Source organism: Mucilaginibacter sp. McL0603 (assembly GCF_049992945.1).
GTDB lineage: Bacteria > Bacteroidota > Bacteroidia > Sphingobacteriales > Sphingobacteriaceae > Mucilaginibacter.
In genome coordinates, this window is record NZ_CP188251.1 from 3,456,097 (window position 1) to 3,571,439 (window position 115,343).

Here is a 115,343-nt window from a genome sequence, read left to right on the forward strand (position 1 = left end):
TTGTCCTATTTTTAGCATCGGACAGAGTAAGTCCCGTGGATTTAATACAAAAGAGAACGGCACATCATTCTATCAAAAACACTTACAGGACGATGATGCCGTTTACTTTACGGCTGACAAGTACAGTATAAAGTCTGATGGCTCAGCCGATGTTTCCGATGTACTTCAACAGGCCATCAACGATCTTAAAACCAGTCACAATTTTGGTATTCTTTTTATCCCTGAAGGTACTTACCTGATCAGCAAAACTATCTATGTGCCACAGGCAATCAGGTTAATAGGATATGGCAAAAAAAGACCGGTAATTGTCTTGGCTAAAAATTCACCCGGCTACCAAACACCGGACAGTACCGATAAAGGTAAAGCGAAATATATGTTCTGGTTTACCAGCAGCATTCCGCAAGCTGGTAAGAGGATAAACGATGCAGGTGCAGGTACCTTTTATAGTGCTATGTCCAACATCAATCTGCAAATTGAGGACGGCAACCCTTATGCTGTTGCTTTACGAACGCATTATGCACAGCACAGTTTTATTTCTCATGTGGATATCAATATTGGCAATGGAAGAGCCGGAATGTTTGATGTGGGTAATGAGATGCACGATGTCCGGTTCTTCGGTGGAGATTATGGAATTTATACCACCAAGCCTTCTCCGGGCTGGCAGTTTATGACGATAGACACCTATTTTGAGGGTCAGCGTAAAGCAGCCATACTTACCCGCGAGGCAGGCTTAACAATGGTGAGGATGCGGGTTAAGAATGATCCTGCAGTCATTGACATCGAACCTAACTATGATGAAAAGTTATTTATGGAAGATTGCCGGTTTGAAGATATTTCAGGTCCGGCGATAAGGGTGAGTTTAGAAGATAATGCAGGAAACCAAATCAGTCTGCGAAATATTGACTGTAGAAATGTGCCGGTATTTGTCAGTTATAAACAAAGTGGGAAACAGGTACCTGAAGTTGGTAATATTTACCATGTAAAAAATTATCTGCACGGGCTGCAAATGGATAGCCTGCATGCAGACCCGGTTATCAATACCATCCAAAATATCGACCCATTAAAAGCAATGCCGGTAATTGCCAAAGGTCATATACCTGATCTGCCTAATATCGATACCTGGGTTAATCTCAAATCATTAGGCGCTACAGGTGACGGCATTACCGATGATACAAAGATCATACAAGATGCTATTGATAAATATCCAACTATTTATGTACCAACTGGTTGGTATCGCGTAAGTCAAACTATCAAACTAAAGCCAAACACTGTTTTAATAGGATTAAGCCCGATAGCCACACAATTTATATTAGCTAATAATACAGAAGCTTTTGGAGGTTTTGGCGGACCTAAGGCGCTATTGGAAAGTTCAAAAGGCGGACAAAATATAGTTACTGGTATAGGACTCTCGACCGCAGCTGATAATCCGCGGGCTGTCGCCTGTAAATGGATGGCGGGTGAACGTTCTTATTTAAATGATGTGAAATTTATAGGTGGCCATGGCGGTATGGAAAGGACCGGCAAAAAGACCGGCACAGTCGCAGATGTAAAAGCTTACAGAAATGGGGGCGGGACAGACCCATCATGGGATACGCAATACTGGAGCCTTTGGATAACTGATGGCGGTGGCGGCACTTTTGAAAATATCTGGTCGGCAAGCACTTACGCCACGGCCGGCACTTATGTATCCAACACAAACACACCCAGCCATATTTATGCCATGTCAATAGAGCATCACGTACGCAATGAGGTACGGTTTAATAATGTGGCAAATTTTAAGGTCTATGCGATGCAACTTGAGGAAGAAAGCCGGGAGGGCACCGAATGCCAGCCAATGGATCTGGAAAATTGCCATGATATGGTTTTCGCCAATCTGTATATGTTCCGGGTGATCCGTATCATAAAACCTTACCCATATTCCATCCGAAACTGGGGATCGTCAAATATCGAACTTTTGAATGTGCATAATTACAGTCAGATCAAATACACCACTAATAATCCTTTGTATGATGTGAACAGTAATACTACACTTCGACCATGGGAATTTAACAGATTGTTTATCAATAAGGCAGATGAACCAACATTGACCCAGACAAAAGGCATACAAAAATTAGCTACAGGATTTGAATTTGCCGAAGGCATTTGCAGTGATAGCAAAGGAAATATTTATTTCTGCGATTCACGCCTGAGACGGATCTATAAATGGTCTGCCGAGAATAAGAGCGTTAGTTTGTTAGCAGACTATCATTGGGAGCCTTTGTCTCTATCCTGCGATAAAAATGATAACTTGTTGGTTGTATTTAAATATGTTCCGAAGCCAGACTATTTGGCAAATGGCAAACCAGAAGTATTTTCCAATCCACCGGATGCCGCAGGAACCTCTTTTAGTGGCTGGGGTAATTCTGGCTTTGGAACGCTGGTTTATTCAGTTGATCCATCAAATCCGGATGAAACTGTACATCTATTGGAAAAAGTGCCGATGGGTAGTGTAAAGCAAGTTTATAAGGCGCTTTACCCTGGTCACCGCTGGCGTGATTATCACGATTTTAATACAATAACTGTTAACAAACCTGATGAGTGCTTCGTAGCACCTGATGGCGTGACCATTATTCCGGTAGTGTATGATTTGGCCAGGTCGACTTATTTATCAGAAGGCTTTCCGGGAAAACCAATCTATGTTGCCGATGAATATGATAAAAGAACAGTAAAACTGGATGTAAATGCAGAAGGATATGTTTCAAACCTAAAATATTTTACCGAAAAAGGAGAGTTCGGTTCAACGACGGATAGTAAAGGGAATGTTTATATAGCTGATGGTGAGATCTATGTTTTTGATCCTTCGGGGAAACAAACAGGTATTATCAAAGTACCTGAAAGACCAAGATCGCTTGTTTTTGGAGGAAAAAATAATAAAACCTTGTATATTACGGGTGAAACCTCGCTTTACAGTATTACCTTAGAATAGTTAATTAAATTTATCTCACAAACCCTTATGACCAAAACCATCAAATCCGTATTTAAACTAATGGCATTCTTTATGCTATTCTGTAGTTTTTCAGACGGTATCGCACAAAGTAATAAAATTCCGTTCCATGTAATTGCCTTTTATACGGCGCGTAATGATCAGGCACACATCAGCTTTGTACATGAAGCCAATAAATGGTTTCCGGAGATGGCAAAGCAATATAATTTCACATATGATTCAACAAAAGACTGGGCTAATATGAATGCCAAATTTTTGGCAAAATACCAGGCCGTAATATTTCTAGACACAAGAATTGAAGACCCAACTCAAAGAAAGGCATTTGAAGAATATATGAAAAATGGCGGTGGCTGGATAGGTTTTCACTTTTCGGCCTTCGCACTAACACCATCTGATTTTAATGCTGATTGGGACTGGTACCATAATGAGTTTTTAGGTTCTGGCCAATATGTGAGTAATACCTGGCGACCAACATCAGCATTTTTAAGAGTAGAGGATCATAATCATCCCGCTACTAAAGGACTTCCCGATATCATTAAAGCATCACCCAGTGAATGGTACCGCTGGGAAAAGGATCTTAAGAAAAATCCTGATATAAAAATCTTGTTATCCATTGATTCAACCAGTTTCCCGCTTGGTACGGGGCCAAAACTAAATGAAATATGGCACAGCGGCTATTACCCGGTAGTTTGGACCAATAAAAATTACAAAATGGTTTACTTCAATATGGGCCATAATGATATAGATTATGAGCATAAAACCAATAAGGATTTGTCTCATACTTTTGATAGCCCTGAGGAATGTAAACTGATCCTTAATTCATTAATATGGGTTGGCACGGGCAAAAAAGTAAACTAAACATCTGTGAAACACCTTTTTTACAATTGATGTAAGAAGTTTATGAAAATCAAAAGTTAACTTAGTTTCTCAATTCAATAAACCAAACCAGTTTTACTAAATTATGAAAGACCAAAATATTTCCCGTCGCCGGTTTATCGGCAGTACAGCACTTGCCGCAGCAGGTATGGCTTTAGCTTCTAAATCCGTTTTTGCAGTCGGCTCGCTTTTTCAATCTAAACCTAATTCGGTTATCAATGGGGTACAAATAGGAGTGATCACCTACTCATTCAGGAGTATGCCAAGCACCCTACAGGATTTAATGCAATATTGCCTGCAATGTAACATCAACGCGATTGAGTTGATGGGGGATGCTGCCGAAATTTTTGCCGGAAGGCCACAGCGCAACAGCGGCGAAGAAAGTGCAACTTATTTTAAGCGGGTAGCCGACTGGCGCGGAAGTGTTTCCATGGATAAATTCAAAGAATTACGCAAATTGTATAACGATGCTGGTATTACGATCTACGCCTGGAAACCTAATGCACTGGGTGCTAAAAATACCGATGCTGAAATTGATTATGCCTTTAATGCAGGAAAAGCACTGGGTGTAACACATGTTACTGTAGAGTTGCCAGCTGATGATGCCCAGACCAAACGTTTAGGCGATATTGCAGCAAAACATAAGATATATGTGGGCTACCATGCGCACTTGCAGGCTACGCCAACATTATGGGATACTGCCTTAAGTCAGTCAAAATATAATGCGATTAACCTGGACATTGGTCACTACACTGCAGGAACCAGCAGCAGCCCGATTCCGTTCATCGAGAAAAATCACGCAAGGATCATGAGCATGCACCTGAAGGACAGGAAATATCATGACGGACCTAATATGCCCTGGGGAGAAGGGGATACACCTATTGCAGAAGCGTTGCAACTGATCAAAAAGAATAAATATAAGTTCCCGGCAACTATCGAGTTTGAATATAATATCCCCGCTGGTTCTGATGCGATAAAAGAAGTGATCAAGTGCAGGGAGTTTGCTGTAAAAGCGTTAAGTTAAGCCCTTTAAACCCCTTTATTGGGAATTTTATAGTTCATTGTGTAACAAAAACACAATGAACTATTTATTTCTCAAATAATTTCCTACATTAGACTGATAAACCATTAAACACCTATAGAAATAGCTATGTCAACAAACACATATGATGCGATCGTAATCGGCTCAGGAATATCTGGTGGCTGGGCTGCTAAAGAGTTAACTGAAAAAGGGCTTAAAACCATTATGCTGGAGCGTGGCCGCGATATAGTGCACGTAAAAGATTATGTAAATGCAACAAAAGGGCCCTGGGAGTTTCCTCATAGAGGAGGGCGTACACAGGAAATGATAAAGGACCATCCTGTACTTAAGAGAGACTACACGTTAACTGAAGTTAATCTTGACTATTGGGTAAATGAGAAAGAAAATCCCTATACTGAGGTAAAACGGTTTGATTGGTTCAGAGGATATCAAGTAGGTGGCCGTTCACTAATATGGGGTAGGCAAAGCTATCGTTGGGCTCCTATGGATTTCGAAGCTAATTTAAAAGATGGTATTGGGGTAGACTGGCCCATCAGATATAAAGATCTGGAACCCTGGTATAGCTATGTGGAAGGATTTGCGGGAATATCAGGTAACAAAGATGGTCTACCTATTTTACCGGATGGCAATTTTATGCCACCGATGGAAATGAATTGTGTAGAAAAAGATGTATCGGCAAGACTGAAGGAATATTATAAAGGTTCGAGGAACATGGTTATTGGCCGTACGGCTAATATTACAAAACCACTTCCTGGAAGAACTAACTGTCAATACCGTAATAAATGTTGGTTGGGATGCCCGTTCGGAGCGTATTTTAGTACACAGTCATCAACTCTGCCAGCTGCTATGGCCACTGGTAATCTGACAGTTAGGCCATGGTCAATCGTCACAAAAATATTATACGACAAGGATACCAAAAAAGCCAAAGGTGTAGAGGTGCTGGATTCGGAAACCAATAAGACGTATGAGTTCTATGCTAAAGTGATCTTTTTGAACGCTTCTACTATAAATTCGGCGTGGGTATTAATGAATTCTGCAACTGATATATGGCCCGACGGTTTAGGCAGCAGCAGTGGCGAACTTGGACATAACCTGATGGATCATCATTTGGGCGTAGGAGCAAGCGGTCATATAGAGGGTTATGAGGATAAATATTACTTTGGCAGACGGGCTAACGGCATTTATATTCCAAGATACCGCAACCTAAATGGTGAAAAACGCGATTACATCCGTGGGTTTGGCTACCAGGGCCGTGCATCGCGGGAAGCATTTAGCAGGAATATTCCGGAATATAGTATAGGAGCCGACTTCAAAGATGCGTTGAGCGAACCAGGGCATTGGACCATGAATATTGGCGGATTTGGTGAAACGCTGCCTTATCACGATAATAAAGTAACCCTGGATAAAACTAAAAAAGACAAATGGGGGCTTCCGGTACCTGCTATCGATGCTATCATCCGTGATAACGAATTGAAAATGCGTATAGATATGCTGAATGATGCTAAAGAAATGCTGGAAGCAACAGGCGCTAAAGATGTAAAAACTCACACAATGGAAGGCGTTTTGGGTCGTGGTATCCATGAAATGGGAACCGCACGTATGGGGCGGGATCCAAAAACTTCGGTACTAAACGAATGGAACCAGGTATGGGATGCTAAAAACGTATTTGTAACTGATGGAGCAGCTATGACATCTACAGCCTGTCAAAACCCATCATTAACTTATATGGCATTGACAGCAAGAGCTGCTGATTATGCAGTTAAAGAGCTAAAGAAAGGTAATTTGGCGTAGTGATCCGTTAATCAGTGATAAGTGAACAGGGATAGAAATCCGTAATCACAAAAATCATAGCACGGATAAAAAATAATCATTAATTTAAGCCCTCGTAGAGTATTTTCTGCGAGGGCTTTTTATTACCTGTATCTGTATCATTTATGAAAAACATCAAATTACTTTTCTTCTGTATCTGCTTCCCAATATTTGTGTCTGCTCAATCTGTTAAAATTGTAACCAACCATGTAGGTTATGAATTTGACGGAGCCAAAAAAGCCATTATCGTGGCTGGTAGTAAACTTGATATCTCTTCATTTAAGTTGATCGATACAAAAGATAATAAAGAAGTATATAGTGGTCAACCCGTATTTAAAGGGCCAGTTGATAAATGGAAAAACTTTCAGTTTTGGACTATGGATTTTAGTTCATTTGCCACTATCGGCACTTACAAATTACAAATTCCCACAGCTAATGGCCTGGTTTCATCTTATCCATTTGTAATTGGCAAAAATGTACTGGAGCAAGCCACTCTATCAGATGTGATCTATTATTTCAAAGAGCAACGCAGTTCAGGCTTATTGGACAAGGCAGATCGCCATTCCCATTTACAGGGCAAAACCGATACTGTAGATGCACACGGAGGATGGTATGATGCAACCGGTGATTATGGCAAACATCTTTCTCATCTTTCATTTTCGTCCTATTTTAATCCACAACAGATATCATTAACAGATTACAGTTTATTTAAAACTTTTGAGCTTTTAAGTAAAAGGCCGGGAACTGATTTCAGGCAGTTCAATCGCCGTATACTGGATGAGGCTATGTATGGTGCGGATTACTTATGCCGAATGCAGGCAAAAAATGGGGCGTTTTATCGTTCTGTTGGTGCACCCGGACCAGGTAAGCTTCCACAGGATAGGGCGATAGGTCCGGAAGGCAAAAGTTATCTTATCAAGGTGTCAAAAAATGACGATTCATTTAAAAGTAAGCCTGAAGAACACGATTGGCGCAGCTTTCAATGCAGTTTCCGTTCAGGTGGAGGAATGTCTATTGCTGCGTTGGCAATGGCTTCAACTTATACTACTTCAGGTGACTATAGCAATGCGGATTATTTAAAAGCTGCTGAAAATGCATTTGATTTCCTGGATAAAAACAATGTAGCAATGACTAATGATGGGAAAGAAAATATTCTTGATGATTATTGCGCCCTAACCGCTGCAACAGAACTATACAAAGCCACCAAAAAAGAAAAATATAAAGCCGCAGCCAAAAAAAGAACACTATCATTAATCAACAGATTATCGTCCTGGAAAAACTATAAAGATTTTTGGCGTGCCGATGATAAAGACAGGCCATTTTTCCATCCGTCAGATGCCGGATTACCGGTAACTAGTTTAGTTTATTATTACCCATATGCTGATGTAAACACTCAGTCGCTCATCAAAAAAGCGATCAAGCAATCCATGACCTATGAGCTATCCATTACATCTGAAGTGAATAATCCCTTTGGATACAGCAGGCAGTTGGTACAAGATACACTAGGCAACAGGCGAAGCTCATTTTTCTTCCCACATGGTAGCGACGCCTCGCCATGGTGGCAGGGAGAAAATGCAAGATTAGGTTCGGAAGCTACAGCTGCAAGGTTGGCAGCTAACCTATTTACTGATGACAAGGCTTTTCATGATAAGCTGGAAAACTTTGCCATTGACCAATTGAACTGGATATTAGGTCTGAATCCATTCGATTCATGTATGCTGGAAGGAGTGGGGCATAATAATCCAGCTTATGGCTTTTTTGGGACATTTGAGTATACCAATGCGCCGGGCGGAATTGTTAATGGCGTTACTTCCGGATTTGATAATGAAGACGATATCGACTTTAATCTTCCATATTCTCAAACCGGTAAAGATGCGGACTGGCGCTGGGCAGAACAATGGCTGCCGCATGCAGCCTGGTACATGCTGGCGGTTGCTGTTAGGTAATGATGAGGGATAGGAATTCTAAAATAAAGTCCTATGTCGTATCTTTATACCTGAAATGAACAATACCAATTATAAAAATGCGATATCAAAATGGCTGTTTGCAGTTGTTTTGCTGCTAAGTTTTTTTACATTTTCAGGTCTTGTTGCTCAACCAAACTCTACACTTAACAAGCCCCAAACCATTTTAGTAATAAACTCAAATTTACGACTCTCTAAAAGCATTGATTATAAAAGAACTTTAATATCATTTCACTCGAAAGACCCTGTCGTTCCCATTCTAATTGATATAAGTCGTCTGTATAGCCAGCAAGTAAAAATCCAACTCACTGAACTTACGAAGTCGTATATTCCTACCCGAATAAGCTTGCTTTACAAACCCAATGCTACTTCCCAAAATGCAGATGACGATTCTGCCTTAATAGGATAGTCCCCCAAAGTACTTCTTACCGATAATAGATTTATCCATTTAATCATATTGATGGTTTGCTACTGCATTTTAGTGGCACGATCATGCATCATATTTAAAAATAAAAACGCATGAAACGTTTCAAAAAAATATTAAGAATGTGCTCCCTTATTCTATTTATGCTGCTGGCATCCGCAGGCATTGGAATATTGGGAGTGGCTCCGACTTTAACTAAAGACCGAAAATTATTTGCCGATATAGAGGTCAGATCAGAAAATAATGAGAAAGAAAATGCAGATTCATCTTCAAAGGAGCAACTCAACTTTTAACAAATATTTAAAAATAAGTAAGTTAAGCGATGTATCTAAAGACGCCTCTTTAAATAGAAAATTCGTATTTTAATCGTGTATTTTTACCTATTGAAAAACCTGACCTTATGCATCTTAAAGCACAGAAAGCTTTGCCTGGATCGCATGTGATATGCGATTCCATATGCCATTCAAATCAGCAATTAAATAATCATTCGCAAGTCGGATTTGGGGAACAATTAAAAGAGTTTTTTTTAGGAATATTTGATACATCTTACTGGCCGCCACGCTGGCATTGCGGAACCTGGACAGATTTTCACGGGTGGCTATATATTGTTTCAGATCTGTTCATATGGGCCGCTTATTTTGCCATACCATTTCTTTTATTCCGCATCATTAATAAACGAAAGGATATCCCTTTCCCACGAATAATATGGTTGTTTATTGCTTTTATCCTTTTATGCGGCACTACCCATCTTATAGATGCTATGATATTTTGGTGGCCGGCCTATCGTTTAAGTGCAACGGTACGTTTTATTACCGCTGTTGCTTCTATTTTTACTGTATTTGCTCTATATAAAATCCTTCCCATGGTTTATAACCTTCGCACCCTGGCCCAGCTTGAAGTGGAAATTGAAGAGAGAAAAAAAGCAGAGCAGATAGTTAAACATCACCAGGTAATGCAAGAGGCAGCAGAGGAGCTAATGTCAAGAAAAGATGAATTTATGAGCATCGCCAGTCATGAGCTAAAAACTCCGATTACGAGTTTAAAAGCATCATTGCAATTGGTAGAAAAAATAGTTGATAAAGATGTCGCATTACAGCCAGTGGCTCCTTTTGTAGAAAAGGCTGTGAAACAAGTGAACAAGCTTACCGATATAGTAAATGAATTGATGGATGTGACAAGAATACAGGCTGGAAGGCTGGGGCTATCAAAAACTGATTTTAACCTGATGGATATGATAGAAGAATGCCAGGAACAATGCATAGCAGTTAACAACAAACATACTGTACATATTAATGGAGATCCTAATCTTGTAATACATGCCGACCGTATACGGTTGGAACAGGTTGTAAGTAATTTGTTAACCAACGCTTTTAAATATTCTTCAGAGAATGGATCTATATTTATCAAGTTTGAAAAAAATAATAATAAAATAAAAGTCGCTGTTACTGATAACGGCATAGGTATTCCTGAAAATAATCTCAGCAATATATTTGACCGTTTCTACCGGGTAGAAAATACTTCAAAAAATTTCTCTGGTATTGGGTTAGGCCTGTATATTTCGTCTGAAATAATTAAAAGGCATCACGGACAGATCGGTGCAGAAAGCACTTTGGGTAAGGGCTCTACTTTTTGGTTTATAATATAGATCATTCACCCCAGGCAGTAACGGTTAAGGATCGTGACCCACCATCATTACGATGTTCGCACAAATAAATACCTTGCCATGTACCCAAATCAAAACGGCCATTACGGATAGGAATTGTTACCGAGCTGCCAAGCAACGCTGCTTTGAGGTGGGCTGGCATATCATCAGGCCCTTCATCATCATGCCTGTAATCGGGATCATTTTCAGGCACTGCTTTATTGAAATACATCTCAAAATCCTGTCTGACACTGGGCGAAGCATTTTCATTGATACAGAGCGAAGCCGAAGTATGCTTTATAAACACCTGACAAATACCTATTTTTATTTCACTAATTTCAGGAAGTGCATGGATGATTTCTGAAGTTATAATGTGAAATCCCCTCTTTCTTTCCCTCAGATGTACGGTTTGCTGGTATATTTTCATACTTGTAAAACATTAAAAATAATGTTTGTTCTGTTTATTTCAGCTATTTTGCAGTTTATTAGTAATTATGTCTTATTGTTTCATTAATACTAGTTGTCGCTTTCCTGGCAACGATTTGTTAAAGATCAAACGATGGCGCAAATACAACCATTCAGGGCAATAAGACCCAACCCATTTTATGCTGACCAGTTAGTATTTACTACACCACAGGCAGAATCGGTATCAGGTGATAATACCAAAACGGGTACTCTGGCCCCTTTAAAAACCTTGCTCGAAACAGGTGCCCGAAAAAAGCCTGAAACCCCAGAAGGGCAGGCGAGGGCTTTTCACGATATAAAAGATACCTTAAAAGATTTGTTTCAAAAAGATCAGCTATGGCACGAAGAAACACCCGGAATTTATGTGTATGAAGTGGTACATAAAACTTACCGGCAAACAGGTATATGGGCGTTAACCTCTCTTGAAGATTACAGGAAAGGTGCAATCAAAATACATGAACTAACCTTTGAAGACAGTGTGCGTCGTTTAACAAATTATCGTAGAAATACAGGTTTAGAGGGTAGCCCGATCCTGTTAACCTATTCGCCTGATATAACTATTAACCGGATCATCGCTGAGACAAGGACAAGCAATCAAAAGATCACATTAGGTAATCAACATGGTCTGCACAGGCTTTGGAAGATAGAAGAGCCTCAAGTACTGCAGCAACTTATTATTGCCTTTGCGAATATTCCGGTTGCTTACCTGGCTGACGGTCACCATCGCATTGAATCGTCAGCTATACTTGCCATAGAGCAGCGATTAAAGAAGTTGCCTGTTTACGATACAATCTCATCCTTATATATGGCCGCCGATCAATTACGTATTGAAGAATACGACAGGGTGGTAATACCTTCGAACCCTGTTAACAATAAGGTTTTTTTTAAACACCTGGCACAACACTTCGAGATTCAACCGTCAGAGCAACCCGTTCAGCCAAGGGCCGTACACTCTCTCGGCCTTTATTTTCCTGGAAAATGGTATAATCTAACTGCTAAGCCACATACTTATATCAACAAAGGCGCAGCAGCCTTACTTGATGCCAGTATCCTGCAGAAAGTAGTATTAGCACCTGTTCTCGGAATCGAAGATCCTAAAACTGACTCCCGGTTAAAATGCGCAGGAGGTGAAAAAGCGATGGAAGAAATTGAAACGATTACAAAAGATCATCCGGATGCCATTGTTTTTACACTTTGTCCATTAAGTGTAGAACAATTGATAGCGGTGGCAGATGCAGGAGAGATACTTCCACCAAAATCAACCTGGATAGTACCTAAAATACCCTATGCGCTATTACTTCATCATCATGGTTAATAACCCGGGCATCAAAATAAGCCCCCTTTATTAAAAGCAGGAATATAAAAGCGTTATCGCTTTCTATATACCTGATTTAAAGAGACAAATTAATTCAGAACTACGATTAGCTTATTTTTTAGTCTTAACTGCCGGAGCTGTTTTAGGTACAGTCGCTTTTGGCGCAGCTGTTTTTACCGGTGCTGCCTTTACAACAGGCTTTTTAGCATTAGATACAGGCGTCTTGCTTACAGGCTTTTCTGCAGCCTTAACGCTTTCATCTGCCGATTTTTCTGCAGCTTTCTTTAAACCCCTGGTGATCTTTTTGGCCAGTCTTTTAGCTTCCTTTTCGATATCTATGGTTTCTTTTCCTATTTCGGTTGTGATATTTCTCAGGTGCTTTGCTAAACGTACCTCAATAGCTTCCCTGGTTTTTTTCCTGGCAACTTTAAGTGGTGATTCTTCTTTATCTTTTTTCATAATGTGATTTGGATCAAATGTATATGAAAGAAATATAAATTTAATATTATATTTATGTTAAATCAATAGAGTAAGGTTAATTATAGGAAATATAGATAACAATAGATATTCGGCTTACTGATAAAAGTTTAAATGATTATAAACAAAAAAATGCCTGCTTGTTAAAATACAGGCAGGCATTTTTAAATGATCAATAAAATTCTTATCCTTTCTTCTGTTGCATTTTTTCCTTTATTGCAGCTTCTATTTCCTGTTGATGCTTTTGGTGTAAAGCATATTGATCGGGAGACAGGATTTTTTTTAATTCTTTATCTCTGTCCTTCATATCTCCTTTTAACGATTGCGATTCTTTTAGTTTTCCTAGTTTGCTTGTAGCGGCGTCCAGCTTACGCTTGTCTTCAAGAATTTTAGCCATGTATTTTAGGTTTACATCGTAAACTTGCTGTATTTGTGTATCAGAAAGATCTAGCTGTGCAATCATAATTTTAGTTTGTACATCAGCCATCTGTGCAACTTTACGCTCCTGAAATAGTTTTTGCTGCTCGGGGTTAAATATTTTCTGTAAACCTGCATTGCGCTGCTTCATAATACCAATTACCTGGCCTGCTAATGCCTTACCACGAAAGCCTGTATCCGCCCTTGCCTTTTTAGCAACCTGCATCAGCTCTGATGCAGCTGTATTATTTAATTTTTCAGCAGCAGGTTTTTGTTCTGATGTAAATTGCAGATAAGCAAGGCTATCAGTCATGGCTTTGGCAATTTTATTTACAGTAGCCGATGATTGTGCAATAGCGTTTGTACCAGTTAATATCAACAGTGCCACTACCAGCAGCATCTTTGTTGCATGTCTTACTTTTCTTTGTAACATTGGTTGAGTTTTTAATAGATACTGCAAGTATAGTCACGAATAATGCATCAAACCTTAAAACAAAATAACATACGTGATGCAGTTTAGAAATTGAAACACGTTTTCTGATTTTATTCTTTAGAATGAAATATTGTAATGAAATTTATATGCACGAAATTATTAAGCCCTGAAGTTAGCGGCAATTAAAAAAAAAACGAAAACAATGGAACATAAAGCCAAATCTATTCGGCCATTCATCGGAGCCGAAAACTTTGAACTATCGCGGAGTTTTTATCGGGATATGGGTTTTCAGGAAAGTATTTTAACTCATGATATGTCTTATTTCAAAACGGAAGGCCTGGGATTTTATTTACAAGATGCTTACGTCAAAGATTGGGTAGATAATTCAATGATCTTTTTAGAAGTTGAAGATGTCAGTCGATATCGGAACGAACTTTTAGCTTTGGACCTTACAAGTAAATATAAAAGAGTAAAACTAACCCCGATTCGAAATTATCCCTGGGGCAGAGAATGTTTTATGCATGATCCCTCCGGAATACTCTGGCACTTTGGAGAGTTTAATAAGTAGAAAAGAGGGATTAGGTATACTGGCAGACTATTAGCCCGGTTTAATGATATCTAATAGGTTTTGACTATCATGTATAGAGTAAATCGATTGTGATTATATTGTGCAATGTCATAATTTTATGATCTACAATAAAAACAGGTAACTATGGAAAAAGACTCAAATGACATCAGCAAATGCCCATTCCATAATGGCAGTTTGAAAAATAATGTTGGCGGGGGCGGTACCCGCAACCGTGATTGGTGGCCTAACCAATTAAAGCTAAGTATCTTGCGGCAAAATTCCCGTTTATCAGACCCGATGGATGAGAATTTCAACTATACTGAAGCTTTTAACAGCCTCGACCTGGAAGCCGTGAAGAAAGACCTTCATGCACTCATGACAGATTCCCAGGAATGGTGGCCGGCTGATTTTGGTCATTATGGCGGTTTGTTTATCCGCATGGCCTGGCATAGTGCCGGAACTTATCGTGTGGGCGATGGCCGTGGTGGCGCAGGCGCAGGTATGCAACGTTTTGCACCACTGAACAGTTGGCCCGATAATGTCAGTCTGGATAAAGCCCGCCGGTTGCTTTGGCCGATCAAACAAAAATATGGCCGCAAAATTTCATGGGCAGACCTGATGATCCTGGCCGGTAATATAGCGCTGGAATCCATGGGTTTTAAGACTTTTGGCTTTGCCGGTGGGCGGCCGGATGTATGGGAAGCAGATGAATCAGTATACTGGGGGGCGGAAAGCACATGGCTGGGCGGCGACATTCGTTATGCGCATGGTTCGGAAGGAGTGGCAGAAGGCCATGGCGTATTGGTATCAGACGATGATGCCGATGGCGACATTCATTCCCGCAACCTCGAAAAACCGCTTGGGGCTGTGCAGATGGGGCTGATCTACGTAAATCCAGAAGGGCCTGACGGTAACCCTGACCCTGTGATGGCCGCAAAAGACATTCGTGATACGTTTGGGCGTATGGCCATGAACGATGAAGAAACCGTTGCATTAATAGCGGGAGGCCACAGCTTTGGCAAAACCCATGGTGCTGCAACTGCCGACCATGTAGGTAAAGAACCCGAAGCGGCCGGCATTGAAATGCAGGGGTTCGGCTGGAGCAACAGTTTTGGTTCCGGCAAAGGTGCGGATGCCATTACCAGCGGCATTGAAGTAATCTGGACAAAAACGCCGACTCAATGGAGCAATAATTTCTTCGAAAACCTGTTTGGCTTTGAATGGGAATTGACCAAAAGCCCGGGCGGTGCCCACCAATGGGTGGCTAAGAATGCCGAGGCTATTATTCCCGACGCGTATGATAACTCCAAAAAACACCGGCCTACGATGCTGACGACGGACCTTTCCCTCAGACTCGATCCGGCTTATGAAAAAATATCGAGGAGGTTCCTGGAAAACCCTGACGCTTTTGCAGATGCCTTTGCACGTGCATGGTTTAAATTAACGCACCGCGATATGGGACCAAAGGCACGATACCTGGGCCCGGATGTGCCGCAGGAAGAGTTGCTTTGGCAGGATCCAATTCCGGCAGTTGACCATCAACTAATAGATAACAATGATATTGCGGCCTTAAAGGCAAAAGTATTGGAATCTGGATTGAGCGTGTCTGAACTGGTTTCTACCGCATGGGCTTCAGCTGCTACATTCCGTGGTTCTGACAAACGGGGCGGCGCCAACGGTGCCCGTATCCGGCTGGCTCCCCAAAGATATTGGCAGGTGAATAACCCGGTGCAACTGCAAAAAGTATTGAGCACACTTGAAGGTATTCAGACCACTTTTAATGGTGCTCAGACAGGCGGCAAAAAAGTCTCGCTGGCAGATCTGATTGTGCTGGCTGGCAGCGCAGGAGTTGAAAAAGCAGCCAGGGATGCGGGCCAAGCCATCACTGTTCCTTTTTCTCCTGGTCGTATGGATGCTTCGCAGGAGCAAACTGATGTGGAATCAACCGGTTACCTGGAACCGCTTGCTGATGGTTTCCGCAATTACCGAAAGTCAAAAATACCCGCATCTACCGAAGAGTTACTGATTGATAAGGCGCAGCTGCTTACGCTTACCGTGCCCGAGTCGGCCGTTCTGATAGGAGGTATGCGTGTATTGAACACTAATTTTGACGGTTCTAAGCACGGTGTATTTACCTCACGCCCCGGCCAGCTAACCAATGATTTCTTTATCAACCTACTTGCCATGGGTACGGAATGGAAAGCAGTATCTGATGATAAAGAACTTTATCTGGGCAGCGACCGTGCCACAGGTGAAGCCAAATGGACAGGCACCCGTGCTGACCTGGTGTTCGGTGCTAACTCAGAATTGCGGGCTGTTGCCGAAGTGTACGCAGGTGCGGATGCCCGCGAAAAGTTTGTAAAAGACTTTGTAACCGCGTGGAATAAAGTGATGAACCTGGATAGGTTTGATCTGGCCTAGCCGTAAATTCATCAACAAACTTCACTATGCGACACAAACGACAAAGCCTTTCTGAGAAATCAGGAAGGCTTTGTTATAGCCAAAGGGGGGGTGTAACTTTCTTACGAGAACATCTTTAAGAATCGCCTCTCAGTAGGCGTATTTGCCATTATGTACCTCACATTATTATTATTATTATTATTATTATTATTCAGGCTGCGCCAAAATCTCAGGAGTTCATCATTTAAAATATCCATGCGCTATTTGTGACGGATGATGGCTTTTTTAAGAAGCTGATTTGTACGCAGCATTTTTGTGAAAAGCTGCAGTTTTTCTATATCGGGGCGATATATGTCTTTTTTTAGTCGCTCAGTCTCGGTCAGCAATGTTATATCTTCCGGAATAACAAGATGCTTTTCTGGTTTTGCCATATACAAAATTAAAACAATACATGTGCATCGTCAAATACCTGGTTGACTTTTCATCTGCGGCTCACTTAAAATATCTCAAATTTACCACAAAGAGGTTAAAATAACAACGGTCCCTGAATTATCAGGAGCCGTTTCGCGGTAACCAGAGCCCGGATCGAACCTTTTCATTGAATATTTAAAGAAAAAGTTTTGAAAATGAATGATAAAAATAATTCGCGGTAATGTGTAATTTTATTGCTGATTCCCCTGCAAACACATTCGTAACCATTTATGTGCCTGCATTTTTAGGAAAATCGGTTGATGCGTATCAACTTGACTGAGTTTATTAACATTAAAATACAAGGCATGAACAATGCAAACAATCACGATGAGCGTATAGCAAAAATGACCTTCGCTTCAGTATATCCTTTGTACCTGGCAAAAGTGGAGAGAAAAGGAAGAACGAAAGAAGAATTACATCAAGTCATTGAGTGGTTAACCGGTTTTGACGAGAAAAAGCGTCAAGAGCTCGTTGAAGAAAAAGTAACTTTTGAAGTATTCTTTCAGCGTGCTTCATTAAACCCTAATGCTCACCTCATTACCGGTATAATCTGTGGCTATCGGGTGGAAGAAATCGAAAATCCGCTAACGCAACAGGTAAGGTATTTGGACAAGTTGGTGGATGAATTAGCAAAAGGTCGTATGATGGAGAAGATTTTAAGATAATCATAATATGTAAGTTCAGGAATTTACAATTTCATTGATAGTGTCTCAGTTTGAAATTTAATTTTCACTTGTAATCTCAACCCCATATCGTATTGCTGCTATAAGTACATCAACGTTTATATCTTTTAACATTTTGAACTTAATGCAATACCCGGTCACGCTCGCCTTGCCTATTTCTTTCCCATACGTTTGGGCTAAGTATGTCTTATCCTTGATACCAAGGATATATATAGAGATTCCGGTTGTGTTTGCACTCAAACCAATTTGAAAAAAATCCCTGGTCTTTCCATCAGCATATTTTATGGTGTAACATCCATAACCTATATTAGGATTACTAACGGTTTTATTTTCGTTGTTTTTACCATCATCGAACCATAATTTACAACCTGGTAATACTTGAAGTGTGAGCATATGCAAAGTTTGCATATCACTACGCTTTGGTTCAGGTTGGCTGGTAATATACTTTTCGATTTGTTCTTGTACGTCCATATGAAATATTGAATTATGGGTTGCTTACTTTGCCTTTTCAAGTCTCGCTTTATTTTTAGTCACACACTAATTCATTTCTTTTTACCTTCCTCAAAAAGCAATTTCCTCTTTTCTTCGATTCATCATTCAAACTGAGGCACTATCAATTTCATCTAATGTGGACAAAAAGGAAATCCCTTCCAACATATGTTGAAAGGGGTTTTCGATTTATAGTTCCTTTATTTTAATATTTCTGAATGCGATACCAGTAGCCCAGTCTTGCAGGGCGATATGGCCACTGATATGCTTGCCGTATTCCGGGAAAGCATGAAAATGAGAGCTTGCTACTTTTTGTGCCCAGGCTTTGGAAGTAAAGTCTTCCTCAGTGGTCAGAATACCATTAAGATAAAACTGTACCTTACCGTTTTTTTGTTTTATCTCAGAATGGTTCCAGGTGTCCGCAGGTTTGGTTTTTGCAGGGTTCTTTTGCGACGACATTCCGAATAAGCAACCTGAACGGTATTGCGGTTTTGCATAGTCTGGGTTGGCATTATCAAGCAATTGGTATTCCGGTCCGGACGCCCAGCCTGTCGGAATATCCTTTCTTTCTAAAACATTAACAAAAACACCGCTGTTCCCGCCCTTTGGCAGCTTCCAGTCGAATTTCAGATCAAAGTCCTTATATTCTTTATCACTAACAAGGTCACCCGGGCCTGTCTTATCCGCCGGATCGCAGAACAGTTCGCCGTCCTTTGCTTTCCAAACAGTGAACGCCGCCTGGCTATTATACAAATGCCATCCGTTGGTTGAGCTTCCGTCAAATAAGAGTTTCCAGCCCTGGGTCTTTTCTTTTGCGGAAAGCTTATTGGTCTGATCTCCAGTGTAGGCGTAACTGGTAAAAATGGCCAATGATAGAGTTAGAATAGATAAAGATTGGGTGATGTTCCTCTTCATGATTTTCAAGTTATTAATTGTTGATTTACAGGCATGAATTTGCAAATAATTTCAGCAAGGTAGGTAAGGTCTCAAAACTAAAAAAAACAATTAGCAGCAGCAGCCGAATTAAAATAATGATATGCAAAACATTTACCTGTTATTGATGACGACAAGGGCCTACCTGAACTAATCAAAGATATTTCGAGTGAAGGGTTACATTGTTTTGCCGCGGGCTAAAATAACAAAGGCCCCTGACGTATCAGGAGCCTTCAAGTACCAATCAGCGGGAATATTTTCAACATTTGGAAAGCTTTTACGGCTTATTGAGCTCATAATCCAAGATTTGAAATTTAAAAGGTTTATAAAGTAGCAACTGTCATAAGGGAGGTAAAACTAATCGTCGTTTTAATTTTCCGGTTCATCGGGTTTGAATTGAACCGAAATTTGCAAATGTCAAAATCGTTACTACATTGAGACGATTTGCCTCATTTTTTATATTTACCGCAGACCATTAATAATTAGTATTTTCAATATTAGTTTTAAGGTCGACCAAGCGTTGTCGTACATTTTTTTGTAAATTATTCTTTATGACTTTAGTTATCAAGTTAAATGGAAATCTAAGAGAAAAAGAATATAAAAAACTAACTTCAGTTTTGTTTTCTTGCAGTTTTTTGAATCCCCATGACCCCAAAAATGATTTAAATAAATAGGGTCCCTTGGTCATTCTGATTGCAGTTACATTAGGTCGGTTGAATGTTATATATTCTGTAGTCATTCCTAATCCATTTTTAGCAACGCAATATGCTTTAACTCCTTTGCCAGCATTTTCTGCGCCTTCGGTGAGATAAGCTTTTTTTAAAAAAGTATCCCAAATTAGCCTTTTATTATAATCTTGGGTAAAGTCAAATACTCTTTCAGAAATTTCCTCAATTACTATTGTTTCTGTAAACTTTGTCTTATCCATTTACTCGGTATTCTTTTTAATTGAAGTTAACAAATACCTCTGAAAAATCTTTAGGATTATTTCCACCGGAAATTTGAATAAATAATAAAGCCGGCTGTCGATACTATACGTAGAGTTTAATTTTAAAGTGGTTACTTCTTCTTTTTGAGTCAATAAATAAGACCCCGATAAAATTCTAAACACACCAGTAGAAATCTCAAACCAATAAAACACTTTGAAGCCCTTTTCCGGATTGAAAGAAAAGGAATATTTAAACAAAGGATTCCACTCTAAAATTTCTTGTATAAACCTTTTCCCATTTTCAAAATATGCAATTCGTTTGCCGTATTTGCCTTCGGATATTATCTCTGCTCTCAATGGTTTAGGAATATCGAGTATTTTAAAAAGTATTGGATCAGAAAATTGCTCGATTTTTACGTTTGTAATATTTTCCCAAATGATTTCAGGTTTTGCAATGATGTCAAGTGACGTGCTTATTGTCCTAACGATATGGTTGTTGGTATTTGTCAATTTTTTATATCGAATGTTAACATCGTTCTATAACGACCTTATCAAGCAAAGTTAAGTTTTTAAAGTACAATTAGAGGGAATTACACTGTATTTACCGCGGGCCAAAATAACAAAGGCTCCTGACGTATCAGGAGCCTTTAAGTACCCAGAGCCGGGGTCGAACCGGCACAACCGTGAAGTTATTGGTGTTTGAGACCAACGCGTCTACCGATTCCGCCATCTGGGCCTGTTTTGCTTGACCGGTGGATTAGTTCGTTCAAAAGCGGGATGCAAATGTATTTAAACTCTCTTTAATCCGCAACAAATATTTTTGTCTGTAGTAAATATCTAAAATTTCGTTCAGCCTGCTTTCCTTTGCAGTATCGTTTATCTGGGCATAACCTATTGTCAGGTGGTGTAATTTTGTATTGATATCTCCTTCAATTGCAAGAACTTCTGAATTTATTTCGCCCCATTGTTCTGAATCATCAACTTCCATCAAACGCTCATTAATATCCATCATTTCCATTAAAAAATCTGCAGGCAGGGCAGGTTTTGCACCGTCAACCAGTAGTTCGCGCTGGCGTAAAATGTACTCCAGGCGCTTTGCCGGGTCACTTAATGTTTGCCATGCTTTATTGTTAATGGTGGATAGTTCCAGTATTTCCTGCTGCTTTTCATCATCCTCATTGGCGTAAAAGTCGGGATGATATTGCTTGCTCAGCTCGTAGAATTTTTTTTTCAGCAAGGCAACATCCGGATGAAATGATTCGGGTATACCGTAAAAGTCGAAGTAATTGATCATGGGGACAAAGTTAGACGTTTTACGTGATACGTATTACGTCTAATTGTCATCCTTGAGTATCTACTATGTAATCCATTTAACGTTTTACCAAAAAATTGCATCTTTGTGCATGAGTTTATTCGAACAGATACGGCAAAAGCCGTTCTTTATATTAGGACCCTGTGTAATGGAAAACCAGGACCTACTTTATGCAGTTGCCGAAAAGGTAGCCGAAATAGGGCAGAAGTACCCTGTAACTGTAGTTTTTAAATCATCATTTGACAAAGCGAACCGCACTTCTGTCCACTCATACCGCGGACCTGGTATTGAAAAGGGGATGGAGATGCTGCAAAATGTAAAAGAACGTTTCGGGCTGTCAGTAACCACTGATATACATGAGCCTTACCAGGCAGCCATAGCGGCCCAGGTGGTTGATATTTTACAGATACCAGCCTTTTTATGCCGTCAAACAGATCTGCTTGTTGCTGCGGCCAAAACAGGCAAGATCGTCAACGTAAAAAAAGCCCAATTTCTTTCAGGACAGGATATGTTTTATCCGGCACAAAAAGTGATCGAGGCGGGCAATGATCAGGTTATCTTAACTGAACGTGGCAATATGTATGGCTATAACAATTTGGTAGTTGATTTCAGGAATATTTATGATCTGAAAAAATTTGGTCACCCGGTTTGTATGGATTGTACGCATTCTGTACAGCGCCCGGGTGGTGCAGGTGGCAAAACAGGTGGCGACCGTACTTTTGTGCCCATGATGGCCTTAGCAGCTAAAGCTTTTGGTGCCGATGGTTATTTTATGGAAACACATCCTGATCCTGACAACGCCTTAAGCGACGGGCCGAATATGGTAAAACTGCATGAATTAGAAAATGCAATAAAACCCTTGCTTTATTAGTTCAAGAGGTTTTACGTATGACGTTTTACGTTGTACGTTAATAAAATAAAAGCAAAAACGTAATACGTACAACTTAAAACGTACAACTTGAAAGATATAGCCAAAAGAGTATTTGATATTGAAATAGATTCGCTAAAAGAAGTAGCCGGTTCGATAGGTGATGAATTCACTGCAACTGTAGATGCAATATTAAACTCTAAGGGTAAATTGATCGTTGCCGGAGTTGGTAAATCCGGGCTCATTGGCCGAAAGATAGCTGCTACATTAGCCAGCACAGGTACTCCCAGCTTTTTTCTGCATCCGGGCGAAGCCTTCCATGGGGATCTGGGCATGGTTGAACACAATGACCTGGTGATCCTGATCTCTTATTCGGGTGAAACTGATGAGGTGCTTAAGATCATTCCATTCTTAAAATGGAATAAGAATAAAATTATCAGCATTACTGGTAATCAAAATTCAACAATAGCTAAAAATAGCGATCACCATCTGAATGTTTGCGTTACAAGAGAAGCTTGTCCGCTTGAACTGGCGCCGACATCATCAACTACAGTCACTTTAGTAATGGGTGATGCTTTAGCAGTCGCCTTGATGGAAGCAAGGCAGTTTCAGCATGAAGATTTTGCACGTTTTCATCCGGGAGGAAGCCTGGGGCGTAAGTTGCTGGTCAAAGTAAAAGACCTGATGCGCAAGGATAATCTGCCTTATATTGATAAAAATGCTTCTTTTACCGAGATGTTACTATGTATGTCTGAAGGCAAATTAGGCCTGGTAATAGTTGGCAATGCTGATAGGATAGAGGGAGTAGTAACTGATGGCGATTTGCGCCGTGCATTGGTGCGAAACCCGGATACTTCCCAATTAGTGATCAGCGAAATGATGACTTCCAATCCTGTTATTATCGACCCTGAAGAATACATCAGCCAGGCAGAACAATTGATGATCGAAAGAAAAATAGCTACTATTCTCGTAGGATCTGCAAAGGGAAAAACCATAGCTGGCGTCTACCAGATATATAACGGTTAATTTCTTTACATCTTTCCAACACCACTGAAACAACCTTTAGCAAAATACAGGCGTAATGTTCTTGGAACATTATCCTGTCTAAAACATGCTCAGAAGGTTTTACAAAAGATCATTCGATATTTTATTTTCCTTATTTATTATCCTATTTGTTTTTAGCTGGTTATATCCCATACTCGCCATACTGATAAAACTGGGATCAAAAGGTCCTGTGTTTTTTGTACAGGTGCGAACCGGGAGACATAACACACAATTTAAATGCTATAAATTCAGGAGCATGCGGGTTAATCACGATGCGGATAAAAAGCAGGCAACGTTGAATGATCATCGCATTACGCCAATTGGCGCCTTCATGCGTAAAACCAGTCTGGATGAATTACCTCAGTTCTTTAATGTGTTGATCGGTAATATGTCTATCGTAGGGCCAAGGCCGCATATGGTAAGTCACACAGAGGAATATTCGCAATTGACTGATAAATATAAATCGAGACATTTAATAAGACCCGGAATTACAGGGTGGGCCCAAATACTCGGCCTGCGGGGCGAGGTAAAAAATGCCGAGGCAATGATTAAACGCGTAGATGCAGATGTATGGTATTTAAAAAACTGGTCGTTCCTGCTCGACCTTAAAATTATTTTTCTTACCTTTTGGATCACACTAAAAGGAGATAAGAACGCGTATTAATATCATATGCCTGTATACATTGATCAGATGAACCGTTTTGTGGAAGTACAATCCACGCCCAAAAGAATTATATCCATAGTACCCTCACAAACCGAATTGCTATTCGATCTTGGATTGAATGAGGAGATTATAGGCATCACCAAATTCTGTATTCATCCTGATAATCAATTTAAACAAAAACCAAAGATTGGCGGTACTAAAACATTAAATATCAAATCAATAAAAGAATTGCAGCCTGATCTAATCATTGGAAACAAAGAAGAAAACGAAAGAGATCAAATAGAAGAATTAATGCAAAGCTTTCCTGTATGGATGAGCGATATAACTAATCTTGCCGATGCCATTGATATGATAAATACGGTAGGAGAGTTGGTTGGCAAAAAGCCCGAAGCTGCAGAACTGGTCAAATCAATCAATTACGGATTTTCACAATTGAATATAAAATCTCATGGTTTTAAGGTTGCTTATTTAATATGGCGCAAACCATACATTATAGCAGGGAAGGGCACTTTTATTGATGATATGCTCCAAAAATGCGGCTTTACTAATGCTTTTGATTTAGACAGATACCCTGAAGTATTTCCGGCGCAGATAGTGGAGGCAAATCCTGATGTGGTATTTCTGTCGTCAGAACCTTATCCATTTAAAGACCGGCATATTACGGAATTTAAGGCACTGGTACCTCAAGCTAATATTCAACTGATTGATGGGGAACTTTTTTCGTGGTATGGGAGCCGATTATTACAGGCACCTGGATATTTTAACCAGTTGATTGATAGCCTGAATCGGTGAAATCTGAAAATTAATCTGCGAAATCGATATAAATAATTATCTTTGCCGCTCTTAAAATCCTAACTGCGGAAGTGGCGTAATTGGTAGCCGCACCAGACTTAGGATCTGGCGCTTCACGGCGTGGGGGTTCGAGTCCCTTCTTCCGCACTGCATTTAAACCCGGTCAATTTGGCTGGGTTTTTTGTTTTGATGGTGTCATATTTCATTTTATGAACAATCATTTAACTCTGTTGACATAGGGTTGTCATTCAACTTGCCTTTCTTTGTTTTATAATCATTTAAAGGAAAACGGGCCATGGAAAACAATCTAATCAAACAGCAGTCGAATTGTGGATTTGAATGGTTTATTACATCTGATTCCATACTAAATCATTGGCAAGGTCATCGCAGGCTAACAAGACAGGTAATTGAATCTTTTCCTGAAGATAAATTGTTTAAATATTCTGTAAGTGGTATGCACTCATTCTCAACAATGGTAAAAGAAATGATATGTATTGCAGATTCAGGCATACAGAATCTTTTTCAGGATAGACCGGTATCAGAACCTGCTCGTCATTTCGGGATGACTTTCGCAAATACAAAAGAAGAGATATTAAATTTATGGGACGATGTAACTTATAAGATCGATGTGCTTTGGCCACTGATACCACAGCAACGGTTTCATGAAGTGACAGCAATTCCTGAATCATGTGCGAAGACAGCATCCGAAATAATTCTCTCCTGGATTGATAATGAAATTCATCATCGGGCACATGGTTATCTTTATTTGCGGTCATTAAAAATTGAATTACCATTTTTTAGAAATTTTCATTATTAAGATAAGCATACCGGCGCTTCGCTGATGACTTTACGTGAAACTCTTTGAAAAGTGTAATTATTGGTTTGAATTGTGTAAGTGATATCTAGATTATCAGTTATAAATTTGTTTAACATAAAACAATAATCTTACTATGATACAAGCCAAAGGATATGCAGCGCAAAGTGCTGAAACAGATTTAGCTCCCTGGGGTTTTGAACGCCGCGAGGTTGGGCCGCATGATGTTCAAATTGAAATATTATACTGTGGTGTTTGTCACTCCGACCTTCACCAAATAAAAAATGACTGGTTTCCGGGGGTATTTCCAATGGTGCCGGGTCATGAAATTGTAGGTAAAGTAATTAAGGTGGGTGACCATGTAAAAAACTTTAAAACAGGTGAATTAGCCGGTGTAGGCTGTATGGTCGATTCATGCCAGGTTTGCGAAAACTGCAAGCAAGGATTAGAGCAATACTGCCTGGAAGGAAGTACACAAACCTATAATAGTATAGACAGATCGGGCGTGCCAACTTATGGTGGTTATTCTAATACCATCGTAGTTCGCGAAGAATTTGTATTGCATATTTCAGATAAATTGCCACTTGCCGCCACTGCACCGTTACTTTGTGCCGGTATTACTACATATTCTCCTTTACGTCATTGGAAAGTGGGTAAGGGGCACAAACTGGCTGTTTTAGGTCTTGGTGGATTGGGCCATATGGGTGTAAAATTTGGCGTAGCCTTCGGTGCTGATGTTACCGTTTTAAGTACATCAGCTTCAAAAGAAGAAGCGGCTAAAGCTTTGGGGGCTCATCATTTTGTAGTAACATCAGATCCTGCACAGGTAGAAGCAGTTAAGGGCTCATTTGATTTTATCCTTGATACTGTGTCTGCCGAGCATGACATGGATCTTTACTTATCTCTTCTTAGAACTGATGGTACACAAATTTGCGTGGGCGTCCCTTCTCAGCCTTACGCAATCCAACCTTTTTCGCTTTTAGGGGGCCGTAAAAGTATTGCAGGCTCCGGCATAGGTGGCATACCTGAAACACAGGAAATGCTTGATTTTTGCGCAGAGCATAACATTGTATCAGATATAGAAATGATCGACATAAAAGACATTACTGCGTCATATGCGCGAATGCTTAAGGGCGATGTTCGTTATCGGTTTGTGATTGATATGGCTACACTCTAATTTCTGAAGCTGAAGAAAAAGTTAGCATCGTAAAAAGACGTCGCCAAGCAATCACGAAGCATCCAAAAACGCGAAGGAGCAAAAAATCGGTACTGGAATACGCAGACAGATGCCAAAGTTAGAAACCCGAAAGCAACTTTTTGACTCGGATTATGATGGTTATGAGATTAGTTTGCCAAATGGGGTAGTGGCTGCTAGAGTGAGCTTCAAAGATGCGCAATAATGCGCAAATGTTCTTGGTCGACTTGGAAAAATACGACAACACAATAATGTAGTAAAATACCAACAAAGAACAAAGTCCCATTAGCTTCTACTCGGCATTGCTCGCAGTGGGGATAAGTTCTTTCTTCTACACAAAAGGCTATTAACTTTTTCAGTTAATAGCCTTTTAATGAGAACGTTATTAATCTATTACTTCTGGATAATTTCTTATTTATTAACTTTTTCGATCACTATATTGTTGATAGACGGCGTACAGTAAATGCAATTTGATCCGGTGGCAGAACTTATGCATAGAAGTTGGTTGCCCATATCAAATATTTTATATGGATAAGCCTTGGTACTGATCGTTCTTACATGATTGTAATCGGTCATAGAATATACCTCAATATTTTTGGTTTGGCAACCGGCATAAATGAGTTTCTCGGTTTGATTAAGAACGAAAGTCGTAAATGACAAGTTTCCGCGCGGTAAACTGATTTGATATGTCATATCTTTATTGTAAATGGCTCCTGAAGAAGAAGTAATGTATTTACTTCCGTCGGGAAAAAATTCAAATATAGAGGCATCCAGTGGATAATCACCATGATAGAGATCATTTGTATGACTTAAGAATACACCGCTTGTTGAGAAGTGGTAATAGTCTTGGTCAGTTGGTCCGATATTGATAGTAATCTCCAACAAATCGAAATCGGTATTAGGAACATGTTTAAAGCGTGTCAATTCAAAATCCCCGTTCTCAGAGATTTTTGTACCATTTATCCGGCTGTAGACCTTAAGCGGTCTCATTGTCCAAGCTGCGGTAGAAACATAAAGGTTATTATTGTTAAACACAACACATGAGTTGCTCAGTCCAGTACTGATCTGATCGATTTTTTCTAATGTAGTTGCATCATATATAAACACCCAACCATCGTTCCGTGGTACATATAACTCTTTTCGGCCGTTGTAGGTGCCAAGATCACAATAACCAATTGTAGCCATCGTGTTTACGGACTTAATGATGGTATTTTGGGCAATACTATAAATGCTTATTTTACCGCTTTTTTCAAAAAAATATAACACTTGGTCATTATCACTGTAAATTATATCAAATGGACTAACATTAAGCAATTGAATATTTGGACGCGAATAGCTGATGACATTGCTGCTAATGGTTTGTCCAGATGCCAGAGAGCCCACTACCTGATATTGAACCGTTGGGCTGTAAGGCACCGCATTATCGTATACAAAGGTTTGATTCTTTTGATATAATTGCTTTATACTATTCATCTGTCCGTCTGAATAATCTTTACGAAGTAAGGTGTAATTCGCAAAGACCGCAGTATCAAGCATAGACCATGAAATTTTCAATGAATCGCCTGTAACCTGTGGATCGTTTAAGACAATTTTGTCAGTATAGGACGTTTTATTATCTTTTGAAGGAGTAATGTCGTGATTTTTTTTACAGGCAAACAAAAAAGAGACGGTAAGCAAAAGAAAGGTAATTTTTCTCATAATATAACAAGGAGTAGGTCAAAAAAATTTATACGACGCAAGGTAATAAATTTTAGATTATAACTCAAAAATGAAGTATAAATCTGCAATATTAATAATTACAGACTGCCTGAATATCTCATCTATAGTTTAGCGTCAAGTAAAAACCAGGTCAATTTTAAATCAATTGTCATTTCACATTGCCACAATTCCTATATTTGTTTTAACCTGCCATACAGGATAATACCTCATCTAAAAACTTACATCAATATGAAAACCAATATTGGAATTACCGAAGCAAACAGGAAAGCTGTTTCTACTCAGTTAGCAAAATTATTAGCCGACGAATATGTGCTTTACACCAAAACCCGCAATGCACATTGGAATGTCGAAGGACCGGATTTTCACTCTATGCATGTTTTCTTCGAGTCGCAATATGATCAGTTAGACGAGATCATGGATAGCGTTGCTGAACGTATCCGCATGCTTGGCCATTATGCCCCGGCTACACTAAAAAGTTTTTTACAGTTGACCCATTTGGCTGAACTAGTAGAAAGATCTAACGACAGCATTGGTTTTATACGTGAACTGGTAGAAGACCACGAAAGCATTATTGAATTTATAAGAGGTAATATCAATCCTTTTGCTAATGATTACCATGACCTGGGTACCAGCGATTTCATCACAGGTTTGATGGAAGACCACGAAAAGATGGCCTGGATGCTGCGTTCGCATTTAAAATAATCCATCCGCAAAATATAGCAAGCGGGCTGCAGATAATGTCGCCCGCTTTTTCTTTGTATAATTATAACTGATTTTATTATGAAAATTTTAGGACTTATAGGTGGTATCAGTTGGGTATCTACCATTGATTATTACAGGATGATCAACGAGGGCATCAATAAAAAGCTTGGCGATTTGAACTTTGCCGAGTGCATGATATATTCTTTTAATTACCAGGATATTAAACGAAATAATGATGCTGAAGACTGGGATGCCACTTTAAAAATGCTAACCAAAGCTGCCTTGAATATGAAAAATGGGGGTGCCAGCGCCATTGTACTATGCGCTAATACCATGCATATGATAGCCGACCAACTGGAGCAAAATGTGCAATTACCGGTAATACACATCGCTACAGCTACAGCAAATGTTATATCAACACGCGGACTTAAGAAGGTGGGATTATTGGGTACTAAATTTACGATGGAGCGTCCGTTCTTTAGGAATAAACTAACAGATCAAAACATAGAAGTAATTATACCTGATGATAAGGATCGCGATTTTATTCACTACACTATATTTGAGGAGTTGGGAAGAAACCTTTTTAAACCAGAAACAAAGCAATTCTATTTAGATGTAATGAATAAATTGAGGGACCATGGAGCCGAAGGAATTATCATGGGATGCACGGAGATACCTCTGTTGATAAGCCCGGATGATATTGATATTCCACTATTTGATACTGCACAAATACATTCTAACGCGGCTGTTGAGTTTGCCTTGGAATTATAACTATTGTCCGTGTACTTTGTGATATTTGGCAGGGATGGATCGCAAATAGGCATAGATTGCATCAACATCATTATCTTGCAATTTACTAAATTCAGGCATTGGAGGATGGAGTTGCCCATTCGGCGCTTCACCGTATTTAACAGCATTCCTGAACTGTAGTTTAGTGAAGTTTCCTATACCCGTTTGTTTATCAGTAGTGAGATTAGAGGCATATATATTATTGCCTTGAGGATTTTTAAATTTTAGTCCGCCTTCCATATAGCCTTTTGATTGCTCCGGATAAAGATAATTCAAAGAAGTAAGGCTGTGAGAGTGACAATGGAAACAGCCAATATTATCAACAAGGTAACGACCTAATGCAATTGAGTCTGTTTCAGAAGGTTTTTGAATTCCCGGTCGGTAAGGCAATGGTTTTGCCATTGCGTTCATTATCATCTTGCCAATAGGCGTAAAATGTGTGATGCCAATTGTAGTATCCGTAGCTGAAATTGCCGGGTCATCAGACCGCAGATAGGCAATTATATCATTGAGATCTTTATCTGCCATATTTGGGCGCAACATATAAGGAATAAAACGCCCATCCTTTGCAATACCCGTTTTCAACAGGTATTTCAACTCCGCATCAGAGTAATGAGGAGGAATTCCATGCGATTTTGAATTAGTGAGATTGGCAGCGTATACTTTTCCTATAAATCCCGGCACTTCATGTATGGGTGTCCCTATAAATTTTTGAGCAGATGGATCATAATGACATCCACCACAAATACTGTAAACCAATATTTTACCCCTTTCAAAAGCTTCAGAAGATTTATTGGTTTTGTAATTCGCTTTGGTAGTCTCGAAATGTGTTTTACAACTGCCAATAATAATGGCTGCTGCCAATACACTTATTATCGCTGGTAACTTATATTTCCGCATTTGTGTGAAGCATCTCACTCATTAATACATAATTATAAACACAATGTTTTACGTAGTATGTAGTTACATAACCACAATGCATTATTTATCTTTACTAAAACATTATTAGTGTGGATCAGCAGCTCATCCCCATGCTTGCTTACGAAAATGGCGTAGAAGCTATAAACTGGCTTTGCAAAGTTTTTGGTTTTACTGAAAAGACCAAATGGCTTGATGATGACGGTCGACTCAGTCACGGTGAGATAACTATGGGCGAAAGTATGATCATGCTGGCGGAACCTACGCCCGATTATCAAAGCCCAAAGCATCATCGCGAAGTATGCAAAGCCGCAGCCAAATGGTCTGAAGTGCCTTACATCATCAATGGTGTTTTAGTTTATGTGGATGATATTGAAAGCCATTTTAAAACTGCAAAAGCAGGAGGGGCCACCATACTTTCAGAAATAGAGACCGGCGGTCCGGGCACACGTTATCGTGCTGAAGACCTTGAAGGTCAACGGTGGATGTTTATGCAGAAATCATGATTGCCACCATTTCAATGGGAACTTGATTTTATCCACTGATCCAACTACCAGATCAGGTTTAAACGCATAATGGTTCAGGGTATCTTTATCTGATATTCCGGAAAGCACGAGGATAGTTTTGTATCCCATTTGCACACCGCCTTGTATATCGGTTTCCATTGTATCACCTACAACGGTTGTTTCTGCAGTTTCCAAACCTAAATATTTTCGTGCTGACCGCATCATTACGGGGCTTGGTTTACCGGTAACAAAAGCTTTTCTACCTGTAGCTTCCTCTATCATAGCTGTGGTAGCTGATATGCCCAAATTATTCCATCCGGGTTTTTTGGGGGATGGATCACGGTTGGTGGTGATGAATTTAGCACCCGCTAATATCATGTCTACAGCACGTTGTACCATTTCCAGTGTAAAGTTCCGACCTTCACCTAATACTACAAACTCGGGATCACTATCTACAAGGGTAATTCCGTTCTCGTGTAAACTGGTTAATAAACCGCCTTCGCCTAATACATAAGCTGTTGTGCCATTAGGGCTTTGGTCGCCCAAAAACTTACCGGTAGCCATGGCGCTGGTATATACATGGTCTTCGGTAACTTCAATGCCCAGCCGTTTTAGCTTACGCACAGTTTCGAGTCTGGTACGCTGGCTGTTATTGGTCATGAAGGTAAAAGGTATGTTGTTTTTTAGTAAATTGTTTATAAATGTGTCTGCGCCTTCTATTAATGTTTCGCCGCTATAGATAACGCCATCCATATCGATCAAAAGTCCGTGTTTCATAGTATTTTATTATTACTTAATTGCAGGCTCAAATTTGGGCTGCCTTATATACAAATGTAAGCATCTTAAAGCTGAAATTGACATTTATTAACATAAATGCATTAAAAATTAAGTTCAATTGTCAAAATTGTTAACTAAATGTTAATTTGTTAATAAGTTGATAAATTAAAGCAATTGTAACAGTTATGTTCTTAGTTGGCGATATAAAATCAGAATAGTAAATTGCTTGCCGGTTCAATTTTAATCCTATGAAAAAAGCTTTCAAATTCGGTTTATTTATCCTCTTAGTAGTTACCATTAATAGTGCATCTGCACAAGGTACTAAGCTGCCTGAGTTATTGATACGGCTGGATGATATAGGTATGAATCATTCCGTTAACATGGCTGCTAAAGCCGTAGCGGAAACAGGTATGCCAGTTTCGGTGTCTATTCAATTTGCATGTCCGTGGTATCAGGAGGCTGTTGCGATTTTGAAAAATTACCCGAACGTCTGTGTTGGTATTCATCTTACCCTGACTGCCGAATGGAAATATTATCGCTGGGGACCGGTACTAGGGCCTTCGGCAGTGCCAAGCCTGGTTGATTCGTTGGGCTATTTTCACTCCTCGGATCGCGCCTTTGAACATGGGCATTATAAACTGGATGAAGTAGAAAAAGAACTATCAGCACAAATTGAAAGGGCTTTACACTCGGGCATAAAGATCACTTACGTAGACCCGCATATGGGTGTAGCCTTATCCACACCTGAATTACGTGCACTTACCGAGAAACTGGCCCGTAAATATCACCTTGCCATATCAACCCTAAGCAACGTAACTTATTACGGTGAAACTTATAAGGAAATGTGGGGCGAACCAATTGCGACCAAAAAATCAGCCTTTATGGATTATGTTGAACATCATCTGAATCCAGACCGACCTAATCTGATGGTGATCCATGCCGCCACGCCAAGTCCTGAAATGGATGCCATGATAGATGAAAACAGTAGGTTGATGAGTGATGCCAATGGCAATTCTATAGTAAGCCAGCATCGGCAAACCGAGTTAAATATGATCTTGTCGCCTGATTTCACCAGCCTGAATGGTAAAAAATTCGAGCTGACCAACTATGCGCAATTACTCAAAGGCAAAGACCTTAGTGTGTTGAAGGCAACAAAGGTGGAGTAGGTATTATTGTTATTTTAAATTATTCATTTTCATTTTGTATTTTTGTTTACATGGAATCTATCCTGATACATCCTGAAAGTGCAGAGCAATTAAAAACAATTAAAGCTGTTCTTAGAGCTTTAAATGTTCAGTTTGAGCCACAGTCTAATGTGTTACCTTCTCATGTTTCAAAAAGTATTGAGAAAAGTATCAAGCAGTATGAAGATGGCCAAGCCATTTCTCTACAGGAGTTTAAAGAAAAGCATCTTTATAAAAAATGAGCTTTGAAATAAAGTTCACTCCAGAAGCCGAAGAAACTTATGATGCTGTAGTAACTCAACTCCGACAAAGATGGGGTGATCGCTTTGTCGTTAAGTTTGAGATCAAAGTTTTAAAATGCCTTGATACTATTACAACAACACCCTACATCTATCCGGTAACCGAAGAAAATACGGGGATAAGAAAATGTCTTCTTCATAAAAATTGCTCCATGTTTTACAAAGTTTATGATGAAGCTATCCTAATTGTTTGCTTTTGGGATAATCGCCAGGACCCATTAGTGATTTAAAAGATTCTTCTTCAACACATATTTTCCATCCTCAAAAATTTCTATACTTTTAGCTACAAATGGAAGTTAAAAATAATAAGCGCACCATACGTGCGTGGGCCTTTTTTGATTGGGCCAACTCAGCCTATAACCTGGTTATTACCTCAACAATTTTCCCGGCGTACTACGTGGCCATAACCAGTAATGCCCAGAATGGCAACCATGTCACTTTTTTTGGGCATAGTTTTGTTAATACCGCTCTTTCTGATTACACGCTTGCGGCATCGTATCTTGTTATTGCTATATTATTACCTATGCTTACCTCTATAGCCGACTATCGTGGTAACAAGAAGATATTCATGCAGTTTTTTACCTGGCTGGGAGCCATATCCTGCGGAATGCTCTACTTTTTCAATCCGAACACCCTGCAATCCAGCATGATATTTTTCGGACTTGCAGCAATAGGGTACAGCGGGGGATTTGTATTCTACAATTCTTATCTGCCCGAAATTGCTACCCTGGACATGCAGGATAATGTGAGTGCCAAGGGATTTACATATGGATACATTGGCAGTGTGATACTGCAAGTTATTTGCTTTGTATTTGTTTTGGCCCCCGCAACATTTGGTCTGACTAAAGCCAGTGCATCGCAGTTATCATTTTTGCTGGTAGGGGTATGGTGGATCGCTTTTGCATACATTCCGTTTACTATACTGCCAAAGGGCAGCCCCAACGCCCAAAGTCATCATAAAAACATTATTAAAGGTGGCTTTATTGAACTGGGCAATGTATGGCGGCAAGTAAAAAACATGCCGGTACTGAAGCGTTATTTGCCGGCATTTTTCTGCTATTCAATGGGAGTGCAAACCATTATGCTGGTTGCAGCCAGCTTTGGGGCCAAAGTACTTAACCTGCCACAGGAAAAGCTTATAGCCGTTATACTCATCATACAATTAGTAGCCATTGCCGGAGCAAAACTAATGTCAAGCCTTTCGGAAAAACACGGTAACGTAAAGGTTTTGGCTGGCGTAGTAGCAATATGGATATTGGCCTGTATTGCCGCTTATTTCGTGATGAACGAATACCAGTTTTATGCTTTGGCGGCCGTAGTCGGCTTAATGATGGGAGGTATCCAATCGCTTTCCAGGTCAACTTACTCCAAATTTATACCCCAGGACATACCCGATTCGGCATCGTTCTTCAGCTTTTATGATGTGACAGAAAAATTGGCCATAGTAGGAGGTATGTTCAGCTTTGGCCTGGTAGAAGAATTGACCGGAAACATGCGCAACTCGGCATTAGCTTTATGTATCTACTTTATTGCAGGGCTAATATTGTTACTGTCGCTGTTGTCTTATCAGAAGAAAGTAGGGCGGATGAAGTAGGAAGTTAATAAGTAGATCAGTTTTCGCCGTTATTTATTGTCTGAATCACTGATTAAAACTTACTGCCAGATTTCGCAAATTAATGAGTAAAAAGATCAGTGGAATCATTTAATCCGATAAATCTGTGATTTTGAGGGTATTCGTCCGTTCTGGAGTTACTTAATGGGAAACGACATTAAACTCCATAAAATTTTTATACTTTTAGCCACCGATGAAACCTAAAAATCACAAAAAAACGATCTGGGCATGGTGCATGTTCGATTGGGCTAACCAGGCCTATAACATGGTAATTACCACTACTATATTTCCGGCCTATTATGTATTTCTCACTTATAATGCCAAAACGCACTATGATAAAGTCAGTTTTTTGGGACATACTTTTATCAACACAGTGCTATCAAACTATATTTTATCGTTTTCATATCTTATTGTAGTAGCCATTTTACCAATCCTTACTTCACTGGCTGATTATCGTGGCAATAAAAAACGTTACCTGCAGGCATTTACCTGGTTGGGAAGCTTGTCATGTGCAGGCTTGTTTTTTCTAAAACCAGGCGGACCGATAGAATTTGGCATGATCTGTTTTGGCCTGGCCTGTATAGGTTATTGTGGTGGCTTTGTGTTTTATAATTCCTACCTGCCACAAATAGCCACGTTGGACCAACAGGATAGCGTGAGCGCAAAAGGGTTTATTTACGGCTATGTAGGTAGTATTGTGGTACAGGTGGTTTGTTTTGTGGTAGTATTAGCCCCGCAGTTATTCGGCATGAAAGATGATGACCTGCCAGCCCGTGTATCGTTCATTATTGTTTTTGTTTGGTGGATAGGCTTTTCTATTATCCCTTTCAGGCTGTTGCCAAAAGGGGAGCCCAATGCCGGATCGCACAAGTTTAATGTACTGACAGGTGGTTTTAAGGAACTGGCCAAAGTGTTCCGCAACGTGCGAACCATGCCTTTGGTGAAACGTTTTTTACCTGCTTTCTTCTTCTATTCGGTAGGTGTGCAAACCATTATGCTGGTAGCCGCCAATTTTGCTGCTAAAGAATTAAACATGCCCGAAGATAACCTGATCACCATTATCCTGATCATACAAGTGCTGGCTGTTATTGGTGCCTGGCTTACTTCAAAATCATCTGCCAGATATGGCAATACCCGTACGCTGGTGGTGTTGGTGATCATCTGGACCGTGATATGTATGTGCGTTTATTTCGTGGCCAATGCAGTGCAGTTCTATTTTGCTGCTGTGGTGGTGGGGCTAGTAATGGGAGGGGTACAATCCCTTTCGCGTTCTACTTATTCTAAATTACTGCCGCCAAATATCCCGGATACCGCTTCGTATTTCAGCTTTTATGATGTAACCGAAAAACTGGCCATCGTAGTAGGGCTGTTCACATTTGCATCAGTAGAGGGCTGGACCGGCGAAATGCGCGATTCGGCATTGGTACTGGATGGTTTTTTTGTGGTAGGCCTGCTGTTGCTGCTGGTACTGCATTTTGCTGAAGAGAAGAGTGTGCAATTGGCAGCTGTAGCGGTGAAAGTGTAAGAAGAAATCGGAAGTCTGAGGTCGGAAGTCTGAAAAAGAACCTACATGGTTTAATCTTTATAATATCTGGTTAAACTCCAGCCTTTCTCCATCGGGGCCAAGGATATTGAAATATTTGCAGCCGTTTTTCCAGAAGGGCAGGTAAACAGGTGTTTCTTCCAATATGGTAAAGGATGCCTGTTTCAGCGCGTTAAAGGTGGCGTCGATATCATCTACATCAAAGGCAATATGATCTACGTGGCCATCTTTACGGGCTTTTATCTCCTGCAATTGCTTTTGGGGCATCTGGTACAATTCAATAATAATGTCCTTATGTTGCATCATCATACAGATGCCTGTATCGCCATCAAAACTAAAATCCGACCGCATCACGTTTTCAAAACTGAGACGGTTGTAAAAAGCTTCGGAAACTGACAAATCGGTTACCGGGATACCTATGTGCTGTAATTTATTAATGGCTACGAGGCTTTTATTTTCCATAATATGCGATCTGATAAAATATAAATACAGTGGAATTTTATACAGCACGACGTCCTGGCGAGGGGAGAACAGACGCCCACAAACAACTGTGCATTTACACAACCTAACTATTGAACTGCCTTAAATGGTGGTCAATATGCCTATAAGCTAAACATCCAATCTGCTCCCTGGTCATCTTGCCAAAAAAGGGGTGTACAAAATAACGGGTTGATGATTGTGCATTTTTCTCAAACAAGGCTATCCATTTGACTTTCTGGGCTGCTATGTCGCCATTGGTTTCTGTTACTTTAAGCTCAGGGGCTGTAGGGGCATTACGCATTATGGGTTTATCGGCCTTCATAAAATCCTTCAAAGCCATTTTACCAAATATGCGGCCAATAAATGATCGCTTGCATGGTATCTCGCCTGCTATCATTTGTTCCCATTGTGTGCAGTGTTTCACCATCTGGTAAGCGGTCATCTTGCCCCATTCGGGTGTACTGTGCTCGTTAAGCGTATTCATCCTGGCAATCAGTTCATCACGGGTAGGTTTATCAAATATGGTTTTCATGGCGGGTACGCGGTTTATCAGTCTAAGTTCTTAAAAATTTCGAATGCTTGCTTAACTTATTCCGCATTACTCCAAACTTTTTCTCAAATTAGCGGGCTATGAAGACGGAACTATTCGTGCCTTGTTTTATAGATCAGCTTTTCCCCGAAACCGCCTGGAACACAGTGAAGGTGTTGGAGAAAGCAGGTTGCACGGTAAGCTATGACCCGCAGCAAACCTGTTGCGGTCAGCCTGCCTTTAATGCAGGTTTCTGGGATGACGCCAAAGAAGTAGGCACAAAATTCCTGAATGGCTTTTCGGACGAAAGCATTATCGTTACGCCTTCGGCCTCTTGTACGGGCATGGTAAAAAACTATTACAATGATCTTTTTACCAATACTCGCTTGCATAACAAATGCCGGGCAGTACAGGGCAATATTTATGAGCTGTCGGATTTTTTGGTAAACATCCTTCAATTCGATTACTTCGGTGCCGAGTTGGAAGGCCGTGCCGTATACCACGACAGCTGCAGCGCCCTGCGCGAATGCAAAATAAAGAGAGAACCACACCAGTTATTATCCAAAGTATTGGGGTTGGAATTGGTCGACCTGAAAGATAATGAGACCTGCTGTGGCTTCGGCGGAACATTTGCTGTAAAGTTTGACGCGATATCTACTGCCATGGCTCAGCAAAAAGTAGACAACGCCCTTGCTGCCGAAGCGGAATATATCATATCAACAGATGCCTCGTGCCTGCTGCACCTGCAGAGCTATATCGATAAAAATAATCTGCATATAAAAACTATGCATATCGCCGATGTGCTGGCGCATGGGTGGGGGAATGTGTGATTTGATTTCGGATTTCGGAATGTCGATTTCGGATTTTTTCTTGTCGGTGTAATCATATCAAAATCTGTGTAATTAAACAAAATTTGTTAAATTCGCACCTCAAAGTATAAGGTCACTTGGTTTGTGATCGGTATTAAGTACTATTTATTGAACATTAAATCATAGTTGTAGATGATTAACATTACACTCCCTGACGGTTCCGCTCGTCAGTATGACAAGGGAACTACGTCCATGCAGATCGCGATGTCGATCTCCGAAGGATTAGCACGAAACGTATTAGCAGCCGAAGTTGATGGCCAGGTATGGGATGCAAGTCGCCCCATTGAGCACGACGCGAAAGTAAAACTATTGACCTGGAACGATTTACAGGGCAAGGCTACTTTCTGGCATTCATCAGCCCACTTAATGGCCGAGGCATTGGAAGCTTTGTATCCGGGTACCAAATTTGGTATTGGGCCTGCTATCGAAACAGGTTTTTATTATGATGTAGATTTTGGCGACCGCGAGTTTTCTTCGGACGATTTTAAGCAGATCGAAGATAAAATGATTGAACTGGCTAAAACTAAGGAGGAATATATCCGCAAGCCGGTTTCAAAAGCTGATGCTATTGAATATTTTACAAAAAAAGGCGATGAGTACAAGCTGGATCTGATAAAGGACCTGCCTGATGGCTCAATAACTTTCTATACACAAGGTAACTTTACAGACCTTTGTCGCGGGCCACATATACCCAACACAGGTTTTGTAAAAGCCGTTAAGCTGATGAACGTTGCCGGAGCTTACTGGCGTGGTGACGAAACCCGCAAACAACTGACACGTATTTACGCGGTTACTTTCCCTAAACAAAGTGAATTAACCGATTACCTGCACCTTATTGAGGAAGCCAAAAAACGCGACCACCGTAAATTAGGTAAGGAACTGGAGCTATTTGCTTTTTCTGAAAAAGTGGGCATGGGTTTACCATTATGGTTACCTAAGGGCGCAGCACTGCGCGAGCGTTTAACCAACTTTTTGCAAAAAGCACAGGTTAAAGCCGGCTATGAGCAGGTGATCACCCCGCATATCGGGCATAAAAACCTGTATGTAACATCCGGCCATTATGAAAAATATGGCAAGGATAGTTTCCAGCCGATACAAACACCGCAGGAGGGAGAAGAGTTTTTCTTAAAACCGATGAACTGCCCGCACCATTGCGAAATATATAAGACTAAACCACGCTCATATAAAGATCTTCCGGTACGTTACGCTGAGTTTGGTACTGTTTATCGTTATGAGCAAAGTGGTGAATTGCACGGTCTAACCCGTGTACGTGGCTTTACACAGGATGATGCGCACTTATTCTGCAGGCCTGACCAGGTGAAGGATGAGTTTAAGAAAGTGATTGACCTGGTATTGTATGTTTTCGGCGCTTTAGGCTTTGAAGATTATACTGCACAGATATCACTAAGAGACCCTGAAAACAAGGCAAAATACATCGGTACAGATGAAAACTGGGCATTGGCTGAACAAGCTATTATTGAAGCCGCTAATGAGAAAGGTTTACGCACTGTAGTAGAATTAGGCGAGGCCGCTTTCTATGGACCGAAGCTTGATTTTATGGTAAAAGATGCGTTAGGAAGAAAATGGCAGCTTGGAACTATACAGGTTGACTATAATTTACCTGAGCGTTTTGAACTGGAATATACCGGAAGTGACAATCAGAAACACCGCCCGGTAATGATCCACAGGGCTCCATTTGGCTCTTTAGAGCGCTTCGTGGCGGTTTTGATAGAGCATTGCGCCGGTAATTTCCCCTTATGGTTATCACCTGAACAATTTACTATTTTGCCGATATCTGAAAAATATGAAGAATATGCAAAAAAACTTTCTGATATATTAAAAGATTCCGATATTTGCGGGCTGATTGATTTCAGGGATGAGAAGATAGGGCGGAAGATACGCGATGCTGAAATCAAGAAAATCCCTTATATGCTGATTGTAGGCGAAAAAGAAGCAAACGAAGGTTTGGTTTCGGTTCGTAAACATGGTCAGGGAGATTTAGGCAGCATGACGATTGAAGAATTTAAACAACAAATAATAAAAGAAATAACAGTATAACTTGGCATTAAACAAACCCAATTTTAACAGAGGACCAAGGCCTCCCTTTAAGAAAAAGGAAGCCGAACATAACATTAATCAATTTATCAGAGCTCAGGAAGTTCGCCTTGTTGGTGATAACGTGGAGCAAGGTGTATATTCTTTGAAAGATGCCCTTGCCATAGCGCAGGAGCAGGAATTGGACCTTGTTGAAATATCTCCGAATGCTGTTCCGCCTGTTTGTAAAGTAGTTGACTATAACAAGTTTATCTACGAGCAGAAGAAAAAGCTGAAGGAGATAAAAAATAACGCCAAGCAAACAGTTATCAAGGAGATCCGCTTCGGACCGAATACTGATGACCATGACTTTGAATTCAAATTAAAGCATGCTATCAAATTCCTGGAAGCAGGCGAAAAGGTGAGGGCTTATGTGCATTTTAAAGGTCGTGCGATAGTTTACAAAGAGCAGGGCGAAATACTTTTATTACGTTTTGCACAGGCATTAGAAGAGGTAGGAAAAGTAGAGCAGTTGCCAAAGTTGGAAGGTAAACGGATGTTTTTGACCGTAGCCTCAAAAGGAGTGAAGAAATAATGTGCAGATATGCGAATATGCAGATGTGCAAATGAATTAATAAAGAAATAAATCCGAAATCGAACATTCGAATTCCGAAATAAAAATAAAACGTTGAGAAACGTAAATATCTAAAAACAAACAAGTAGAGTTATGCCAAAAATGAAAACCAATTCCAGTGCTAAAAAGCGCTTCAAGCTTACTGGAACAGGTAAAATCGCAAGAAAGAACGCATACAAAAGCCACATCTTAACCAAGATGTCAACAAAACGTAAGCGTAACCTTACCCACACCAGTTTAGTATCTGATGCGGATATGGGTAACGTAAAACGTATGCTTTGTATCGGAAAGTAATTAACAAATTTTAAAACCAGGTATTAGAGTTTACAAGATCAGCTAACCAGCTGACACTCACTACCAAAAAGACAAAAAGATGCCACGTTCAGTTAACGCAGTAGCGTCGAGAAGACGCCGGAAAAGAATCATGGACCTTGCAAAAGGTTATTATGGTTCACGCAGCAAGGTTTACACAGTTGCAAAAAACACAGTTGAAAAAGGTTTACAGTACGCTTATCGTGACCGTAAGACCAAAAAAAGAGAATTCAGGGCTTTATGGATCCAGAGGATCAACGCAGGTGCCCGCCAGCACGGAATTTCTTACTCACAATTAATTGGTAAGTTAACCGCTAAAAACATTGGTTTAAACCGCAAGGTTTTAGCTGATCTGGCGATGAATCACCCGGATGCTTTTAAAGCAGTTATTGACGCTGTAAAATAAAGATCCCTATCAAATATTGGAAAAGACCTGCATTTATGCGGGTCTTTTTGTTTTTGTTATATTTGATTATAAACAGAACCCTGCTCAAGGTCGTTTTTCCCTTGCTATAGAACAGGAAAAAAGGCTGTTATCAATGTTAACTGTCTTCAAAAACTGATCAACTCTCAATCGGCTATCCTGTTATAACCGCATTTGTGGCGTATTCTCTTGAAATGTTAGTTAACAAAGCAGGTTATTGCTTTTGCTTTAACGTGATAAAAAAGTAGTAAATAAGAAAACCTGCTGCTATGAACATAATCTCAATACCATAGGGCAAGACTGAATCGTCATTATAAGACAGGTAGTGGGTAACTACCAGGCCTAAACCGGTCATAAACAATACGCAACCCCATTTGAGTTGTTCGGCTCCGGAGTCTGTTAGCTTTTTCAGGAAATTAATCGCATCATTATCTATTGGTCCCGAATCAATAATGCGTTTTTTGAGGCGATAATTGTACCATGCGATGATAACAACTGCAATAACAATTACAAATATGACGACTGCTGCGAAGAATGCTATGTGCTGATCCATTTTTTTAAAATTGGTTAAAATTCATACAGTAGTCAGCAGCATAATCGTAAAGGTTGCAGATTTTTTTTTAGTATTTTTTGCAACCTTTATGCGATGGGCGTTGACTAATATCATATATGTTTAATGAAAAGGTGGTGGTTACCAGGATACTCAATGGCGATATGCGCGCCTTTGAACTGCTGGTAAAGCAGTATGAAAAGCTTGTTTTCCATGTTATCCACCGCCTTGTAAAAGAGCAACAAGCCGCTGAAGACATTTGTCAGGAAGTTTTTATCAAAGTGCATAAAAGCCTTGCGCGTTTTAATTTTCAATCCAAACTATCGACATGGATAGCGCGGATAACCTACCTGACCGCCATTAATTATTCGAGGAAATACTACCGGGAAAAGCCATCGGAATACCCTGAAGACCTGGAGAGCTATCATTTTACAACTGATACCCCCGAATATTTACTGACTAAAAAGGATACAGCCAGTTATGTTGAGCGATTGATATTACAATTGCCCGAAAAATACAGAACAGTGCTAACTTTATACCATCTGGACGAATTTTCGGGTCCCGAGATAGAAGAAATTACGGGAATGCCCGAAGGGACAGTGAAGAACTATCTTTTCAGGGCGCGAAAATTGCTAAAGAAAAAATTAGAGGTATATTTAAAAAACGAACAGCCATGATGGAAATGAATGATGACGAACTGCAGCGACTATTTGAGAGTGGTAACCAAATACTGCCGGGGAAATCGTTAAACAACGATGAGAAAGCTTACCAGGCTTTGTTTGAAGCATTAAAAAGCGAACCGGGGAACGGTTTGCCTTACAACTTTGCCAGTAAAGTAATACGTCATATCCAGGCTGAACAAAAGCCCGGAAGTGAATTGAAATATAACCTTATAGCGCTAATCTTATTTATTGTCGCCCTTGCAACTGTATGTAGTGCATTAGCTATTTTCAACCCTGGTGCAACTTCTGCATTGCTAAAATATAAATGGGTGCTTTTGTTATTCCCGGTTGTCTTTATTGCTATTCAGTATTTTGACCAAAAACTGGTAAAAAGAAGGATCTTCAGCATCAAATAATCACACAAGCCATAAAAAATATCCCAATAGCGATCCTCCCAAGACTACAATAGCGCTATTTAGTTTTTTAAAGACCAATGAAACTAACAGTCCGGCAGTTGCGATCAATATAGTTTTCCAGTCTGTAATAGCCGATCTCCCCATATCAACGCATACAGCCAATATTAAAGCTATCGAAGCCACATTAACTGTATCTAAAAATGCTGACATCGCTTTTGAGCTTCTTAGCTTTCGCACAAGTGGATTAAGAAAAGCAACAAACACAAACGAAGGCAGGAAAATCCCTGCTGTGGCTGCAACAGCTCCTTTTATTCCATCCATCTGCCAGCCAATAAAAGTAGCGGATGAAAATACCGGGCCGGGCGTAAACTGACCAACTGCTATAGCATCTATCAGTACCTGGTGCGTAATCATACCGGGTTTCACTAATTCGGTATTTAGAAAAGCAAAAAGCACGTAACCGCTTCCATATAAAATGGAGCCTACTTTTAAGAATATCCAGAATATTTTAGATTGAGAGGGAGAAATCTTTATATCTTCTGAAAGCAAAAGTGAAAGTGGCAATATGAAATTAATCGATGCGGCTTTGTTTTTGGCTAAATAAATCAAGATACCAAGAAAACCGGCACCGAACAATATATAGATTTCATTTACTCCATATAGTGCCAATATTACACATATAACACCAATAAGCCCTAACTCAATATTCTTTAATGCCTTTTTACCTAATGTGATCATCAGCGATATGACAACTCCGATGATGGCCGGCTTGATACCATAGATAAAAGGCGCTACCTGAGGGAGAGTGCCATATCGTTGATACGCCCAGGCAAGCAAGCCGGTGATAATTACTGCTGGCAAAATAAAACATGCACCGGCAACCAGTAACCCTTTCCATCCGGCTCTTTCGTGTCCGCAATGTAATGCCATTTCAGTAGAATTTGGGCCGGGTATTAGATTAGTGGCACCGATAAGATCGAGGAAGTGCTCATGTGATAGCCATTGCCGTTTCCTCACTATTTCCTCTTCCATTATAGCGATGTGCACGGCCGGGCCTCCGAAACCGATAAACCCCAGCTTTAAAAACACTCTAGCTACTTCTGCTAATTTTGACTTTTCGCTCATCAGTAAGAGTTCCCATTTAGAAAGGATTATACTTAAAATCGGGCATCAATAACTAAACTTAAACTTTTTCAGATCAGGTTTATATTTTCTTTCCCGTTGTAATTCGTATTTATAAATCACCTGCCCCAAATTCTTCATAAAAGGCAGACAAACAGTTTTGTATTCGTATTTATTATCGTTGTAAATACCATCTTCATTAGATTGCACCACTGCAGAAATAATAAACTCGACCTTGTTTTTAAAGTCGACGATATAAGCATTGTCAATATCATACCCGTACGAATCGCCTATCTTATTAAATATCCTGATATTGGGGTTAATCACCGCCAAACTATCCCCACCATAAAACAACCACTTGCAGTAGGCAGGAAAATATTCCGGCGGACTGTAAGTTGGATGCTTACTTTCCGTAGGCCACATGCTCATGTACTTATAGATGAATTTATATTGATCATCTGTCAGATTAAATCGATCATTCTCCGGATAAACTTCAGGGAACAATAGTCCTCTCAAAATCGATTGCTGATCAACAAGCGGGTAAATGTTATTTTGTGAAAAGTCAAAGGGTTCCATTACTAACTTATCGTTCTTATCCAAATAACCTTTGCCTTGCAACATATTCTCCAGGTGCATAGGATAATCCCTGGAATCATACAGCGCAGGCTTGCTATAAACCAGTTTTTCCCCATTATAAAAATTTACCGGGTTGGTATGACGAGTGCTTTCGCCCTTATCACCAATAGCCAAACGGGCGATAATACGGGTACCGTTCAGGCCATATTTCTTTAGCTTATTATTGATCTCTTCCCGCCCTACAAATTCATAAAGGCGGTTATAAGCATCATTATCGCTTACAAGGAGTATCTTTTTGATATAGTTGTCTATACTGGGCAAACCGCTTTTTGAGGTTGAGTCTTTGGTCACTTTCGTCTGCCCGGCAAAAGCACTGTCAGTAATCATTGTGGACTTGGTGTCAAATCCTTTAATATTTAACTCATTCAGTTTTTCAAGGCCGAATATAGCCGTAGGCAATTTTACAGTGCTGGCAGGGTAGAAGTAGTGGTTAGCATTAAGTCGATAGCTATATGATTTGAAATGTGGAACATTGTTTTCATCCCTGTCAATTTGGGTGTATAATATTTGCACCTCGTTGTGAGTGGGATGATGCAATATATGTTCAAATAATTCAGGATGTGAGTCAATCATGTTTTTCAGGAAAACAGTATCAGGCTGTTGGGCCATGGCAGATAAACTTAAAATGAGTAAAAGGTTAGTAAAAAATAGCTTCATGCTGATAAATATAGAGAATAGTTGATTGAGTTAAGTGGTTGATTAAGTTGAATGGTTTAGTCAGGCTGATTTTAAAACTTAATCAACCAAATCCAACTTAGTCAACTCAATCAACTAACATTTGAAAATAACGAAACCATAAGCTACATTTGCAACGCTTTAGGTTTTTCCGATAATATCGGGAGATTAAAAGGGAATCAGGTGTATAATCCTGAACTGTCCCGCAGCTGTAAGCTCCATAACCATTGCCCATTCATGGCCACTGTCCTGATTATTCAGAACGGGAAGGCAGGGCAAAAGGGGAGTAAGTCAGAAGACCTGCCAGAGCATAGAATTATTCATAGCTTTCGGGGATTGAAGCTTGAATGTGAAACTCGTCCATCATTGTTTCCATTCCAAACTTTCTTTCCGTATGCTGTGATGTTAGCTCACAAACATGCAAGGAAAAGTAAATATTTTGAAAATTATTCCGCTGTTATCGGTCGGACTACTGTGCTTTTCGCTTGTTTTCCCATCTGTATCATTTGCTCAAACCGATACCGCTAAAAAGCTAAAAGAGGTTAATGTTTCATCTGTTACTGCACCTAAAATAAATTCAATTGCCCCTGCACAACAAATAACTGCTAACGATTTTAACAAATACAGCGCATTTAACGTCGCTGATGCCATCAGGGATTTTGCGGGAGTTAACATAATAGATTATGGAGGCATAGGGGGATTAAAAACAGTTTCTGTGCGCAGTTTAGGGGCAGATAATACAGCAGTGTTATATAATGGTGTGCAATTGAATGATGCACAGAACGGGCAAATAGACCTAAGCAAATTCAACCTGAATAATATTCAGCAAATCACATTGTACAATGCGCAACCATCGGATATCTGCCAAACAGCACGTGCCTATGCATGGGCGAGTATACTTTCTATTAAAACAGTCTTACCGCAATTAAGGGCTGCAGATCCTTATAGAATATTGCTTGGAGTAAAGGGTGGTTCTTTCGGGTTGATCAATCCTTATTTACAATGGCAGCAGCGCATCAATAATTATTGGTCGTTTGTGGTAAATGGTTCTGTTGAAGGTGCGAACGGTCGCTATAAATACAAACAAAATAATGATGGATCTGATACTCTTGCCACCCGGCAAAATGGAGATATCCATGCGCAACAGGCAGATGGTGAATTATATTGGATAAAATCAGACAGTAATAAGTTTAATCTCCAATTTAACTACTATAATTCGGATAGAGGGCTTCCCGGCCCTGTTGTTTTTTATGCAGCACCGACTAATCAGCGATTATATAATACAGATTATTTTATACAATCCGGATATCAGCACATTGCTCACAATAGTTTACAAGTGCTAATTAACACTAAAGTATCACAAAGCTTTGTTCACTTTATTGAAACAGGGGTTTACAATACCACAGGTATCACGGATGAACATTACTCGCAACGCGAGTTTTACCAATCAGCTGCAATTGCCTATAACATTCTTCCGGCATGGAAAATTTCTTATTCATCAGATCTGGACATTAGTGGACTACAATCAGATGTATATAAATACGATTTCCCGACAAGGTTAAGCCTGTTTAATGTGCTTGCCACTGATTTGTATTTGGGTAACTGGCGCTTACAAGGAAATTTATTAAATACGTATATAACGGACCAGGTTAGAACGGGCACTGCTGCCGCTTCCAAATCAGCCTATACGCCAGCCTTAATTGCTACTTTTTTACCATTTGGTAATCAAGACATTCAACTGAGGGCCTATTATAAAAGCACCTTCCGCAATCCGACTTTTTCAGAGCAGTATTATTATGCAATTCAGCCAAGGCCACTCAAACCCGAACAGGCAGATCAATATAATTTAGGAGCAGTATATACCAGGAATATGAGTGGTTTTATGGACTACATCACGCTTAGTGTTGATGCCTATTATAATAATGTCAAAGATAAAATAACTTACATTCCAACCCGTTCACCCGAAACACCTTCGGTTGTAAATCTGGGGAAAGTTGAGATTAAGGGCCTGGATGCTGTTTTTAAAACTCAATTTAATCCTTTTTACGGCTGGAAAGCCACTTTCGCAGCCAATTATACTTTCCAGCAAGCATTGGATGTTACTGACCCAACCGACCTGTATTACCTGGAACAGATTCCTTATACACCCAAAAACACCCTGGCTCTAAATGCCGGTCTCTCTCATAATCAATTTGGGATATATTATAACCAGGTAGTTTCATCATCAAGATATGAAAACAGTAATAATACTCCTGAATACTACATACCCGGATATAGTGTAAGCGATGCATCCCTTGTTTATAAATTCCATATCAGTTCATTTCCTGTAATGGCATCGACAGAGATAAATAACATTTTTAATAAAAGTTATGTTATTATCAGTAACTACCCAATGCCGGGCCGGTCTTACAGATTCACATTTCAAATAACCATTTAATCAATATATAAAAACATGAAAACATTTAAACCTAACTATCTATTTGTCTCAATTGCACTTGCAATAACGCTGGCGTCGTGCCACAAAGACAAAAGAGTAACCCCTGATACCCCGACGGCACAAAGAGCAGGAGTTTACATACTGGATCAGGGTAATTTAGGTAGCCCTAACAGCGCATTAACTTATTATGATTATACTACTAAAACCTTGACGCCGGATATATTTACTACAGCCAATGGCAGAGGATTAGGTAATACGGCTAATGATTTAAAGATATATGGTTCAAAAATGTATATCGTGGTAGATAAATCCGGAACGGTAGAGGTGGTAGATAGCAAAACAGCAAAATCCATCAAAAAAGTCCTTTTCCAAAACAGTGATCTTTCTTCAAGAGAACCACGCGATATTGCATTTTCTAATGGATTTGCTTACGTTTCTCTTTATGATGGCAATGTAGCTGTAATGGATACCGTATCGTTTACAATTAGTAAATATATTCCTGTTGGCCGCAACCCGGAACAACTGGCTGTGAGCAACGGTAAGCTATATGTGGCTAACGGCGGTGGTTTAAGTTTTCCTGATGTAGATAGCACCTTATCTGTCATTAACCTAACCAGCTTAACTGAAACCAAAAAAATAAATGTTGGGCCTAATCCTTATGCGGTTTCGGTTGATAAATATGGTGATGTTTTTGTAACTGCTTATGGTGTTTTTGGGGTAAGCAACGCTACTTTAAGCATTGTAAACAGTTCTACTGATGCATTAACTTCTAAAGTTGATTTTGGTGGGGGACCGTTTTCTATTAACGGAGATAATGCTTATTACATTGATGTAGATGGTTCCGTTAAAATATTTAATGTTAAAACCTTTACTTCATCAACAACCAATTTTATATCAGACGGAACTTCGATCACTACACCGTTTGCTATTGCTGTAGATCCATTGACAAGTGAGGTTTTTGTTACCGATGCTAAAGATTATAATTCAAACGGACTATTGTATGCCTTTGACAAAACAGGTAAAAAGGAGTATAGCATTGTTACGAACATTAATCCTGGCGCCATTGTTTTTGTAAATAAGTAATTTTTTGTTTAGTATATAATCAGTAATTTTACTGCATAAATAAGATCATGACACTACAAAAAGTAAATACGCGCAATGCGGTACTCGTTTTAATGATTATCGCTGCAGGCGCATTCCGCCTGGTTAGTTATAAATACCCTTATGTATTAAGCAATTTTACACCTGTTGGCGCAATGGCGCTTTTCGGTGGGGCATACTTTACTGATAAATGGAAAGCCTACCTGGTACCGTTGCTTACGCTTTTTGTGAGTGATGTGTTATTAAACCATCTGTATACCTCTAAATGGGAACTATGGGACAATAGTTCTATTATGGTCTATATATGCTTCGCAATTATCGTTTTTGTGGGCAGTCTTATTAAGAAAGTAAATTTTGTGAATGTATTTTTAGCATCATTGGTTGCTGTTGTTCTGCATTGGTTATTGACTGATATTCCTTTTGTTGGAACATTATATCCGCATACATTTTCTGGCTATATGCAATCACTGGTTGCTGCAATACCATTTGAAAAGAATATGCTTTTTGGTGATATAGTTTTCTGTGCGATCCTTTTCGGTGGATTTGAATTTGCCAAGAGCAAATACACTACTTTGCGTACCAGCCAGAAATTTGCAGTTTAAATAAAATCAAAATATTGAAGAAGCGATCGGCCAATGGCAGGTCGCTTTTTTTGTTTTAAATCAATTTATACTATGAAACACATTGTGGTATTAACCGGTGCCGGAATAAGCGCTGAGAGCGGCTTAAAGACTTTTAGGGACAGCGATGGCTTGTGGGAGGGATATAACATCCAGGATGTGGCCACGCCTGAAGCCTGGGAATGGAACCCGGCGCTTGTACAAGACTTTTATAATATGCGCCGGAAATCTGTTCTGGAAGCAAAACCTAATTCCGCTCATTGTGCTTTGGCCCAACTTGAAGAAAAATTTAAGGTAACCATCATCACTCAGAATATAGATGATCTGCACGAAAGGGGTGGCTCAACAAATGTGGTTCATTTGCATGGTATCATTACCCGCTCGCAATCCAGCAAAAACCCAAACCTTACTTACCCCATTAACGGTTGGGAATTAAAAATGGGCGAGCTATGCGAATTAGGTTCTCAGCTAAGAGCGCATGTGGTATGGTTTGGCGAAGCCGTACCGATGATTGACGAGGCGGCAAGTATCTGTACTACGGCTGATCTGTTTATTCTTGTTGGTTCTTCGCTGGCGGTTTATCCGGCAGCAGGGTTGATCAATTATGTACCTCGCAATGTGCCGAAATATATTATTGATCCGAAGATACCATATTTGCCTTCTGATCATTTTATTAAGATAGAAGAGAAGGCCACGCTAGGAGTGCCATTGTTAACAAATGAATTATTGAATGAGTGAATTAGTGATTGATTTTATTTACAAATTGTCTATCACTATGCTTTTGAAAAACACCAATAATCCTTTAATAGTGCAAATTATGGCACAGACAAAAATTACTCATTCACTCATTCACTAATTTACTAATTAAAATGACAAACTGCATCTTCAACTGGAGCGGCGGCAAGGATAGCGCGTTGGCTCTTTACCATTGCTTACAAAACCCGGATCTCGATATTAAATATCTTGTAACTACTGTCAACGATGCTGTCGACCGTATATCTATGCACGGTGTGCGTGTTGAGCTGTTGATCGAACAGGCTGAAAGTATCGGGATACCATTGTACCAGGTACGTTTACCCGAGATGCCGGGTATGGCAGAATATGATGCCATCATGCAAAAAACAATGGAGCATTTTAGATCGGAAGGAATTACCCACGCCATTTTCGGTGATATATTTTTACAGGATCTGAAAGACTACAGGGATGCTCGTTTGGCCGAGGCTGGAATGACGGGTATTTATCCTTTATGGAAAAGAGATACTAATGAACTTATTAATGAATTTCTGAATCTTGGATTTGGGACAGTGATCGCCTGCACACAGGAGCGATTAGAAAGAATCGCAGGAAAGGAGATCACAGAAGAACTGATCTTATCGTTACCCGACGATATAGACGTTTGCGGAGAGAATGGAGAATTCCACACCTTTGCTTTTAAAGGACCCATTTTTAAAAACGAGATAGCTTATAAAACAGGCGAAAAAGTTTTCAAACAATATGCTGCTCCGAAGGATACAAACGATACCTGTTTTTCATCTGCTCCCGAAAAACCTGCGGGCTTTTGGTATTGCGATTTGTTACCAAAATAGTCGAAAACGCCTTGATTTTGGCTTATTTTAGTGGCAGAATATAATTCTGTTTGATGTATTTTATAGTTATAAACAACTTATAAACAATACTTTATGTTATTTTAGTTAAATTATTAAATTAACTTGATTATACTTACTAAAAGTAGACATATTTGCCTGGTGTATTCCAATCGCCATTTATCACACCAAATAAAATTTGGCTATGCTCAAATAGAATATATAACTAACTGTAATACATATATTTATGTAGATTAGTTAACTTAGTAATTGTATCTATAATATGCTTCCTTGTAATCCTTACGCATTTCAGTAAATCTGGCGGCTATCTTCGTTAAAAACTCTTCATCCAGCAATTCGAATACACTGTTTACACCATCAGTCAGATCCATATCGGATATCTTATAACTTTGCTCCAAGGTGCCTTGCTCTGCTTTCACAATAAACTTGTCGTTCATATTGAGGATAGAAATTTTAAATTCCGGGTGGGGTAGTTCTGCAATAATTCTCATAATTCATCAAAATTAATTAGTCCCTTTAGGGGATCAATATTATTTAAGGTTCCAAAAGTGGCAATAGGTTTAAAACGTGCGAATAGTTCTTCGCTGTACCAGTTTTCGGCTCGTGTCTTTTTTATTACTTCAGCATGTTCTTTTGAGCGATAGGCAAATCCTTTTACATCATCCAAGTTATTCCATACAGAGAAAGTGGCTTGTTTATAAAACGGTCGCTCGCCAATTCCTAAAGAAAACAAATAGCCGGGTGCTTTTTTCATCAACTCAGAAACTCTGTCAACATTGGCCCAAAAGTTCTTTAAGCGATTGAAGCGGACGGTTGCCCTTGTTAAAATAGCTATAGGTCCGTTGTAGTTCTCAATATTTGGATTTCCGAATGGCTCTTTTCCATCCCATTTTCCGTGGCTTTGCAAAGGTTCTAATAAGATCGTCCATTTTTCAATGCAGAATACGTTCCACCATTTTGCTATAAAGGATCGATCATAAAATTTATCAAAATCATCACGACTCTTCCAAACAGCTAATAATCCCCATTGTTGCCAGTCGGGATAAAGATCAAAAGTGCCGCTTTTGCCGCTTCCCAATAGCTGCCAGAAAGTGCAGCCTTTTTGAAACAGCATTGGCAACCGATGTACAGCCATAGCCAATAAGGCGAATGGAATAAACGACTTGCGATAGCGTACCATGGTTAAACTGACGATCATCAGGACGAAATAAAAGATTAAATATGAGATTTGAGTTATTTAATTTAAATGGCGCTTATGTACATTTGTTTTATGGCTGAAGATTTAACAATAACCAAATCAACAGATAAGCAGGAGCAGTACCAATCGCTTATTCCTCAAATTGAAGCATTGCTTTATGGTGAACATGATCTGATTGCTAACCAGGCAAATATATGCGCTGCATTAAAGGAACAGTTTAAGTGGTTTTGGGTTGGCTTCTATATGGTAAAAGGTGGCGAGTTAGTTTTGGCCCCGTTCCAGGGACCGGTTGCCTGTACCCGTATTGCCAAAGGAAAAGGTGTTTGCGGCACTGCGTGGGAGCAGGGAAAAACCTTGATCGTACCTGATGTGGATGCCTTCCCCGGGCATATTGCATGCAGTTCACTTTCACGTTCTGAGATCGTCATCCCGGTTTATCATAACAACGAGGTAATAGGCGTATTGGATGTTGATAGCGAAGAACTGGATCAGTTTGATGAGATCGATGCACAATACCTGGAGCAGATAGTAAAACTGTTGCAATTTTAAATGAGCCGGATATTCCTGATAGCCGGTTTGGGCGCTGATGAAAGGATCTATGAACATATCGATCTTAAAGGTCATGAAGTGATCAATGTCAAATGGATCGAGCCTGATAAGAAAGACACACTGTCTACCTACGCACAAAAGCTGATCTATCATTATTCAATAACTCCGCAATCAATTGTTATAGGCAATTCTTTAGGCGGCATGCTGACTATTGAAATAGCAAAAAGGGTAGAATTAAATAAAGCAATCCTTATATCCAGTATAAAAACCGTGGAGGAAGCGCCACTGAGTTTTAAATGGTACAGATATCTGCCATTATACCGCCTCTTACCAGAGAAGTGGCTGCCATTAATGGGCTTCATGGTTAAAAAGGTTATGGGTAAGATGTCGAAGCATCACCAGGAGTTATTTATCAGTATGCTAAAGAGCACTTCACCCAAATTTGTTAAATGGGCTATGGGCGCTATCTTGCACTGGGACAATCAAACCATACCAAAAAATGTTTATCACATAACCGGTGATAAGGATAAAATATTCCCATATAAAAGGATCAAAGGTGCAACCGTTGTAAAAGGCGGTACGCATATTATGATCTTTAACAAAGCCAAACAGATCAATACCTGGTTAAAAGAAATATTAGAAAATTGAAACTTCCGCAATCCTATTATCTCGGTTCTGACGTAGTCGCGATCGGCAAAAGCCTGTTAGGAAAGTATTTATTTACTTCTATTAATGGTTTAATAAGTGGAGGATATATTACTGAAACAGAATCTTATAATGGAGTAGTTGATCGTGCTTCTCATGCGTTTGGCAACCGCAAAACACCACGAACTCAAATTATGTATGAAGAGGGAGGCATCGCTTATATTTATTTGTGCTATGGTATTCACGAGATGTTAAATATAGTTACTTCGGTTGAAGGCCAACCGCATGCTATCCTGATAAGGGCAATAGAACCAACAACAGGAATAGACATTATGCTAGCCCGCAGAAACATGCTGACCTTAAAACCCAATATTACTGCCGGGCCTGGCTCTGTTGCAAAAGCATTAGGAATAAACCGCAAACTAAACGGCATCAGCCTTCAAAGTGAGGCGCTGTGGATAGAGGATAAAGGATTAAGCTTTTCTGATGACCAGATCGCTGCTGTTCCGCGAATAGGGGTTGCTTATGCCGGTGAAGATGCATTATTGCCATATCGCTTTTATGTAAAAGGGAATATTTACGTAAGTAAGCCTAATAAATAATTCCTAATATTGATCAATGATTTACCAGGATACATTAGAATTTGCTAAAGAGCTTGATGCCCAGGATGAGTTGCGCAGTTTCCGAAATGAGTTTTTGATTCCGCAACACAATGGTAAGGATGCTATTTATTTATGCGGCAATTCGTTAGGGCTTCAACCTAAATTAGCAGAGAAATATCTTAAGGCACAATTAAATAGCTGGAAGGATCTGGCAGTGGAAGGTTGGTTTCAGGGGGATGATCCATGGTTACAGTTTCATCACCAGCTAAAACAGCCATTGGCAAATCTCGTAGGGGCCAAAACTGAGGAAATTACAGTAATGAATTCACTTACAGTAAATCTTCACTTATTGCTTGTAAGTTTCTATCAACCAAATACTAAACGGTATAAAATATTAATGGAAGGCGGGGCTTTCCCATCAGATCAGTATGCGGTGGAAAGCCAGGTGGTCTATCATGGATTTAAACCAGAAGATGCCATTATTGAGCTATTTCCACGAGAGGGTGAGTTCACGCTGAGGACTGAAGATGTACTTTCTGCCATTGAAAAAAATGCTAATGAACTGGCTCTGGTGTTGTTCGGCGGAATAAATTATTACACGGGACAGCTTTTCGATATGGCGGCTATTACTGCGTCGGCTCATAAGGCCGGAGCTTATGTGGGGTTTGACCTTGCCCATGCAACAGGTAATGTGCCTTTAAGTTTGCATGATTGGGATGCGGATTTTGCTTGCTGGTGCTCTTACAAATACATGAACTCCGGGCCGGGTGGTATCAGCGGTATATTTGTCCACGAGAAACACTTTAACAACCCTCAGTTGAAACGATTTGCCGGCTGGTGGGGCTACAGACCAGACAAACGCTTTTTAATGACTCCGGGCTTTGATCCTGCAAAAGGAGCAGAGGGCTGGCAGGTGAGTACAAGCCCAATTTTGTTAATGGCTGTGCATAAAGCTGCGCTGGACGTTTTTGAAAAGGCAGGTGGATTGGAAAAGCTCAGGCAGAAAAGCATTCTGCTGACAGGCTATCTGGAATATTTGTTAAACGAAATCAACCGTAAACATGGTGAAGCGTTGTTCCAGATCATTACGCCGAAAAATCCAGATGAGCGTGGATGTCAGTTATCCATTATTTGCAAACGCGATGGTAAGAAGATTTTCAATTACCTGTCTGAAAACGGCGTTATAGGCGATTGGCGCGAACCGGATGTAATCAGGCTGAGCCCGGTGCCGCTGTATAACTCATTTAAAGACGTATACGAGGCGATAATGCATCTGGACAGGTATCTGGTCATTTCAGAATAGTTTTTATGCTGAGGATAGCTTATGACCCCATTTACGCCCATCCGTTGCCGAAGGGACATCGCTTCCCGATGCTGAAGTATGAATTAATACCGGCACAACTCATCCATGAAGGAATAATTACCCAGGCTAATTTATTTTCTCCCGAACCTTCGCAGGAAGAAATTATCCTTTGGACGCACGATGAAAATTACTGGCATCAATTACGCGATCTTACCCTGCCACCAAAAGAACAACGGCGCATCGGCTTCCCCTTATCCGCACAATTGGTTGAACGCGAAACACGTATCGCCAAAGGAACTATTGATGGGTGCCACTTTGCTTTTGATCATGGTATTGCTTTTAACGTGGCTGGTGGCACGCATCATGCCGGAACCAATTGGGGGGAAGGTTTTTGTTTACTAAACGACCAAGCTATTTCAGCTAACTATTTACTACATAATAATTTATCATCATCTATCTTAATAATTGATTTAGATGTACACCAAGGCAACGGCACTGCCCAGATATTTGAAAATGAACCAAGGGTGTTCACTTTTTCGATGCATGGCGCTAATAATTTCCCTTACCGCAAAGAGCGATCAGACCTGGACATTCCTCTACCGGATGGTACAAGTGATAAAGAGTATCTGGATATCGTAAAACAAACTCTTCCGAAATTGATCGCTCAACAAAAGCCGGATTTTATATTTTACTTATCAGGGGTTGATGTATTGGCTACAGATAAACTAGGGAAACTAAGCCTGAGCAAAGAAGCTTGCAAGGAGCGGGACAGGTTCGTATTAGAACAATGTCACAAACATCAAATTCCGGTGCAGGTAAGCATGGGAGGGGGGTACTCAACCGATATCAGAGCTATTGTGGATGCGCATTGCAATACCTATAGGTTGGCTCATGATCTGTATTTTTAATCCTGCGCGACAATTAAAGTCGATTTAATTTGGTGTTTCCTGCTGATTATCTGGAAACGGATAAATAACAGGATAGAAGCCGTCAGCAATCCCAATACTAATCCATACCAGACCCCGGATACCCCCATATTGAATTTTATCCCCAGCAGGTAACCAATCGGTAAACCAATGATCCAATAAGCGATAAATGTTATAAAGGTTGGAATGTTGACATCACCCATACCACGCAATACCCCGAGACCCACAACCTGTGTTCCATCAAATAACTGAAAGAAAGCTGCGATGATAAGTAACTGTGCTGCAATAATAATAACACGATTGTCTGAAGTATATATCCACGGAAGCAAGTGATTTCCAAAGGTAAATAAGATGGCAGTTGTAGACATAAAAACAATGGCGATATGATAATTGGATATCGCCGATAACCTTAATTCCTGATGCTTCCTGGCTCCAAAAAAGTTACCGGATTTAATAGCTGCCGCAGCTGAAATCCCACTTGCAGCCATGTAAGTTAATGAGGCCAAACTGATGGCAACCTGGTGAGCAGCCTGAGCTATTGGACTGATAGTACCGATCAAAATTGCAGCACCACTAAAGGCACTTATCTCAAACGTATATTGCAAGGCAACCGGGGCGCCTATCTTCAATATCTTAATGCTGCGTAATTTATTAATGCTGCTCAATGCAAAATTGCTCAGGTATATCCTGAAATGTTTTGATCTGAAAACGTAAATGCTCATTACAACGGCCATCGTGCAACGATCGATCAGTGTACTGTAGCCAACACCTTTGATACCCATAGGATGAATGCCAAACATGCCTTTTACAAATATGATCCCGAGACAGATATTAAGCGCATTGCCCCAAATAGAGATCAGCATGGCTTGTTTTGTAAAGCCTAATCCTTCCGCAAATTGCTTAAAAGTATTAAATATCATCAGAGGGATAAGTGAGATCCCCATCAGGAATAAATAGGGTCTTGCCTGGCGCACAACTTCAGCAGATTGATCTAAATGTCCAATTAATTGCATTGCACCAAAGCTGATCAGCACAAATAAAACTATGCTGGCAATACTATTAATCAATAAACTATTTGAAAGCAGTTGCCCACATTCTTCGTACTCATGGCGGCCATTATGCTGGGCAATTAATGGCGTAATACCATACGACAAACCCAGCCCGATCACCATTGCCATTACAAAAATGCTATTTACCAGCGCTACTGCTGCCAAAGGAATAGTGCCGGCAAAGTGCCCAACAATGATACTATCAGCAGTCTGCACCAGAGTATGGCCGATCTGTGATATCACCACGGGGATGGCAAGCCGAAGGCTGTCCCGGTAATAGGGCTTGTATTTTTGATAAAGCGCGTTCATTTATGGCTGAATTGGCGAAGAGCGTAAATGTAATAAATTATGGAATACCCTTAAGCAGCCGTGTAATATTCTTCCTTCTCTGTTGTATGAATCCGGATGACGCCTGAAAGTACCATATTAACCAAAATACGTTGTGCATTGCGGCGGCTCAGCTTAAGCAGATCACAATATTCTTTTATGCTGATACGCTGCATTTTCTCCAGATATTCCAGTAAGGCTTTTTCTTTGGACGAGTATTCAATCAGTACCCCTTTATCATTAGTTGAACGCTTAAGCACATCAACTACTATTTTACTGGCCAATACGCTTTTATCTTTTACACGCACATAAACCCACCATTTTCCATCTTCGGCCAGCGAATAGTGCGGTTTAGTGTTGCTCTCTTCAATTTCAACCACTAAAACCAGTTTGTCATCTACATAAATTTCTTCGAAGATCGGTTCCAAAGCAGGCTTGGAATACATTTGTGCAGCTTTTGTGATCATATAACGCTCTTCGTCTTCTGATTTCACTCCTTTTATTGTCCCGTCATCGGCTACGCCAATAAGTAAACGACCGCCCTTGTTATTGGCAAACGATACCATTGTACGTGCGATCTTTTCACAACTGGTAATGGTTTTTTTAAAATCAAGTGTTACGCCTTCACCCTCAAAAATCGTTTTTTTGATATTCATTTTTCTTCCCCCTGATTTATTTTCTGATAAGGTGTAAAAATCTCCATCCAATTTTGGGGCTTACTCAACTCTTTAAAACCAAACTGCTCATACAAGCCGTGTGCATCCAGTGTCGCAAGCGACCAACGCCTTAAACCCTGAAACTCGTGATACTGTCTTATGGTTTGCATAAGCCACTTTGAAAGCCCTAACCGCCTGTAGTCGGGCAATATAAACACATCACAAATATAACCAAAAGTGGCCATATCAGTCACTACACGGGTAAAACCGGCTTGTTTCTTACCATGATAAACACCAAAACAAATAGAATGTTCAATGGCCTTTTTTAGCCTGTCAGCCGTTATACCTTGTGCCCAATAAGAATCGTTAGCCAGGTAATTATAAACGGTCTCAAAATCAATCAGACTTTTATCTGTTGAGATGCTAAACCCTTTTTCAATAAAGGCCTTGTCGTTAATTATTACTTTCATCAGATTGCAACAGTGTTATTGGTTTCACTATATTGTAGATTACGCAGGTATACTTCAGCCATAACTGAAACACATAATTCCCCAGACTTATTGTACATTTCAATAGGATAGGCCTTGGTATGTTTACCTACAGTGTTTAGTACATGCTCAACCTCGTTAATATCATCATCAGTTATTTTAATGTCGAAAATGAGATCCGTTCGCCCTGGTTTTAAATAGTTTATCTGAGCAGATTTAAGCCATACCCGGACTTTATACCCTTTATGTATTAATATCTGATGGAAAAGTAAGGGGTAAAACGGATCTGCTCCTGCGAAAATAGTACCGCCAAAAATGGAGTTGTTGTAGTTATTGTTAATCAGGCTTTTGTTTACCTTGACCCGCACGCCGCGAAAGTTCTTTTCAAACCTGATCACCCAAATGCGCTGAAACAGGAGGGGGGGATAAAAACGCATCGCCCACTTCAAAACATTTTCGGATACCACCATGATGGCTAAATATCCGAAAATTATGGGTAAACATGGTAAGAAAAGTTAAGAATATGAGTTTTACCAGACTAATTTGTATCCAATCTCATCGGTAATTTTAGATTATGCTTCTTACTACACCGCCATCAGCACGCAGCGCAGCACCGTTAGTAGCTGATGATAGAGGACTTGCTATATAAGTTACGAGATTGGCAATCTCATCCGGACTGGCAAAACGCTGTACCAGGGATGATGGCCGCATGTGCTGAAAAAAGTCTTTTTCGACCTGATCGACGCTTTTATTCTGATCTCTTGCCAGGTTTTCAATAAACCCACCAACGCCTTCAGAACCCGTCGGCCCTGGTAAAACTGTATTTACAGTCACGTTAGTGCCTTTAGTTAATTCGGCTAAACCGCGTGATATAGCAAGCTGAGCAGTTTTTGTCATGCCATAATGTATCATCTCAGCAGGGATTTGTATAGCTGATTCGCTTGAAATAAAGATGATGCGGCCCCAATTTTTCTCCAGCATTTTATCAAAATAAGCTCGCGACAGACGGATACCACTTAGCACATTCACTTCGAAAAATTTGAACCAATCAGCATCCGGGATATCTTTAAATGCTTTTGGTTCAAAAATCCCAACGTTATTTATCAGGATATCGACATCCGGTAGTTGTTTTATCAAATTATCTATTTGTTTGCTGTCAGAAAAGTCTACAGCAAAACCTTCAATATTTTGATTCCAGGTTTCATCTTTTAATTTTTTAATAGCTTCCTGAACGCGCTCAGTTGTGCGGCCATTAATATATACGTGTGCATTTTCATTGGCTAATTGCCTTGCAATAGCATATCCAATACCGGCGGTTGAACCGGTAACCAGCGCTTTTTTATTATTTAATTGCAGATCCATATATTTTCAATTGTTAGATATAATGCTAAGCTACCACCTATCAGTTTGAATACAATTTCTAAATCAAAAAGATGGAACAATACTGACATTAAAATCTTAATTTTTTGATTTCAACGCTATCAGATTAGTCTTTTTCTGAGAATCATGCGTGAACATTAAAACAAAAAACACATAGAGCAATGATAAAACTAATAGTGAATGCAAAAAACAATAAACCGCCGATGGTGACTATTAACCAATAGATACACCCATACAGCCTCTTAAATCTAACTTTGTCTTCTACAGAATCTATTGATTTACCATGATAAACCTGAAATCGTTCTTTAATGTGGTTTAACACTTCACTTTTTTGGCGTTCATAATTAAGCTCTGATTTCGCATAAAAATCATTTAAAAAGGCAAAGATCAAGCTACGTCTTTCCTGATCTGCATCCATAAAAGATTGGAGTAAATTGCTAAAATCTTGGCCTGTATATTCTTTAATTAAAATAACCAGTTCAAAGAACGATTCATTACGGGTTAGAACAGGGAATGGAGGAAAATAAGCAGTTGAAGTAAAATCCATTCTCAGGCGAAAATGAATCAATAACAAGGATCGATAAAACCATAAATAAACATAACGATAAAAGACGCCGCTAAGGATTGAAATGAACAGCCAAATAAATATCAGATGAATATCGTCCTTCGGAATTTTACACGATAGCTTATCAAGATTTCCAGCGAGCAAAGCTAAACCACCAATTGAAAACCCAACGAACCATGTTATCCAAGCGTCTACTTTTTCCCAAATCTTTAAAACAATGCTCTCATGATCGTTATAAGCTGTCGCTTGTGCTAACCTTATATCTTTAACAACTTGCTCCATTATATATTTTTTTGCAATCCTTTTAGTTCTTCGAGATAATCATCATCGCTTTTGACTTTCAATACAATGAGCTTTTTATTCCGAATAGCCCGATCATATATTTCAGCATTATCGAGCAGATCATGCTTGGCAAAAATGTTTTGATGTTCATCAGCGTATCGAAACCAAAAATATCCCCAAAACATGCATATGAAAAAAAAGTCATCATAATCCTTGAAATGCCAATGCCCCCAAATCGCCTCGCCAATAAAATACAACATTAAATAAACAGGGATATGATACTTCCAAGCACCAGACACAGATCCTAAGTAAGAGAAAAGTATGCCGAATAATAGCCACCAATTACTAAAATGAAACGCAAAAAATGTTACAAGCACCAAAGGGCCTGCTGTATACATAATTACGAGAAAATTAAAAGCTAGCTTTTTACCGCCTGTAAGAATTTGGTATGGTTCACCAACGAAAGTATAAAACAATTTATTGGCTTTAATCCCGTCTACAAATTGTTGATGAGTTATAGTCAATCCCAAGTTTTGTTCGGGATCGTTTAATATAGTTTGTTCAATTTCTTTATGATTCATTTGTGACACTTGAATAGGTAATTAAAGTTAATAAATTAAATCAACCTAAAATATAATATTATCTATGAGTGAAATATTGTTGATTGTAATTTTTTCTCATAATTAATATTATGTTAAGTAATACTAAACATTTAAAGGCCTATTGCAAAAACAGGCCTTTAAATAAGCTTCCCCTATTTAATTCTTTTTAGGCAAAGCATCAATTTTCTTTTGAACGTCATTAGCACCATTTGTATCTCTTATTCCTAAATAATAAGATTTTAAGTTGGTCAACGCATCTGGTGATTGCGGATCTAATTCAACTGCTTTCAATAAATATGGTTTTGCTAATGCAAATTGTGCATCTGATTTTTTTAATGCAGCATCATAAGCTTTTTGATCGTTTATAAAACGTGCAGCATTATAAGCGTCAATTGCAGGTGCCATGGTTACATAACCTAAATTTAAAACAGCCGGGAAATAATTAGCATCAATTTCTAATGCCTTTTTATATGCCTCAGCAGCCTTGGCAAAATCATCTGCCCGGGTTTGCTGTAACTTAGCTATTTGCGGATTTGGGACTGATTTCGTACCTGGTTTGGCTTGTGCAGCAGCTTTTTTATCCGCTTTCTCTAGTTTAGTGATATCTTTTTGCAAAGCTTCTGCTAACTGAGAATAAGTTAAACCAGAGTAGTAATATAACGCTTTATTGTTAGGATCTGCTTTAATAGCTGCGTCTATCTTAGTAATTAAGTCATTTCCTTGTCCTGCCTGCAGGTTTACCTCAATTTCTTCTTTGCGCAAATCGGCATTATTGGGAAATTTAGCTACAGATTCTCCCGCTGCTTTAATAGCACCTGCAGTATCCTTATTTAATAAATATAAGGTAGGCATATCAATATAGACTTTTACCTTGTCGGAATAATTGGTAGCCAAAAGTTTATTATAATTTGCGATAGCTGCAGAATAATTTTTAGCGTTTGATGCTGAAACGGCTGTGTATAATATTGCCGTAGTATCTTCCGGTATTAATTTTTGAGCAGAATCGAATGCATCATATGCACCTGTAAAATCTTTCTTTTGGTATGCCTTTACACCTTTGTCCAACTGAATTTGTGCTAATTCAAGGTTGGCGTGTTGTACTAATTTCGAAAACTCGTTTTTTGTATCGGTTTCCTTAGCTTTTGCTATTGCTTCCTGTGCGGTGGCGATTTCAGTAGCTGCTGTTGCCGATACGGTATCTCTATATGCTATTGACGCATAAATAGCAGCTTTTAACGCATAAGTTTGCGGTAAGGTGGCTGTTTTTGCATTGGTTGAAGCCTTGTCAATTGACGTTTTGGCCTCCATAAGCGAAGGTTTAGCAAGTGCAAAGTTCGCTCTTGATAGCCCATCATATTTTTCATATTGTGTTTGAGCATTGCTGAGCTCCCCTTTTTGCGCGAAGGCAGTTGTTGTAACTAACCCCAAAAGGGCTGCCATCAAAACTTTAATTTTCATGTTTTACTAATTAGTTAATAATTTAAGTTTAGTGTTTATCTTGTCTATTTGATCCTGGTTACCTGTTGTTGTGTATACTAATTGCAATAACTGCAAACATTTAACATCATTAGGGGATATTTCGTTTGCTTTTTCAAGCCACTGCCCTGCTCTTGCGATATCTTTTTTACTATCCTCGCCATGTTTTAGTATACCCGTTTTAAAATAAAGTATGCCCAGGTTATATACCGGATCATAATCAGTACCATTCAATTCAATAGCGCGTAAATATAATGATTCAGCTTTATCAAATTTATTTAAGTGATCGTAACAATTTGCTCCAACAAATGCAATCATCTCATTATTAGGGTTTTCATCTAATAACTGAGCTAACAGAGGCTCCAGAGCCTGGTAGTCCCTCTTGTTGCTGTAAATATTTGCTTCGTCAAGCAATAAATATTTATCGTCAGGCAGGTGTTTCCTTCCCTTTTGCAAAATTTGTAAAGCTTTTGAAGTGTCACCTATTGATTTATAGGTATTGGAAGCAGCTTCAATATATTCTGCTTTGGTGCTATCGGTCTTTAGCAGATCGCTGTAGTATTTTGCAGCGATAAGAAGATTTCCCAGCCTGTTATTGGCGTACGCGATATAAGCATTCAGGTTTTTGAACTCTGGTGCGTATTTATGTGCTTTCTGGAATGTTTGAATAGCGTTATTATAATCTGATATTCGCATATACTCAAAGCCCTTGCGCAAAAAAACATTGGCAATACAACGCCTGCAATAATCGATCTCGGGTTGATATTTATAATTCCTCTTGTCAGCAATTATCTTATCCAGATCGCTGCGGGTTTTATCAAAAAAATTGTCAGGCTGCTTTAGTTTATTTAATGAATCGATATAAGCAATGCTTGAGTAGACAACTGTTTTATACACATTCTTTTCCAGGTTTACTGAATCAGTATGTGTTTTCATTACGCTGTCTACCGATTTTTTGGCATTACTTAAGTACTTAAGGTCCTGTTTTTGTTTGTAGAATGCCAGGTTATTCACCACATTCTTCAACTCTTCGGTTTGACCAAAAGCAAACGATGTAATAAATAATAAAATAAGAAGCGGTAATATTACTTTACGGCCTGTCATATTTCTCTATTCAGTTTCTTCGTCGGTTGATGTTTCAGTATCAGGGTTTTCAGTTCCTTCAACATTGTCCTGTAATTCATCCTCCGAATCATCGTGTTCAATTTTTGCTACTGATGCGATCTCGTCATCACCTTTAAGCGTAATCAAACGAACACCCTGAGTAGCTCTGCCCATTGTTCTTAATTCGCTTATGGCTATACGAATGATGATACCAGATTTATTGATGATCATCAGATCCTCTTTATCAGTAACACCTTTTATGGCAACAAGTTTTCCTGTTTTATCAGTAACATTAAGTGTTTTAACACCTTTACCACCACGATTGGTAACACGGTAGTCATCAATATCAGTACGTTTTCCGTATCCTTTTTCAGAAACTACTAATACAGTTGTTTCCGGGTCATCGATACTGATCATGCCAACTACTTCATCGGTTTCATTATCCAGGGTAATACCACGAACACCTGTTGCGGTACGTCCCATTGGCCGCACTTTTGATTCATTAAATCTGATAGCTCTGCCCGATTTCAATGCCATTACAATTTCGCTGGTACCGCTGGTTAAATTCGCTTCCAGCAGCATATCCCCTTCATTGATATTGATTGCATTGATACCATTGGCCCTCGGACGTGAATAAGCTTCAAGCGAAGTCTTCTTGATGGTACCTTTGCGGGTACACATGATAATGAAGTTATTTTCGAGGTACTCTTTATCTTTAAGGTTGATTAGCTTGATATAAGCCTTGATATTTTCTTCTTTAGGAATATTGATGATGTTCTGGATAGCACGACCTTTAGAAGTACGTGTTCCTTCCGGAATTTCAAATACCCTGAGCCAGAAGCAACGACCAGCCTCGGTAAAGAAGAGCATGTAATTGTGATTAGAAGCAATAAGCAGATGCTCAATAAAATCTGCATCGCGGCTATTGCTGCCTATGGAGCCTTTGCCGCCTCTGCCCTGTCTGCGATATTCAGTTAAAGGCGTACGTTTGATATAACCTTCTCGTGAAATGGTGATTACAACATCCTCATCCTCTATAAAGTCTTCGGTATTCATTTCTGCAGATGAGTGCACCATTTCAGTTTTGCGCTCATCACCGTATTTTTCCTTTATTTCGGTAAGCTCATCTTTGATGATCTGCATACGTAAGCCTTCATCTGCCAAAATAGATTTTAAATATTCTATTTGTTTCATCAGCTCAGCATATTCAGCTTTGATCTTATCACGCTCAAGTCCTGTTAACCTTCTTAGAGTCATATCCAGTATTGCACGTGCCTGTATCTCGCTCAGGCCAAACTGGGTCATTAACCCGTCACGCGCTGCTTCTGGAGTATCCGAAGCGCGAATCAATCTGATCACTTCATCCAGGTGGTCAAGCGCAATCAGTAAGCCTTCTAATATATGTGCACGTTTTTCAGCCTCAGCAAGCTCAAACCGGGTACGACGTACAATAACTTCTAATCTATGCTCAACAAAATGATGGATCAGATCCCTCAGATTTAGCATCATTGGGCGGCCATGCACAAGTGCAATGTTATTTACGCTAAAAGATGTTTGTAGCGAAGTATACTTGTATAAATTGTTTAATACGATAGCTGCATTTGAATCTCTGCGGATTTCATAAACAATACGGATACCTTCTCTATTCGATTCATCACGAATGGCGGTAATGCCTTCCAGCTTTTTATCATTAACCAGTTCGGCGGTACGCTCAATCATCACCGCTTTGTTTACCTGGTAAGGTATTTCGGTAACGATAATACGTTCGCGGTCGTTATTATAAGTTTCAATTTCGGCACGGGCTCTTAATACAATACGGCCACGGCCGGTTTCAAAAGCATCCTTTGCTCCTTCATAACCATAGATAATACCACCTGTAGGGAAATCCGGGCCCTTGATGTATTTCATCAGCTCGGTCACTTCTATCTGGCGGTTATCCATCAATGCCATAGTAGCATCAATTACTTCCGATAAATTGTGCGGCGCCATGTTAGTGGCCATACCTACTGCAATACCCGACGCACCATTCACCAATAAGTTAGGGAATTTTGCAGGTAATACAGTTGGCTCTTGCAGCGAGTCGTCAAAGTTTAATTGGAAATCAATGGTATCTTTATTGATATCGGCCAGCATCTCTTCAGCTATCTTTTCAAGCCTTGCCTCTGTATAACGCATTGCCGCAGGGTTATCACCGTCAATAGAACCGTAGTTTCCCTGGCCTTCGACCAGTGGATATCGCAGGCTCCACTCCTGCGCCATACGCACCATGGTGTCATATACAGATGAGTCACCATGCGGGTGATACTTACCCATCACTTCACCGACGATACGGGCAGATTTCTTATAGGGTTTATTGTTGTTTAAACCAAGATCAAGCATGCCAAAAAGAACACGCCTGTGCACTGGTTTTAAACCATCACGAACATCTGGTAATGCCCGTGAAACGATAACCGACATTGAATAATCAATGTAAGCTGATCGCATTTCTTCATCAATATTTATTGGAATTATTCTGTCTTCTGGGGGTAGATTGCCGTTTCCTGTTTCGTCAGCCATTTTTATTTTTTTGTAGAATCTTCGCTTATAATTCGGTCATTAAAAATTGCTTTTTTAATGACCTGCGAAGTTAAGAAAATACTTCATTTTACAGCAGTATTTTATGAACATTCTGCATCAAAAATTACTAAAGAGTTAATATTTTTTACAATTCGGGAATTGCCGTTTTGGCACCTATTTAGACTTCTTCCAATACTCCTCAATTACCATTCCGCCAGGCAACGTGGCCATTAACGTGAGGGTGTCATTACGAATGGAGTACAAGTAGGAAACCGGCACATCGGTTAATTTGGAAGGTTGACTGCTGAAAGTTTCAGTTTCGATACAGGTATCCCCTTTTAATGAATAATTTCCGGCTTCGTATTTTTCGGGATTATTATTACTATCAATAACAAAGGCTTCAAAATGTGAATCATCATACTTTCTTTGCAAAGTATAACCAACGGGTGCTCCCTCCTTTTTACCGTTATAAATACCACCGACAAATTGCCATCTACCTTTCAAAGTTGCAGTCATGGTAAAAGACGATACCAGTGCAAAACTTAAGAACGATAATATGAAAATATTTATCTTTTTCATATTATCCAGTTAATTCCCTTTTTTAATAAACTCAGGGTTTTTTCTTCTTCACTTCCGGATATAGGTTGATAATTATAAACCCACTGCGCTGTTGGAGGAAGGCTCATTAAGATAGATTCGATCCGACCATTGGTTTCGAGTCCAAAACGAGTTCCTGCATCATATACCAGGTTAAATTCGGCATAACGGCTGCGGCGCTGGTACTGCCATGCCTGGTGTTTTTCGTTAAACTCTTTGTTCCGGTTCCGGTCAACTAACTCCAAATAGGTTGGTGCAAAAGTACGACCGACTGCTTTTGAAAATTCAAATAGCTGTTCCCAGCTAAGTTCTTCATTAGCTGTTAAACGGTCGTAAAATATGCCACCTATGCCACGTGTTTCGTTGCGATGTTTGATGAAGAAGTAATCATCCGCCCATAACTTGAACCGGTGGTAAAAATCGTTGTTAAATTTATCACACACCGATTTTAATTGCCCATGGAAATAACGGCCATCTTCTTCAAGCACATAATGAGGTGTCAGATCAATACCTCCGCCAAACCATCTTACCGGCTGACCTGAAGAAAAAGACGAAGGCATTTCGAAATACCGGATGTTCATGTGAATAATGGGTACCATAGGGTGGTTAGGATGAATTACAATAGATACACCCGTTGCAAAAAAATCGTCCTGCTCCACATTCAGGGCCTTTTTCATAGTATCGGGTAGATGACCATGAACAGCGGAGAAATTCACGCCGCCTTTTTCGAAAATACTGCCGTTTTGGATAATGCGTGTACGTCCACCACCACCACCTTCACGCTCCCATAGTTCTTCTTCAAAATGTGCTTTACCGTCAGCTAACTCAAGCGCTGCGCATATTTCGTTTTGTATCGATTGGTAATCTGCTGCTATCTGTTCCTTACTGATCATCGGGGCAAAGATAGGGATTTGGTTGATTGAGTTAGATTGGGTTGATTAGGTTTATTAGTTAATTGTGTTGACACTAGTTGTGAGATTACAACACTCGCTTAGTTAATCTGCCTCCAGATAATCTAAATCTTTGCCGAATGTTTCCTTTAATTGACTTACAGAAAATAATGCCAAAATACTAAGTATAGCCATCATGATATATCCGCTGGTAATCATTCCATAATGACCTTTTAACGCGAGAAAGGCTAGATTAATGGGCACCAATGATCCACGTACAAAGTTCGGCACTGTAGTGGCAACTGTCGATCGTATATTTGTCCCGAATTGCTCTGCTGCAATGGTTATAAATGTAGTCCAATACCCCACGCAAAAACCCATAAAAGCGCATAGCCATAGATATTCACTACTTGTCATGCCATCTGCACGCAGATAAACTATCACGCTTATTACCGATAATGTAAGGAAAACGTACATTGCCAGCTTTCTTGAACGGGTTAATTGGGACAATAGTCCGGCAGCTACGCCTCCAATTGCAATAGCTATATACGCATACAATATTCCGTCGCCGGCATTTAGTTTTCCTTTAGCATGCAATGCAACCCCAAATTCAGGCTGTAAAGAGATCAATACCCCTACTACATACCAAAGTGGAGCACCAATTAATATACAAAAAAGATATTTTTTGAACCTGGACCAATTTGTAAACAACATGAAAAAGTTCCCTTTTGATACTGTGGTTTCTTTAATATTCTTAAACATTCCTGATTCGAAAGTTCCAATACGTAATAAAAGCAACAGGATACCTAATCCTCCTCCAACGAAATAAGCATCCCTCCAGCCATATTTGGCCACAATATTTGCTGCTGCTGCACCAAACAATCCTACAGCAGCTACTATCATCGTACCATAGCCTCTTTTTTCTTTGCTTAACGTTTCACTTACTAATGTTACTCCTGCTCCCAGCTCACCTGCCAGACCTATCCCTGCTATAAAACGTATAATTGCATAAGTTTCCGGATCATGAACAAAACCATTTGCAAAATTGGCCAGAGAATATAGGGTTATGCTGCCAAAAAGAACTTTTATACGACCAAGTTTGTCGCCAAGTACCCCCCACAATATGCCGCCAAGCAGGAGGCCAATCATTTGCCAGTTCACAATATTGATACCTTTTGTCAATAAATCAACAGGTTTAACCCCAATATCTAACAAACTCTGTTTCCTTACAATCAGGAAAATTAACAGATCGTATATATCAACAAAATAGCCTAATGAGGCTACTAAAACCAAAAAAACGGCGTTTCGTGTAAGTTTGTTTGAAGCTGTATCAGTCATAAAAGTGATAAATTTGCCGGGCTAATTTAATGGTATTTCGTAAACATTAGCAAAAAAATACCATCAAACAGGCTTGATCTCTAAGCTTGGATTGTCAACTTCATTCACTTCCAAATAGTTAAGATCTTTACCAAAAGTTTTTTTTAACTGGCTTAATGATATCATTGCGATAATATTGAGGATTGATATCATAATATAGGCGCTATTTATCATTCCGTAGCTGCCTTTGAATGCGATAAACCCAAAGTTGATGGGAATGAGTAAAGCCCTTACAAAATTTGGAACCGTAGTAGCAACTGTCGACCTGATGTTTGTGCCAAACTGCTCGGCTGCAATGGTTATAAATATTGGCCAAAAGCCGGCGCCAAAGCCCATAAATATGCAAATCCATATAAACTGCCGGTTGGTAATGCCTGTTGAACTCAGGTAAGCTATTTCAGCAATTATTAAAAGGACCTGGAAAACAAACATCGTTAGTTTTCTTGATTTAGTGATTTGCGAAAATAAGCCGGCAAATATGCCGCCAATGGCAATGCCTATATACAGGTACATTACACCTTGTCCGGCATCTAACGGTTCTTTGGCTCGCAGCGCTATTCCAAATTCGGGTGCTAAATTAACAAGCACCCCGGTCACTAACCATGACGGTGCCCCGATCAGGATGCAGAATAAATATTTTTTAAACCTTCTGAAGTTGGTGAACAGCATGAAAAAGTTGCCCTTTGATACTTTAGTCTGTTCTATGTTTTTGAACATGCCTGACTCAAAAGTCCCCAACCTTAATAACAGCAATATCACGCCTAAACCGCCCCCGATAAAATAGGCATTGCGCCAACCAAATTGGGCAGCAAAAACAGCCGCAGAAGCGCCTAAAAGACCAATTGCCGAAACGATCATTGCCCCATATCCTCTTCTCTCCTTGCTCATGGTTTCGGTTACAAGAGTGATACCTGCACCCAACTCTCCGGCAAGACCGATACCTGCGATAAACCTGATCACGGCATAAGTATTTACATCGTGTGCAAAACCGTTGGCAAAATTGGCAATGGAGTAAAGTAATATCGAACCAAAAAGAACTTTGATGCGCCCCAATTTATCCCCCATCACGCCCCACAATATGCCGCCGATCAGCAATCCTGCCATCTGAAGATTGATGATGTATATACCTTCAGAAAGTACATTATCCGGGCTAACGCCTATATCAAGCAGGCTTGCTTTCCTTACTATGGAGAAAACCAGGAGGTCATATATATCAACAAAATAACCCAGAGAAGCAACAATAACCAGCATGATTATATTGCGGGCGGTTTTAACTGTGTGTGAATCAGTCATGAAGGTGATAATTAGCTATTGTAATTTATGTAATTAATTAAATACCCGCTAATTATTTTTTTGGCACAAAAAAAACCCCTGTATCCGTACAGAGGTCTTTTAATTCAGAATAAATGAATTATATCTTTTTCACGTTTACCGCCTGTAATCCTTTTCTGCCTTCTTCCACATCATATTGCACGTTATCGTTATCCTTAATGGCATTTACACCGCCTTGTACATCTTTGAAATGTACAAAAAGGTCTTTACCATCTTCGGTTACGATAAAACCGTAGCCTTTTTGTGTGTTAAACCATTTTACTTTTCCAGTCTTCATAATAGTATTATCCTTAATAAAAAAAATTGTTAGAGAGATTAAAAACTAAGGCAAACTGAAATAAAATTGGTATTAATTATCAGAAAGCATTATAATATTAACCCGTTTTCCAAATATATAAAATTATTATATAACAAATAAAAATTATTTATTTGGTTGCGGAGTCGTTCTCAGGTATGGTTTTATCACTTTAAAACCTTTCGGAAACTTAGCCGGAATGTCCTCTGTTTTAACTGCAGGGACTATAATTACGTCTTCTCCCTGCTTCCAATCAGCCGGTGTAGCTACACTGTAATTAGCTGTAAGCTGTAAAGAATCGATCACGCGGAGTATTTCCTGGAAGTTTCTTCCCGTTGATGCAGGGTAAGTAATGGTCAATTTGATCGTTTTATCAGGCGCGATAACGAACAAGGAACGTACAGTAGCTGTTAATGAGGCGTTTGGATGGATCATATCATACGCCAAAGCGATCTCGCGGTTCTCGTCCCCTATTAGCGGGAAGTTTACCTCAACGTTCTGGGTTTCGTTAATATCGTTGATCCAGCCTTTGTGCGATTCAACCGAATCTACACTTAGTGCGATCACTTTTACATTTCGTTTGTCAAATTCATCTTTTAGTGATGCTGTTTTGCCTAATTCGGTGGTACATACTGGTGTATAATCCGCAGGGTGTGAAAATAATACGCCCCAGCTGTTGCCCAGGTATTCGTGAAAATCTATTTCGCCTTGTGATGTTTTGGCCTTAAAGTTTGGGGCTACATCGCCTAATTTTAAGCTCATAATGTTTAATATTTAGTATGATTTAATATTTAATATGATGATAAAGTTACAGTGATTGTTAATATAATCAATAGAAAATTGAAAATATCTATCAAATACATATACAATATAGAATTAAAATTACACCAACATTATAATCAAATTGTTGTTGATGCTATTTGAGACACTAAACTGTTACTTACTTAATGGAACGGCATACCTATCAAACAGGAATTATTGGCAATTGCGCCTATTTAGCACACATCAATAAAAACACAAACATCGACTGGCTTTGCTGGCCACGTTTTGACAGCACATTTATTTTTGGTGGGTTACTGGACAAGAAAAAAGGCGGTGAGTTTTCGATTTTACCGGATGGTGAATACACCTCGCATCAGTATTACCAGGAAAACACCAACATACTCATCACGGAGATAACCGTTAAAAGCGGCGGGAAATACAGAATAACGGATTTTGCGCCGCGTTTTTATCAAAATCAACGCTATTATAAGCCTTTAATGCTTGTCAGAAAGATAGAGGCGTTAGAAGGATCACCGAGAATAAAAGTAAAATGTGAACCTGTATCTGAATATGGGGATATCAAGCTTGAGGTGAACCGGGGCAGCAATCATATTCAATATTTGGGCGGGAACGAAAATATACGGCTGACTACCAACATACCGATCAGTTACATTTTCGAATCACATGCCTTTGTGCTGAATGAACCCAAATACATGGTGATGACCTACGGTGAACCGCTGGAAGCACCATTGATAAGCACCACAGATCGTTTTTTACAGGAAACCGTCCGCTATTGGCAAACCTGGATCAAACACTCCTCTATCGCAACATTTTATCAGCCATTTGTAATACGATCCGCCCTTGCCTTAAAAATACACCAGTATGAAGATACTGGAGCCATTATAGCTGCGAGTACTACCAGTTTGCCCGAATTTCCGGGAAGTGGGCGTAACTGGGATTATCGCTATTGCTGGCTGCGCGATACTTATTATGTGATTACTTCGCTGAATCACATTGGTCATTTTGAGGAAATGGAAAAGTATTTTAATTATGTTACTGATATTTCATTTTCAGAGGATTTCAGATATCAACCTTTGTATGGTATTACCGGCCAAAAAACATTAACGGAACGTATATTAAATAACCTTGATGGCTATATGGGCAACCAACCTGTGCGCGTTGGTAACCAGGCTTATGAGCACATTCAAAATGATATTTATGGACAGGTTTTGGTTTCGGTACTACCACTTTATACGGATCATCGTTTTATATTTTCGGAGCGGAAGGATTCGGCACGCTGGATAGAATACTTGTTGAACAAGATAGATAAGACTATAGATGAAAAAGATGCCGGCATATGGGAGTTCCGCAATATGGCAAACATACATTGTTATAGCAATTTATTCCAGTGGGCAGGTGCCTGTGCTGCTGAAAAAATGGCACGTACTATCGACCATAAACAACTGGTACGTAAGGCTGTCTCTTTAAAGAAACGCGCAGCAAAACATATCGAAAGTTGCTATGATCCTAAAAGAAAAGTTTATACCAATTCGGCGGGCAGTCCCAACCTGGATGCCAGTACATTACAGTTAATCATGATGAATTATCTCGACCCCGCATCAAAAAGGGCAAAGGATCATTTAGCTGCATTAGAAAAAGAGCTAAAAGCATCTAATGGATTATTTTACAGATATTTATATAAAGACGATTTCGGCAAACCTAAGACCACTTTCCTGATATGTGCCTTTTGGTACGTGGAAGCGCTGGCTGCTGTTGGCAGGATAGATGATGCCTTAAAAGAATTCGAAAATCTGCTTCAATTCTCTAATCACTTGTTATTGTTCAGTGAGGATGTTGATGAAGAGAATGGCAGCCAATGGGGTAATTTCCCCCAGGCATACAGCCATGTGGGATTGATGAATGCAGCCTATCGTATTGCGATGAAGCTGGACAGGCCGATATTTTTATAGAATGTCATTGGTCACTGGTCATTGGTCATTGGTCATTGGTCATTAGTCACTGGGCAGTGGTCAGTGGTCATTAGTAATTGTTGCTATATAATTATGTAAACTAATGACTGATGACCAATGCCTAATGACAAACAGATCAATGCTTTACAAGGCTGTTTTCTGTAAGAGACCTTAACATTTTCCGTGCTTCGGTTGGCGATCTTAAATAGAACTTTGCAGCAGATAAATTACTGCCTATTTTTATAGTGATCGCACTATCAGGCAATGCTTTAAATACATCCTCATCCGTATAATCATCACCAAAAGCCATTATAAAATCGTATTTGATGTTATCGATCAGCGTTAACGCGGCTTTGCCTTTATTGATCTCGATGTTTTTTATCTCGACAACCTTATCACCGGGTAATAGCTGAAGGCCTTTATCATTAGCAAGATATTTTAGATTGTTCATCAACTCCCCTGCCCTTAATTCGCCAAGCCCTTTTTGTGCTTTTCGGTAATGCCACACCAGTGAATAAGATTTTTCTTCAATAAAAGTACCCGGTGTACGGTCTACATAAGTTTCAAGCACTGGTAAAATATCGTGTTTCCAGTGTGCCGAAAGCCCGGCTAATTTATGCCAGTTAGCATGCTGTTTTTTGTACCATGCGCCATGTTCGGCTATCAGGTCGATATCTTTATCGCCAAACCATTCGCCCAGGTTCTCATGTTTACGGCCGCTAATGAGTACTACGTGATTTGCAGGGTCCTCAGTTAACTGTTGTAAAATGTCATACAATTCAGTATCCGGAGTTGCCTGCTCTATATTTGGTTTAAAATCGACCAGCGTGCCATCATAATCTAAAAATATAATGCGCTTATTTGTTTTGGCATAACGGTTTACAATAGATTGCTTGGTAGCCGTGCCGATATAACGTGTTTGCATGGAGCGCTGCAACTGTATCACTTCTTTCAGTTTATCCATAAAAATTTTCACCCAATGCGAAACATTAAATTTAGACACCATTTGTCGCATAGCCACCATTCGCCGGCGTTGTTCGTCCAACGGCATATTGATAGCTTTAATAATAGCGTCAGCCACTTCTACGGTGTTATTTGGGTTGACAATAATCGCATCGATTAGCTCTTTCGACGCCCCCGCCATCTCACTCAATATCAATACGCCATCATTATTAATGCGACTGGCTACATATTCTTTACTTACAAGATTCATACCATCGCGCATTGGCGTTACCAGGCATACATCGGCAGTATAATACAGGGCCGAAAGTAATTCGATAGGCAAAGGCCGGTAGTAGTAGTGAATGGGCGTCCAATCCATTGTTCGGTAAACGCCATTAATACTACCCACTTTTTTATCTATCTGATCGCGCAGCTGAACATATTGTGGTACGGTGTCACGGGAAGGCACTACGACCATATAAAGTGCTATTTTTTCTTTGTACTCGGGATATTGCTGTAACAGGTACTCAAACACATGCAGGCGCTGTAATATGCCTTTGCTGTAATCAAGGCGATCAATTGTAACAACCAGCTTTGTATTTTTAAAAGTATCCTGTATAAGCTTAATATCTTTCTTTACTTCGGGATCATGAGGTAATTCAGTATATTTTTTATCGTCAATACCCATCGGGAATGATTCGAGCACTATAGAGCGTTCGCCCTCAGTTATGATATTTGCCGAGGATGTTACAGGTAGTATCCTTGTTGACGCGTTTAAAAAATGTCTTACATCATCAAATGTGTGGAAACCGATCAGGTCGGCACCCAATATCCCATGTATCAGTTCGGCACGCCAGGGTATCAGCCTGAACATTTCATATGATGGGAAAGGTATATGCAGGAAAAAGCCTATCGAAAGATCGGGTTGCTCTTTGCGGATCAATGCTGGTAAAAGCATTAACTGATAATCGTGTACCCATATGGTATCACCAGGCTGCGCCACTTTAAGCACGGCATCTTTGAACTTTTCATTTACCTTTTGGTAGTAATCCCAGTTGGATTGCTTGTAATTTGCATAAGTGGAGGCATAGTAGTGAAATACGGGCCACAAAACTTCGTTTGAAAAGCCCTCGTAATATTCACTAATCTCTTCCTGCGATAAAAAAACAGGTAATAAGCTTTGTTCTTTTAGCTGACCGGTAATTTTTTCTTTTTTATTATCTTCTGTTACTTCAAGGCCGGGCCATCCTAGCCATATATTATCATTTTGTTTGTAAATAGATCCCAGACCAGTAGCCAGTCCACCCTCGCTTGGCGACAATGTATATTCGCCATCATTCTCTGTAATCTTTACCGGCAGACGATTTGATACAATTATAGTTTTAGACATATTAAGGTTGTTGTAATACCTTTAATAAGGCTGAAAAGGCATAAGTTGTTTTAAAAATCGTTTGAGAAGGTCGCAAAAAGCTAATTTCCATGCTAATAAAGCACTTTTTTAGCACGGTTTGTAGGGCCTATCATTTGAGCAACACAATTCATTTTTGTCATTCTGAACGCAGTGAGGAATCTTCAGCGTTCACTGCGCTATATTTTCTGCCGTAAAGTTCTGATGAAGAAGATTCTTCTCCGCCGATTGGCGGATCAGAATGACAATTCCTTTTTGGCCATCTTCTGAACACCTATACTAAACCCCTTCCTACACCTTCCCGAGGAAGGAATCGCACCACCTCTTCTTTTGAATCTTCCGAACATCTGAGGTGTAAAACAACCCTTACAGTCTTATGCAATCCTAAATGTGGAAATTATATAAAAGCAAAAAGCCACTCCGATAATGGAGTAGCTTATAGTTCTTAGGTTGTCTGAGAAAATTATTTTACTTCTTTGTAGAATTCGATGTGTGCTTCCGGAGTGATCCTTACCAATACTTCTTTAGTATCGCTTTTAAGGTCAACAAAGTAAGCAGTTTCATCAGCATCAGTGTTTACTTCGGTATTGCTTTGAAGCACGATCACTTCTTTAACAGCATAACCTTTGTACTTTTCAGCAATTTCTTGCTCAGCTTTAGCTGGGATAGCTTTTAAATCAGCATTCTGAGTTAAAGCTACAAACTGACCCTGAAGGTTATAAAAAGCAGTCTTTTTAGTACCATCAGTTACGAAATCAGCTTTCTGGAAATTTTTGTTTACAGTCCATGATACATTTTTTGCATCAGCGAAATCAGCATTGAACTGGTCTAACACAGTGTAAGAAACATTTACAGTAGTGTTGCTTTTTTTGGTGCCATCGGCAAAAACGCTTACGCTAAACAAAGTAGCGATCGCAGCGGTTATGAATAATTTTTTCATTGTCTTAAATTTTAAATCCACAACAAAAGTAAGATATACTTGCTAATATTTAAAATTTAAGAACACTTTTATGATTATTTGATAAACTTATGGGTGATTTTTTAATTTTTGTAAAATTTCAGTCAATACTTAGTGTCTTTTTTACAATATGTTAAAGATTTTTGAGAATACTTAGTGTACTTTATACAATAAGTAAATTTCTTAACAATTTCTTTGCAATTTGATGACATTGAGGGTTTTTTATGTAACAAAAATATTATGAAAGCACTTATCCATTGTCTGCAAAACCCGGATAAAGTGTCATTCCGCCATCCATAAATATCGTAATACCAGTGATATAGTCGGCCTCATCTGAAGAAAGCCAGGCCGCAAGCCTGCCAATGTCATCCGGCTGACCAATACGGTTATAAGGTATCAGGGTCAGCAGTTTTTCCAAAGATTCGGGCGTTCCCCATGCATCGCGGTTGATCGGTGTTTGTATTGCGCCGGGGCCAATACTTACTACACGTATCTTATGCGGAGCCAATTCCTGCGCCATACTTTTCATCAGCATCATAATGCCACCTTTACTAGTTGCATAGTTTACATGACCACCCCAGGGGATCACCTCGTGAACACTGCTCATGCAGATAATTTTACCGGCTGCCTTGCTCCTCTCCTGTACCACTCCCCTGCGGATAAACTCCCTTGCTGCTTCACGTGAGCATAAAAATTGACCCGTAAGGTTAATATTAATGACTGTTTGCCATTGATCTAAGGTCATATCCACAAACTTTGAGTCTTTTTGCAGACCGGCGTTGTTCACCAATATATCTATAGTGCCGTATCGTTTAAACATTTCGGCAAACATAGCTTGTACTTCAGCCTCATGACTCACATCAGCCTGAAAAGCAAATGCCTCGCCCCCGGCAGATTTTATCTCATTGACAGTTTGATCTGCCGCAACCTGGTTATGTGCATAGTTGATCAGCAGCTTTGCGCCTGCTTTGGCCAGCTCAAGCGCCACGCCCTTGCCAATACCGCTATCGGCCCCGGTAACCAGCGCTGCTTGTCCCTGTAGTGAATATGATTTCATAGAGTAGTTGTTTTCTATAAATATAGCAAACGCAAATAAGGGATTTGGTTTTTAAGGGAAATTTAAAGACACGATTAAAGGATTGGTGGGATTATTTGCAGGATTTAAGAATTAACTGCATTATTTAAAATTGCCATATGAAGTTTTATCCGTCGTAAGTGGAAAAGCCACGAGTCACCACGCTTTTGACCTTCGCTGTATAGTCGCGCCAATTAGGGAGACCCTGATTGAAATATTATTTCCCAATCATTACTTCGGTCGATTTGATGATAGCATATACTTCGTCGCCTGCTTTAAGGCTTAAATCTTTCACACTATCCAAAGTAATCACCGAACTGATAATATTGCCTCCGCCTATATCAACCGATACATTAGCCATTACTCCCCCTTCTTTAATTCCAACAATTTTTCCCTTGAGACTGTTGCGTGCACTTAGTTTCATAATTTTAAAATTTAAAAATTGATAAACCTGTAATTAATAAACAATACTCTATAATTAAAGTTAGCCAATCCACTTGGTTTTTTTAAAAGATTCATGCTATTTATTTAATAGAGTTATCTTTTCGCCCTTGTTGGTGTCAGCTTAGGTGTTCGGAAGATTATAATTTCTTAAAAAAACAACACGTCGTGCTGAACCTGCCTGCCGGTAGGCGGGTTTATTTTAGCATCCCATCAGAAAGTTTGATACTTTAAAGGTAATTCGAGGCTCACCACAGGTGTTACCTTGCAAGTGAAGTACCAATCTGCATCGCATGACAGCCTTTTAATTTCTTCCGAACACTTGTGGTGACACTGCCAACAAAGGCGGAAAAGGCCTTTTAGCTTTATTAATATTAGCTATAAACCGGTTCTTGTACTTCTGTTTCTATTCCCATATTTGTATTCAACCAAGCAAGTGCCTCAGAATTCAGGTTTGAGAAAATATTGTTTAATTGCGAGAACTCAGCAGGATCAAGTACACTTTTGTAATCTTCTAATGTTTTAGTTTCGGCTTTAAAATTGACATCCAGGTTTAGGGTTCTGATTTTTTCTGCGATATTACCTGGAATGGCAAAAATACTTGCCAATATATCCGGCTCGACATAACTTAATATATTCCCTGTACAAACATTGTAACAGGGGTCAGTAGGTTTAAAAGGATACCTGTTGCATTTACAATCTGATTTATTCATTGGTAATAATATTACAGTTAAAAATCCAAAGAATTAAAAAGGCGATCATCCAAACAGCAAATAATATAACACCAAGCATAAACCAGGTGAGCTGTCTGCCAAAGAGTTTGTTGGCTTCTTTACTGGAAGCTTCAACAAAATTTGGTTTAACAAACATACTTGCCAGGTAACTTCTGGTTACAGATTGTCCCCAATAGATAGATGCGCATAACGATATCCATCCTACGACATAAATAAAATATAAATATTTATAGTCTACCAGTTTCAAATAATCTTTATGCAATACGGCAAGCAAAGAACCGCCAATGATTAATAAAGACCAGCTTGAAACTCTGTTAGATTCTTCATTAACTATTTTCAGTGCTTCAATGCGTGAAATCGTTGATTGCTCTTTATTGGATACCGTTTCGGCTACTGCGTTTTCATGCCGAACCAATCTGAAGATAGGAAGGAAGTTAAAAAACCTTTTCCAACGGCTTAACGGACGGCTATCCATTTTTGTTTAAATGCTTTACAAGAAAGGTTAATCAAGAATACAAAAAAAAAATATTGAAAACAATATTTTAAGATTTATCGTCCGAAGTTATTGCTTCGGGCAGCGAATTCTTAGTTTAAAATGCAACCTACTGTATTTCAGGCATTAAAAAATATTCACGATCGTTCATGGGTAACGTGAACGCTATAACGCTTTTATATAATCCAGGAAGAGGTATAATGCTTTCTTTTTATCCTCGTTAAGATTAAAATCGAGTTTGTGCATCAGGTAATCTTCCAAATCGAAATCAGTGCGTTTTGGCAGCTCTTTTAGTAGTTCAGGGCGGTGGTCAAGGCCAAATTTCAGGGACTTATTAAATTCATCGCTGAAACTCTGCGGAATAGGCTTGTTAGCTATCCACGCAGCAAACACAAAAGGCAGGCCGGTTAGTTTTTGCCATTCTTCTGACAGGTCATACACATGTTTATACTGCGCTTTTTTGCCAAATGTGCGGTCGCCTATTTGTACGAATGCTGTTTGTTGATCTGGGGATTGCGCGTAATCAATAGCACCGGTAATCTGTTGCGGATTTACTTTCCACCAGTTTTTCAGCAGCACCCGCGCCAGGTTATTCGAGGTACGCGATTGCGGATCAAGCTGAACGGTTTTGACTTCATGGATATCACAATTACTGAACAGGAACACTGAATTAACAGGACCGGTAGCGCCAATACAATAATCTGAAATAATGTGCCATTCGGGCAAATTTAAAGCAGCGGCAACGGGTATGAGGCCAATGTCTACTTTATCATCGATCAGCTTTTGGGCACAATCAGAGGGTATATCCAGGCTCAGGTCTATTTGATCAATGAAGTGGGTATTTTGTATTCCGTATATAAAGGGCTTGGTATTAGTATAGCTTACAGCTGATATTCTGATCTTTTTCACAGAGTGGTATTCGTATTATTTTAAATGATTAGCGTTATTAAAGTCGACGATCTCGTATTTCGTCCCGTCCCAGGTTGCTTTGTATAAAACCAGGTTTTGATGCGGAAAACTTTCCATTTCGGTGAGCGGTTTGTTGAGTAATAAGCACATAAATAAGCGCATGGCGCGGCCGTGCATACAGATCAGCACTTCTTTTTCTTCAGGATGGCTCATGATAATTTGCAGAGCATCCAATTGTCTCGCTTTTACTTCGTTGGGGCTTTCGCCGCCTTCAAATTTGCTATCGAGTTTACCATCGAGCCAATTGCGTATCAGTTTCAGGAAGGCCGCTTTATTGGGAGGTGTGGTGGGCTGGCCTTCCAGTACTCCCCATGCCAACTCATCAAGACCGGATAATTTTTCGTACGGTATTCCCTTATCAATAAATGCCTGTATGCTTTGCTGGGTACGTTTTAGCTCAGAAATATATATTTTATCAAAAGGCACATTCTTATAGGCTTTATAAAATAAAGCAGCCTGGTGACGTCCTTCCTCGTTTAGATCGGTGTCCCTGCCCCTGCCTTGCACAATCCCCTGTTTATTAAGGTCTGTCTGGCCGTGGCGAACAACATATAACGTTTTTAATATCATTAATTTTTAGCTAAAAGCTGAAAGACAAAGGCCTAAAGCTCTTTTAATTCTATTTTAAAAGCCCCCTTAATTTATCACAGGCAGTTTGTAAAACTGTGGCTTTGCTTCCTCAGGGAACTCAAAATTGGTATAATCGGTAACTACATTATATAATGTATCCCGTTCAATAGGTTTTCTGCCCACCTGTTTAATCAGGTCTACCAATTGCTTGGTGCTCATACCCGGATGCTGTTCCTCAGCGCCAGCCATTGAATAAATCTTTGTAGTGTCATCTAATGTTCCGTCAATATCATCCACACCAAAGTTAAGGGATAACTGCGCCGTATTACGGCTAATCATCGCCCAATAAGCTTTTATATGATCGAAATTATCCAGATAGATACGTGCTATGGCATAATTACGCAAATCCTCAACAACAGTTGATTCCGGTACGTGTGACATCTGGTTATCCTGGTTACGGAATTTCAGTGGAATAAAAGTCTGGAAGCCAGCTGTTTTATCCTGCAACTGGCGCAAACGTTCCATGTGATCTACACGATGCCAATATTTTTCTATATGACCATACAACATAGTAGCATTTGAGCGCATACCCAGTTTGTGCCATTCCTCATGTATTTCCAGCCATTGATCGGCAGTGCATTTGTCTTTGGCTATCTGCTCGCGTATTTCGGGATGAAATATCTCCGCTCCACCACCCGGTATTGATTCCAGACCAGCGTCCTTCATCATCTTCATGCCGGTAGCATAGTCGATCTTTGCTTTTTTGAAAATATAATGATATTCAACCGGTGTTAAAGCCTTTACATGCAATTCAGGGCGATGCGCTTTTATTTTGCTGAATAATTCGCTATAAAAAGGAACATCGTATTGCGGCAATACACCGCCTACAATATGTACTTCGGTAACCGGCTCATTGTCATATTTTTTTACAATGTCCAGCATCTCTTCCATCGTATACTCCCACCCTTCCGACCGTTGTTTGATCAGGCGGGAATATGAACAAAACTTGCAATCGTAAACACAAAGATTGGTTGGTTCGATATGAAAATTGCGGTTAAAGTAGGTTTTGTCTCCGTGTTTTTTTTCGCGGATATAATTGGCCAGAACTCCCAAATAGCTTAATTCGCCCTTTTCAAAAAGCAAAACACCTTCGTCTAAGGTAATGCGTTCGCTATTCAGAACTTTTTGGGCAATGTGCTTTAAATCAGCAGGAAGATCAGGATTTTGAATTAATACCTCTAAATCACCAGGTGAAACCATACACAGAAAATTTTGTCAAATGTACTAAAAAGCGCAAATTTTGCTTTCACACAATGGCATATTGTTCAACTATGCAAGGTAATGACATTAAGTTTACAGTGAGGTGATGGATGATATCTGCTGAATACCAATAAAACAGTTATCCTGGCAACCTTTTGGGTAATAGCCCACCTCGGATATTAATCCCCTGTTTTTTATCTCAAAATAAATATCATTTTTAAGAGGATCAGCATTAAGCCAGCTATTTTTAGCTTTGACATATATATCGTCCAGTGTCATTACATCACCAGCTTCTGGGTGAGTATTCAAAGTAATCCCTTCTTCATGCCATTTTGCAGTAGTATCTCTTTTAGCAGTATTATGCACAGTATCTATTAAATAGTAATATGCTGAATAATCGCGGGCTACAACTTTACCATTCTCCACACTTGTTGTAACGGTCACGTTGTTAGAAGGCTCCACATATATCTGATTAATGGTATAGGCATATGAATTATTAATCTTCATTTTGTAAGAAAGCCAGGCACTATAACTATTATTATAATTTGAAGTAATAGAATCAGGGATTTTAAAGATGCTTTTTGATGTATCCTTATCGTTATTTGAAACAACAGAATCCTGTATTTTAACAGCATTTTTAACCATCTCTTTTTTACAGGAAATCAGGAGAATAAGCCCGATAAGGATAAGGCACAATTTGGTTTTCATACTAAGGTTATTTGGGGGATTATAATAAAATTACAAATAATACCACACGTTTGCCAAATAATCTCGTTTATTTTGTTGTTTATGAAAATCGAGACCATCGCCATTCACGCCGGTAATCATGCTGACGGATCATCAAAAGCAGTAATTCAGCCTATCACCCTATCCACAACGTTTACTAGAGAAGCTGACGGATCTTTCCCGGCAGGATATATCTATAGTAGATCAAGCAACCCCAACCGTACATCCCTGGAAAATGTATTAGCCAGACTGGAAAGTGGCGCCGATGCGGCAGCTTTCTCCTCTGGCAATGCGGCGGGTATGACGGTTTTTCAAACGCTGAAACCAGGTACACATATAATTTGTCCGGATGATATGTATCATGGATTGCGTAACCAGATAAAAACACTGTTTGCCGGGATATTAGAGTTTGATTTTATCGATATAAATGATACCGCAGTATTAACTTCTCATATTAAATCCAATACCGGCTTAATATGGATCGAAACACCTTCAAATCCGCTTTTGAAGATAACGGATATTAAAAAAATTGTTGAAATTGCGCGAAAACATCACATCAAAGTAGCTTGTGATAATACTTTTGCCACACCTATTGGTCAGCAACCATTGGCTTTGGGCGTTGATCTGGTAATGCATTCTTCCACCAAATATTTTGGTGGTCATAGCGACCTTATGGGCGGTGCATTAATTACTGCCGAGAAAAATGAATGGTGGACAAAGATTCGCCAGGTGCAGGAAATGGGCGGCGCTATCCCCTCGCCTATGGATTGTTATTTTTTAACGAGAAGCATAAAAACACTTCCCTATCGCGTACGTGGACACGTATATAATGCGCAATTGCTATCTGAATATCTTCAGAAACATTCCAAAATAGAAAAGGTAATGTACCCTGGTCTTCCATCCCATCCGCAGCATAAAATTGCCAAAGAGCAAATGCTAAATTTTGGCGGTATGCTTTCTTTTTGTGTAAAAGGAGGATCGGACGAAGCAAGAAATGTGATTAACAAGCTAAATATATTTACCCAGGCCACCAGCCTTGGCGGCGTGGAAACCCTGATAGAGCATCGTGCCTCTGTTGAAGGTCCGGACACCAAAACGCCGCATAATTTATTGCGTGTATCTGTAGGCCTGGAACATATTGATGACCTGATCGCAGATATCTCTCAAGCACTAAGTTAGAGCAAATCATGGTTCACAGTTTCAGTTTTACTATGAGCCATGATCTATTAATTATCAACAATTAACTTTTAAAATACGACATCGGCTCTTTACCCAGCCGTCTTCTCAATATACCGATCTGCCCGATATGATAAGATTGATGATCATTGATAAAAGCCCACAATCCGGCTAAAGTGTTATCAAATGGAGCTATTGGGTGCTTTATTTCGATAACCGAACCCAATGCTTCATCCGGCAGGTTTTCAAGGCCTTTCCGAATAACAGGTGATACTTCGTTCCATTTATTCCTGATCTGTTCAATTGTAGGAAACTCACCTTTTGGCATTTTTCTTTCTTCTTCGGTCGACCCTTGTACAGTTAAAAAATGACCAGTCCATGGGATATCCACTTGTGCGCCACCAATACGTACCAGGTTTCGTTGCGCCCATAGTAAGTGTCCTGCCAGCCATTTAACGCTATTCATGGGTTCGGCCACGCATGTGTTTGCTTCGGAATCATTGATACTTTCAATTACATTGTTGAACAATATATCATGAAGGTCATACTGTGCTAATAATTGTTTTTTTGCTGACATGATTTAATGATTTAGTTTTTTGATCTATGTAAAACTACCAACAATAACAGCTTACAGTGGGGCGTAAATACGCCATATAAGAGGCTTTTTGCGCCATTTATTCAATCTGTCAATAGTGGGGCAAGTACAATATAAAGTCATAACCTCAAATTTTTTGAAATTTAATTTGGAGATTTGCTTTAACATGCACTATGTTTGCAACATTATTTGGTAACAATACCAAAATCAATTCCCCAAAAGGTTTTGATTTATAAAGAAGCGGCGAGAGATCAGGCTCAATGACCCGCTGGCAACCCTCCAAGGTGGAGAAGGTGCCAATTCCTGGCCCGGAGAATGGATCTCCGGGGGATATAAATTAATAACCATGAAAAGTCTGACGAAAATCACATCCTGCAACCTTTTGAACATCCCTACGGGTTTGGCAATTTCTTATAGCTATCCAAATAGCTGTATGTGCATGTGTTGTTGCTGTTAATCCACGAGTTTGAATTTATTTAAACAAAGTGCATAGCATCAAAGGCTTACCTGTCTTTATTTGCTACTAACATCAAATCACCTTTAGCATCAGGAAATCAATAGTTAAAAACATCAAAATACTTACTGCCATGTCAACATTAAAATTCGAAACATTACAACTACACGCCGGACAAGAAGCTGACCCAACAACGGGCGCACGGGCTGTGCCACTTTATCAAACTTCTTCATTTGTATTTAAAAACGCCGAGCATGGCGCAAACCTGTTCGCTCTAAAAGAATTTGGTAATATTTACAGCCGTATCATGAATCCAACCACAGATGTTTTTGAGAAGCGTGTGGCGGCATTGGAAGGTGGCGTAGCAGCATTAGCAACCGGATCAGGACAAGCAGCGCAATTTCTTGCCCTAAACAATATCCTACAGGTTGGCGATAATTTTGTTTCCTCACCCTATTTATACGGCGGTACCTACAATCAATTTAAGGTTTCTTTTAAACGGCTGGGTATTGATGCACGTTTTGCAAAAGACGATAGCGCCGAAAATATTGAAAAATTGATCGATGACAAAACCAAAGCCATTTATCTTGAAACCATTGGTAACCCGGAATATAACATACCCGATTTTGATAAAATCGCTGCTGTAGCTAAAAAGCATGATCTACCGCTTATTGTAGATAATACATTTGCCGCTGCCGGTTATTTATTCCGTCCGCTGGAACATGGAGCACATGTTGTGGTACAATCTGCTACAAAATGGATCGGTGGACATGGTACAAGCATAGGTGGTGTAATTGTTGACGGTGGTAACTACAACTGGGGCAATGGTAAATTTCCACAGTTTACCGAGCCATCAGAAGGTTATCATGGATTAGTATTCTCGGATGTATTTGGTATTGGCGGCCCTTTTGGCAACATCCAATTCATCATTCGTGCCCGTGTTGAGGGTCTACGCGATTTTGGTCCGTCTATATCTCCATTTAACAGTTTCCTGTTCATACAAGGATTAGAGACACTTTCATTGCGTGTTCAACGCCATGTGGATAATGCACTCGAGCTAGCTAAATGGCTTGAAAAACATCCCCAGGTAGCAAAAGTAAACTACCCAGGCTTAGCATCATCGCGTTATCATGCGCTAGCCCAAAAGTATTTGAAAAACGGTTTTGGCGCAGTATTATCATTCGAGATAAAAGGTGACAAAGAAAATGCCGGCCGTTTTATTGATAGCCTGCAACTGGTTAGCCATCTGGCAAACGTAGGTGATGCTAAAACATTGATCATTCAACCATCAGCAACTACGCATCAGCAACTTTCTGATGAAGAACAACTTGCCGCAGGGGTTACGCCAAACTCGTTGCGCATTGCAGTTGGAATTGAGCATATTGATGATATAAAAGCCGATTTGGAACAGGCATTTGCCAAAATAAAAAAACTGGCAGCCGAGTTAAGCCTCACCTAAATCCTCTCCAAAGGAGAGGACTTGATTTTATTCCCTCCCTTTTGGGGAGAGTTAGAGAGGGGCAGTTTTTTTAGTTTTTTAAGTGATAATAGAGTTATTACGGAATGTGGCTGATAAAATTCAGCTGCATCCGAAATAACAAACGGATGAAATGAATACACAAATATTTAAATACCCGAACCCATTTAAGCTCGAATCAGGAAAGATATTGCGGGAACTGGAGATAGGTTTCCATACTTATGGTAAATTAAATAAAGAGCGTGATAATGCGGTGTGGGTATGTCACGCACTAACAGCAAATTCTGATGTATTTGACTGGTGGAAAGGATTGTTTGGAAGCAAAAATTACTTTAACCCGGATGAGCATTTTATTGTATGCGCTAACATTTTAGGTTCACCCTATGGCACTACAAGTCCATTGAGCGAAAATCCGGTAACCGGTTTACCATATTACTTATCGTTCCCACAAATATGTGTTCGTGATATGGTTAAAGCACACCAATTACTGGCAGATCACCTGGAGATTAAAGATATCAAAATAGTTTTAGGCGGTTCATTAGGTGGGCAGCAGGCTTTGGAGTGGTCTATTATGGAACCAAATCGTATCAAAAATCTGATAGCGATCGCTACCAACGCGCGGCATTCACCATGGGGCATCGCTTTTAATGAATCGCAGCGCCTGGCCATCGCTTCGGACAGAAGCTTTTATGCAAATAAACCTGACGGCGGCGTAAAAGGCCTAAAAGCAGCACGTAGTATTGCATTGCTCTCCTATCGTGGTTACAAAACCTATTCGATAACACAACAAGAGGATAACGATAAAAAAGTAGACAGCTTTAAAGCTTCATCATACCAAAATTACCAGGGCGAAAAACTGGTAAACCGATATAACGCTTACAGCTATTGGTGTTTGACTAAAGTAATGGACTCGCACAATGTGGGTCGCGGCAGGCATGGTGTGGAAAAAGCGTTAAGCCTTATCAAAGCAAAAACATTAGTAATTGGAATTAAATCAGACCTGTTATTTCCCCTGGAGGAACAACAGTATCTGTTCAGGCATATACCTACGGCAGCCTTTGCCGAATTGGATTCGTTTTACGGCCATGACGGATTTTTGATAGAAACAGAAGCATTAACAAATATTATTACATCATTTTTTAAAACTGACGTAAAGGGAAAAATTATAGAATTGCAACAAACCGCATAATGAGTAAAAAACTAACTATAGGACTATTTGGCTTTGGCGTTGTGGGCCAGGGATTGTACGATATTATCAAGACTAAAAATCTCAACCTCGAGATAGTTAAGATATGTATTAAGGATGGCAGCAAAAAAAGATCGCTTCCATCCCACCTATTCACTACTGATAAAGACGAGTTGCTCAACAATCCAGAGATCAATACAATTGTTGAGCTAATCAATGAAACTGAACCGGCTTTTGAAATTGTTTCAAGAGCTTTAAGCACAGGCAGAAATGTTGTGTCGGCAAGTAAAAAAATGATTGCCACGCATCTAAATGAATTAATTACTCTGCAACATCAATACGGCACTTCCTTATTATATGAAGGTGCTGTTTGCGGCAGTATTCCTATCATCCGGAATTTAGAAGAATACTATGATAATGAATTACTGCATTCCATTTGTGGAATTTTTAATGGTTCATCCAATTATATTCTTTCAAAAGGCTTTATCGAAAATATGGATTATGATTCGGCCTTAAAACAAGCCCAGGACCTTGGTTTTGCAGAAACCGACCCAACTATGGATGTGGGTGGTTTTGATGCAAAATTCAAGCTGGTTATAGCGGCATCACATGCTTATGGTGTGGTCGTAAAACCTGAAGAAGTTTTTAACCTGGGTATACAAAATCTATCTGCTCACGACTTGCAATACGCCCGTGAAAAAAATCTAAAAATCAAGCTGGTTCCTGTTGCTAAAGAACTGGATGACAAGCATGTAGCATTATTCGTGTTACCTAAATTCGTAAATGAAAGCGAATTTTTATACAATGTTGAGTACGAATATAACGGGGTAATTGTACAAGCTGCTTTTGCAGATCAGCAATTCTTTTTTGGTAAGGGTGCCGGTGGTCACCCTACAGGCTCGGCGGTGCTTTCTGACATAGCAGCTCTACGTTACGATTATCAATATGAATATAAAAAAGCCAAATCGAAAAAAGATTTGAACTTCACTAATGATATCGAAATAAACATTTATTTGCGCTATGAGGATGACAATCTGGTGGATGAATTAGGCTTTGAATACATCCACGAACGGTATTACTCAGGCAATTATAAGTTTGTTATTGGGAAAATTAATCTGCAAAAACTGATCGACAATCAACATCGTATATTTAACGACAAGGCCTTCATAGCCTTTGCTGATCAGCTAAAAGGGGTCAGTTTAGCCCCGGCAAAAAAACAAACTGCAGAAGCTTATTTATAAACTTCTGCATTATTTATGGAAAGAGGCTCCCAAATGGGAGCTTTTTTATTATAGCTTACATGATTAAACTTTGTTCCTTTCGTAAAGGATGTGCGCAGCTGAATTCGCAATAAATGCAAATGAGCTAATTTGTGCTTATTGCTATACCTTTCTCCGTTTTATATGCTTTGATTAACTTTTCAATTTTTCCCAGCTTGTATTCTTTGCTTTTAATTTTTTCTACTAAGTCAGAGGAGTCATTCAGTGCATTGCACATTACTTCGATAAAATTATCTTTGGTAATATCTTTCACATCGTCTATGAATGCGCCATAATAGTACTCAATGTCAATGTAGTTATCCGTGCCGGATCCAGAATGATAGCCATGCGAATAAATGTTTACCGACCGGGTGCTTAAATCGACCACATAAAATAGGGCAGTGGTATCCGGTTTACCTTTTTTATCTTTAATCGAAAGATTTACCACAAAGCTATCCGCTTTTGCTACCACCGATTTTACGGCAATTGCCTCAATAATATTGGTCTCAGCTTCAGAATTAATTTTAAACTTAAAAGTTGAAATCTTTCTTTTTCGCGCACCAAGGATCGACCAATTGTCTTCAGAGACATTGTTAATCTTTATAAGTCCAGGATGTTTCGCACCTTGTAGGTCATAGTAGCAGCCCTGCTCCCATTTTTGTGCTTTTGCCGCAAAGCTAACTGATAAAAGCAGAGAAAAGATAATTATAAAACGTGATAAGTATAGGTGTTTCATTCCGCCAAAATAGAAATAATATTGGATTACTTTAAAGAAGAGGATGACTCAACGTAAAATAATCTTTGAAATTTATTATATCCAAACAAACACCATCAAATGTTTGAATAAATTAAAGCAGAAGAGGCTGCTCTCAAACAGCCTCTTCCCTTTGTATGTGTTTAATTAAGGGGCTTAAAATGATCTGTCCAAATCCCAGCCTTCAAGATAGTCGGCTACGCGACGGAGGAATGATCCGCCTAAAGCACCATCCACCACGCGATGATCGTAGGATAATGACAGGAACATCATATGTCTTACAGCGATTACATCACCCTGCCTGGTTTCAACCACAGCCGGTTTCTTTTTAATAGCTCCAACAGCTAATATTGCCACTTGGGGTTGATTGATAATCGGTGTACCCATTACATTCCCAAACGAACCTACGTTGGTAATAGTAAATGTACCATCTTGTACATCGTCAGGTTGTAATTTGTTACTTCGTGCCCGGTTAGCCAGGTCATTAACAGCTTTGGCAAGGCCGATAAGATTTAATTTATCCGCATTTTTTATTACCGGCACAATTAGGTTACCGCTTGGTAATGCAGTAGCCATTCCAATATTTATATTTGCTTTTTTAATGATCTGGTAGCCGTTTACAGAGACATTAACCATCGGCATATCTCTTATAGCCCGGGCTACAGCTTCGATAAATATTGGAGTAAAGGTGAGTTTTTCGCCTTCTTTTTTCTCAAAAGCACCCTTGATCTTCTCGCGCCATAATACCAGGTTGGTTACGTCGGCCTCCACAAAAGAAGTAACGTGTGGTGCAGTATGCTTACTCATCACCATGTGATCAGAGATCAGTTTCCGCATCCTATCCATCTCTATTATTTCATCATTACCTGATACAGATATTGACGGAGCCGGTTTAGATTCTATCGTTTTTTCGTATCCCAACGGCGCCTGACTCTGAACAGTTTTTGGCTCAGGCATTGGTCTGTATATTCTTTCTTCTGCAATAGATGATGGTTGTTTTGTTTCTTGCCTGGTTGATGCCGCTGACGGGTTCTGTAAGTAATTTAAAAGATCGTCTTTTGTCAAACGTCCTTCAGCACCTGTTCCTTGAATTTTATCCAATTCTTCTACACTGATGCCTTCCTGTACCGCAATATTTTTTACCAATGGTGAGTAAAATCTTTCAGAACTTTTGAATTCCTTATTATTTTCTACGGACGGTTTTGCTTCCAATTGTTCCAAGCCGGGAATCGGCTCCGAAGCAACCGGTGCTGGTTTAGGTTCTTCAGGAATATTGATTTCAGGTTTTGGAGCAACGGATACCGGTTCTTCAATACTTTCTGCAGCTTCTCCGGTTTCAATAACTGCAATTACTGCCCCTACCTGTACTACGTCATTTTCGCCGCAAAGCTGCTCTATCAGTTTACCCGAAACAGGTGATGGGACTTCAGAATCTACCTTATCAGTAGCAATTTCCATTACTGCTTCATCAGCTTCAATATAATCTCCCGGTTTTTTATTCCATTTTATTATTGTTGCCTCGGCAACGCTTTCGCCCATTTTTGGCAATAATAATTGGTATTTGGCCATATAGATCTAGTTAGTACAGGTCAAAATTAGCTAATTAGTTTCTAATTCCCTTAACAATCTGTGAAGCATGTTTAGTGCTGCTATTGCTGTTCGCTCTATATTCTGTAGCCGTTTGTTACCAAATTGGAATTTTTTAGTGATGGTCTTCTCCGCGTTTGCCACTCCTATCCATACAGTACCCACAGGTTTTTCCGGAGTTCCTCCATCTGGCCCGGCGATACCCGTAACTGCTATGGCATAGTCCGATTTAAAGTTCAACAAGGCTCCCTGCACCATCTCAGTCACGGTTTCTTTGCTTACTGCTCCATATTGCCATAGCGTTTCATTTTTAACGCCTAATATACTTTCTTTAAGTTCGTAAGAATAAGATACCGCACCACCGAAATATACTTTTGAAGATCCAGGATGTTGGGTTATCAAATGCGCTATATAGCCACCGGTGCAGCTCTCGCCAGTGGATAAAGTAAGTTCTTTTTCGGCCATTAAATTTAGTATGGCCTTTTCGAGTGGAATATCCTCCTGTGCAATTATTGAGTTACCAACCCGTTCAACAATTTTAGCTGTATATTCACTCACTTCGTTGTTAAGAAGGGTTTCATCATCTCCATAAGCACTTAAACGCAAACGTACCTGTCCAAGTTTAGGCAGATAGGCCAGCTTTATATAAGGTGGAAGCGAATTCTCAATATCAGCTATTTTTTCGGCTAAGTAAGATTCCCCCTCACCCGCTGTCAATATGGTTTTATGAACGATAAACGGAAGTTTAAATGTACTCTTTAGCTTTGGTATCACAGCCCCTTCCATCATGTACATCATCTCATGCGGTACACCGGGCATAGACATGTATATTTTGCCGTCCTTATTAAACCACATCCCCGGAGCAGTTCCGTTTTGATTAATGATTACCTCACAATTTTCGGGCACAAGGGCCTGTTGTTTGTTTACGTCAAGCAGTTCAGTAAGAGGGCCTCTAAGACGTTTGAATATCTTTTCTACGTTTTCCAGCGCCTCTTTATTTTCAATCAGTCCTACTCCAAAATATTCGGCAAGTGTCTTTTTGGTGATATCATCTTTTGTAGGTCCAAGTCCGCCGGTAATTAAAATAATATCAACACGGACACTTGCTTCGGCCAGGGCAGTCAAAATATGCTCTCTGTCATCAGAAACTGACGATATCTGTTTTACCCTAATCCCGATAGCATTCAGTCTTTGAGCAATCCATGCCGAATTACTGTCAATTATCTGGCCTATCAGTATCTCATCGCCTATGGTTATTATTTCTGCTAACATTTATATTTATTAATTCGGACTGTAAAATTGGTTACTTGTGTAATCGCTTCTTTTAGTCAGTTTAAGATCCTGCAATATAGCCGCTTTCACACGCAGGGTAACATTATATGATTTATAATAGCCAAAAGGCAGCCATTGCACAGACAGGTCCCAGCAATGCAGATCACGATAGATGCCAAATGATGTTGCACTGCTCAGCCTGCCTGCCCTTAAATCGTAGTTAGTGGTATATTGCACTTTCCACTTTGGGGTGACGTTTACATCACCACTTAATTGTATTGTATTGGTTACAAAGGTAGATGTATAACCATTATTATAATTAAAACTATAATTAAGCGATACGTTCCACGGAACATTAAAATCAACATAGGCGCTCGGATCACTATTAAGCAATGCAAGCTTTGCAGCCTGATCGGGGTTCATGGTCTGTAATGTGTTCGCGGGCGTCGGTGTAGTAGTATTCTGCGGTTTAAATAAAGCAGGGTTTAAACTCGCACTCGCCGAAAGATTAAAAGATGTCAAAGTTGGAAATTTTCCATCCTGCCATGTATAGCGGTTCGTCGGTACCTTATATTTAAATATCTGGTTACTCATAATGGAATCCCTTACTTGCGTAACATAGGGGTCCAAACTTCCCCCTATAGTTATATTCAGTTTTTGTTTAAATAAAGACGTATGGCCAGAGAATGAAATGGCTGAAAGTTTAAGTGAGTCGGCTGCGAAATTATAAAAAGTTGAAATGTTAAAGCCTTCCAATATCTTTATTTTCTTATCCGTTGTTGAAGTATCCGTACTTTTTGGGCGTACCTTGGCCTCAATATTATTATCAATACTTATTCCCACCCCTGCCGTTTTACCTGCGGACGGCCCCCCGTATACCGCATTCTGAAAAATGGAATACTTTTGATAGCTGATCTGGTATGGTATAGTGGCGTTGCTTACTGCCGTCTGATAATAACCGTAATTTAAGTTTGAAAAATCGGGATGATAACTAAAGCTTAACGAAGGTGTAGCTACATACCGTATTGCTTTTATGCTGCTGTTTTTAAAACTTAATGTACTATATATTTTAGTAGATAAAGAGGCTCCCACGGTATATTGGCCAGCCCTTTTAAATCCACCCACCGTATCAAAAGTTAAAGAATCCCTGCCAGGTACACTACCTCTGGCGAAACTTTCTCTAACAGTCTGAAAATACCACCATTCCTGGTAGTTAACGTTTGCACTAAACTGGAAATATTTTAATATATTCTGATTAAATCCGATTGGTATTTGATGCTCTATTCCATTTTGCAGGCGTTTGGTAAAAGTTTCACTTGTGAACAATTCTGATTCAGGCACTGCATTAATTTTATTTGTTCCCTGCACACTGTATCCTACTGTTATCTTCTGATACCATTTTTGTGTCCCTACTCTCTCCTTTGAATCAAAAGGACTAATGGTTGACATGTTAAAGTTAAAGGTCGGTAATTCAAGGGTAACGGTTTTATTAACCAGGTCCTGGCTGTGAGACAAATTGACTGTAAGGTTGAATGGCGTGCCTTCCCACACCCTGCCATAGGCAATACTTGAGCGCAGGCTACTCGAGGTAAGCGTGTTTAGATTGTAGCCTTGTGTTGCCGGATTGTTCTTAAAAAACCCTGATGTACCTGCGTTAACTGATGCGCTAAAAGTAGTTCCAGGGTTCGAATTTGGATTTTGGCTATGACTCCAGTCAATATGAAAATCTTTAGTAGGCGGATCTCCGGGTAATCCATAATTGGTAGAACTGTAACTCAATGTAACAGTACCAGAGTACTTATACCGGCTTAAATACCGCGCTGATGTACTTACCTCATATGAGCCTTTTGAATAGAAAGTACCCATATTAGTAAGATCGATATAGTCATTTAAAGCAATGTAATAACCGAAATTTCTCAGGTAAAATCCAAGTTTTTGATCTTCACCAAATGTGGGAAGTATTACTCCCGATGTACGCGAATCGGGTTTGGGAAAAAATCCGAACGGGATTGCTAACGGAAGCGGTACGCCTTCAATTTCAAGAAATGCGGGACCTGACACTATACGGTTTTTTTCGCCTATACCCTTTGTAATTACGATCCCAAAATGAGTATCCGGATAAGGCAGGTCGCAGGTACTGAAAATAATATTCCGGTAAGCCACTTCTGTCTCATTTAGCTTTTTTGCCTGGCCGCCAGTAATAAAATTCCCATCCTGGTCAGACGAGGCATTATATATTTTCCCCTTTTTTGTCTCATAATGAAATCGCAGAGAGTCAGACGTCACCGGTTTGTCTTTCCCTTGTTTGGATATTGGCCGGCCGATATATCTTTTGGTCAAGGGGTCGATTTGGCCGCTCGCAAATATGATCTTGTTCTTTTCATCTACCCTGATATAATCAGCATCGAGTTCAAAATCCTCGTAAGTTACTCTTGCGCGGCCGTAGAGATATAAAACCTGGTGCACATCATCATAACGTGTTGAGTCTTCAGCATGTGCCGTCACTATGGATTTTAAACCGCCGCTTTGCTTTTTAGTAGTATCAGTTTTACCAGCCGCAGTTTTTCCTCCTTTATTTGATGTAGATTTTTTACCTTTAAGCAGTTTCCTGTCTTTTACAGAATCCAGCTTAATAATGGTGTCAATAACCGGCCTATAGCTTTTAAAGCTGCTAACCTTTGCAGATGCTATTACGTTTACCACTAAAATAATTACAAGCAGAAAAAACAGGCGTACGAATTTCAAAATCGAATATGAATAGTATTTTTGCAGGTATTGTTAACAGCGTTCAAAAATAATGAAAAATAAGGCATTGAAAAGATTGATTTACGGTTTATTGGCATTTCTTATTTCCCTACCACTATTTTCTTTTAAATTTATTGGTTCCATAAAAAAAGATACCGTGCCTGATAGTGGTTTTAAAATTAAAACCATTATTGTTGATGCAGGCCATGGTGTGCGTCCTTCGGGCGCTGAAGGCCACTTCTCTCCAGGGGCATCGGGTTCTTATTCATATGAGAGAGATGTAACGCTTGCCGTCGCAAAAAAATTGCAGATTGCAATAGAAAAAGAACTCAATGGAGTAAAAGTAGTGATGACCCGGAAGACAGAAGAGGATGTATCATGGCAGCATCGTGCCGATATTGCAAATCAAAATAAAGGCGATTTATTTATATCTCTGCATTGCAACTCATTAGCACCGAGGCGTATCCGGGAAGTTGTTGGCCATAAGCACCATAAACCTGTTTACCGAACTATAGAAGTACCTGATCGTTCAGGTAAAGGGGTTTTATTGTTGGTATATGGGACCTGGCGTACTAAAGAAGAAGAAAAAGCGATACAACAGACTCATATAGAGGAAGATTCAGAAATGAACTCTGCCGTAGATCCTAACGATCCTTTAACCATGATCCTCATCAATGATTATAAAACTAAATTTCGTAAGCAAAGTATTCACCTGGCAAACCTTATCAATACTGAATTTGTCGATACTGATGGCAGGCGCAGCGAAGGCATCAGAGAACAAGGAGTTTTGGTATTGTGCCACAGTGCCATGCCAGCCGTATTAGTTGAGACGGGATACATTAATAATCCGGATGACGAGGCTTATTTAAATTCAGAAAAAGGACAGGATGAAATTGTTGAGTCTATTGTAAGGGCTATAAAAAGCTACAAGGACGAAGTTGAGCAGGTATCAAAATAATTAATTATATTCAGATGTGAGATTTTAGATTTGAGATATGAGATCGATTTTAAAACTGTTTAGATTTAGTTATTCTGTATTCTGATAATCACATCTCATTTCTCAAATTGCGCATCTTAAACCTACACTATGAAAGTATCAAACGAAACCAAAATTGGCTTATTAACTGTAATAGCTATCACTATATTAATTTTAGGATATAGTTATTTGAAGGGCAATGATATTTTTTCAGGTTCAGATAAATTCTATGCTATTTATAATAGTGTGGAAGGACTTTCTGTATCAAAACCTGTATTAGTCAATGGCTTCCAGATAGGTCGGGTATCAAAAATGGAGTTACAACCAGATGGGCGTACCATTGTTGAATTTAAGGTTGAACCAAAATATAAAGTCCCAAATAACACACTTGCAAAATTAGAGAGCGCTGATCTTTTAGGCTCAAAAGTTATTGTGTTTGAGATGGGAAACAGTAAAGTTTATGCTGAGAGCGATGATACATTAAAAGCAGATGTACAGGGTAGTTTAGCCGAGAGTTTGCAACCTATACAAAAGAAAGCAGAAGATTTGATTACTAAAATGGACTCATCCCTGGCAGCAATAAATAAAATACTGAACCCGCAATTTCAAAAAAATATTGATCGGAGTTTCTTGAGTATTGCAAACTCTCTGCAAACGCTTGAAGGAACTACTAAAAAGATCGACAACCTCGTCGGTTCACAAACTGTTCGTATCAATGGGATTATGGCAAATGCCGAAGATGTTTCAGGAAACCTGAAGACAAGCACTTCTCACTTAGATGCTATAGCAACTAATTTCGAAACCTTTAGCAATGACCTTTCACATTCAAACATCAAACAAACAATGGACAATGCGAATAAAGCAGTAGCTGACCTGCAAGCTTCAATCAGTAAAATAAACAACGGGCATGGGTCGCTTGGGCTGCTGATGAATGATGATAAGCTATATAAAAACCTTACTGATGCATCAGATAATATGAATAAACTATTAATCGACCTGAAGGCTCATCCTAAACGTTATGTGCACTTTTCTGTATTTGGTGGTAAGAAAGATTGATCAGGCAGGTACTTTAGAAGATTATCAAAAAATTGAAACTCCGGTATATTTAAAGATTTCAGGATAATAGATGATCATAATAGCCAGAATGGCTAATATAATCCCTACCAAATTGAGCCTGTTCAGTTTTTCCTTGAATATAAAAACGCCTACAAAGCTGCCTAAAACAATTACACCAATATCCATCGACGAAAAAACGATAGAAGGGCTATTGGCCAAAGCCTTTAAGCCTTTTATATAGAAAAGTATATTACCAAAGTTGGCAGCGCCTAATACCTAGCCTATCAAAATATGGGGCCATGAAAAACGGGTTTTGCGGGCAATTATGAGATAGATCAATCCGATGATCGAAACTATAAAAGCCAGAATAAAAATAATAAACAATGACGTACCAAATGAGATACCGGTAATCTTTGAAACGTTTTTTAACAATATGTCAATAAACCCCATCCCCAATAATATTACCAAAAGATAGAACCACGAATTACTGGATCGCCTTCTTACAGCTCCTTTTTGTCTCCAGGGTACCAGGCAAATTATTGCAATCAAGCCAATAGCAATACCAGCTATTTTAATCACGTTTGGTTTTTCGCCAAAGATCAAAAAAGCAGCCATTACAGGTATAAATAAAGACAAGCGTTGGGCTACATCCGTTCGCACAATGCCGGATACTCTTACTGATGTGGCTATCACTATAAATAATAGCGGAAATAATATACCCAAAGGTAAATAAGTAAGAATGGGGGCATTTGGCAAACTGCCTAACTGAGGCCTGAAAAAGAACCAGGTCAGAAATATTGCGGCAGAGTAATTCCAGGTAATAGCCTGGTAAACGTCAATCTGATACCGCTTGGCCAATTTGAGCAATACAGACACAGTAACACTGCAACAAATACTTAAAATTATATAAAACATTAATTGTTAGGCTTATTGTATAAAAGTTTTAAACGGTCATGTCCTGATAAAAGTTCATCAGTGGTAATTCCGCTAATATAGGGAGCTTTTACTCCTTGCCCTAATTCAGCTTTCCCGGTGAATATCCGGGCTTCGTCCCATAAGTTAGCTTCAATAAAAGTATTTAAGGTATGCGCACCGCCTTCAATAATAACCGATTGTATATCTTGAAGATAAAGCTGGTACAAAATGTATTGCGGCACAAAACGCTCAAAATCTTCAAGTTGAATGTACTTGATCTTTCCGTCAAAATCCATTTTTACCTCGTTAAATATCAACGTCTCAACTGATTGATCATAAATGTGCAATTGGTTACTTAATTCTAATTTACGGTCTATTACAACGCGCTTAGGAGATTTACCAGACCAGTAACGTACATTAAGTTGAGGGTTATCAATAGCTACAGTATTTTTTCCGATCAATATGGCGTCCTCTTCGCTGCGCCATTTGTGTACTAATCTTCGTGACTCTTCGCCCGTTATCCAGAATTGATTTTTATCATTCGGCGCAAAAAAACCATCATTGGTTTGTGCCCATTTAAGGATAATATAAGGCCTTTGTTTTTGTACACGTGTAAAAAAACGACGATTAAGCCACTGACATTCTTCTTCCAGGATACCGCTTATTACTGCTATACCTGCATCTTGTAGTTTTTCAATCCCCTTTCCGTTTACCTGATCAAAGGGATCTCGGCAACCTACTACTACTTTTGGAATATGATATTTAATGACCAGATCGGCGCATGGTGGTGTTTTCCCATAATGCGCACAAGGCTCTAAGGAAACATAAATAGTAGAATTTTTTAAAAGCTCTGCGGCATTATCAAAATCAGTTAAAACCTGGTTTATCGCATTTACTTCAGCATGTGCCTGACCATATTGCTGGTGATATCCTTCGCCGATAATATTTCCTTCATGAACAACAACTGCTCCTACCATCGGGTTAGGGCTAACATTACCTGCACCTAATTTGGCAAGTTCAATACAACGCTGCATGTATTTTTCATGTTGGGTCATTGTGCAAAAGTAGCTTTTATGTTTCTTTGTTGGATGAAAACTGTTAAAGACGTTTCTGACGCATTCCGTAAAGAATTGTCAGCTTTATACGATACTAAAGAAATAGACTCGCTATGCATGATCGTATTGGCTGAAATTACAGGAACATCTTCAGCCAAGATCAAGGCTTTTCCGGAGTTAGGAATTCCTAATGAACAGTTAGCAAACATCAATCAAATACTAATTCGATTAAAAACGGGCGAACCTGTTCAATATATTTTAGGGCATACAGAATTCTTTGGGCTGCCCTTTAAAGTAAATCCTTCGGTACTTATCCCCCGTCCTGAAACAGAAGAATTAGTTGAGTGGATACTTGACAGTTGGCGGTTGGCGGTTGAAGGTTGGCATAAACCTTATAATATATTGGATATCGGTACAGGCAGTGGATGTATTGCCATCAGCCTTAAAAAGAACCTGAACGCAGAGGTTTCAGCAATTGATATTTCTGACACAGCCTTAAATACCGCAAAAGAAAACGCCGAATTAAATGATGTTGAAGTTAATTTTATCCCGGATGATATCTTAAACCCAACTCACCACTCACTACTCACCACTCACTACTCACTTATCGTAAGTAACCCCCCTTACGTTACCCTGGAAGACAAAAAACAAATGCATATCAATGTAAATGATTTTGAGCCACATACTGCCTTGTTTGTCCCAGAAGATGATCCGTTGATATTTTATAAGGCAATCGCTGATTTCGCAGCAAATCATCTTGAAAAAGGGGGCCTTTTATTCTTTGAGATCAATGAAAGCTATGGTGAAGAGGTGATCGGGTTATTAAATAGCAGGTCATTTGTCAATATTGAGCTAAGAAAAGATATGAGTGGAAAATACCGAATGATGAAAGCAGTAAAATAATAACTGCAAACTAATTCCTCGGGTGATAAGAAATAATTGTCTCTTTCAAATATTCCCTATCCAAATGGGTGTATATTTCAGTTGTCGTAATACTTTCGTGCCCTAGCATTTCCTGCACCGCACGCAGGTCTGCGCCGCCTTCAACAAGATGTGTAGCAAATGAATGACGTAAGGTGTGCGGGCTGATTGACTTCTTAATTCCGGCCATCTGAGCCAATTGTTTTATCAGCATAAAAATATATACCCTGCTTAATCGTGATCCCCTCCGATTAAGAAAAACCATATCCTCTTCCCCCTTTTTTATAGTAGTGTGTACGCGCACACTATCAACCCAGATACTTAATGCCTTTATTGCTTCGCCACCAATAGGTACTAACCGCTCCTTATTTCCCTTGCCTATTACTTTCACAAATTCAATCTCGATATAGAGATTAGACAGTTTCAGCTCTGTTAATTCGGAGACACGCAAGCCACAGCTATACAGCACTTCGATGATAGCTTTATTACGTGCACCATCCGGTTTTGAAAGATCAATTACTGCAATCAAACGGTTGATATCATTGATGCTTAAAGTATCGGGGAGTTTCCTTTGCTTCTTGGGAGATTCCAACAATTCAGCGGGACTATTCTTGATAATATCCTCGACCAATAAATATTTGTAAAAAGCTTTAATGCCCGACAATATCCTGGCTTGGGAAGAAGGGATCATACCTAATTCATTAATCCAATTAATGAAGAGACGCAGATCATTTAGCGAAAAGGCTTCGGGGCTTAATTTATTGATCAAACTATCAGCATATTGTTGCAATTTCTCAATATCTCTACTATAAGCTTCAATTGAGTTATCCGACAACCCTTTTTCGAGCTTAAGATACGCCTGAAATCCTTTTATCGCCGATCTCCAGTCCAATTGATTTTTGTTTTAATGTTTTATAGTTAAGTTTGGGCTAATGAATATACAAATTATCAATGGCCCTAATTTAAATCTGCTTGGCGTTCGTGAGAAATCCATCTATGGCGACAGCAGCTTTGAAGACTATCTGACCGATCTGCGCAAACGCTATGCAAACATCACCATAAATTATTATCAAAGTAATGTAGAGGGCGAAATTATTAATAAACTGCATGAAGTGGGTTTCAGTGCTGATGGTATTGTGATTAACGCCGGCGCATACACGCATACCTCGGTTGCTATTGGCGATGCCATAGCCGGCATTAAAACACCTGTAATAGAAGTGCATATATCCAATGTTTATAAACGTGAAGAGTTCAGGCATAAATCTTTGCTTGCAGCAAGTTGCAAGGGAGTGATCGCAGGTTTCGGACTTGATTCCTACCGATTAGCTGTTGAGAATTTTTTAAACGGGTAATTTATATTTGATAACCAATTTAATAATAACCTTCTACCCTATTCATTGTGAATTTATCTATGTATAAAATAGCCAAAACAATTGTTTTAACCATCCTGGTTTTGATCACTTTTTGTGTACATGACAGTTCTGCGCAAACCACAAAGAAAAAGCCTAAAAATTTAAGAGAAACCGAAAGAAAATTAAAGCACTCGCGCGACTCGGTATTACAAACGCTTAGTAGAACCGACACTTCGATCCATAGTCTTTTACAGCACGTTGAGCAATATATTTCAACTTTCAACCAGACAAATAATGATTTAGCAAGTGGATTAGACACGATAGAGGTTAGTCAGCAATTACCACGTACCGGCAGAAGGATCATTAAGATACAACAACTTGTAAACAATAAAAAATCAAGCACTTTACGTTACTTATTTGTACTGCGTGATAATTTAGATCGTATACAGAACAATCTGGAAAACTGGCAGTCAGATCTCGATGACGTAAGCTCAAAGCTGATTCAGAATCAGCACGATATTATAAAATGTTCAAAAGATACTTTGTTAAATGCAGTTCCGGAAAATCCTGCATTAAGGAGTGCTTTTTTCGAAAAATTAAGTAAGCTTAGGGTATTATGGCATAAAACAGATTCTGCCAACAGGGGCAGTCTGTTAGCGGTAAATTTATTACAGAATACGGTATCTGTTGATTATACCACCGTACTGGATGAAGCCGACCAGATCGATGCAAAGATAAATCGTTTTGCAAACAGGGCAGTTGATGGAGAGTTTGGCATGATATGGGAAAAAAGCCCGCAATACAATGATTTAAATTCAGCTTTAGGTGCTACGATTGATCTTAATAATACACAGCTTTATTATTTTATAAAAAATGGCATCGGTATTCATTTGATCGGTTTATTATTTCTAATACTTACTACCTTATGGATATTTTATAACAGGCAAAAAACGTTAAAGAATAACGATCATCCTGAAATTATTCTTGATCGTACTAATTATATTTATACAAATCCACTGTCAGCCTCATTACTAATAGTTACTGCGCTTATACCCTATTTTTATAGCCATCCACCCGTATCATTCTTAGAAATATTCTTTTTTCTCTCTATTATTTTTGTTTTGGTTCTTGTAAAAAAGAGCTTTCCAAAATCCCTGTTTAATTTTCTTATTCAACTATTTTGCCTGACTGTAATTTACGGGTTAAGCAATCTGTTAATACAAATTACTGTATCTGATAAATACGCTATTCTGCTATTAAGCATCGTTTCAATAGTAATAGCCTTGCTGTTTTATCGAAAGGTTAAAAGGGAACCCGAAGGTCAGATTCCACATACACGCCTTGTATTGATTTTATTTATTGCACTGCAGGTTCTATCGCTTTTATTTAACTTAACAGGCAGGTTCAGTTTAGCTAAAATAATAGGAATAACCGCTGTATTTAATTTGTGGATGCTCGTAAACCTTTACTTTATTATCCACATTATCATACAGGGAATTTTCCTGCAGTTTCACGCTAAAAATTCAGAAAATACTTTTGTTAGCTGGATCGATTATTCTATACTACAAAAGAAATTCAGAAGCACATTAAGCGCATTTGCCGCATTACTTTGGTTGTTTTTCCTGCTGCAAAACCTGAATATCGATGATTGGATACATGATTACCTTGTCGATTTATTAAATCAGCCGCGTAGCATCGGAGGGGCAACATTTACTTTTGGTGGTTTTGTTATATTTATTATCGTTATCTGGATATCGACATTATTGTCGAAAATGATCAGTTACTTTTATGATATATCAGCGCAGCATGCAACCGATCTTACCGCACTAAAAAAGAAAAACCGTGCGTCCACCCTTTTGATCAGGATCGGCGTATTTACAGTCGGCTTCCTGCTTGCCGTAGCAGCCTCGGGTTTCCCGATAGATAAACTGACCATTATTTTTAGCGCATTTGGTGTAGGTATAGGTTTTGGCTTACAGAATATTGTTAACAACCTGGTATCCGGGATGATACTGGCATTTGAGAAACCGGTGCAGATCGGTGATATTATTGAAGTTGGCAGTCATGCCGGAACAATCAAAGAGATCGGGATACGGTCAAGCAAATTGGCAACAAGTGATGGCTCTGAGGTGATCATTCCTAATGGCGACATGATATCCCAGCAAGTAGTAAACTGGACATTAAGCAATACCAACCGTCGTGTCGAAATACCCGTCATCGTTGCTTACGGAGCAGATATCGAAAAAGTCAAATCGCTTTTGGTTGATCTTTTATCTAAAAGAGATGATATTATGGATAGCCCGGGGCCTGCTGTTTTTGTAAGCAATATTACCGATAAGGCAGTAGAATTCAGAACTTCATTCTGGGCGGCAGATATATCCAATGCGCCTGAATTAAGAAGCCGCATTTTAGCAGACATCTATGAGATATTTAATAAAACTGGGATTAAGATGCCGTCAGCGTAAAATTTATCAATAAAAATCTTTTGGGTTAAGAGCATCAAAGGTTCTTTTTTTCTTCATAAAGAAATCCCATACGATGCTTCGTCGGTACATCCCTTTAAGATCAGGAAGATTGCTCCTTTTAGTTTTGGGTCCGCCACCTTTAAATATATGACCGATAAAGTTTTGATGCGCACGGCTTACCGCCCAGGCATCTTTACGTTTCCCTTCATTTAAAAAACGTACAATCGCGAGCAAGTCCATCCAAAAACGTATTGAAATGATCAGGGTTGCCCGCCAGAATGAAAGATTATTTTTGAGCAGCAATAAATTATTCCTGAAATTTAAAAAAGTCTTAAAAGGATTTTCAGTGTTCAGTGTACCACCGCCGACATGATAAACTTCGGATTGTGCACAATACATTACCTTGTACCCCATGTTTTTTAAGCGCCAGCAAAGGTCTATTTCCTCCATGTGTGCGAAAAAACGATCATCGAAGCCACCGGCTGCAACCCAGTATTCGCTTCTTACAAACATAGCGGCTCCGGTTGCCCAAAACACCTCATCAGATTGCTGATACTGGCCTTTATCTAATTCTATTTCATAAAACATGCGTCCACGGCAAAAAGGATAACCAAAAACGTCAATAAAACCACCAGCAGCCCCAGCATGTTCAAAATGATCCTTTTCGGCAAATGACCTGATCTTTGGTGCTGCCGCTGCAATCATCTTATCGCCTTCCATTAATTCAATAACCGGTTCTATCCAGCCCGCAGGTACTTCAACATCCGAATTAAGAAGAATAAAATAATCGGAGTTAACCTTTTCCAGTACTTTATTATAACCACCCGTAAAGCCGTAGTTTTGATCGTTCTGAATAATTTGGACTGTCGGAAAATTCTGCTTTAGAAAGTCAACCGAACCATCAGTAGAGCCATTATCCCCCACAATGATATCCAGGTTCGGCCATGTCGATGCCATTACAGAGGGTAGAAATTCGCGAAGATATTTTATACCGTTCCAGTTTAAAATTACTACGGCAACTTTAGGCGTATTTGTCATTCAATATTTATCAATAAGGCCGGGGTTAATAGCCGCTGCAATTCTACATTTTTTTGCTCAGATAAACTTAATCTTTTACCATGAACTATGATCATGGACTATCAATCATCTACCACAGCATTCTCTATATCTTCTGGCTTAAACTTCCACCTCCGATGCGACCATAACCAGTATTGAGGCTCTTCCCGAATCACTTTTTCCAAATATTTCACATGGGCTTTGGTGATCTCATAAGGTGCAGATTCTTTTGCATCTTCAATCAGCGGAACTACAGTATAGGTATAGTAACCACGTTTTACCTTCCTCATATCACAAAAATACACCAGGCTATCAAACGATTTTGCCATCTTTTCCAGGCCTAAAAATACAGGGGTAGGTTGATTCAAAAATGTGGTAAAATAGGTCGATTCATGCCTGACCGGGGTTTGATCACCCAAAAGCACCGTAATAAAAGGCTCATTCTTTAATTCAACCATTTTTCGCAGCACCAGTTTCATTGCTACAGGGATGCCCCTAAAGCGCGATCTGGTTTTTATAAAGAATTGGTCGAATATCTTATTGGACAACGGTTTATAAATGATCATGAATTTCTTATCCGTAATGGAGGTGATACTCTGAGCCAGTAATTCCCAATTACAGTAATGCCCGGCAACACCTACTAATTTCCGGTCGCTGTCTAACAGTTTTTTAACGACGTCTGGGTTTGTCTGCTTTACACGTTTGGCCAACTGCGCGGCACTAATGCTGATAGTTTTGACTGTTTCGACTACCAAGTCACAAAAGTGATGATAAAATTTCTGCTCAATATCCTTACGCTCCTGTATAGTTTTTTCAGGGAAAGAATTTTGCAAATTTTGTTGTACTACTTTACGGCGATAACCGACGATATAGTAAATTATAACAAAAAGAAAATCGGATATGAGATACAAAAACCAGAAAGGCAATAGTGATAGTAGGTACAAAAAGAATATACCTATATACGAAAGCCCTTTTTTTATCATTATTTTATCCGAATTTTGAACACAAACATAGAATATATGATTGAAAAAGGCGCTGTACTGCCCATGTTTTATCTGCCCCCTGTTGATTATTTCGGGAAATTGAACAGCTACAACCCTGATTTCCTGATCGAAAAGCACGAGCATTTCCCTAAACAAACCTATCGTAACCGGGCTAACATCTATTCGCCCGATGGTATATTAACATTGGTAGTGCCTGTGGTAAAAGGGTCAAAAGTGCATACACCGGTAAAAGATGTAAAGATCAGCTATGACTTTAACTGGCAACGTTTACATTGGATGAGCCTGCAGGCTTGCTATAGGCGCTCTGCTTATTTTGAATATTATGAAGATTATTTTGCTCCTTTCTATGAAACTAAAGAAGCTTTCCTTTTTGATTACAATGAAAAATTACTACAGATGTTACTGAAATTATTAAAAATCAAAGCAAGCATTAACTTTACGATGGGCTATGAACCAGAGTATACCAATCTTAACGATTTCAGGCAAAATATTCATCCTAAAAAAACTGCTCCATTTGAACAAAAACCGTATTTCCAGGTTTTTGGGGAACGACATGGCTTTATGAAAAATTTGAGCATTGTTGACCTATTGTTTAATCAGGGACCGCAATCCTTAAATTATTTATAAATGAATAAAGCGATAAAGCGTATACGTTATAAAACCCGCAAGCATCCCATTGAAGTAGGTGCAAAACCAGGTACTATCAATATTCACGATGATGCCTTAAAACCCATCATTATGGTTTACAGCTATAATGAGAAGGAACTTGTAAGTTCTGAAGGTAAAACCCTGGAAGTGATACTTGCGCAGTTTAAAAAATGTAGCGACCATAGTCACTGGATACAGGTAAAAGGTTTGGGAGATGCTAAATTGATGGAAGGAATTGGCAGCCATCTTGGCATTAACCCACTAGTATTAGAAGATATTGTAAATACTCATCAGCGGCCAAAATTTGATGAATATGATGATTATGTATTCAGCACGAGCCGTATCATCCATTTTAATAAGGAAAATGAGTTGGTTAACTGCCAGTTTTCGGCACTCGTGAAAGAAAACATCATAATTAGTTTTGAAGAAACGCACGATGAGTATTTTGAAGCAGTTAAACTCCGTCTTAAGGCAGGTAAAGGATCTATTCGCACCGATGGTCCAAGCTATATGTGCTATGCGCTAACGGATACCATTCTGGATAATTATTTTGTAATGATGGCACAGGTGGGTGACATGCTGGATGAAATAGAAGACCGCCTCTATAACAGCGCCGACAAAAGCGTAATGTATAATGCGCAGGCGCTTAAAAGAATACTGATTATCATACGCCGTGCCACCTGGCCTGAACGGGATAAGATCAATGAAATGATTCGTACCGAAAACCCTTTGATACTACCCGAAGTTAAAGTATTTCTGCGCGATGCTTACGATCATGTGATACAGATTATGGATTTGGTAGAAAATTATAAAGAAATCACATCCAGTGTTATTGATCTTTATCTATCAATGGTAAGCAACCGCATGAATGAGATCATGAAAGTGCTTACCATTATTTCCGTCATATTTATTCCGTTAACATTTGTTGCTGGCATTTACGGAATGAATTTTGCCCGTGTAGACCCAGTTTCCAATAAAGTAATGCCAGGAAATATGCCCGAATTATACTCACCGCATGGTTATGTTTATGCCTTGCTGGGGATGCTCTTGATTGCCGTAATGCAGGTTATTGTATTCTGGAAAAAGGGTTGGTTCAGTAAACTATAATGAAAAGAAAAATGCCCTTGATTTACAAGGGCACTTTTCTTTTATTTCTGAAAATCGGGCTTTAATTCAGCCTTCATCGCTTTTCTGAACTTCATTACTTTAGGTTCAGATACATTGCTTATGTATGGGTTATCTCCATGTAAGCGATAATATCCCTGGTGATATTTCTCGGCGGGGTAAAATGCCTTAAACGGAACAACCTGGGTTACTATAGGATCGCTATAATGTTTGGTCTCATTTACCTTCTTAATCGTATTCAGTAAAATGTCTTTTTCTTCCGGAGTACGGTAAAATGCTATCGAACGATAGTCAGTGCCTTCATCTGGTCCCTGGCGGTTAAGCTCTGTAGGATCATGTGCGAAGAAAAAAGCTTTGGCTATGGTTTCATAGCTGATTACTTTAGGATCATAGTATATCTGTACTACCTCTGCATGCCCTGTTGTTTGTGTGCCTACATCTTCATAGGTTGGGTTCTTGGTTGTCCCGCCTGCATAGCCTGAAACTACTTTATTCACTCCTTTTAATTCGGACATTGCTTCGCTCATACTCCAGAAACAACCACCGCCAAATGTGGCGATACTTTCGCCAGCCTTAGCTTGTGGAACAGTTGCGAAATCGTTACGGCTTTGTCCGTTGGCGCATCCATAGAATATTAGGATTGCGGCGATGTATAATGAGACTCTTTTCATATCTAAAACTTAAACTTGTTTACTTTCATAAACATACGCAAAGCTAAATGAGCCGGATGTTAGGTTAGTCATTGCTGAGTAATATCCTTGCCATCCTGATGTGCCATTTTAACTAGTGTAAGTATTTTGCTTAAGCCGTTGATTTTTATTTCATAAACGCTCGATAACAGCATGCCCAATTTCCCAGGCGGAAATCCTTTGTTCTTTAGCCATTCCAGGTAATACACCGGTAAGTCACATAGTAAGGTACCTTTATATTTCCCAAAATGGATTTTGGTTTTTACAAGGTCAGTCAGAATTTTCGGATCAGGGTTTAAATATTCCACGTGGTAAAAGTAGCATTATGTCCATATAATGGTAAAAATAATAAAACACATGTCAGGAGCAGGCGTTGTAATATTAAATTTGAATGCCATGAAAGAACAATTTGAAGCCACATTAACTGGGTCTGATAACTCAGTTGATGGAATAGTTACCCATATAGATATGGCCGGTTATACACAGGCCTATGAATTTCAATCCATAGATGGTTCTTTACACCTTGTTATCGCAATGGACAATAGAGGTAAATGGGAAAGGATATCAGGTACCGAGCCCTATTTTTATGGTTGGGTAGATGAATTGGTAGAGCAAATAGCAATTTCGAAACATTAATACTTATTTATTTTATGCAGAAACGCGAACTAGGAACATCAGGTATCAAAGTAACCCCTTTTTGCTTTGGTGGCAATGTATTTGGATGGACAGCAAATGAACAGACATCCTTCGATCTATTAGACGCTTATGTCGATTCCGGGTTAGATTTTATTGATACAGCAGATGTTTACTCTGCCTGGGCACCCGGAAATAAAGGTGGCGAATCGGAAACAATTATTGGTGAATGGATCAAGAGATCAGGGAAAAGGGATAAGGTAATCATAGCTACCAAAGTTGGTAAACCTATGGGGCCGGATAAAAAAGGATTATCCAGAGCTTATATCACCCGTGCAGTTGAGGATTCATTAAAACGATTGCAAACAGATATATCGACTTATACCAATCGCATGATGATGATAAGAATACGCCCTTGTTAGAGACAATGGAAACTTTTACTAACCTGATAAAACAGGGAAAAGTAAGAACCATTGGTGCATCAAATTATGGCGCAGACCGGTTTAAGGAAGCACTTGAAATAAGTAAGAAGAACGGCTTAGAAACCTATCAGACTTTTCAGCCCGAGTACAATTTATATGATCGCGAAGGCTACGAAAAAGAACTGGAACCTATATGCCAAGAAAATAATATTGGTGTGATAACCTATTATTCATTAGCCAGCGGGTTTTTAACCGGTAAGTATCGTTCGCAGGATGATCTATCAAAAAGTCAGCGCGGCGGTGGCGTTAAGAAATATTTGAATGACCGTGGGTTCAAGATTTTAGATGCATTGGATAAAGTGGCTAAAGAATATAATACAACTCCAGCCAGTGTGGCTATTGCCTGGGTAATAGCAAGGCCTGGCATTGCCGCCCCTATTGCCAGTGCTACCAGTGTAAAACAACTGCATGAAACAACAAAAGCTTTAGAACTTGACTTGCATAAAGATACTATAGAGATGCTTACAAAGGCCAGCAAGTATTAGTAAAAAAACCACCGGCGAAAAGCACGGTGGTTTCATTATTGTATATGATGGAAAATTAGAATTTACCTTGCCTGTGATTGTTTCCATTTGACCAACCACCTTTTTGAGGATTGTTTTGAGCAAAATGCTGTTCGGCTCCCACCCTATCAAAATTGCGGTTCTGTTCCATGTGTTGATTATTACGGTTTCCGCCATTATCAAAATGTTGATTCCTGTTTTGATTAAACTGACGATTGTCATTCCATCCCCTGTTATTATCAAATCTTTGATTATATCTTCTAAACTGATCATGATTGAAATGATGATCATTAGCATAACCTCTATTATAACCACGATCCCAATTACCATTGAATGCTACACCATTATACCTGGTTCTGTAATAATCATCGTGCATAAAAGGTCTTGGGGCACGAACTTCAAACCTGCGTGCTGTACGCCAGTCAAAATCGCGGTATGCGCCGGGCAGATAAGCAGCTGATACCCATTGACCGCCATTATTATAATAGTAACATTGATTAGGAATACTGTAGTAAGCATCTACCTCTGGTAAATAATAGTAGTCTTCATTACCATCATAATTAGCGGGTTCGCAATATTCGGCAGGCTGTGCAACTACAACCCTTGCAGGCTCATAAACAACCGGACGTGGGCCAAAATTTAAACCTAAATGTATTCTTATTTGTGCGTTAGCAGTATTATAACTTAAACCACTTAATGCTATTGCTGATGTTATAATTAACTTTTTCATCGTTTTCAAGTTTTGTATTATTATGACATCCCTAGTCTGCAAAGGTTTAATATTACGATACTATAAAATATGTATCATATATAAATCAGAATATAATTTTAAATATTTTTCTTATTACAGAATATAATTAAAATAGAAATGAAATTTAGATGAAAGATTTTTCATTCCAGCGACGTGTTCAATTAAGAATTCACATTTAGTCCTGAGTTGAAAGTCTGAGGTCTTGAGTCGGAAAAGCACGAAATTGACTAAAGACTGTTGGCATTCCGGCATATTTTTATGATCAATAATATGGTGTTGAAAAAAACATCCCCTAATTAATAAATTAGCCGTCCTGTCCTTGTATTGATACAAAACACATTTCGATATTTGCTGCATATTATTTTAAATTTGGTATCAAAACATAACTATTATGAAAAGAAAAGCATGGGGAACCATCTTACTACCCGTATTAGCAATATCGGGCATTTTATTACTTCTCGCCCTGAAAAGCGATATTCGTAAAAAGAGCACTTTTGATGATGCAAATAACGGAGGACTTACACTTCCTGCAGGGTTTAACGCGAGCATTATCGCTGATAAGATCGGAGGTGCCAGGCATATTGCTGTTACTCCGCAGGGAGAAATATATGTAAAGCTTAGAGGCCTTGAAAAAGGCAAAGGCATCCTTCTGTTGCATCAAAACGGCGGAAAAGCAGAAATAAAAAGCGGCTTTGGCAATTTTGGCGGTACCGGTATCAGTATTAAAAATGGTTATTTGTATGCTTCATCAGACGAGGAAGTATTTCGTTATAAGCTGAATGCGAATAATGAGGTGATCAATCCCGATAAACCGGAAAAGATAGTTACCGGTTTAATAAGCAGAGGCGAGCACGAAGCTAAAGCAATTACGCTGGATAACGCAGGACATCTATATGTAAACATTGGCGCCTATTCTAATGCATGCCAGGTAAAGGATCGCCAAAAAGGATCGCCAGGTCAAAAAGGCTGCCCTATTCTTGATTCAGCAGCCGGTATATGGCAGTTTAGCGACAGCAAACCGAATCAGCATTATGGTGATGGGGTACGTTACGCCACAGGCTTGCGAAACGTTGTTGGCCTTACCTGGAACCAACAGGACAACCAACTGTATGTAATGCAGCATGGCCGTGACCAACTGCATGATCTTTTCCCACAATACTTTACAGTAAAACAATCAGCCGAATTACCAGCTGAATGTATGTATGCATTGAAAAAAGGTGATAATGCCGGCTGGCCTTATATGTATTATGACTGGCAAACCCATAAAAAAATGTTAATGCCCGAGTATGGCGGCGATGGCAAAAAAGAAGGCGGCCAAAATGCGATCAATCCGGTGGCAGCTTTTCCTGGCCACCTTGCGCCGAATGGGTTAATGTTTTATACCGGCAACCAGTTCCCTGCTAAATATAAGAACGGAGCATTCATTGCTTTCCATGGTTCATGGAACAGAGCACCGGAGCCGCAGGCAGGTTTCTTTGTAGTTTTCCAGCCCTTTAAAGATGGTAAGCCTTCAGGCAAATGGGAAGTATTTGCAGATGGTTTTGCAGGTACAGCAGATCAAAAAGCCAAAGGTGCTGCATTACGCCGTCCGTGCGGACTTGCACAAGGCCCAGATGGCTCTATTTATGTGAGCGATGACAGCCGTGGAACTATTTACAAGATATCCTACAAAAAATAACAGATCGATTTTACTAAGTGAAAGTCCCCGGTATCCCGGGGACTTTTTAGTTGGATAATAATTCATAATTGTATTTTTTAGCCTGGTGCTTCTTTGCTTTCACCCTTTCAATACTTTCTTCGATATTATCCTTTTCAGTTTTATAAGTTGTTTCCAGAAATGCTTTCCGATAAGCTTCAACGGCATTATTCCATTCCTTTTTCCTTTCAGCCATTAATCCTAACTGATTGTAAATGGAGGCTATATTTACTCCAGGTACAACTAAGGCTTTTTGCCCGATTTGATACGCCAGCTTTTCCATTCTGAGGAAAACCAATAAATGCAGATAGTAATAATACACATCAGGAAACGATGGCTCCAGCTCCACACAGGTTTTAAAATGATATCCCGCTGCCTGGTAATCGTTTATCTCGTAATAATATAATTTACCTAATTGGTAATGTGCTCTTGCATAAAATGGCTCGTCAGCTATAATGGCATTTAATAGTTTTAATGCCTTTGTGATTTTGCCATAGTTCAAGTGATCAACAGCCTTTAAATACTTCTCTTCTATAGTCAAATAAATGTCCATATACTTAAAAATGTAAATTCGGGTAAAACCCGGATTAATAAATAATAAATTGATGTTTTTTCAGGTAAGTCTGGTTAAGACTAAACCGGTGAGCAGAAGAGTTTTGTAAATGCATAGCCCTTCCGCAACGATCCCATGGGTCGTTTAGAGTTTATTTGGCGGAAAGAATTAAGACGTAGCATTTTTATATCTTTTTTGCAAAGATATAAAATTTAAGAAGCTAATGAAAATCAATTAAGCTACTTAAATGGTTAACATGCAAATGTGACCCGTGTCGAGTCGACAGTCG

116 protein-coding genes, 2 tRNA genes, 1 pseudogene and 2 riboswitches (1 of these 121 running past the window's edge) are annotated in these 115,343 nt (G+C 39.5%); of the genes and pseudogenes, 59 read left to right on the top strand and 60 right to left on the bottom strand.

Translation table 11 applies throughout. The annotated features are described in order from the left end of the window. From ACPPVU_RS15810 to ACPPVU_RS15840, 7 genes are all read left to right on the top strand, one after another. A protein-coding gene (locus ACPPVU_RS15810; protein ID WP_426667490.1) for a glycosyl hydrolase family 28-related protein crosses the window boundary here: on the top strand, positions 1-2,965 show its 3' portion. 38 nt of this gene lie to the left of the window's left edge; the window shows 2,965 of its 3,003 coding nt (coding positions 39-3,003); its start codon lies beyond the left edge, outside the window; its stop codon occupies positions 2,963-2,965. 27 nt (positions 2,966-2,992) lie between these two features. Continuing rightward, entirely contained in the window at positions 2,993-3,841 is an 849-nt protein-coding gene (locus tag ACPPVU_RS15815) for a ThuA domain-containing protein (protein WP_426667491.1), read from the top strand. Between the two features lie 103 nt (positions 3,842-3,944). Next, positions 3,945-4,883 carry a sugar phosphate isomerase/epimerase family protein gene (locus tag ACPPVU_RS15820; RefSeq protein WP_426667492.1) on the top strand — a complete coding sequence of 313 codons (939 nt, stop codon included), beginning with the start codon at positions 3,945-3,947 and terminating at the stop codon, positions 4,881-4,883. Between the two features lie 126 nt (positions 4,884-5,009). Then, a complete protein-coding gene (locus ACPPVU_RS15825; protein ID WP_426667493.1) occupies positions 5,010-6,692 on the top strand; it encodes a GMC oxidoreductase in 1,683 nt (560 codons plus the stop codon). Between the two features lie 143 nt (positions 6,693-6,835). Then, complete coding sequence (locus ACPPVU_RS15830; protein ID WP_426667494.1) at positions 6,836-8,656, top strand: glycoside hydrolase family 9 protein; 1,821 nt, start codon at positions 6,836-6,838, stop codon at positions 8,654-8,656. A gap of 537 nt (positions 8,657-9,193) precedes the next feature. Then, positions 9,194-9,391, top strand: coding sequence for a hypothetical protein (locus ACPPVU_RS15835; protein WP_426667495.1), 198 nt, complete (start codon positions 9,194-9,196; stop codon positions 9,389-9,391). A 107-nt stretch (positions 9,392-9,498) separates the two neighbouring features. Then, the gene (locus tag ACPPVU_RS15840) at positions 9,499-10,743 is read left to right on the top strand and encodes a sensor histidine kinase (protein ID WP_426667496.1); all 1,245 of its coding nucleotides are present in this window, start codon (positions 9,499-9,501) and stop codon (positions 10,741-10,743) included. A gap of 1 nt (position 10,744) precedes the next feature. Here the strand turns inward: ACPPVU_RS15840 and ACPPVU_RS15845 are convergent, their stop codons facing one another. Then, complete coding sequence (locus tag ACPPVU_RS15845; protein ID WP_426667497.1) at positions 10,745-11,167, bottom strand: secondary thiamine-phosphate synthase enzyme YjbQ; 423 nt, start codon at positions 11,165-11,167, stop codon at positions 10,745-10,747. 132 nt (positions 11,168-11,299) lie between these two features. On the opposite strand from ACPPVU_RS15845, the gene ACPPVU_RS15850 reads away from it, so the two are divergent. Further along, positions 11,300-12,520 (top strand): DUF1015 family protein, encoded by a 1,221-nt coding sequence (locus ACPPVU_RS15850; protein WP_426667498.1) that lies wholly within the window; start codon positions 11,300-11,302, stop codon positions 12,518-12,520. 111 nt (positions 12,521-12,631) lie between these two features. On the opposite strand, the gene ACPPVU_RS15855 is transcribed toward ACPPVU_RS15850, so the two are convergent. Together ACPPVU_RS15855 and ACPPVU_RS15860 are read right to left on the bottom strand one after the other, a co-directional pair. Further along, entirely contained in the window at positions 12,632-12,979 is a 348-nt protein-coding gene (locus ACPPVU_RS15855) for a hypothetical protein (RefSeq protein ID WP_426667499.1), read from the bottom strand. A 202-nt stretch (positions 12,980-13,181) separates the two neighbouring features. Beyond that, positions 13,182-13,847, bottom strand: coding sequence for a hypothetical protein (locus tag ACPPVU_RS15860; RefSeq protein ID WP_426667500.1), 666 nt, complete (start codon positions 13,845-13,847; stop codon positions 13,182-13,184). A 202-nt stretch (positions 13,848-14,049) separates the two neighbouring features. Between ACPPVU_RS15860 and ACPPVU_RS15865 the strand changes: the two genes are divergently transcribed. Both ACPPVU_RS15865 and katG read left to right on the top strand, forming a co-directional pair. Next, positions 14,050-14,415, top strand: coding sequence for a glyoxalase (locus ACPPVU_RS15865; RefSeq protein ID WP_426667501.1), 366 nt, complete (start codon positions 14,050-14,052; stop codon positions 14,413-14,415). A 144-nt stretch (positions 14,416-14,559) separates the two neighbouring features. Next, the gene (gene katG, locus ACPPVU_RS15870) at positions 14,560-16,836 is read left to right on the top strand and encodes a catalase/peroxidase HPI (RefSeq protein WP_426667502.1); all 2,277 of its coding nucleotides are present in this window, start codon (positions 14,560-14,562) and stop codon (positions 16,834-16,836) included. A gap of 239 nt (positions 16,837-17,075) precedes the next feature. Here the strand turns inward: katG and ACPPVU_RS15875 are convergent, their stop codons facing one another. Further along, positions 17,076-17,246, bottom strand: a complete 171-nt coding sequence (locus tag ACPPVU_RS15875; RefSeq protein ID WP_426667503.1) for a hypothetical protein — start codon at positions 17,244-17,246, stop codon at positions 17,076-17,078. 345 nt (positions 17,247-17,591) lie between these two features. Between ACPPVU_RS15875 and ACPPVU_RS15880 the strand changes: the two genes are divergently transcribed. Further along, the gene (locus ACPPVU_RS15880; RefSeq protein ID WP_426667504.1) at positions 17,592-17,951 is read left to right on the top strand and encodes a DUF2200 domain-containing protein; all 360 of its coding nucleotides are present in this window, start codon (positions 17,592-17,594) and stop codon (positions 17,949-17,951) included. A 57-nt stretch (positions 17,952-18,008) separates the two neighbouring features. Here the strand turns inward: ACPPVU_RS15880 and ACPPVU_RS15885 are convergent, their stop codons facing one another. The 6 genes from ACPPVU_RS15885 to hscB form a co-directional block, all read right to left on the bottom strand. Beyond that, entirely contained in the window at positions 18,009-18,440 is a 432-nt protein-coding gene (locus ACPPVU_RS15885) for a hypothetical protein (protein WP_426667505.1), read from the bottom strand. 207 nt (positions 18,441-18,647) lie between these two features. Continuing rightward, positions 18,648-19,373: a 3-keto-disaccharide hydrolase gene (locus ACPPVU_RS15890; protein WP_426667506.1), complete on the bottom strand. Its 726-nt coding sequence runs from the start codon at positions 19,371-19,373 to the stop codon at positions 18,648-18,650. A gap of 493 nt (positions 19,374-19,866) precedes the next feature. Then, entirely contained in the window at positions 19,867-20,319 is a 453-nt protein-coding gene (locus tag ACPPVU_RS15895; protein WP_426667507.1) for a type II toxin-antitoxin system RatA family toxin, read from the bottom strand. Beyond that, positions 20,320-20,829 (bottom strand): hypothetical protein, encoded by a 510-nt coding sequence (locus ACPPVU_RS15900; RefSeq protein WP_426667508.1) that lies wholly within the window; start codon positions 20,827-20,829, stop codon positions 20,320-20,322. It lies immediately after the preceding gene. Between the two features lie 142 nt (positions 20,830-20,971). Beyond that, positions 20,972-21,055: transfer RNA gene (locus tag ACPPVU_RS15905), tRNA-Leu, on the bottom strand. A 30-nt stretch (positions 21,056-21,085) separates the two neighbouring features. Next, positions 21,086-21,613, bottom strand: coding sequence for a Fe-S protein assembly co-chaperone HscB (gene hscB, locus ACPPVU_RS15910; protein WP_426667509.1), 528 nt, complete (start codon positions 21,611-21,613; stop codon positions 21,086-21,088). A 109-nt stretch (positions 21,614-21,722) separates the two neighbouring features. Between hscB and kdsA the strand changes: the two genes are divergently transcribed. From kdsA to ACPPVU_RS15945, 7 genes are all read left to right on the top strand, one after another. After that, complete coding sequence (kdsA, locus tag ACPPVU_RS15915; RefSeq protein WP_426667510.1) at positions 21,723-22,502, top strand: 3-deoxy-8-phosphooctulonate synthase; 780 nt, start codon at positions 21,723-21,725, stop codon at positions 22,500-22,502. An 87-nt stretch (positions 22,503-22,589) separates the two neighbouring features. After that, a complete protein-coding gene (locus ACPPVU_RS15920) occupies positions 22,590-23,525 on the top strand; it encodes a KpsF/GutQ family sugar-phosphate isomerase (RefSeq protein ID WP_426667511.1) in 936 nt (311 codons plus the stop codon). 85 nt (positions 23,526-23,610) lie between these two features. Continuing rightward, on the top strand, positions 23,611-24,207 hold the full coding sequence (locus tag ACPPVU_RS15925) for an exopolysaccharide biosynthesis polyprenyl glycosylphosphotransferase (protein ID WP_426667512.1): 597 nt from the start codon (positions 23,611-23,613) through the stop codon (positions 24,205-24,207). A gap of 6 nt (positions 24,208-24,213) precedes the next feature. After that, positions 24,214-24,999 (top strand): ABC transporter substrate-binding protein, encoded by a 786-nt coding sequence (locus tag ACPPVU_RS15930; protein ID WP_426667513.1) that lies wholly within the window; start codon positions 24,214-24,216, stop codon positions 24,997-24,999. 65 nt (positions 25,000-25,064) lie between these two features. Beyond that, positions 25,065-25,146 (top strand) — tRNA-Leu (locus tag ACPPVU_RS15935). Positions 25,147-25,294: 148 nt separating this feature from the next. After that, positions 25,295-25,816 (top strand): DinB family protein, encoded by a 522-nt coding sequence (locus ACPPVU_RS15940; RefSeq protein WP_426667514.1) that lies wholly within the window; start codon positions 25,295-25,297, stop codon positions 25,814-25,816. Positions 25,817-25,949: 133 nt separating this feature from the next. Next, positions 25,950-26,990 carry an NAD(P)-dependent alcohol dehydrogenase gene (locus ACPPVU_RS15945; protein ID WP_426667515.1) on the top strand — a complete coding sequence of 347 codons (1,041 nt, stop codon included), beginning with the start codon at positions 25,950-25,952 and terminating at the stop codon, positions 26,988-26,990. 429 nt (positions 26,991-27,419) lie between these two features. Here the strand turns inward: ACPPVU_RS15945 and ACPPVU_RS15950 are convergent, their stop codons facing one another. Then, on the bottom strand, positions 27,420-28,706 hold the full coding sequence (locus tag ACPPVU_RS15950) for a hypothetical protein (RefSeq protein WP_426667516.1): 1,287 nt from the start codon (positions 28,704-28,706) through the stop codon (positions 27,420-27,422). A gap of 249 nt (positions 28,707-28,955) precedes the next feature. On the opposite strand from ACPPVU_RS15950, the gene ACPPVU_RS15955 reads away from it, so the two are divergent. Continuing rightward, on the top strand, positions 28,956-29,429 hold the full coding sequence (locus ACPPVU_RS15955) for a Dps family protein (protein ID WP_426667517.1): 474 nt from the start codon (positions 28,956-28,958) through the stop codon (positions 29,427-29,429). A gap of 78 nt (positions 29,430-29,507) precedes the next feature. Continuing rightward, positions 29,508-30,200, top strand: a complete 693-nt coding sequence (locus ACPPVU_RS15960) for an aspartate/glutamate racemase family protein (RefSeq protein WP_426667518.1) — start codon at positions 29,508-29,510, stop codon at positions 30,198-30,200. On the opposite strand, the gene ACPPVU_RS15965 is transcribed toward ACPPVU_RS15960, so the two are convergent. Continuing rightward, entirely contained in the window at positions 30,201-31,118 is a 918-nt protein-coding gene (locus tag ACPPVU_RS15965) for a c-type cytochrome (protein WP_426667519.1), read from the bottom strand. Positions 31,119-31,228: 110 nt separating this feature from the next. Here ACPPVU_RS15965 and ACPPVU_RS15970 point away from each other — a divergent pair, with 110 nt between their 5' ends. Further along, positions 31,229-31,642, top strand: a complete 414-nt coding sequence (locus tag ACPPVU_RS15970) for a VOC family protein (protein WP_426667520.1) — start codon at positions 31,229-31,231, stop codon at positions 31,640-31,642. On the opposite strand, the gene ACPPVU_RS15975 is transcribed toward ACPPVU_RS15970, so the two are convergent. Then, positions 31,637-32,419: an HAD-IIA family hydrolase gene (locus ACPPVU_RS15975; RefSeq protein WP_426667521.1), complete on the bottom strand. Its 783-nt coding sequence runs from the start codon at positions 32,417-32,419 to the stop codon at positions 31,637-31,639. The two genes, ACPPVU_RS15970 and ACPPVU_RS15975, sit on opposite strands and share 6 nt — an antisense overlap. Before the next feature lie 248 nt (positions 32,420-32,667). On the opposite strand from ACPPVU_RS15975, the gene ACPPVU_RS15980 reads away from it, so the two are divergent. The 5 genes from ACPPVU_RS15980 to ACPPVU_RS16000 all read left to right on the top strand — a co-directional run bounded on the left by ACPPVU_RS15980 (position 32,668) and on the right by ACPPVU_RS16000 (position 37,039). Further along, positions 32,668-33,585, top strand: a complete 918-nt coding sequence (locus ACPPVU_RS15980; RefSeq protein ID WP_426667522.1) for a ChbG/HpnK family deacetylase — start codon at positions 32,668-32,670, stop codon at positions 33,583-33,585. 50 nt (positions 33,586-33,635) lie between these two features. Next, the gene (locus ACPPVU_RS15985) at positions 33,636-33,845 is read left to right on the top strand and encodes a DUF2683 family protein (RefSeq protein WP_426667523.1); all 210 of its coding nucleotides are present in this window, start codon (positions 33,636-33,638) and stop codon (positions 33,843-33,845) included. After that, positions 33,842-34,132: a type II toxin-antitoxin system RelE/ParE family toxin gene (locus ACPPVU_RS15990; protein ID WP_426667524.1), complete on the top strand. Its 291-nt coding sequence runs from the start codon at positions 33,842-33,844 to the stop codon at positions 34,130-34,132. The genes ACPPVU_RS15985 and ACPPVU_RS15990 overlap by 4 nt, the downstream gene beginning before the upstream one ends. Positions 34,133-34,191: 59 nt before the next feature. Next, positions 34,192-35,496 (top strand): MFS transporter, encoded by a 1,305-nt coding sequence (locus ACPPVU_RS15995; protein ID WP_426667525.1) that lies wholly within the window; start codon positions 34,192-34,194, stop codon positions 35,494-35,496. A gap of 211 nt (positions 35,497-35,707) precedes the next feature. After that, positions 35,708-37,039, top strand: a complete 1,332-nt coding sequence (locus ACPPVU_RS16000; RefSeq protein WP_426667526.1) for an MFS transporter — start codon at positions 35,708-35,710, stop codon at positions 37,037-37,039. 57 nt (positions 37,040-37,096) lie between these two features. Here ACPPVU_RS16000 and ACPPVU_RS16005 read toward each other — a convergent pair whose 3' ends face one another. Next, on the bottom strand, positions 37,097-37,519 hold the full coding sequence (locus ACPPVU_RS16005) for a VOC family protein (RefSeq protein WP_426667527.1): 423 nt from the start codon (positions 37,517-37,519) through the stop codon (positions 37,097-37,099). A gap of 103 nt (positions 37,520-37,622) precedes the next feature. Next, entirely contained in the window at positions 37,623-38,069 is a 447-nt protein-coding gene (locus ACPPVU_RS16010) for a DUF1569 domain-containing protein (RefSeq protein ID WP_426667528.1), read from the bottom strand. 98 nt (positions 38,070-38,167) lie between these two features. Between ACPPVU_RS16010 and ACPPVU_RS16015 the strand changes: the two genes are divergently transcribed. The 5 genes from ACPPVU_RS16015 to rplT all read left to right on the top strand — a co-directional run bounded on the left by ACPPVU_RS16015 (position 38,168) and on the right by rplT (position 42,321). After that, positions 38,168-38,896: a (Fe-S)-binding protein gene (locus tag ACPPVU_RS16015; protein WP_426667529.1), complete on the top strand. Its 729-nt coding sequence runs from the start codon at positions 38,168-38,170 to the stop codon at positions 38,894-38,896. A gap of 171 nt (positions 38,897-39,067) precedes the next feature. After that, positions 39,068-40,993: a threonine--tRNA ligase gene (thrS, locus tag ACPPVU_RS16020; RefSeq protein WP_426667530.1), complete on the top strand. Its 1,926-nt coding sequence runs from the start codon at positions 39,068-39,070 to the stop codon at positions 40,991-40,993. Position 40,994: 1 nt separating this feature from the next. Next, positions 40,995-41,564, top strand: a complete 570-nt coding sequence (gene infC, locus ACPPVU_RS16025) for a translation initiation factor IF-3 (protein ID WP_426667531.1) — start codon at positions 40,995-40,997, stop codon at positions 41,562-41,564. A gap of 132 nt (positions 41,565-41,696) precedes the next feature. Next, entirely contained in the window at positions 41,697-41,897 is a 201-nt protein-coding gene (gene rpmI / locus ACPPVU_RS16030) for a 50S ribosomal protein L35 (protein ID WP_214070640.1), read from the top strand. Between the two features lie 79 nt (positions 41,898-41,976). After that, the gene (rplT, locus tag ACPPVU_RS16035; RefSeq protein WP_426667532.1) at positions 41,977-42,321 is read left to right on the top strand and encodes a 50S ribosomal protein L20; all 345 of its coding nucleotides are present in this window, start codon (positions 41,977-41,979) and stop codon (positions 42,319-42,321) included. A 232-nt stretch (positions 42,322-42,553) separates the two neighbouring features. Here the strand turns inward: rplT and ACPPVU_RS16040 are convergent, their stop codons facing one another. Beyond that, positions 42,554-42,892 (bottom strand): DUF6249 domain-containing protein, encoded by a 339-nt coding sequence (locus tag ACPPVU_RS16040; RefSeq protein WP_426667533.1) that lies wholly within the window; start codon positions 42,890-42,892, stop codon positions 42,554-42,556. 116 nt (positions 42,893-43,008) lie between these two features. Between ACPPVU_RS16040 and ACPPVU_RS16045 the strand changes: the two genes are divergently transcribed. Then, positions 43,009-43,566, top strand: a complete 558-nt coding sequence (locus ACPPVU_RS16045; RefSeq protein ID WP_426667534.1) for an RNA polymerase sigma factor — start codon at positions 43,009-43,011, stop codon at positions 43,564-43,566. Beyond that, on the top strand, positions 43,563-43,967 hold the full coding sequence (locus ACPPVU_RS16050) for a hypothetical protein (RefSeq protein ID WP_426667535.1): 405 nt from the start codon (positions 43,563-43,565) through the stop codon (positions 43,965-43,967). Before ACPPVU_RS16045 ends, ACPPVU_RS16050 begins: the two co-directional genes overlap by 4 nt. On the opposite strand, the gene chrA is transcribed toward ACPPVU_RS16050, so the two are convergent. Together chrA and ACPPVU_RS16060 are read right to left on the bottom strand one after the other, a co-directional pair. Next, complete coding sequence (gene chrA, locus ACPPVU_RS16055; RefSeq protein ID WP_426667536.1) at positions 43,968-45,092, bottom strand: chromate efflux transporter; 1,125 nt, start codon at positions 45,090-45,092, stop codon at positions 43,968-43,970. 45 nt (positions 45,093-45,137) lie between these two features. Continuing rightward, entirely contained in the window at positions 45,138-46,382 is a 1,245-nt protein-coding gene (locus ACPPVU_RS16060; RefSeq protein WP_426667537.1) for a serine hydrolase, read from the bottom strand. A 143-nt stretch (positions 46,383-46,525) separates the two neighbouring features. Continuing rightward, a riboswitch (cobalamin riboswitch) is annotated at positions 46,526-46,722 on the top strand. A gap of 96 nt (positions 46,723-46,818) precedes the next feature. Between ACPPVU_RS16060 and ACPPVU_RS16065 the strand changes: the two genes are divergently transcribed. The 5 genes from ACPPVU_RS16065 (at position 46,819) to ACPPVU_RS16085 (ending at position 52,144) form a co-directional block, all read left to right on the top strand. Then, positions 46,819-48,837: a TonB-dependent receptor plug domain-containing protein gene (locus tag ACPPVU_RS16065; RefSeq protein ID WP_426667538.1), complete on the top strand. Its 2,019-nt coding sequence runs from the start codon at positions 46,819-46,821 to the stop codon at positions 48,835-48,837. Positions 48,838-48,852: 15 nt separating this feature from the next. Next, on the top strand, positions 48,853-49,920 hold the full coding sequence (locus ACPPVU_RS16070) for a DUF5074 domain-containing protein (protein ID WP_426667539.1): 1,068 nt from the start codon (positions 48,853-48,855) through the stop codon (positions 49,918-49,920). 47 nt (positions 49,921-49,967) lie between these two features. Continuing rightward, a complete protein-coding gene (locus ACPPVU_RS16075; RefSeq protein WP_426667540.1) occupies positions 49,968-50,540 on the top strand; it encodes a DUF6580 family putative transport protein in 573 nt (190 codons plus the stop codon). 72 nt (positions 50,541-50,612) lie between these two features. Further along, positions 50,613-51,296, top strand: a complete 684-nt coding sequence (locus ACPPVU_RS16080) for an SIR2 family NAD-dependent protein deacylase (protein ID WP_426667541.1) — start codon at positions 50,613-50,615, stop codon at positions 51,294-51,296. Positions 51,297-51,427: 131 nt separating this feature from the next. After that, the gene (locus ACPPVU_RS16085) at positions 51,428-52,144 is read left to right on the top strand and encodes a diphthine--ammonia ligase (RefSeq protein WP_426667542.1); all 717 of its coding nucleotides are present in this window, start codon (positions 51,428-51,430) and stop codon (positions 52,142-52,144) included. Positions 52,145-52,404: 260 nt separating this feature from the next. Here the strand turns inward: ACPPVU_RS16085 and ACPPVU_RS16090 are convergent, their stop codons facing one another. Then, positions 52,405-52,653: a hypothetical protein gene (locus tag ACPPVU_RS16090; protein WP_426667543.1), complete on the bottom strand. Its 249-nt coding sequence runs from the start codon at positions 52,651-52,653 to the stop codon at positions 52,405-52,407. After that, positions 52,650-53,360: a DUF3291 domain-containing protein gene (locus tag ACPPVU_RS16095; RefSeq protein ID WP_426667544.1), complete on the bottom strand. Its 711-nt coding sequence runs from the start codon at positions 53,358-53,360 to the stop codon at positions 52,650-52,652. Before ACPPVU_RS16095 ends, ACPPVU_RS16090 begins: the two co-directional genes overlap by 4 nt. Before the next feature lie 72 nt (positions 53,361-53,432). On the opposite strand from ACPPVU_RS16095, the gene ACPPVU_RS16100 reads away from it, so the two are divergent. The 5 genes from ACPPVU_RS16100 to ACPPVU_RS16120 are packed head-to-tail and all read left to right on the top strand — an operon-like array spanning position 53,433 to position 57,367. After that, on the top strand, positions 53,433-53,909 hold the full coding sequence (locus ACPPVU_RS16100; RefSeq protein WP_426667545.1) for a GAF domain-containing protein: 477 nt from the start codon (positions 53,433-53,435) through the stop codon (positions 53,907-53,909). Next, positions 53,910-54,557, top strand: a complete 648-nt coding sequence (locus ACPPVU_RS16105) for a hypothetical protein (protein WP_426667546.1) — start codon at positions 53,910-53,912, stop codon at positions 54,555-54,557. Further along, positions 54,554-55,156 carry a DNA-3-methyladenine glycosylase gene (locus ACPPVU_RS16110; protein ID WP_426667547.1) on the top strand — a complete coding sequence of 201 codons (603 nt, stop codon included), beginning with the start codon at positions 54,554-54,556 and terminating at the stop codon, positions 55,154-55,156. The genes ACPPVU_RS16105 and ACPPVU_RS16110 overlap by 4 nt, the downstream gene beginning before the upstream one ends. Before the next feature lie 16 nt (positions 55,157-55,172). Further along, a complete protein-coding gene (gene kynU, locus ACPPVU_RS16115; protein WP_426667548.1) occupies positions 55,173-56,459 on the top strand; it encodes a kynureninase in 1,287 nt (428 codons plus the stop codon). A gap of 5 nt (positions 56,460-56,464) precedes the next feature. Then, positions 56,465-57,367 carry a histone deacetylase family protein gene (locus ACPPVU_RS16120; RefSeq protein WP_426667549.1) on the top strand — a complete coding sequence of 301 codons (903 nt, stop codon included), beginning with the start codon at positions 56,465-56,467 and terminating at the stop codon, positions 57,365-57,367. On the opposite strand, the gene ACPPVU_RS16125 is transcribed toward ACPPVU_RS16120, so the two are convergent. The 16 genes from ACPPVU_RS16125 to ACPPVU_RS16200 all read right to left on the bottom strand — a co-directional run bounded on the left by ACPPVU_RS16125 (position 57,364) and on the right by ACPPVU_RS16200 (position 73,123). Next, complete coding sequence (locus tag ACPPVU_RS16125) at positions 57,364-58,743, bottom strand: MATE family efflux transporter (protein WP_426667550.1); 1,380 nt, start codon at positions 58,741-58,743, stop codon at positions 57,364-57,366. The two genes, ACPPVU_RS16120 and ACPPVU_RS16125, sit on opposite strands and share 4 nt — an antisense overlap. 50 nt (positions 58,744-58,793) lie before the next feature. Next, entirely contained in the window at positions 58,794-59,417 is a 624-nt protein-coding gene (locus ACPPVU_RS16130; RefSeq protein WP_426667551.1) for an RNA-binding domain-containing protein, read from the bottom strand. Then, positions 59,414-59,887, bottom strand: a complete 474-nt coding sequence (locus ACPPVU_RS16135; RefSeq protein ID WP_426667552.1) for a GNAT family N-acetyltransferase — start codon at positions 59,885-59,887, stop codon at positions 59,414-59,416. The genes ACPPVU_RS16130 and ACPPVU_RS16135 overlap by 4 nt, the downstream gene beginning before the upstream one ends. After that, positions 59,887-60,375, bottom strand: coding sequence for a DUF4442 domain-containing protein (locus tag ACPPVU_RS16140; protein ID WP_426667553.1), 489 nt, complete (start codon positions 60,373-60,375; stop codon positions 59,887-59,889). The genes ACPPVU_RS16135 and ACPPVU_RS16140 overlap by 1 nt, the downstream gene beginning before the upstream one ends. 97 nt (positions 60,376-60,472) lie before the next feature. Beyond that, positions 60,473-61,267 carry an SDR family NAD(P)-dependent oxidoreductase gene (locus tag ACPPVU_RS16145; protein WP_426667554.1) on the bottom strand — a complete coding sequence of 265 codons (795 nt, stop codon included), beginning with the start codon at positions 61,265-61,267 and terminating at the stop codon, positions 60,473-60,475. A 142-nt stretch (positions 61,268-61,409) separates the two neighbouring features. Beyond that, on the bottom strand, positions 61,410-62,132 hold the full coding sequence (locus ACPPVU_RS16150; RefSeq protein ID WP_426667555.1) for a hypothetical protein: 723 nt from the start codon (positions 62,130-62,132) through the stop codon (positions 61,410-61,412). Beyond that, complete coding sequence (locus tag ACPPVU_RS16155) at positions 62,132-62,713, bottom strand: hypothetical protein (protein ID WP_426667556.1); 582 nt, start codon at positions 62,711-62,713, stop codon at positions 62,132-62,134. Before ACPPVU_RS16155 ends, ACPPVU_RS16150 begins: the two co-directional genes overlap by 1 nt. Before the next feature lie 177 nt (positions 62,714-62,890). Then, entirely contained in the window at positions 62,891-64,192 is a 1,302-nt protein-coding gene (locus ACPPVU_RS16160; protein ID WP_426667557.1) for a hypothetical protein, read from the bottom strand. A gap of 6 nt (positions 64,193-64,198) precedes the next feature. Continuing rightward, the gene (locus ACPPVU_RS16165; RefSeq protein ID WP_426667558.1) at positions 64,199-65,314 is read right to left on the bottom strand and encodes a tetratricopeptide repeat protein; all 1,116 of its coding nucleotides are present in this window, start codon (positions 65,312-65,314) and stop codon (positions 64,199-64,201) included. 6 nt (positions 65,315-65,320) lie between these two features. After that, positions 65,321-67,870: a DNA gyrase subunit A gene (gene gyrA / locus ACPPVU_RS16170; protein WP_426667559.1), complete on the bottom strand. Its 2,550-nt coding sequence runs from the start codon at positions 67,868-67,870 to the stop codon at positions 65,321-65,323. Between the two features lie 174 nt (positions 67,871-68,044). Further along, on the bottom strand, positions 68,045-68,449 hold the full coding sequence (locus ACPPVU_RS16175; protein ID WP_426667560.1) for a hypothetical protein: 405 nt from the start codon (positions 68,447-68,449) through the stop codon (positions 68,045-68,047). Beyond that, positions 68,446-69,360 (bottom strand): oxygen-dependent coproporphyrinogen oxidase, encoded by a 915-nt coding sequence (gene hemF, locus ACPPVU_RS16180; protein WP_426667561.1) that lies wholly within the window; start codon positions 69,358-69,360, stop codon positions 68,446-68,448. The genes ACPPVU_RS16175 and hemF overlap by 4 nt, the downstream gene beginning before the upstream one ends. Before the next feature lie 102 nt (positions 69,361-69,462). Beyond that, positions 69,463-70,695, bottom strand: a complete 1,233-nt coding sequence (locus tag ACPPVU_RS16185; protein ID WP_426667562.1) for an MFS transporter — start codon at positions 70,693-70,695, stop codon at positions 69,463-69,465. A 63-nt stretch (positions 70,696-70,758) separates the two neighbouring features. Next, on the bottom strand, positions 70,759-72,027 hold the full coding sequence (locus tag ACPPVU_RS16190; protein ID WP_426667563.1) for an MFS transporter: 1,269 nt from the start codon (positions 72,025-72,027) through the stop codon (positions 70,759-70,761). A gap of 118 nt (positions 72,028-72,145) precedes the next feature. Continuing rightward, positions 72,146-72,343 carry a cold-shock protein gene (locus tag ACPPVU_RS16195; RefSeq protein ID WP_426667564.1) on the bottom strand — a complete coding sequence of 66 codons (198 nt, stop codon included), beginning with the start codon at positions 72,341-72,343 and terminating at the stop codon, positions 72,146-72,148. Positions 72,344-72,487: 144 nt separating this feature from the next. Then, the gene (locus tag ACPPVU_RS16200) at positions 72,488-73,123 is read right to left on the bottom strand and encodes a peroxiredoxin (RefSeq protein WP_426667565.1); all 636 of its coding nucleotides are present in this window, start codon (positions 73,121-73,123) and stop codon (positions 72,488-72,490) included. A gap of 185 nt (positions 73,124-73,308) precedes the next feature. On the opposite strand from ACPPVU_RS16200, the gene ACPPVU_RS16205 reads away from it, so the two are divergent. Beyond that, on the top strand, positions 73,309-75,093 hold the full coding sequence (locus tag ACPPVU_RS16205; protein WP_426667566.1) for a glycoside hydrolase family 15 protein: 1,785 nt from the start codon (positions 73,309-73,311) through the stop codon (positions 75,091-75,093). 136 nt (positions 75,094-75,229) lie between these two features. On the opposite strand, the gene ACPPVU_RS16210 is transcribed toward ACPPVU_RS16205, so the two are convergent. From ACPPVU_RS16210 to ACPPVU_RS16255, 10 genes are all read right to left on the bottom strand, one after another. Further along, positions 75,230-77,425, bottom strand: a complete 2,196-nt coding sequence (locus ACPPVU_RS16210; RefSeq protein WP_426667567.1) for a bifunctional alpha,alpha-trehalose-phosphate synthase (UDP-forming)/trehalose-phosphatase — start codon at positions 77,423-77,425, stop codon at positions 75,230-75,232. 481 nt (positions 77,426-77,906) lie between these two features. Further along, complete coding sequence (locus ACPPVU_RS16215) at positions 77,907-78,383, bottom strand: hypothetical protein (RefSeq protein ID WP_426667568.1); 477 nt, start codon at positions 78,381-78,383, stop codon at positions 77,907-77,909. Positions 78,384-78,651: 268 nt separating this feature from the next. After that, entirely contained in the window at positions 78,652-79,458 is an 807-nt protein-coding gene (locus tag ACPPVU_RS16220) for an SDR family oxidoreductase (RefSeq protein WP_426667569.1), read from the bottom strand. A gap of 235 nt (positions 79,459-79,693) precedes the next feature. Continuing rightward, positions 79,694-79,900: a TOBE domain-containing protein gene (locus ACPPVU_RS16225; protein WP_426667570.1), complete on the bottom strand. Its 207-nt coding sequence runs from the start codon at positions 79,898-79,900 to the stop codon at positions 79,694-79,696. A 391-nt stretch (positions 79,901-80,291) separates the two neighbouring features. After that, on the bottom strand, positions 80,292-80,630 hold the full coding sequence (locus tag ACPPVU_RS16230; protein ID WP_426667571.1) for a hypothetical protein: 339 nt from the start codon (positions 80,628-80,630) through the stop codon (positions 80,292-80,294). Then, positions 80,623-81,126 (bottom strand): hypothetical protein, encoded by a 504-nt coding sequence (locus tag ACPPVU_RS16235; RefSeq protein ID WP_426667572.1) that lies wholly within the window; start codon positions 81,124-81,126, stop codon positions 80,623-80,625. The genes ACPPVU_RS16230 and ACPPVU_RS16235 overlap by 8 nt, the downstream gene beginning before the upstream one ends. Before the next feature lie 183 nt (positions 81,127-81,309). Continuing rightward, a complete protein-coding gene (locus ACPPVU_RS16240) occupies positions 81,310-82,053 on the bottom strand; it encodes a menaquinone biosynthetic enzyme MqnA/MqnD family protein (RefSeq protein WP_426667573.1) in 744 nt (247 codons plus the stop codon). Between the two features lie 15 nt (positions 82,054-82,068). Further along, entirely contained in the window at positions 82,069-82,683 is a 615-nt protein-coding gene (locus ACPPVU_RS16245; protein ID WP_426667574.1) for a histidine phosphatase family protein, read from the bottom strand. 66 nt (positions 82,684-82,749) lie between these two features. Further along, positions 82,750-83,943, bottom strand: a complete 1,194-nt coding sequence (gene mqnE / locus ACPPVU_RS16250; protein WP_426667575.1) for an aminofutalosine synthase MqnE — start codon at positions 83,941-83,943, stop codon at positions 82,750-82,752. Between the two features lie 93 nt (positions 83,944-84,036). Then, positions 84,037-84,651 (bottom strand): hypothetical protein, encoded by a 615-nt coding sequence (locus ACPPVU_RS16255; protein WP_426667576.1) that lies wholly within the window; start codon positions 84,649-84,651, stop codon positions 84,037-84,039. 81 nt (positions 84,652-84,732) lie between these two features. Here ACPPVU_RS16255 and ACPPVU_RS16260 point away from each other — a divergent pair, with 81 nt between their 5' ends. After that, positions 84,733-85,848 (top strand): trans-sulfuration enzyme family protein, encoded by a 1,116-nt coding sequence (locus ACPPVU_RS16260; protein ID WP_426667577.1) that lies wholly within the window; start codon positions 84,733-84,735, stop codon positions 85,846-85,848. A 61-nt stretch (positions 85,849-85,909) separates the two neighbouring features. On the opposite strand, the gene ACPPVU_RS16265 is transcribed toward ACPPVU_RS16260, so the two are convergent. Continuing rightward, a complete protein-coding gene (locus tag ACPPVU_RS16265; protein ID WP_426667578.1) occupies positions 85,910-86,422 on the bottom strand; it encodes a DinB family protein in 513 nt (170 codons plus the stop codon). A 245-nt stretch (positions 86,423-86,667) separates the two neighbouring features. Beyond that, a riboswitch (SAM riboswitch) is annotated at positions 86,668-86,779 on the top strand. A gap of 248 nt (positions 86,780-87,027) precedes the next feature. Here ACPPVU_RS16265 and ACPPVU_RS16270 point away from each other — a divergent pair. The 3 genes from ACPPVU_RS16270 (at position 87,028) to ACPPVU_RS16280 (ending at position 90,798) form a co-directional block, all read left to right on the top strand. Beyond that, positions 87,028-88,353, top strand: a complete 1,326-nt coding sequence (locus tag ACPPVU_RS16270; RefSeq protein WP_426667579.1) for an O-acetylhomoserine aminocarboxypropyltransferase/cysteine synthase family protein — start codon at positions 87,028-87,030, stop codon at positions 88,351-88,353. Between the two features lie 151 nt (positions 88,354-88,504). Further along, positions 88,505-89,560, top strand: a complete 1,056-nt coding sequence (locus ACPPVU_RS16275) for a homoserine O-acetyltransferase family protein (protein ID WP_426667580.1) — start codon at positions 88,505-88,507, stop codon at positions 89,558-89,560. Further along, positions 89,560-90,798 carry a homoserine dehydrogenase gene (locus ACPPVU_RS16280; RefSeq protein ID WP_426667581.1) on the top strand — a complete coding sequence of 413 codons (1,239 nt, stop codon included), beginning with the start codon at positions 89,560-89,562 and terminating at the stop codon, positions 90,796-90,798. Before ACPPVU_RS16275 ends, ACPPVU_RS16280 begins: the two co-directional genes overlap by 1 nt. A gap of 124 nt (positions 90,799-90,922) precedes the next feature. Here the strand turns inward: ACPPVU_RS16280 and ACPPVU_RS16285 are convergent, their stop codons facing one another. The 4 genes from ACPPVU_RS16285 to ACPPVU_RS16300 all read right to left on the bottom strand — a co-directional run bounded on the left by ACPPVU_RS16285 (position 90,923) and on the right by ACPPVU_RS16300 (position 97,174). Further along, complete coding sequence (locus ACPPVU_RS16285; RefSeq protein WP_426667582.1) at positions 90,923-91,552, bottom strand: hypothetical protein; 630 nt, start codon at positions 91,550-91,552, stop codon at positions 90,923-90,925. A gap of 174 nt (positions 91,553-91,726) precedes the next feature. Continuing rightward, the gene (locus ACPPVU_RS16290) at positions 91,727-93,139 is read right to left on the bottom strand and encodes a dihydrolipoamide acetyltransferase family protein (RefSeq protein WP_426667583.1); all 1,413 of its coding nucleotides are present in this window, start codon (positions 93,137-93,139) and stop codon (positions 91,727-91,729) included. 30 nt (positions 93,140-93,169) lie between these two features. Further along, positions 93,170-94,429, bottom strand: a complete 1,260-nt coding sequence (locus tag ACPPVU_RS16295) for a competence/damage-inducible protein A (RefSeq protein ID WP_426667584.1) — start codon at positions 94,427-94,429, stop codon at positions 93,170-93,172. A 9-nt stretch (positions 94,430-94,438) separates the two neighbouring features. Further along, positions 94,439-97,174 carry a putative LPS assembly protein LptD gene (locus ACPPVU_RS16300; RefSeq protein ID WP_426667585.1) on the bottom strand — a complete coding sequence of 912 codons (2,736 nt, stop codon included), beginning with the start codon at positions 97,172-97,174 and terminating at the stop codon, positions 94,439-94,441. Positions 97,175-97,226: 52 nt separating this feature from the next. Here ACPPVU_RS16300 and ACPPVU_RS16305 point away from each other — a divergent pair, with 52 nt between their 5' ends. From ACPPVU_RS16305 to ACPPVU_RS16315, 3 genes are all read left to right on the top strand, one after another. Then, positions 97,227-98,132 carry an N-acetylmuramoyl-L-alanine amidase family protein gene (locus tag ACPPVU_RS16305; protein ID WP_426667586.1) on the top strand — a complete coding sequence of 302 codons (906 nt, stop codon included), beginning with the start codon at positions 97,227-97,229 and terminating at the stop codon, positions 98,130-98,132. Positions 98,133-98,261: 129 nt separating this feature from the next. Then, the gene (locus ACPPVU_RS16310) at positions 98,262-99,206 is read left to right on the top strand and encodes an MlaD family protein (protein ID WP_426667587.1); all 945 of its coding nucleotides are present in this window, start codon (positions 98,262-98,264) and stop codon (positions 99,204-99,206) included. An 88-nt stretch (positions 99,207-99,294) separates the two neighbouring features. After that, positions 99,295-99,447 (top strand): hypothetical protein, encoded by a 153-nt coding sequence (locus ACPPVU_RS16315; RefSeq protein ID WP_426667588.1) that lies wholly within the window; start codon positions 99,295-99,297, stop codon positions 99,445-99,447. Positions 99,448-99,482: 35 nt separating this feature from the next. Here the strand turns inward: ACPPVU_RS16315 and ACPPVU_RS16320 are convergent, their stop codons facing one another. After that, positions 99,483-100,121 (bottom strand): EamA family transporter, encoded by a 639-nt coding sequence (locus tag ACPPVU_RS16320; protein ID WP_426667589.1) that lies wholly within the window; start codon positions 100,119-100,121, stop codon positions 99,483-99,485. Then, positions 100,121-101,176, bottom strand: a complete 1,056-nt coding sequence (gene ribD / locus ACPPVU_RS16325) for a bifunctional diaminohydroxyphosphoribosylaminopyrimidine deaminase/5-amino-6-(5-phosphoribosylamino)uracil reductase RibD (RefSeq protein WP_426667590.1) — start codon at positions 101,174-101,176, stop codon at positions 100,121-100,123. Before ribD ends, ACPPVU_RS16320 begins: the two co-directional genes overlap by 1 nt. A 33-nt stretch (positions 101,177-101,209) precedes the next feature. Between ribD and prmC the strand changes: the two genes are divergently transcribed. Further along, entirely contained in the window at positions 101,210-102,079 is an 870-nt protein-coding gene (gene prmC / locus ACPPVU_RS16330) for a peptide chain release factor N(5)-glutamine methyltransferase (RefSeq protein WP_426667591.1), read from the top strand. Between the two features lie 10 nt (positions 102,080-102,089). Here the strand turns inward: prmC and xerD are convergent, their stop codons facing one another. Then, positions 102,090-102,989 (bottom strand): site-specific tyrosine recombinase XerD, encoded by a 900-nt coding sequence (gene xerD, locus ACPPVU_RS16335; RefSeq protein WP_426667592.1) that lies wholly within the window; start codon positions 102,987-102,989, stop codon positions 102,090-102,092. 40 nt (positions 102,990-103,029) lie between these two features. Between xerD and aroQ the strand changes: the two genes are divergently transcribed. Next, the gene (gene aroQ, locus ACPPVU_RS16340; protein WP_426667593.1) at positions 103,030-103,449 is read left to right on the top strand and encodes a type II 3-dehydroquinate dehydratase; all 420 of its coding nucleotides are present in this window, start codon (positions 103,030-103,032) and stop codon (positions 103,447-103,449) included. 59 nt (positions 103,450-103,508) lie between these two features. Beyond that, a complete protein-coding gene (locus ACPPVU_RS16345) occupies positions 103,509-105,914 on the top strand; it encodes a mechanosensitive ion channel family protein (protein WP_426667594.1) in 2,406 nt (801 codons plus the stop codon). Positions 105,915-105,920: 6 nt separating this feature from the next. On the opposite strand, the gene ACPPVU_RS16350 is transcribed toward ACPPVU_RS16345, so the two are convergent. Further along, positions 105,921-106,952 carry a glycosyltransferase family 2 protein gene (locus tag ACPPVU_RS16350; protein ID WP_426667595.1) on the bottom strand — a complete coding sequence of 344 codons (1,032 nt, stop codon included), beginning with the start codon at positions 106,950-106,952 and terminating at the stop codon, positions 105,921-105,923. A 101-nt stretch (positions 106,953-107,053) separates the two neighbouring features. Then, positions 107,054-107,953, bottom strand: coding sequence for a lysophospholipid acyltransferase family protein (locus tag ACPPVU_RS16355; protein WP_426667596.1), 900 nt, complete (start codon positions 107,951-107,953; stop codon positions 107,054-107,056). A 36-nt stretch (positions 107,954-107,989) separates the two neighbouring features. Here ACPPVU_RS16355 and ACPPVU_RS16360 point away from each other — a divergent pair, with 36 nt between their 5' ends. Then, complete coding sequence (locus ACPPVU_RS16360) at positions 107,990-108,601, top strand: WbqC family protein (protein ID WP_426667597.1); 612 nt, start codon at positions 107,990-107,992, stop codon at positions 108,599-108,601. Beyond that, complete coding sequence (gene corA, locus ACPPVU_RS16365) at positions 108,602-109,729, top strand: magnesium/cobalt transporter CorA (RefSeq protein WP_426667598.1); 1,128 nt, start codon at positions 108,602-108,604, stop codon at positions 109,727-109,729. It abuts the gene before it with no gap. A gap of 41 nt (positions 109,730-109,770) precedes the next feature. On the opposite strand, the gene msrA is transcribed toward corA, so the two are convergent. Further along, positions 109,771-110,418, bottom strand: coding sequence for a peptide-methionine (S)-S-oxide reductase MsrA (gene msrA, locus ACPPVU_RS16370; RefSeq protein ID WP_426667599.1), 648 nt, complete (start codon positions 110,416-110,418; stop codon positions 109,771-109,773). A gap of 68 nt (positions 110,419-110,486) precedes the next feature. Then, positions 110,487-110,744: a DUF3820 family protein gene (locus ACPPVU_RS16375; RefSeq protein WP_426667600.1), complete on the bottom strand. Its 258-nt coding sequence runs from the start codon at positions 110,742-110,744 to the stop codon at positions 110,487-110,489. Positions 110,745-110,832: 88 nt separating this feature from the next. On the opposite strand from ACPPVU_RS16375, the gene ACPPVU_RS16380 reads away from it, so the two are divergent. Together ACPPVU_RS16380 and ACPPVU_RS16385 are read left to right on the top strand one after the other, a co-directional pair. Next, entirely contained in the window at positions 110,833-111,072 is a 240-nt protein-coding gene (locus tag ACPPVU_RS16380; RefSeq protein ID WP_426667601.1) for a hypothetical protein, read from the top strand. Positions 111,073-111,086: 14 nt separating this feature from the next. Continuing rightward, positions 111,087-112,036: pseudogene (locus ACPPVU_RS16385) on the top strand (aldo/keto reductase). 55 nt (positions 112,037-112,091) lie between these two features. Here the strand turns inward: ACPPVU_RS16385 and ACPPVU_RS16390 are convergent. Beyond that, complete coding sequence (locus ACPPVU_RS16390) at positions 112,092-112,784, bottom strand: hypothetical protein (protein ID WP_426667602.1); 693 nt, start codon at positions 112,782-112,784, stop codon at positions 112,092-112,094. A 412-nt stretch (positions 112,785-113,196) separates the two neighbouring features. Between ACPPVU_RS16390 and ACPPVU_RS16395 the strand changes: the two genes are divergently transcribed. After that, complete coding sequence (locus ACPPVU_RS16395; protein ID WP_426667603.1) at positions 113,197-114,483, top strand: PQQ-dependent sugar dehydrogenase; 1,287 nt, start codon at positions 113,197-113,199, stop codon at positions 114,481-114,483. A 46-nt stretch (positions 114,484-114,529) separates the two neighbouring features. On the opposite strand, the gene ACPPVU_RS16400 is transcribed toward ACPPVU_RS16395, so the two are convergent. Next, positions 114,530-115,054, bottom strand: a complete 525-nt coding sequence (locus ACPPVU_RS16400; RefSeq protein WP_426667604.1) for a hypothetical protein — start codon at positions 115,052-115,054, stop codon at positions 114,530-114,532. Positions 115,055-115,343: the final 289 nt, after the last annotated feature.

Coding starts and splice junctions, on each gene's coding strand:
- ACPPVU_RS15815 (WP_426667491.1), top strand. CDS start 2,993: ATGACCAAAACCATCAAATCCGTATTTAAACTAATGGCATTCTTTATG.
- ACPPVU_RS15820 (WP_426667492.1), top strand. CDS start 3,945: ATGAAAGACCAAAATATTTCCCGTCGCCGGTTTATCGGCAGTACAGCA.
- ACPPVU_RS15825 (WP_426667493.1), top strand. CDS start 5,010: ATGTCAACAAACACATATGATGCGATCGTAATCGGCTCAGGAATATCT.
- ACPPVU_RS15830 (WP_426667494.1), top strand. CDS start 6,836: ATGAAAAACATCAAATTACTTTTCTTCTGTATCTGCTTCCCAATATTT.
- ACPPVU_RS15835 (WP_426667495.1), top strand. CDS start 9,194: ATGAAACGTTTCAAAAAAATATTAAGAATGTGCTCCCTTATTCTATTT.
- ACPPVU_RS15840 (WP_426667496.1), top strand. CDS start 9,499: ATGCATCTTAAAGCACAGAAAGCTTTGCCTGGATCGCATGTGATATGC.
- ACPPVU_RS15845 (WP_426667497.1), bottom strand. CDS start 11,167: ATGAAAATATACCAGCAAACCGTACATCTGAGGGAAAGAAAGAGGGGA.
- ACPPVU_RS15850 (WP_426667498.1), top strand. CDS start 11,300: ATGGCGCAAATACAACCATTCAGGGCAATAAGACCCAACCCATTTTAT.
- ACPPVU_RS15855 (WP_426667499.1), bottom strand. CDS start 12,979: ATGAAAAAAGATAAAGAAGAATCACCACTTAAAGTTGCCAGGAAAAAA.
- ACPPVU_RS15860 (WP_426667500.1), bottom strand. CDS start 13,847: ATGTTACAAAGAAAAGTAAGACATGCAACAAAGATGCTGCTGGTAGTG.
- ACPPVU_RS15865 (WP_426667501.1), top strand. CDS start 14,050: ATGGAACATAAAGCCAAATCTATTCGGCCATTCATCGGAGCCGAAAAC.
- katG (WP_426667502.1), top strand. CDS start 14,560: ATGGAAAAAGACTCAAATGACATCAGCAAATGCCCATTCCATAATGGC.
- ACPPVU_RS15875 (WP_426667503.1), bottom strand. CDS start 17,246: ATGGCAAAACCAGAAAAGCATCTTGTTATTCCGGAAGATATAACATTG.
- ACPPVU_RS15880 (WP_426667504.1), top strand. CDS start 17,592: ATGAACAATGCAAACAATCACGATGAGCGTATAGCAAAAATGACCTTC.
- ACPPVU_RS15885 (WP_426667505.1), bottom strand. CDS start 18,440: ATGGACGTACAAGAACAAATCGAAAAGTATATTACCAGCCAACCTGAA.
- ACPPVU_RS15890 (WP_426667506.1), bottom strand. CDS start 19,373: ATGAAGAGGAACATCACCCAATCTTTATCTATTCTAACTCTATCATTG.
- ACPPVU_RS15895 (WP_426667507.1), bottom strand. CDS start 20,319: ATGGATAAGACAAAGTTTACAGAAACAATAGTAATTGAGGAAATTTCT.
- hscB (WP_426667509.1), bottom strand. CDS start 21,613: ATGATCAATTACTTCGACTTTTACGGTATACCCGAATCATTTCATCCG.
- kdsA (WP_426667510.1), top strand. CDS start 21,723: ATGAGTTTATTCGAACAGATACGGCAAAAGCCGTTCTTTATATTAGGA.
- ACPPVU_RS15925 (WP_426667512.1), top strand. CDS start 23,611: ATGCTCAGAAGGTTTTACAAAAGATCATTCGATATTTTATTTTCCTTA.
- ACPPVU_RS15930 (WP_426667513.1), top strand. CDS start 24,214: ATGCCTGTATACATTGATCAGATGAACCGTTTTGTGGAAGTACAATCC.
- ACPPVU_RS15940 (WP_426667514.1), top strand. CDS start 25,295: ATGGAAAACAATCTAATCAAACAGCAGTCGAATTGTGGATTTGAATGG.
- ACPPVU_RS15945 (WP_426667515.1), top strand. CDS start 25,950: ATGATACAAGCCAAAGGATATGCAGCGCAAAGTGCTGAAACAGATTTA.
- ACPPVU_RS15950 (WP_426667516.1), bottom strand. CDS start 28,706: ATGAGAAAAATTACCTTTCTTTTGCTTACCGTCTCTTTTTTGTTTGCC.
- ACPPVU_RS15955 (WP_426667517.1), top strand. CDS start 28,956: ATGAAAACCAATATTGGAATTACCGAAGCAAACAGGAAAGCTGTTTCT.
- ACPPVU_RS15960 (WP_426667518.1), top strand. CDS start 29,508: ATGAAAATTTTAGGACTTATAGGTGGTATCAGTTGGGTATCTACCATT.
- ACPPVU_RS15965 (WP_426667519.1), bottom strand. CDS start 31,118: ATGCGGAAATATAAGTTACCAGCGATAATAAGTGTATTGGCAGCAGCC.
- ACPPVU_RS15975 (WP_426667521.1), bottom strand. CDS start 32,419: ATGAAACACGGACTTTTGATCGATATGGATGGCGTTATCTATAGCGGC.
- ACPPVU_RS15980 (WP_426667522.1), top strand. CDS start 32,668: ATGAAAAAAGCTTTCAAATTCGGTTTATTTATCCTCTTAGTAGTTACC.
- ACPPVU_RS15985 (WP_426667523.1), top strand. CDS start 33,636: ATGGAATCTATCCTGATACATCCTGAAAGTGCAGAGCAATTAAAAACA.
- ACPPVU_RS15990 (WP_426667524.1), top strand. CDS start 33,842: ATGAGCTTTGAAATAAAGTTCACTCCAGAAGCCGAAGAAACTTATGAT.
- ACPPVU_RS15995 (WP_426667525.1), top strand. CDS start 34,192: ATGGAAGTTAAAAATAATAAGCGCACCATACGTGCGTGGGCCTTTTTT.
- ACPPVU_RS16000 (WP_426667526.1), top strand. CDS start 35,708: ATGAAACCTAAAAATCACAAAAAAACGATCTGGGCATGGTGCATGTTC.
- ACPPVU_RS16005 (WP_426667527.1), bottom strand. CDS start 37,519: ATGGAAAATAAAAGCCTCGTAGCCATTAATAAATTACAGCACATAGGT.
- ACPPVU_RS16010 (WP_426667528.1), bottom strand. CDS start 38,069: ATGAAAACCATATTTGATAAACCTACCCGTGATGAACTGATTGCCAGG.
- ACPPVU_RS16015 (WP_426667529.1), top strand. CDS start 38,168: ATGAAGACGGAACTATTCGTGCCTTGTTTTATAGATCAGCTTTTCCCC.
- thrS (WP_426667530.1), top strand. CDS start 39,068: ATGATTAACATTACACTCCCTGACGGTTCCGCTCGTCAGTATGACAAG.
- rpmI (WP_214070640.1), top strand. CDS start 41,697: ATGCCAAAAATGAAAACCAATTCCAGTGCTAAAAAGCGCTTCAAGCTT.
- rplT (WP_426667532.1), top strand. CDS start 41,977: ATGCCACGTTCAGTTAACGCAGTAGCGTCGAGAAGACGCCGGAAAAGA.
- ACPPVU_RS16040 (WP_426667533.1), bottom strand. CDS start 42,892: ATGGATCAGCACATAGCATTCTTCGCAGCAGTCGTCATATTTGTAATT.
- ACPPVU_RS16045 (WP_426667534.1), top strand. CDS start 43,009: ATGTTTAATGAAAAGGTGGTGGTTACCAGGATACTCAATGGCGATATG.
- ACPPVU_RS16050 (WP_426667535.1), top strand. CDS start 43,563: ATGATGGAAATGAATGATGACGAACTGCAGCGACTATTTGAGAGTGGT.
- chrA (WP_426667536.1), bottom strand. CDS start 45,092: ATGAGCGAAAAGTCAAAATTAGCAGAAGTAGCTAGAGTGTTTTTAAAG.
- ACPPVU_RS16060 (WP_426667537.1), bottom strand. CDS start 46,382: ATGAAGCTATTTTTTACTAACCTTTTACTCATTTTAAGTTTATCTGCC.
- ACPPVU_RS16065 (WP_426667538.1), top strand. CDS start 46,819: ATGCAAGGAAAAGTAAATATTTTGAAAATTATTCCGCTGTTATCGGTC.
- ACPPVU_RS16070 (WP_426667539.1), top strand. CDS start 48,853: ATGAAAACATTTAAACCTAACTATCTATTTGTCTCAATTGCACTTGCA.
- ACPPVU_RS16075 (WP_426667540.1), top strand. CDS start 49,968: ATGACACTACAAAAAGTAAATACGCGCAATGCGGTACTCGTTTTAATG.
- ACPPVU_RS16080 (WP_426667541.1), top strand. CDS start 50,613: ATGAAACACATTGTGGTATTAACCGGTGCCGGAATAAGCGCTGAGAGC.
- ACPPVU_RS16085 (WP_426667542.1), top strand. CDS start 51,428: ATGACAAACTGCATCTTCAACTGGAGCGGCGGCAAGGATAGCGCGTTG.
- ACPPVU_RS16090 (WP_426667543.1), bottom strand. CDS start 52,653: ATGAGAATTATTGCAGAACTACCCCACCCGGAATTTAAAATTTCTATC.
- ACPPVU_RS16095 (WP_426667544.1), bottom strand. CDS start 53,360: ATGATCGTCAGTTTAACCATGGTACGCTATCGCAAGTCGTTTATTCCA.
- ACPPVU_RS16100 (WP_426667545.1), top strand. CDS start 53,433: ATGGCTGAAGATTTAACAATAACCAAATCAACAGATAAGCAGGAGCAG.
- ACPPVU_RS16105 (WP_426667546.1), top strand. CDS start 53,910: ATGAGCCGGATATTCCTGATAGCCGGTTTGGGCGCTGATGAAAGGATC.
- kynU (WP_426667548.1), top strand. CDS start 55,173: ATGATTTACCAGGATACATTAGAATTTGCTAAAGAGCTTGATGCCCAG.
- ACPPVU_RS16120 (WP_426667549.1), top strand. CDS start 56,465: ATGCTGAGGATAGCTTATGACCCCATTTACGCCCATCCGTTGCCGAAG.
- ACPPVU_RS16125 (WP_426667550.1), bottom strand. CDS start 58,743: ATGAACGCGCTTTATCAAAAATACAAGCCCTATTACCGGGACAGCCTT.
- ACPPVU_RS16130 (WP_426667551.1), bottom strand. CDS start 59,417: ATGAATATCAAAAAAACGATTTTTGAGGGTGAAGGCGTAACACTTGAT.
- ACPPVU_RS16135 (WP_426667552.1), bottom strand. CDS start 59,887: ATGAAAGTAATAATTAACGACAAGGCCTTTATTGAAAAAGGGTTTAGC.
- ACPPVU_RS16140 (WP_426667553.1), bottom strand. CDS start 60,375: ATGGTGGTATCCGAAAATGTTTTGAAGTGGGCGATGCGTTTTTATCCC.
- ACPPVU_RS16145 (WP_426667554.1), bottom strand. CDS start 61,267: ATGGATCTGCAATTAAATAATAAAAAAGCGCTGGTTACCGGTTCAACC.
- ACPPVU_RS16150 (WP_426667555.1), bottom strand. CDS start 62,132: ATGGAGCAAGTTGTTAAAGATATAAGGTTAGCACAAGCGACAGCTTAT.
- ACPPVU_RS16155 (WP_426667556.1), bottom strand. CDS start 62,713: ATGAATCATAAAGAAATTGAACAAACTATATTAAACGATCCCGAACAA.
- ACPPVU_RS16160 (WP_426667557.1), bottom strand. CDS start 64,192: ATGAAAATTAAAGTTTTGATGGCAGCCCTTTTGGGGTTAGTTACAACA.
- ACPPVU_RS16165 (WP_426667558.1), bottom strand. CDS start 65,314: ATGACAGGCCGTAAAGTAATATTACCGCTTCTTATTTTATTATTTATT.
- gyrA (WP_426667559.1), bottom strand. CDS start 67,870: ATGGCTGACGAAACAGGAAACGGCAATCTACCCCCAGAAGACAGAATA.
- ACPPVU_RS16175 (WP_426667560.1), bottom strand. CDS start 68,449: ATGAAAAAGATAAATATTTTCATATTATCGTTCTTAAGTTTTGCACTG.
- hemF (WP_426667561.1), bottom strand. CDS start 69,360: ATGATCAGTAAGGAACAGATAGCAGCAGATTACCAATCGATACAAAAC.
- ACPPVU_RS16185 (WP_426667562.1), bottom strand. CDS start 70,695: ATGACTGATACAGCTTCAAACAAACTTACACGAAACGCCGTTTTTTTG.
- ACPPVU_RS16190 (WP_426667563.1), bottom strand. CDS start 72,027: ATGACTGATTCACACACAGTTAAAACCGCCCGCAATATAATCATGCTG.
- ACPPVU_RS16195 (WP_426667564.1), bottom strand. CDS start 72,343: ATGAAGACTGGAAAAGTAAAATGGTTTAACACACAAAAAGGCTACGGT.
- ACPPVU_RS16200 (WP_426667565.1), bottom strand. CDS start 73,123: ATGAGCTTAAAATTAGGCGATGTAGCCCCAAACTTTAAGGCCAAAACA.
- ACPPVU_RS16205 (WP_426667566.1), top strand. CDS start 73,309: ATGGAACGGCATACCTATCAAACAGGAATTATTGGCAATTGCGCCTAT.
- ACPPVU_RS16210 (WP_426667567.1), bottom strand. CDS start 77,425: ATGTCTAAAACTATAATTGTATCAAATCGTCTGCCGGTAAAGATTACA.
- ACPPVU_RS16215 (WP_426667568.1), bottom strand. CDS start 78,383: ATGAAAAAATTATTCATAACCGCTGCGATCGCTACTTTGTTTAGCGTA.
- ACPPVU_RS16220 (WP_426667569.1), bottom strand. CDS start 79,458: ATGAAATCATATTCACTACAGGGACAAGCAGCGCTGGTTACCGGGGCC.
- ACPPVU_RS16225 (WP_426667570.1), bottom strand. CDS start 79,900: ATGAAACTAAGTGCACGCAACAGTCTCAAGGGAAAAATTGTTGGAATT.
- ACPPVU_RS16230 (WP_426667571.1), bottom strand. CDS start 80,630: ATGAATAAATCAGATTGTAAATGCAACAGGTATCCTTTTAAACCTACT.
- ACPPVU_RS16235 (WP_426667572.1), bottom strand. CDS start 81,126: ATGGATAGCCGTCCGTTAAGCCGTTGGAAAAGGTTTTTTAACTTCCTT.
- ACPPVU_RS16245 (WP_426667574.1), bottom strand. CDS start 82,683: ATGATATTAAAAACGTTATATGTTGTTCGCCACGGCCAGACAGACCTT.
- mqnE (WP_426667575.1), bottom strand. CDS start 83,943: ATGGTTTCACCTGGTGATTTAGAGGTATTAATTCAAAATCCTGATCTT.
- ACPPVU_RS16255 (WP_426667576.1), bottom strand. CDS start 84,651: ATGAAAACCAAATTGTGCCTTATCCTTATCGGGCTTATTCTCCTGATT.
- ACPPVU_RS16260 (WP_426667577.1), top strand. CDS start 84,733: ATGAAAATCGAGACCATCGCCATTCACGCCGGTAATCATGCTGACGGA.
- ACPPVU_RS16265 (WP_426667578.1), bottom strand. CDS start 86,422: ATGTCAGCAAAAAAACAATTATTAGCACAGTATGACCTTCATGATATA.
- ACPPVU_RS16270 (WP_426667579.1), top strand. CDS start 87,028: ATGTCAACATTAAAATTCGAAACATTACAACTACACGCCGGACAAGAA.
- ACPPVU_RS16275 (WP_426667580.1), top strand. CDS start 88,505: ATGAATACACAAATATTTAAATACCCGAACCCATTTAAGCTCGAATCA.
- ACPPVU_RS16280 (WP_426667581.1), top strand. CDS start 89,560: ATGAGTAAAAAACTAACTATAGGACTATTTGGCTTTGGCGTTGTGGGC.
- ACPPVU_RS16285 (WP_426667582.1), bottom strand. CDS start 91,552: ATGAAACACCTATACTTATCACGTTTTATAATTATCTTTTCTCTGCTT.
- ACPPVU_RS16290 (WP_426667583.1), bottom strand. CDS start 93,139: ATGGCCAAATACCAATTATTATTGCCAAAAATGGGCGAAAGCGTTGCC.
- ACPPVU_RS16295 (WP_426667584.1), bottom strand. CDS start 94,429: ATGTTAGCAGAAATAATAACCATAGGCGATGAGATACTGATAGGCCAG.
- ACPPVU_RS16305 (WP_426667586.1), top strand. CDS start 97,227: ATGAAAAATAAGGCATTGAAAAGATTGATTTACGGTTTATTGGCATTT.
- ACPPVU_RS16310 (WP_426667587.1), top strand. CDS start 98,262: ATGAAAGTATCAAACGAAACCAAAATTGGCTTATTAACTGTAATAGCT.
- ACPPVU_RS16315 (WP_426667588.1), top strand. CDS start 99,295: ATGGCTAATATAATCCCTACCAAATTGAGCCTGTTCAGTTTTTCCTTG.
- ACPPVU_RS16320 (WP_426667589.1), bottom strand. CDS start 100,121: ATGTTTTATATAATTTTAAGTATTTGTTGCAGTGTTACTGTGTCTGTA.
- ribD (WP_426667590.1), bottom strand. CDS start 101,176: ATGACCCAACATGAAAAATACATGCAGCGTTGTATTGAACTTGCCAAA.
- prmC (WP_426667591.1), top strand. CDS start 101,210: ATGAAAACTGTTAAAGACGTTTCTGACGCATTCCGTAAAGAATTGTCA.
- aroQ (WP_426667593.1), top strand. CDS start 103,030: ATGAATATACAAATTATCAATGGCCCTAATTTAAATCTGCTTGGCGTT.
- ACPPVU_RS16345 (WP_426667594.1), top strand. CDS start 103,509: ATGTATAAAATAGCCAAAACAATTGTTTTAACCATCCTGGTTTTGATC.
- ACPPVU_RS16350 (WP_426667595.1), bottom strand. CDS start 106,952: ATGACAAATACGCCTAAAGTTGCCGTAGTAATTTTAAACTGGAACGGT.
- ACPPVU_RS16355 (WP_426667596.1), bottom strand. CDS start 107,953: ATGATAAAAAAAGGGCTTTCGTATATAGGTATATTCTTTTTGTACCTA.
- ACPPVU_RS16360 (WP_426667597.1), top strand. CDS start 107,990: ATGATTGAAAAAGGCGCTGTACTGCCCATGTTTTATCTGCCCCCTGTT.
- corA (WP_426667598.1), top strand. CDS start 108,602: ATGAATAAAGCGATAAAGCGTATACGTTATAAAACCCGCAAGCATCCC.
- msrA (WP_426667599.1), bottom strand. CDS start 110,418: ATGAAAAGAGTCTCATTATACATCGCCGCAATCCTAATATTCTATGGA.
- ACPPVU_RS16380 (WP_426667601.1), top strand. CDS start 110,833: ATGAAAGAACAATTTGAAGCCACATTAACTGGGTCTGATAACTCAGTT.
- ACPPVU_RS16390 (WP_426667602.1), bottom strand. CDS start 112,784: ATGAAAAAGTTAATTATAACATCAGCAATAGCATTAAGTGGTTTAAGT.
- ACPPVU_RS16395 (WP_426667603.1), top strand. CDS start 113,197: ATGAAAAGAAAAGCATGGGGAACCATCTTACTACCCGTATTAGCAATA.
- ACPPVU_RS16400 (WP_426667604.1), bottom strand. CDS start 115,054: ATGGACATTTATTTGACTATAGAAGAGAAGTATTTAAAGGCTGTTGAT.